At 58.2% G+C, this 97,644-nt stretch carries 93 protein-coding genes and 4 tRNA genes (1 of these 97 cut by a window edge); 59 read left to right on the top strand and 38 right to left on the bottom strand.

Going from position 1 to position 97,644, the window contains the following annotated elements; translation table 11 throughout:
• Positions 1 to 317 precede the first annotated feature (317 nt).
• From EDF75_RS23960 to aspA, 7 genes are all read right to left on the bottom strand, one after another.
• Positions 318 to 393, bottom strand: a tRNA-Phe gene (locus EDF75_RS23960).
• Between the two features lie 115 nt (positions 394 to 508).
• Positions 509 to 2,596, bottom strand: a complete 2,088-nt coding sequence (locus EDF75_RS23955) for a DUF1176 domain-containing protein (RefSeq protein WP_133601111.1) — start codon at positions 2,594 to 2,596, stop codon at positions 509 to 511.
• Positions 2,597 to 2,664: 68 nt separating this feature from the next.
• Entirely contained in the window at positions 2,665 to 3,240 is a 576-nt protein-coding gene (locus EDF75_RS23950) for a transcriptional regulator (protein WP_045853507.1), read from the bottom strand.
• 35 nt (positions 3,241 to 3,275) lie between these two features.
• Positions 3,276 to 5,090: a protein-disulfide reductase DsbD gene (locus EDF75_RS23945; RefSeq protein ID WP_133601110.1), complete on the bottom strand. Its 1,815-nt coding sequence runs from the start codon at positions 5,088 to 5,090 to the stop codon at positions 3,276 to 3,278.
• Positions 5,066 to 5,389 (bottom strand): divalent cation tolerance protein CutA, encoded by a 324-nt coding sequence (cutA, locus tag EDF75_RS23940; protein WP_041143683.1) that lies wholly within the window; start codon positions 5,387 to 5,389, stop codon positions 5,066 to 5,068. The genes EDF75_RS23945 and cutA overlap by 25 nt, the downstream gene beginning before the upstream one ends.
• A 95-nt stretch (positions 5,390 to 5,484) precedes the next feature.
• Positions 5,485 to 6,786: an anaerobic C4-dicarboxylate transporter gene (locus EDF75_RS23935; protein ID WP_045853385.1), complete on the bottom strand. Its 1,302-nt coding sequence runs from the start codon at positions 6,784 to 6,786 to the stop codon at positions 5,485 to 5,487.
• 116 nt (positions 6,787 to 6,902) lie between these two features.
• On the bottom strand, positions 6,903 to 8,339 hold the full coding sequence (aspA, locus tag EDF75_RS23930) for an aspartate ammonia-lyase (protein ID WP_133601109.1): 1,437 nt from the start codon (positions 8,337 to 8,339) through the stop codon (positions 6,903 to 6,905).
• Positions 8,340 to 8,678: 339 nt separating this feature from the next.
• Here aspA and EDF75_RS23920 point away from each other — a divergent pair, with 339 nt between their 5' ends.
• A complete protein-coding gene (locus tag EDF75_RS23920) occupies positions 8,679 to 9,149 on the top strand; it encodes an FxsA family protein (RefSeq protein WP_133601108.1) in 471 nt (156 codons plus the stop codon).
• A 71-nt stretch (positions 9,150 to 9,220) separates the two neighbouring features.
• Here the strand turns inward: EDF75_RS23920 and yjeH are convergent, their stop codons facing one another.
• The gene (gene yjeH, locus EDF75_RS23915; protein ID WP_133601107.1) at positions 9,221 to 10,483 is read right to left on the bottom strand and encodes an L-methionine/branched-chain amino acid transporter; all 1,263 of its coding nucleotides are present in this window, start codon (positions 10,481 to 10,483) and stop codon (positions 9,221 to 9,223) included.
• Between the two features lie 229 nt (positions 10,484 to 10,712).
• On the opposite strand from yjeH, the gene EDF75_RS23910 reads away from it, so the two are divergent.
• The 3 genes from EDF75_RS23910 (at position 10,713) to EDF75_RS23900 (ending at position 13,184) form a co-directional block, all read left to right on the top strand.
• Positions 10,713 to 11,006, top strand: coding sequence for a co-chaperone GroES (locus EDF75_RS23910; RefSeq protein WP_003855929.1), 294 nt, complete (start codon positions 10,713 to 10,715; stop codon positions 11,004 to 11,006).
• Between the two features lie 44 nt (positions 11,007 to 11,050).
• A complete protein-coding gene (groL, locus tag EDF75_RS23905; RefSeq protein ID WP_133601106.1) occupies positions 11,051 to 12,697 on the top strand; it encodes a chaperonin GroEL in 1,647 nt (548 codons plus the stop codon).
• A gap of 133 nt (positions 12,698 to 12,830) precedes the next feature.
• Positions 12,831 to 13,184 carry a DUF4156 domain-containing protein gene (locus EDF75_RS23900; protein ID WP_041143690.1) on the top strand — a complete coding sequence of 118 codons (354 nt, stop codon included), beginning with the start codon at positions 12,831 to 12,833 and terminating at the stop codon, positions 13,182 to 13,184.
• A gap of 44 nt (positions 13,185 to 13,228) precedes the next feature.
• Here the strand turns inward: EDF75_RS23900 and epmB are convergent, their stop codons facing one another.
• Positions 13,229 to 14,257: an EF-P beta-lysylation protein EpmB gene (epmB, locus tag EDF75_RS23895; RefSeq protein WP_133601105.1), complete on the bottom strand. Its 1,029-nt coding sequence runs from the start codon at positions 14,255 to 14,257 to the stop codon at positions 13,229 to 13,231.
• 40 nt (positions 14,258 to 14,297) lie between these two features.
• Between epmB and efp the strand changes: the two genes are divergently transcribed.
• The 4 genes from efp (at position 14,298) to sugE (ending at position 15,828) form a co-directional block, all read left to right on the top strand.
• On the top strand, positions 14,298 to 14,864 hold the full coding sequence (gene efp / locus EDF75_RS23890; protein ID WP_041143692.1) for an elongation factor P: 567 nt from the start codon (positions 14,298 to 14,300) through the stop codon (positions 14,862 to 14,864).
• 76 nt (positions 14,865 to 14,940) lie between these two features.
• The gene (locus EDF75_RS23885; protein ID WP_133601104.1) at positions 14,941 to 15,072 is read left to right on the top strand and encodes an entericidin A/B family lipoprotein; all 132 of its coding nucleotides are present in this window, start codon (positions 14,941 to 14,943) and stop codon (positions 15,070 to 15,072) included.
• 153 nt (positions 15,073 to 15,225) lie between these two features.
• The gene (gene ecnB / locus EDF75_RS23880) at positions 15,226 to 15,372 is read left to right on the top strand and encodes a lipoprotein toxin entericidin B (RefSeq protein WP_004097935.1); all 147 of its coding nucleotides are present in this window, start codon (positions 15,226 to 15,228) and stop codon (positions 15,370 to 15,372) included.
• A gap of 138 nt (positions 15,373 to 15,510) precedes the next feature.
• Positions 15,511 to 15,828, top strand: a complete 318-nt coding sequence (sugE, locus tag EDF75_RS23875; RefSeq protein ID WP_041143694.1) for a quaternary ammonium compound efflux SMR transporter SugE — start codon at positions 15,511 to 15,513, stop codon at positions 15,826 to 15,828.
• On the opposite strand, the gene EDF75_RS23870 is transcribed toward sugE, so the two are convergent.
• The 5 genes from EDF75_RS23870 to frdA form a co-directional block, all read right to left on the bottom strand.
• Entirely contained in the window at positions 15,825 to 16,355 is a 531-nt protein-coding gene (locus tag EDF75_RS23870; protein ID WP_133601103.1) for a lipocalin family protein, read from the bottom strand. The two genes, sugE and EDF75_RS23870, sit on opposite strands and share 4 nt — an antisense overlap.
• Before the next feature lie 111 nt (positions 16,356 to 16,466).
• Positions 16,467 to 16,826 (bottom strand): fumarate reductase subunit FrdD, encoded by a 360-nt coding sequence (gene frdD, locus EDF75_RS23865; protein WP_041143696.1) that lies wholly within the window; start codon positions 16,824 to 16,826, stop codon positions 16,467 to 16,469.
• A 10-nt stretch (positions 16,827 to 16,836) separates the two neighbouring features.
• Positions 16,837 to 17,232: a fumarate reductase subunit FrdC gene (gene frdC / locus EDF75_RS23860; protein WP_133601102.1), complete on the bottom strand. Its 396-nt coding sequence runs from the start codon at positions 17,230 to 17,232 to the stop codon at positions 16,837 to 16,839.
• 10 nt (positions 17,233 to 17,242) lie between these two features.
• Complete coding sequence (gene frdB / locus EDF75_RS23855; protein WP_095104434.1) at positions 17,243 to 17,977, bottom strand: fumarate reductase iron-sulfur protein; 735 nt, start codon at positions 17,975 to 17,977, stop codon at positions 17,243 to 17,245.
• The gene (frdA, locus tag EDF75_RS23850) at positions 17,970 to 19,760 is read right to left on the bottom strand and encodes a fumarate reductase (quinol) flavoprotein subunit (RefSeq protein WP_133601101.1); all 1,791 of its coding nucleotides are present in this window, start codon (positions 19,758 to 19,760) and stop codon (positions 17,970 to 17,972) included. Before frdA ends, frdB begins: the two co-directional genes overlap by 8 nt.
• Positions 19,761 to 20,034: 274 nt before the next feature.
• Between frdA and epmA the strand changes: the two genes are divergently transcribed.
• Positions 20,035 to 21,012 (top strand): elongation factor P--(R)-beta-lysine ligase, encoded by a 978-nt coding sequence (epmA, locus tag EDF75_RS23845; protein ID WP_095104430.1) that lies wholly within the window; start codon positions 20,035 to 20,037, stop codon positions 21,010 to 21,012.
• A gap of 81 nt (positions 21,013 to 21,093) precedes the next feature.
• Here epmA and mscM read toward each other — a convergent pair whose 3' ends face one another.
• The 3 genes from mscM to rsgA all read right to left on the bottom strand — a co-directional run bounded on the left by mscM (position 21,094) and on the right by rsgA (position 26,638).
• Positions 21,094 to 24,420, bottom strand: coding sequence for a miniconductance mechanosensitive channel MscM (gene mscM / locus EDF75_RS23840; RefSeq protein ID WP_133601100.1), 3,327 nt, complete (start codon positions 24,418 to 24,420; stop codon positions 21,094 to 21,096).
• Positions 24,421 to 24,443: 23 nt separating this feature from the next.
• Positions 24,444 to 25,370, bottom strand: coding sequence for an archaetidylserine decarboxylase (gene asd, locus EDF75_RS23835; protein ID WP_133601099.1), 927 nt, complete (start codon positions 25,368 to 25,370; stop codon positions 24,444 to 24,446).
• Between the two features lie 206 nt (positions 25,371 to 25,576).
• Entirely contained in the window at positions 25,577 to 26,638 is a 1,062-nt protein-coding gene (gene rsgA / locus EDF75_RS23830; protein ID WP_041143703.1) for a small ribosomal subunit biogenesis GTPase RsgA, read from the bottom strand.
• A 94-nt stretch (positions 26,639 to 26,732) separates the two neighbouring features.
• On the opposite strand from rsgA, the gene orn reads away from it, so the two are divergent.
• A complete protein-coding gene (gene orn / locus EDF75_RS23825; RefSeq protein WP_133601098.1) occupies positions 26,733 to 27,278 on the top strand; it encodes an oligoribonuclease in 546 nt (181 codons plus the stop codon).
• 52 nt (positions 27,279 to 27,330) lie between these two features.
• Here orn and EDF75_RS23820 read toward each other — a convergent pair whose 3' ends face one another.
• Positions 27,331 to 28,062, bottom strand: a complete 732-nt coding sequence (locus EDF75_RS23820; RefSeq protein ID WP_133601097.1) for a transporter substrate-binding domain-containing protein — start codon at positions 28,060 to 28,062, stop codon at positions 27,331 to 27,333.
• A gap of 287 nt (positions 28,063 to 28,349) precedes the next feature.
• Here EDF75_RS23820 and EDF75_RS23810 point away from each other — a divergent pair.
• From EDF75_RS23810 to EDF75_RS23800, 3 genes are all read left to right on the top strand, one after another.
• A tRNA-Gly gene (locus EDF75_RS23810) sits at positions 28,350 to 28,425 on the top strand.
• An 86-nt stretch (positions 28,426 to 28,511) separates the two neighbouring features.
• Positions 28,512 to 28,587 (top strand) — tRNA-Gly (locus tag EDF75_RS23805).
• A 23-nt stretch (positions 28,588 to 28,610) separates the two neighbouring features.
• Positions 28,611 to 28,686: transfer RNA gene (locus tag EDF75_RS23800), tRNA-Gly, on the top strand.
• Positions 28,687 to 28,957: 271 nt separating this feature from the next.
• Here EDF75_RS23800 and queG read toward each other — a convergent pair.
• Positions 28,958 to 30,097 carry a tRNA epoxyqueuosine(34) reductase QueG gene (gene queG, locus EDF75_RS23795; RefSeq protein ID WP_041143706.1) on the bottom strand — a complete coding sequence of 380 codons (1,140 nt, stop codon included), beginning with the start codon at positions 30,095 to 30,097 and terminating at the stop codon, positions 28,958 to 28,960.
• 13 nt (positions 30,098 to 30,110) lie between these two features.
• Here queG and nnr point away from each other — a divergent pair, with 13 nt between their 5' ends.
• From nnr to rlmB, 14 genes are all read left to right on the top strand, one after another.
• Positions 30,111 to 31,622, top strand: a complete 1,512-nt coding sequence (gene nnr, locus EDF75_RS23790; protein ID WP_166646234.1) for a bifunctional ADP-dependent NAD(P)H-hydrate dehydratase/NAD(P)H-hydrate epimerase — start codon at positions 30,111 to 30,113, stop codon at positions 31,620 to 31,622.
• A complete protein-coding gene (gene tsaE / locus EDF75_RS23785) occupies positions 31,615 to 32,073 on the top strand; it encodes a tRNA (adenosine(37)-N6)-threonylcarbamoyltransferase complex ATPase subunit type 1 TsaE (protein ID WP_041143708.1) in 459 nt (152 codons plus the stop codon). The genes nnr and tsaE overlap by 8 nt, the downstream gene beginning before the upstream one ends.
• An 11-nt stretch (positions 32,074 to 32,084) precedes the next feature.
• A complete protein-coding gene (gene amiB / locus EDF75_RS23780) occupies positions 32,085 to 33,422 on the top strand; it encodes an N-acetylmuramoyl-L-alanine amidase AmiB (RefSeq protein ID WP_133601095.1) in 1,338 nt (445 codons plus the stop codon).
• 10 nt (positions 33,423 to 33,432) lie between these two features.
• Positions 33,433 to 35,298 carry a DNA mismatch repair endonuclease MutL gene (gene mutL / locus EDF75_RS23775; RefSeq protein ID WP_133601094.1) on the top strand — a complete coding sequence of 622 codons (1,866 nt, stop codon included), beginning with the start codon at positions 33,433 to 33,435 and terminating at the stop codon, positions 35,296 to 35,298.
• Positions 35,291 to 36,241 carry a tRNA (adenosine(37)-N6)-dimethylallyltransferase MiaA gene (miaA, locus tag EDF75_RS23770; protein ID WP_045853364.1) on the top strand — a complete coding sequence of 317 codons (951 nt, stop codon included), beginning with the start codon at positions 35,291 to 35,293 and terminating at the stop codon, positions 36,239 to 36,241. Before mutL ends, miaA begins: the two co-directional genes overlap by 8 nt.
• A gap of 92 nt (positions 36,242 to 36,333) precedes the next feature.
• Entirely contained in the window at positions 36,334 to 36,642 is a 309-nt protein-coding gene (gene hfq, locus EDF75_RS23765) for an RNA chaperone Hfq (protein ID WP_041143712.1), read from the top strand.
• A 197-nt stretch (positions 36,643 to 36,839) separates the two neighbouring features.
• Complete coding sequence (gene hflX, locus EDF75_RS23760) at positions 36,840 to 38,120, top strand: ribosome rescue GTPase HflX (RefSeq protein WP_133601093.1); 1,281 nt, start codon at positions 36,840 to 36,842, stop codon at positions 38,118 to 38,120.
• Between the two features lie 65 nt (positions 38,121 to 38,185).
• Positions 38,186 to 39,442, top strand: a complete 1,257-nt coding sequence (hflK, locus tag EDF75_RS23755; RefSeq protein WP_045853362.1) for an FtsH protease activity modulator HflK — start codon at positions 38,186 to 38,188, stop codon at positions 39,440 to 39,442.
• 2 nt (positions 39,443 to 39,444) lie between these two features.
• Positions 39,445 to 40,449 carry a protease modulator HflC gene (hflC, locus tag EDF75_RS23750; RefSeq protein WP_041143715.1) on the top strand — a complete coding sequence of 335 codons (1,005 nt, stop codon included), beginning with the start codon at positions 39,445 to 39,447 and terminating at the stop codon, positions 40,447 to 40,449.
• 220 nt (positions 40,450 to 40,669) lie between these two features.
• The gene (locus EDF75_RS23745) at positions 40,670 to 40,867 is read left to right on the top strand and encodes a DUF2065 domain-containing protein (protein WP_133601092.1); all 198 of its coding nucleotides are present in this window, start codon (positions 40,670 to 40,672) and stop codon (positions 40,865 to 40,867) included.
• A gap of 102 nt (positions 40,868 to 40,969) precedes the next feature.
• Positions 40,970 to 42,268, top strand: coding sequence for an adenylosuccinate synthase (gene purA, locus EDF75_RS23740; protein ID WP_133601091.1), 1,299 nt, complete (start codon positions 40,970 to 40,972; stop codon positions 42,266 to 42,268).
• Positions 42,269 to 42,418: 150 nt separating this feature from the next.
• On the top strand, positions 42,419 to 42,841 hold the full coding sequence (nsrR, locus tag EDF75_RS23735) for a nitric oxide-sensing transcriptional repressor NsrR (protein WP_076947037.1): 423 nt from the start codon (positions 42,419 to 42,421) through the stop codon (positions 42,839 to 42,841).
• 161 nt (positions 42,842 to 43,002) lie between these two features.
• A complete protein-coding gene (gene rnr, locus EDF75_RS23730) occupies positions 43,003 to 45,450 on the top strand; it encodes a ribonuclease R (RefSeq protein WP_133601090.1) in 2,448 nt (815 codons plus the stop codon).
• Between the two features lie 77 nt (positions 45,451 to 45,527).
• Entirely contained in the window at positions 45,528 to 46,259 is a 732-nt protein-coding gene (gene rlmB / locus EDF75_RS23725) for a 23S rRNA (guanosine(2251)-2'-O)-methyltransferase RlmB (RefSeq protein WP_133601089.1), read from the top strand.
• 28 nt (positions 46,260 to 46,287) lie between these two features.
• Here rlmB and EDF75_RS23720 read toward each other — a convergent pair whose 3' ends face one another.
• Entirely contained in the window at positions 46,288 to 47,583 is a 1,296-nt protein-coding gene (locus tag EDF75_RS23720) for an MFS transporter (RefSeq protein ID WP_133601088.1), read from the bottom strand.
• Between the two features lie 195 nt (positions 47,584 to 47,778).
• Between EDF75_RS23720 and EDF75_RS23715 the strand changes: the two genes are divergently transcribed.
• Positions 47,779 to 49,416 (top strand): isovaleryl-CoA dehydrogenase, encoded by a 1,638-nt coding sequence (locus EDF75_RS23715; protein WP_133601087.1) that lies wholly within the window; start codon positions 47,779 to 47,781, stop codon positions 49,414 to 49,416.
• On the opposite strand, the gene yjfN is transcribed toward EDF75_RS23715, so the two are convergent.
• Both yjfN and bsmA read right to left on the bottom strand, forming a co-directional pair.
• Positions 49,407 to 49,682, bottom strand: a complete 276-nt coding sequence (yjfN, locus tag EDF75_RS23710) for a DUF1471 family protease activator YjfN (RefSeq protein ID WP_166646233.1) — start codon at positions 49,680 to 49,682, stop codon at positions 49,407 to 49,409. The two genes, EDF75_RS23715 and yjfN, sit on opposite strands and share 10 nt — an antisense overlap.
• A gap of 138 nt (positions 49,683 to 49,820) precedes the next feature.
• A complete protein-coding gene (bsmA, locus tag EDF75_RS23705; RefSeq protein ID WP_041143723.1) occupies positions 49,821 to 50,129 on the bottom strand; it encodes a biofilm peroxide resistance protein BsmA in 309 nt (102 codons plus the stop codon).
• A 209-nt stretch (positions 50,130 to 50,338) separates the two neighbouring features.
• On the opposite strand from bsmA, the gene yjfP reads away from it, so the two are divergent.
• Complete coding sequence (yjfP, locus tag EDF75_RS23700; RefSeq protein ID WP_133601085.1) at positions 50,339 to 51,055, top strand: esterase; 717 nt, start codon at positions 50,339 to 50,341, stop codon at positions 51,053 to 51,055.
• Positions 51,056 to 51,117: 62 nt separating this feature from the next.
• Here the strand turns inward: yjfP and EDF75_RS23695 are convergent, their stop codons facing one another.
• Positions 51,118 to 51,393, bottom strand: a complete 276-nt coding sequence (locus EDF75_RS23695; RefSeq protein ID WP_041143725.1) for a YdgH/BhsA/McbA family protein — start codon at positions 51,391 to 51,393, stop codon at positions 51,118 to 51,120.
• A gap of 340 nt (positions 51,394 to 51,733) precedes the next feature.
• Between EDF75_RS23695 and rpsF the strand changes: the two genes are divergently transcribed.
• From rpsF to rplI, 4 genes are read left to right on the top strand one after another with little or no spacing between them, the layout of a single operon-like run.
• The gene (gene rpsF, locus EDF75_RS23690) at positions 51,734 to 52,129 is read left to right on the top strand and encodes a 30S ribosomal protein S6 (protein WP_095104382.1); all 396 of its coding nucleotides are present in this window, start codon (positions 51,734 to 51,736) and stop codon (positions 52,127 to 52,129) included.
• Between the two features lie 5 nt (positions 52,130 to 52,134).
• On the top strand, positions 52,135 to 52,449 hold the full coding sequence (gene priB / locus EDF75_RS23685) for a primosomal replication protein N (protein ID WP_041143726.1): 315 nt from the start codon (positions 52,135 to 52,137) through the stop codon (positions 52,447 to 52,449).
• 4 nt (positions 52,450 to 52,453) lie between these two features.
• Positions 52,454 to 52,681: a 30S ribosomal protein S18 gene (rpsR, locus tag EDF75_RS23680; RefSeq protein ID WP_002210155.1), complete on the top strand. Its 228-nt coding sequence runs from the start codon at positions 52,454 to 52,456 to the stop codon at positions 52,679 to 52,681.
• Between the two features lie 39 nt (positions 52,682 to 52,720).
• Complete coding sequence (gene rplI / locus EDF75_RS23675) at positions 52,721 to 53,170, top strand: 50S ribosomal protein L9 (RefSeq protein WP_041143727.1); 450 nt, start codon at positions 52,721 to 52,723, stop codon at positions 53,168 to 53,170.
• 86 nt (positions 53,171 to 53,256) lie between these two features.
• Here rplI and EDF75_RS23670 read toward each other — a convergent pair whose 3' ends face one another.
• A complete protein-coding gene (locus EDF75_RS23670) occupies positions 53,257 to 53,919 on the bottom strand; it encodes a LysM-like peptidoglycan-binding domain-containing protein (RefSeq protein WP_133601084.1) in 663 nt (220 codons plus the stop codon).
• A gap of 347 nt (positions 53,920 to 54,266) precedes the next feature.
• Between EDF75_RS23670 and fklB the strand changes: the two genes are divergently transcribed.
• Positions 54,267 to 54,887 carry an FKBP-type peptidyl-prolyl cis-trans isomerase gene (fklB, locus tag EDF75_RS23660; protein WP_041143729.1) on the top strand — a complete coding sequence of 207 codons (621 nt, stop codon included), beginning with the start codon at positions 54,267 to 54,269 and terminating at the stop codon, positions 54,885 to 54,887.
• A 306-nt stretch (positions 54,888 to 55,193) separates the two neighbouring features.
• Positions 55,194 to 56,597, top strand: coding sequence for a D-serine/D-alanine/glycine transporter (cycA, locus tag EDF75_RS23655; RefSeq protein ID WP_133601083.1), 1,404 nt, complete (start codon positions 55,194 to 55,196; stop codon positions 56,595 to 56,597).
• Positions 56,598 to 56,714: 117 nt separating this feature from the next.
• On the opposite strand, the gene ytfE is transcribed toward cycA, so the two are convergent.
• From ytfE to EDF75_RS23635, 4 genes are all read right to left on the bottom strand, one after another.
• On the bottom strand, positions 56,715 to 57,377 hold the full coding sequence (gene ytfE / locus EDF75_RS23650) for an iron-sulfur cluster repair protein YtfE (protein WP_045853343.1): 663 nt from the start codon (positions 57,375 to 57,377) through the stop codon (positions 56,715 to 56,717).
• Between the two features lie 82 nt (positions 57,378 to 57,459).
• On the bottom strand, positions 57,460 to 58,434 hold the full coding sequence (locus EDF75_RS23645; RefSeq protein WP_133601137.1) for a DMT family transporter: 975 nt from the start codon (positions 58,432 to 58,434) through the stop codon (positions 57,460 to 57,462).
• 75 nt (positions 58,435 to 58,509) lie between these two features.
• Complete coding sequence (locus EDF75_RS23640) at positions 58,510 to 59,334, bottom strand: AraC family transcriptional regulator (protein WP_133601082.1); 825 nt, start codon at positions 59,332 to 59,334, stop codon at positions 58,510 to 58,512.
• An 80-nt stretch (positions 59,335 to 59,414) separates the two neighbouring features.
• Positions 59,415 to 60,263, bottom strand: coding sequence for an SDR family oxidoreductase (locus tag EDF75_RS23635; RefSeq protein WP_133601081.1), 849 nt, complete (start codon positions 60,261 to 60,263; stop codon positions 59,415 to 59,417).
• Positions 60,264 to 60,352: 89 nt separating this feature from the next.
• On the opposite strand from EDF75_RS23635, the gene EDF75_RS23630 reads away from it, so the two are divergent.
• Positions 60,353 to 60,733: a winged helix-turn-helix transcriptional regulator gene (locus EDF75_RS23630; protein ID WP_041143735.1), complete on the top strand. Its 381-nt coding sequence runs from the start codon at positions 60,353 to 60,355 to the stop codon at positions 60,731 to 60,733.
• 8 nt (positions 60,734 to 60,741) lie between these two features.
• On the opposite strand, the gene EDF75_RS23625 is transcribed toward EDF75_RS23630, so the two are convergent.
• A complete protein-coding gene (locus EDF75_RS23625) occupies positions 60,742 to 62,685 on the bottom strand; it encodes a bifunctional 2',3'-cyclic-nucleotide 2'-phosphodiesterase/3'-nucleotidase (RefSeq protein ID WP_133601080.1) in 1,944 nt (647 codons plus the stop codon).
• 191 nt (positions 62,686 to 62,876) lie between these two features.
• Between EDF75_RS23625 and cysQ the strand changes: the two genes are divergently transcribed.
• Positions 62,877 to 63,620, top strand: coding sequence for a 3'(2'),5'-bisphosphate nucleotidase CysQ (gene cysQ / locus EDF75_RS23620; protein ID WP_045853338.1), 744 nt, complete (start codon positions 62,877 to 62,879; stop codon positions 63,618 to 63,620).
• Here the strand turns inward: cysQ and EDF75_RS23615 are convergent.
• The gene (locus tag EDF75_RS23615) at positions 63,610 to 64,167 is read right to left on the bottom strand and encodes a YtfJ family protein (RefSeq protein WP_133601079.1); all 558 of its coding nucleotides are present in this window, start codon (positions 64,165 to 64,167) and stop codon (positions 63,610 to 63,612) included. The two genes, cysQ and EDF75_RS23615, sit on opposite strands and share 11 nt — an antisense overlap.
• A 318-nt stretch (positions 64,168 to 64,485) precedes the next feature.
• On the opposite strand from EDF75_RS23615, the gene EDF75_RS23610 reads away from it, so the two are divergent.
• A complete protein-coding gene (locus EDF75_RS23610; RefSeq protein WP_041143739.1) occupies positions 64,486 to 64,692 on the top strand; it encodes a DUF1107 domain-containing protein in 207 nt (68 codons plus the stop codon).
• A gap of 75 nt (positions 64,693 to 64,767) precedes the next feature.
• Here EDF75_RS23610 and paeA read toward each other — a convergent pair whose 3' ends face one another.
• Both paeA and msrA read right to left on the bottom strand, forming a co-directional pair.
• Complete coding sequence (gene paeA, locus EDF75_RS23605) at positions 64,768 to 66,111, bottom strand: polyamine export protein PaeA (RefSeq protein WP_133601078.1); 1,344 nt, start codon at positions 66,109 to 66,111, stop codon at positions 64,768 to 64,770.
• A 172-nt stretch (positions 66,112 to 66,283) separates the two neighbouring features.
• On the bottom strand, positions 66,284 to 66,922 hold the full coding sequence (msrA, locus tag EDF75_RS23600) for a peptide-methionine (S)-S-oxide reductase MsrA (RefSeq protein WP_045853335.1): 639 nt from the start codon (positions 66,920 to 66,922) through the stop codon (positions 66,284 to 66,286).
• Positions 66,923 to 67,132: 210 nt separating this feature from the next.
• Between msrA and tamA the strand changes: the two genes are divergently transcribed.
• From tamA to EDF75_RS23585, 3 genes are read left to right on the top strand one after another with little or no spacing between them, the layout of a single operon-like run.
• Positions 67,133 to 68,866, top strand: a complete 1,734-nt coding sequence (gene tamA, locus EDF75_RS23595; RefSeq protein WP_133601077.1) for an autotransporter assembly complex protein TamA — start codon at positions 67,133 to 67,135, stop codon at positions 68,864 to 68,866.
• Complete coding sequence (gene tamB, locus EDF75_RS23590; RefSeq protein ID WP_133601076.1) at positions 68,863 to 72,639, top strand: autotransporter assembly complex protein TamB; 3,777 nt, start codon at positions 68,863 to 68,865, stop codon at positions 72,637 to 72,639. Before tamA ends, tamB begins: the two co-directional genes overlap by 4 nt.
• A 2-nt stretch (positions 72,640 to 72,641) precedes the next feature.
• Positions 72,642 to 72,986, top strand: coding sequence for a gamma-glutamylcyclotransferase family protein (locus EDF75_RS23585; RefSeq protein ID WP_133601075.1), 345 nt, complete (start codon positions 72,642 to 72,644; stop codon positions 72,984 to 72,986).
• A 47-nt stretch (positions 72,987 to 73,033) separates the two neighbouring features.
• Here EDF75_RS23585 and EDF75_RS23580 read toward each other — a convergent pair whose 3' ends face one another.
• The 3 genes from EDF75_RS23580 to ppa form a co-directional block, all read right to left on the bottom strand.
• Positions 73,034 to 75,043, bottom strand: a complete 2,010-nt coding sequence (locus EDF75_RS23580; RefSeq protein ID WP_133601074.1) for a TonB-dependent receptor domain-containing protein — start codon at positions 75,041 to 75,043, stop codon at positions 73,034 to 73,036.
• An 85-nt stretch (positions 75,044 to 75,128) separates the two neighbouring features.
• Positions 75,129 to 76,199 (bottom strand): 7-bladed beta-propeller protein YncE, encoded by a 1,071-nt coding sequence (yncE, locus tag EDF75_RS23575; protein WP_133601073.1) that lies wholly within the window; start codon positions 76,197 to 76,199, stop codon positions 75,129 to 75,131.
• 233 nt (positions 76,200 to 76,432) lie between these two features.
• Positions 76,433 to 76,963, bottom strand: a complete 531-nt coding sequence (gene ppa / locus EDF75_RS23570; protein WP_041143747.1) for an inorganic diphosphatase — start codon at positions 76,961 to 76,963, stop codon at positions 76,433 to 76,435.
• 391 nt (positions 76,964 to 77,354) lie between these two features.
• Here ppa and ytfQ point away from each other — a divergent pair, with 391 nt between their 5' ends.
• The 4 genes from ytfQ to yjfF all read left to right on the top strand — a co-directional run bounded on the left by ytfQ (position 77,355) and on the right by yjfF (position 81,908).
• The gene (ytfQ, locus tag EDF75_RS23565; RefSeq protein WP_133601072.1) at positions 77,355 to 78,311 is read left to right on the top strand and encodes a galactofuranose ABC transporter, galactofuranose-binding protein YtfQ; all 957 of its coding nucleotides are present in this window, start codon (positions 77,355 to 77,357) and stop codon (positions 78,309 to 78,311) included.
• Positions 78,312 to 78,385: 74 nt separating this feature from the next.
• Complete coding sequence (ytfR, locus tag EDF75_RS23560; protein ID WP_133601071.1) at positions 78,386 to 79,888, top strand: galactofuranose ABC transporter, ATP-binding protein YtfR; 1,503 nt, start codon at positions 78,386 to 78,388, stop codon at positions 79,886 to 79,888.
• Between the two features lie 9 nt (positions 79,889 to 79,897).
• Positions 79,898 to 80,923, top strand: coding sequence for a galactofuranose ABC transporter, ATP-binding protein YtfT (gene ytfT, locus EDF75_RS23555; protein WP_133601070.1), 1,026 nt, complete (start codon positions 79,898 to 79,900; stop codon positions 80,921 to 80,923).
• Complete coding sequence (gene yjfF, locus EDF75_RS23550) at positions 80,910 to 81,908, top strand: galactofuranose ABC transporter, permease protein YjfF (RefSeq protein ID WP_041143751.1); 999 nt, start codon at positions 80,910 to 80,912, stop codon at positions 81,906 to 81,908. Before ytfT ends, yjfF begins: the two co-directional genes overlap by 14 nt.
• A 43-nt stretch (positions 81,909 to 81,951) precedes the next feature.
• Here yjfF and fbp read toward each other — a convergent pair whose 3' ends face one another.
• Positions 81,952 to 82,950 carry a class 1 fructose-bisphosphatase gene (gene fbp / locus EDF75_RS23545; protein ID WP_128879238.1) on the bottom strand — a complete coding sequence of 333 codons (999 nt, stop codon included), beginning with the start codon at positions 82,948 to 82,950 and terminating at the stop codon, positions 81,952 to 81,954.
• A 175-nt stretch (positions 82,951 to 83,125) separates the two neighbouring features.
• Here fbp and mpl point away from each other — a divergent pair, with 175 nt between their 5' ends.
• Both mpl and EDF75_RS23535 read left to right on the top strand, forming a co-directional pair.
• On the top strand, positions 83,126 to 84,499 hold the full coding sequence (gene mpl, locus EDF75_RS23540) for a UDP-N-acetylmuramate:L-alanyl-gamma-D-glutamyl-meso-diaminopimelate ligase (RefSeq protein WP_133601069.1): 1,374 nt from the start codon (positions 83,126 to 83,128) through the stop codon (positions 84,497 to 84,499).
• Between the two features lie 63 nt (positions 84,500 to 84,562).
• Complete coding sequence (locus EDF75_RS23535) at positions 84,563 to 85,084, top strand: GNAT family N-acetyltransferase (protein WP_133601068.1); 522 nt, start codon at positions 84,563 to 84,565, stop codon at positions 85,082 to 85,084.
• 88 nt (positions 85,085 to 85,172) lie between these two features.
• On the opposite strand, the gene EDF75_RS23530 is transcribed toward EDF75_RS23535, so the two are convergent.
• On the bottom strand, positions 85,173 to 86,381 hold the full coding sequence (locus tag EDF75_RS23530) for an aldose 1-epimerase family protein (RefSeq protein WP_133601067.1): 1,209 nt from the start codon (positions 86,379 to 86,381) through the stop codon (positions 85,173 to 85,175).
• A gap of 542 nt (positions 86,382 to 86,923) precedes the next feature.
• Positions 86,924 to 87,475 (bottom strand): ribosome biogenesis factor YjgA, encoded by a 552-nt coding sequence (gene yjgA / locus EDF75_RS23525; protein ID WP_041143756.1) that lies wholly within the window; start codon positions 87,473 to 87,475, stop codon positions 86,924 to 86,926.
• A 94-nt stretch (positions 87,476 to 87,569) separates the two neighbouring features.
• Here yjgA and pmbA point away from each other — a divergent pair, with 94 nt between their 5' ends.
• The 12 genes from pmbA to EDF75_RS23465 all read left to right on the top strand — a co-directional run.
• Positions 87,570 to 88,922 carry a metalloprotease PmbA gene (gene pmbA, locus EDF75_RS23520; RefSeq protein ID WP_041143757.1) on the top strand — a complete coding sequence of 451 codons (1,353 nt, stop codon included), beginning with the start codon at positions 87,570 to 87,572 and terminating at the stop codon, positions 88,920 to 88,922.
• Between the two features lie 111 nt (positions 88,923 to 89,033).
• Positions 89,034 to 89,423 (top strand): cytochrome b562, encoded by a 390-nt coding sequence (cybC, locus tag EDF75_RS23515; protein WP_045853322.1) that lies wholly within the window; start codon positions 89,034 to 89,036, stop codon positions 89,421 to 89,423.
• 301 nt (positions 89,424 to 89,724) lie between these two features.
• The gene (locus tag EDF75_RS23510) at positions 89,725 to 90,063 is read left to right on the top strand and encodes a glycine dehydrogenase (RefSeq protein ID WP_041143759.1); all 339 of its coding nucleotides are present in this window, start codon (positions 89,725 to 89,727) and stop codon (positions 90,061 to 90,063) included.
• Positions 90,064 to 90,074: 11 nt separating this feature from the next.
• Entirely contained in the window at positions 90,075 to 90,437 is a 363-nt protein-coding gene (locus tag EDF75_RS23505) for an SFCGS family glycine-rich protein (protein WP_045853321.1), read from the top strand.
• A gap of 2 nt (positions 90,438 to 90,439) precedes the next feature.
• Complete coding sequence (locus EDF75_RS23500; RefSeq protein WP_041143761.1) at positions 90,440 to 90,739, top strand: DUF4312 family protein; 300 nt, start codon at positions 90,440 to 90,442, stop codon at positions 90,737 to 90,739.
• Between the two features lie 21 nt (positions 90,740 to 90,760).
• Positions 90,761 to 91,537: a DUF4311 domain-containing protein gene (locus tag EDF75_RS23495; RefSeq protein WP_041143762.1), complete on the top strand. Its 777-nt coding sequence runs from the start codon at positions 90,761 to 90,763 to the stop codon at positions 91,535 to 91,537.
• A gap of 13 nt (positions 91,538 to 91,550) precedes the next feature.
• On the top strand, positions 91,551 to 92,195 hold the full coding sequence (locus tag EDF75_RS23490) for a DUF4310 family protein (protein WP_032689791.1): 645 nt from the start codon (positions 91,551 to 91,553) through the stop codon (positions 92,193 to 92,195).
• A gap of 42 nt (positions 92,196 to 92,237) precedes the next feature.
• A complete protein-coding gene (locus EDF75_RS23485; RefSeq protein WP_133601066.1) occupies positions 92,238 to 93,371 on the top strand; it encodes an amidohydrolase/deacetylase family metallohydrolase in 1,134 nt (377 codons plus the stop codon).
• Positions 93,355 to 94,473: a DgaE family pyridoxal phosphate-dependent ammonia lyase gene (locus tag EDF75_RS23480; protein WP_133601065.1), complete on the top strand. Its 1,119-nt coding sequence runs from the start codon at positions 93,355 to 93,357 to the stop codon at positions 94,471 to 94,473. The genes EDF75_RS23485 and EDF75_RS23480 overlap by 17 nt, the downstream gene beginning before the upstream one ends.
• Positions 94,470 to 95,210, top strand: a complete 741-nt coding sequence (dagF, locus tag EDF75_RS23475) for a 2-dehydro-3-deoxy-phosphogluconate aldolase (protein WP_041143765.1) — start codon at positions 94,470 to 94,472, stop codon at positions 95,208 to 95,210. Before EDF75_RS23480 ends, dagF begins: the two co-directional genes overlap by 4 nt.
• 86 nt (positions 95,211 to 95,296) lie before the next feature.
• Positions 95,297 to 96,448 carry a lactonase family protein gene (locus EDF75_RS23470; RefSeq protein WP_045853317.1) on the top strand — a complete coding sequence of 384 codons (1,152 nt, stop codon included), beginning with the start codon at positions 95,297 to 95,299 and terminating at the stop codon, positions 96,446 to 96,448.
• A gap of 23 nt (positions 96,449 to 96,471) precedes the next feature.
• A protein-coding gene (locus EDF75_RS23465; RefSeq protein ID WP_128879229.1) for a BglG family transcription antiterminator crosses the window boundary here: on the top strand, positions 96,472 to 97,644 show its 5' portion. It continues 738 nt past the right edge of the window; 1,173 of the gene's 1,911 nt are visible here — the first part of the coding sequence; its start codon is at positions 96,472 to 96,474; the stop codon falls past the right edge of the window.

Genomic DNA, 97,644 nt, shown 5'->3' with positions numbered 1-97,644 from the left:
ACCGGCTCGGACTAACGCCGGAGGCGTTGAACGGCGCGCCTGTCGCGCCGGCCCCGAAGGGGTGAGCCGCTGGCGGCGAATAATCGAACGTAGTTCGATGGAGAGTCCGGCTGCAGAAACGTAAAAACCCGCCTTTTGGGCGGGTTCTCTGAATAGTGGTGCCCGGCTCGGACTAACGCCGGAGGCGTTGAACGGCGCGCCTGTCGCGCCGGCCCCGAAGGGGTGAGCCGCTGGCGGCGAATAATCGAACGTAGTTCGATGGAGAGTCCGGCTGCAGAAACGCAAAAACCCGCCTTTTGGGCGGGTTCTCTGAATAGTGGTGCCCGGACTCGGAATCGAACCAAGGACACGGGGATTTTCAATCCCCTGCTCTACCGACTGAGCTATCCGGGCAACGGGGCGAATTAAACCGTAATCCACTCCGCGCGTCAACCACATTTCTTGATTTTCCGGCCGATTGCTTAACTTTACGGCAGTTTTGCATCGGAAGCCGCGTTTTGGCCATAATTCACATCATACCGTTGTCGCCCTGACGGATTTTCCAGCCGCTGACCGCAGAGATGACGTGGCGTAAGCCGGAAAGGGTATAGTCGCCGATCACCTCTTCGCCTTCGCGCGGGGAGCTGATGGTAATCTCCGCATCGACGCCGTGGCGGTAGGTCCCGTGGTGGCTAAAAATCGTGCCGATGAAGCATTTGTCGTTCAGCCAGACGGGAATATAGGCCACCGTTTCATAGATATAGTTTGAGGCGATGCCGCTGTAGTAGTTATCCGCATCGTCGGAGGAGGTGCCGGGAGGAATGGGGCAAATCGGCGCGTCGCTATCGGTTTGCGGCTTATCTTTCAGCAGGGTGCCCTGCATAACCTCCAGCGACTTGAGTAAATCCGCCTTATCTTTGGCATTCAGCGCCGGGGTTAACGGCTGGTCTTTCTCCGGCGAGCTGATGGTATTCAGCGTGTAGCGGTAGCGAATCGTCACCGCAGGGGTCCTGTCCGTCGGGCTGAAGGGACGCAGCAGATACAGATTATCCTCGCCGAACTGGCCGTTGTACCAAAGCGCATACACCTGACCGTTAATTCTGACCCACTGGCTCCACTGGTTGGCCCCGCGCCCGTTGAGGGAGAACAGCGCGCCGGGTACGCCGGCGTCAAAATCATCGTCGTCATCGCTATCGCTGCCGTTGACGCTATCAAATGTGTCATCGCCGCGTTTTAAGACCCCGGTATAGCTGAACAATCCGGTTCCGCCGACGTAGCTGTCGATAATCAAATCGCGCCTGCCGTCGTTATCGAGGTCGATAAGCGTAAAGCTGACCTTGCCATTTTCCGAGTCAGCGCTGATATCGGAATGGAGAAACGCCTGCCACTCATCGTCGCTGATATCGACGGAAGGCTTGTTTGTTGACACTAAGGTATCGTCGGCATAGGTCAGCGTAAAGTTGGTGACGTGCCCGGTGAGCGGGAACTGCTCGGCGATCTTATTTAGCGCCAGCTCCGGATTGGCCTTTTGCTCTTTCAGCACGGCGCTATACAGCGCCTTGAGTGCGAGATTATCGGCATCTTTCTGCTGCTTAGGACGCACCTGGCTGACGAAGGTCGGCAGCATCCAGGTCCCGCCTGGTGTAATTTCGCGGCACATGCCGGTGGTATATTTCAGGCTCTGGACGAACGCTTTGCCGTCCCAGACCCGCTCCTCCCCGCTCACGCAGTCGGCGATGCCGCGGCCCTTGTTGAAGAACGCGATGGCGCCATCGGCATAGCTGGAGGCATCGGTGGAGATCGGCTGAGGTTTAGCCTGCGGGGCGCTGTCCACCACCCACATGGCGTAACCGTCGTTGTAGGCGGCCCGCCAGCACAGCGCCTGGATAAGCCAATGGCTTTTATCGATGGCGGTGGCGGTGATTTGTCGTTCCTGGGCGGGAATATCTTTGTTTTGCCAGTCGTCACAGCGGCTATTCAGCAGCGGGACCAGCTCCGGGAGGAAGCGCTGGCGCTGTTTGGCGGTCAGCGGTTCGGGCTGAGCGTTGTGGAGCGTTGGGGCGGCGATAATCTCCGGGGCGGGTAGCGCGTTCAGCGTATTGCTATCGTCGGCATCGCCTTTGCGCAGCAGCGCATCCGCGGTGCCCAGGCGCTGCTGAAATTCGTCGATCTTGAGAAATACCGCGCTGCTGCCCGCGTTCGAGAGCGTCTTGCGCGCGCCGTTAAGCGAAATCTCAATGCGGCTTTCATGCTCCAGGGCCTGGATCAGCGCGGCCGTTTGCGTGCTGTCGAGACGGAAGTGGCTGTCATCTTTGGCATCCAGCGTACCGCGATCCTGATTGTCGATCAGCAGGCGAACGGTGGCGTCAGGGGGGATATCGCGATCGGTCTGGGCAAAGGTCACCTGGCCGCTTACGCGCTGATCGGGGCCGGCGCTGCGGGTCAGCAGGACGCTGACTTCACCGAGGTTGACGCCGTAGCCCGCGGCCCGGCAGGTGCCGGTGTTATCACAGGCGACTTCCCAGTCTTTATACGCGAAAGAAAAACCCTGTACGGGAGCCGCCAGCAGCGATATCGGATATAGCCCGATGATGGCAACCCAAAGGAGAGAACGCATATAAAACCCTGTCAGAATGTCGGTGAGAGGGAAATTATATGCGCGAAGGATCGGTTAAGATATCGGAATCAGGTTAACGCGCCGCCCATTCGACACTGGGCAAAACGCAGGATGTCTTCCGCCAGGCGCTGGGCGGTGTCGACGTCGGCCTGGCTGCGCTTCACCAGCAGGCGGCTCAGGCAGCCTTCGATGATAAGCTCCATCTGTTTGGCGACCATCGCCGGGTCATCCACTTCCAGCTGGGTCAGCAGCTCGTGCGTATAGGCGAGCGAAGCCTGCTTCTGCTGTTCAGCCAGCTGATGAATCGGGTGCTGTGCATCCGGATAGAAGGTACAGGCCGCAATAAACAGGCAGCCGGGATAGCGGTGATTGCTCACGCAGCGGGTCAGCGCCGCATAGCGCGCCAGCAGCTTCTGCTCCGCCGTTAGCGTCTCATCCAGCAGCAGCTGGCGACGCCATGTATCAACCTGATGGCTGAGATAGCGGAGGGCGTCGTACAGTAGCGCTTCGCGGTCTGGCCAGAAGCGCTTGAGGTCATCGATCGGATAAGCAACGCGCTCGGCGACCATCTCCAGCGTGGTGTTAGCAATACCTTCGATTTCAAGAATTTGTATGGCTTCACCCAGAACATCTTCACGTTGCACGGTTTTCTCCTCCATTTTACCTCCTAAAGTGTCGTTCACGGTTGCCGATCGCGCAAATGGGCGCTGAATGCCGCGGCATCCATAAAGCCGGTTACGCGCTGCGCGGGCTGCTCCTCTCCCTGCGCATTAAAGAACAGAATCGTCGGCAGGCCGAGCACCCGCAGATGCTTCAGCAGGGCGACGTCCTGCGCGCTGTTCTTCGTGACGTCTACCTGCAACAGAACGGTATCTTTCAGGGCCTGTTGCACTTCCGGTGTGCTAAAGGTGTATTTTTCGAACTCTTTACAGGCCACGCACCAGTCAGCGTACAAATCTAGCATAACCGGCCGGCCTTGAGCCTGCGCCAGAGCCCGATCGAGCTCATCGACGGTGCTGACGCGGGTAAACGCCAGGTGCGCCTGCTGCTGCGCCGTCGGCGCGTCGAACGCCCAGTCCTGCAGCGGACGAACGCTCACCAGCGCGGCGGCCAGCAGCACGATCTGCATGATGCGCTGCCACGGACGCGTGGCGCCAAGGGAGGTGATAAAGGCCCAGCTAAAGAAGGCCACCGCCAGCAGCGACCACAGGCGCAGCCCCCATACCTCGCCCAGGATACGCTCCAGTAAAAACACCGGCAGCGCCAGGATGACAAAACCGAACGCGGTCTTCACATGGGCCATCCACGGGCCGCTCTTCGGCAGCAGACGGTTGCCAAACACGGTGACCAGAATCAGCGGTAGCCCCATGCCCAGCGCGTAGAGATACAGCGTGCCGCCGCCCAGCCACAGGTTACCGCTTTGCGCGATGTACAGCAGAATCGCGCTCAGCGGCGCCGTCGTACAGGGCGAGCAGATAAGCCCGGCGATGGCGCCCATGGCAAACACGCCACCGGCGGAACCGCCCCGTTGGGTATTGCTCATCAGCGTCAGGCGCGTCTGCAAGGATGACGGCAGCTGCAGGGTAAACAGGCCAAACATCGACAGCGCCAGCAGAATAAAGACCGCCGACAGGCCGATCAGCACGTACGGATGCTGCAGCGCCGCCTGGAACTGCAGGCCCGCGGCGGCCACCACCATACCCAGCGCCGTGTAGGTCAGCGCCATTCCCTGGACATAGATAAACGCCAGCAGCAGCGCGCGGGCGGTGGACAGCCGGCGTTCACCACCCAGCACAATACCCGAGATCAGCGGATACATCGGCAGCACGCAGGGCGTAAACGCGATACCGATACCAATCAATAGCGCCCAGAGGGCGGAAAACGGAAGCTGGCCGCTATCGCTCCTGGCGACGGACTGGCCTGGCGAAGGCTCGGCCGTTTCAACCGGCGGCCGTTCCGCGAGCGCCAGCGCCGGACGCGGTTCTACCGGGAGCGGCGGGTTAAGCTTCGGCACGCCAGCGACGGGAAGCGCAGGGCGCGCGGGAGCCTGTTCGTTGCCGGAGAGCGCCAGCGCCGCGCTGAGCGGCACCACTTTAGTTTCCGGCGGATAGCAGAAGCCGGCGTCGGCGCAGCCCTGCCAGGTCACGGTCAGCGTGGCCCCTTTGGCGGCCCGGGTGAGCGTAACCGGCACGGTTAGCCGCTGGCGATAAATCTCACTTTTGCCGTAAAACTCATCGTCGTGCCATTCGCCGGACGGCAGCGATGGCTCAAGGAAAGCGGCGTCAGCGGCGCTGAGCTTGATCTGTTTGCGGTAGAGATAGTAACCCTCCTTGATTTGCCAGGTCAGGTTTATCTCGTGCTGGCTCTGCTGAAAATCAAAGGCAAAAGCCTGGTCAGCAGGCACAAAATTTGAGCGGCCGGGAGTATCAAAGAGCCCGGCGAATGCCGATGTACTGCAGAGCAGCAGAATCAGCGTAATGATGCGTTGAGCCATGAGAGGTAATCAGTGTCTCCGTGAGTGACGGGCAAAACCAGCAATTCGGGGGTTTGATACGGGTGATGGGACTTCAGGCACTCCAGCAGCGCCTGCTGATGGGCACGGTCGGTTTTCAGCAGCATCTGCACTTCATACTCCTGCTCCAGCTTGCCTTCCCAGTAGTAGAGGGAGGTCGCGCCCGGCAGGAGAGTGGCGCAGGCGGCCAGCTTTTCTGCCAGCACTTTGGCCGCTAAATCCTGGGCGGTCGCTTCATCCGGCGCGGTACAGAGTACAACAACGGCATCAGGCGTAGTCATCGTGAACCTCGTATCAGCGAAAAGAGGCACTATAGCACGCAAGATGCGGGGGGATTAATGAAACGGGCCACGATGTGGCCCGAATTTAAGCAGATTTACAGCACGATGCCGCCGATAATGAACCCCAAAATAACGCACAGGGTAATGGCGATCACCCCGGGGATCAGGAAGGCGTGGTTGAAGACGTACTTGCCGATGCGGGTAGAGCCGGTGTCATCCATTTCGACCGCCGCCAGCAGCGTCGGGTAGGTCGGCAGGACGAACAGCGCGGAGACCGCGGCAAAAGAGGCAATAGCGGTCAGCGGGCTCACGCCAAGCAGCAGCGCCGCAGGCATCAGCGCTTTGGTGGTGGCGGCCTGGGAGTAGAGCAGGGTTGCGGCGAAGAACAGCACCACCGCCAGCAGCCACGGGTAGTTGTGCAGCAGATCGCCCGCCACCGCCTGGATATCAGAGATATGTGCCTTCACGAAGGTATCGCCCAGCCAGGCAACGCCCAGCACGCAGACGCAGGCGCTCATCCCGGATTTAAAGGTGCTGGCGTTCAGCACCTCGCTGGTATCGATCTTACAGGTGATGCTAATCAGCGTGGCAATGGTCAGCATGAAGACCACGATCGCTTCGTTGCGCGGCAGTACCGGGTTCTGAATCAGCCCGACGGTATCGCTGATGGCGGTAGCGTAGAACATGACCGCGACGATCCCGATCAGGAACAGCAGCACCGAACGTTTGGCGTGCGGCTTCAGCTGGAACACCTGGCTTCCGCGCAGTTTGACTTCCCCTTTTGCCAGGCGCTCCTGGTAAACCGGGTCATCTTTCAGCTCGCAGCCGAGGAAGTTACACACCACGGCGGTGATCATCACGGCAATCAGCGTCACCGGAATACAGATCGCCAGCAGCGTCAGGTAGCTGACGCCCAGCGGCTCCAGAATGCCGGCGAAAAACACCACCGCGGCGGAAATTGGCGAGGCGGTAATCGCAATCTGCGAGGCCACGACGGCAATCGACAGCGGGCGGGAGGGGCGAATGCCCTGCTCCTTCGCCACTTCGGTGATCACCGGCAGGGTCGAGAAGGCGGTGTGGCCGGTTCCCGCGAGGACCGTCATAAACCAGGTGACCAGCGGGGCGAGAAAGGTGATGTACTTCGGGTGACGGCGCAGCAGGCGCTCTGCAAGGCTAACCAGGTAGTCCATGCCGCCGGCAACCTGCATGGCGGCAATCGCGGCGATGACCGCCATGATGATCTCAATGACGTCGAAGGGGATCGCGCCGGGCTTTATTTGAAAGATTAAGGTCAGGACGAGGACGCCCAGACCACCGGCGAATCCGATACCGATACCGCCCAGCCTGGCACCCAGGTAAATAGCCAGCAGGACAATGACGAGCTCTGCACCAAACATATGTTCCTTCCTTGTTTTTTAACAAGTTGATATTGAATTGTTGTGATTTCGTAAACCCAGAAAAGCAAAAAGGCATGTCATTGCTGACATGCCTTCGTTGAGTTTAACCTGAAAGCTTACTGTTCGCTTTCATCGGTAAAACGCTTTGCTTTATAGGCCGGGTGCATCAGGTTGTGCGGAGAGAAAATATCGTCCAGCTCCGTTTCGGTGAGCAAGCCTCGTTCCAGCACCACTTCCCGCACGCTCTTACCGGTTTCGGCGCAAATCTTGCCGACGATATCGCCATTGTGGTGGCCGATAAACGGGTTGAGGTAGGTGACGATGCCGATGGAGTTGTAAACATAGCTTTCGCACACCGCTTTGTTGGCGGTAATGCCGTTTACGCATTTTTCCAGCAGGTTATAGCAGGCGTTGGTCAGGATATGAATGGACTCGAACATCGCCTGACCGATAACCGGCTCCATCACGTTCAGCTGCAGCTGGCCGGCTTCTGAGGCCATCGTGACGGTGGTGTCGTTGCCGATCACCTTGAAGCACACCTGGTTGACGACTTCCGGCACCACCGGGTTAACCTTGGCCGGCATGATGGACGAACCCGCCTGCAGCTCCGGCAGGTTGATTTCGTTCAGGCCAGCGCGCGGGCCGGAAGAGAGCAGGCGCAGGTCGTTACAGATTTTAGACAGCTTCACCGCCAGGCGTTTCAGCGAGCTATGCACCATGACGTAGGCGCCGCAGTCGGAGGTGGCTTCAATCAGGTCTTCCGCCGGAACAACCGGCAGGCTGCTGACTTCCGCGAGTTTTTGTACCGCCAGCTGCTGATAGCCGTCCGGGGTATTCAGGCGCGTGCCGATGGCGGTGGCGCCGAGGTTCACTTCCAGCAGCAGCTCTGCGGTACGCAGAATGCATTTTGTTTCTTCGTTCAGCAGAACGTTGAAGGCGTGGAACTCCTGGCCGAGGGTCATCGGTACCGCATCCTGCAGCTGGGTACGGCCCATTTTCAGGACGTCCTGGAACTCAACGGCTTTGCTCTGGAAGCCTTCGCCCAGCTGGTTAATCGCGTCGGTTAATTTCAGCAGGGAGGCATACACCGCGATGCGAAAACCGGTCGGGTAGGCATCGTTAGTGGACTGGCATTTGTTAACGTGGTCGTTGGGGTTCAGGTACTGGTATTCACCTTTCTGGTGGCCCATCAGCTCAAGACCGATGTTTGCCAGCACTTCGTTGGTGTTCATGTTGACGGAAGTACCCGCGCCACCCTGGAACACGTCAACCGGGAACTGATCCATGCACTTGCCGTTATTCAGCACTTCATCACATGCGGCAATAATGGTATTCGCGACGCCTTTAGGAATGGTTTGCAGCTCTTTGTTGGCCATGGCAGCGGCCTTTTTCACCATCACCATACCGCGCACAAACTCGGGAATATCGCTGATTTTGCTATTGCTGATGTAGAAGTTTTCAATCGCTCTCAGAGTATGAACGCCGTAGTAGGCGTCAGCTGGAACTTCCCTGGTACCCAACAGATCTTCTTCGATACGAATGTTGTTTAACATGTGAACCTTCTTTTTCAAGCTGCCAATGAATTCACCAAATACGCAGAATTTATAGGATTTAGCGCATTTTCTCGCCGAAGATTATTTCCTTAATCGGCCTGGTGCCCACGATCATATGCTGATGATAGCGAATATCAGTAATCTTGATCACTTATTATGTAGTGGGGGCTATAAGAATTATTAATCTGTGAAATGAGTCACCGCTTTGCAGTTCTTGAAAAAAATAAGCGTTTCTGCTGATTGAAAAGTCCCGCGTTAGCCCAATATTGATGGGATGCGAATAGCACATCTTATAGCTGCGGGTGCCGATAGCGGCGCACGCTAATGAAGGAGACGCCGGTGCGTTGGATTCCGTTTTTTGCCTTTTTTTTATACGTTTACATTGAAATCTCGATCTTTATCCAGGTTTCCCATGTCCTTGGGGTGCTGCTGACGCTGATTTTAGTGATCTTTAGCTCGGTGGTCGGGATGTCGCTGGTGCGCAACCAGGGCTTCAAAAACTTCATGCTGATGCAGCAAAAAATGGCGGCCGGCGAAAGCCCGGCGGCGGAAATGATCAAAAGCGTATCGCTGATTATTGCCGGCCTGCTGCTGCTGTTACCGGGCTTCTTTACCGACTTCCTCGGCCTGCTGCTCCTGCTGCCGCCGGTGCAAAAACACCTGACCCTCAAGCTGATGCCGCATCTGCGCTTTAGCCGGATGCCGGGCGGCGGCTTCAGCGCCGGTACCCAAGGCGGTGATACCTTTGACGGGGAATACCAGCGTAAAGACGATGAGCGCGACCGTCTGGACCACAAAGACGATCGCTAATCCAGCCAGCCCGGCGGCCGCCGGGCGCGTGGAGTGACCAGCCGGATACGCGCAGAGCGATCCGGCTTTTTTTATGGCTGGGCGCCCGGGGTTTCGCTCAGCGACCGGCGCCGGGGTAAAAGCAGCCACAGCGCCACCAGCACCACCAGCGCGTACAGGCTTTTCCAGCCGACCATCGCCAGCAGCAGCAGGCACAGCAGGCTACCGATCGCCGCCAGCACCCGATAGCGCCCCTGCAGCAGCCGGCAGCCCGCCAGCATACACAGCAGATAAATCATAATAAAAATGCCGTTGGCGTAGACGATCAGCGCGTCGAGGTTGATATCGAGCCAGTAAATGCACAGGGTGCTGATGACGCAGCAGGCCAGCACCGCATTGAGTGCGTTGCGCGGGATTTGCCGGGCCGACAGGCGGGCGAGTCGGCTCTCAGGCCTGTACTGCGCCTGCGACCAGACCAGGCGGGCAAAACTTTGAATATAGATATTGAGGCTGGCGAAGCAGGCGAGGTAGCCAATGACGCAGGCGACCCACAGCGCCTGGACGCCGAACAGGCGCACCACGATATCAGGCAGCGACGCGGCGGCGGCAATGTCCTCGCCGAAGGCGTGAAAATGCAGCACCAGCACGGTGCAGGCCCAGTAGACCGTACCGGCCAGCAGCAGGCCAATCATCAGCGCGCGCGGAAAATCGCGCTCCGGGGATTTAAATTCCGAAGCCAGGTGGGCAAAGGCCTCGAGGCCGACAAAGCACCAGAACATGACCGACAGCGCGGCAAAAAGCTGCGACCGATCGACATCCTGCGGCGCCGGGAAGGGGATATGCGCCGGATCGATACCGCCGCGCCACCAGATAGCGACAATCAGGGCCACAATCAGGATTGCCACCAGCGTTTGCAGATTGGCGCTGGAGCTGGCTCCGCGCGAACCCACCCACCAGATAATGGCCAGCGTCCCCAGTTCGGCGAGCAGCAGCTGGCCGTCGTGCCAGCCAAACAGGGCCTGGCTGAAGCCGGTGGCGATATGCAACGCGGCGGGTAATCCCACCGGGATGACCGACAAAAACAGCCAGCCGGTCACGCGCTCCATGCGGGGGCCGAACGCCATATTGACGAAATGCGCCACGCCGCCGGCGCTGGGATAGTGGCGGCCGAGTACGGCAAAGACGATGGCTATCGGGAAAACCAGCAGGATCAGCGCCGGCCATGCCCACAGGCTGTTATCACCCGCAACCAGCGCGGCCAGAGCGGGAACGGCGAAGACGCCGGTGCCCAGTAATGATGTGGAGAGGAGGCCCACACCCTGAGCCAAACCTAACTCCTGCTTCAAACCACCCATGATGCAACCCTGTCCCGGACAAAACCCGAATGGTACCACAATCGTTTTTGCTTATGACGTCCGGGCGACGCGCCGGGAGTGTGCGCCAGGGCACGCGAAAAAACTTTTTTTCAATTGGCCCCTTGAAGCGGTAAAACTCCATCCCCATCTCTCAGGTCACTAGCCGGAAACCGTATACGGGCCGGTGTCATCCATAACTGATAATGACTTTCTCAAAGGAGAGCTATCAATGAGTATTCGTCCGTTACATGATCGTGTGATCGTCAAACGTAAAGAAGTTGAAACCAAATCTGCTGGCGGCATCGTTCTGACCGGTTCTGCGGCAGCCAAATCAACTCGTGGCGAAATCATCGCTGTCGGTAAGGGCCGCATCCTGGAAAACGGAACCGTGCAGCCGCTGGACGTGAAAGTGGGCGATATCGTCATTTTCAACGACGGCTACGGCGTGAAATCTGAAAAGATCGACAATGAAGAAGTGTTGATCATGTCCGAAAGCGACATCCTGGCAATTGTTGAAGCCTAATCTGCGAACGACACTGAACATACGAATTTAAGGGAAAGATTAAAATGGCAGCTAAAGACGTAAAATTCGGTAACGACGCTCGTGTGAAAATGCTGCGCGGCGTAAACGTACTGGCAGATGCAGTTAAAGTGACACTGGGCCCGAAAGGCCGTAACGTTGTCCTGGACAAATCCTTCGGTGCGCCGACCATCACCAAAGACGGCGTTTCCGTCGCGCGTGAAATCGAGCTGGAAGACAAGTTCGAAAACATGGGCGCCCAGATGGTGAAAGAAGTTGCCTCTAAAGCGAACGACGCTGCAGGCGACGGTACCACCACCGCAACCGTACTGGCTCAGGCGATCATCGCTGAAGGCCTGAAAGCCGTTGCTGCGGGCATGAACCCGATGGATCTGAAACGTGGTATCGACAAAGCCGTCGTTGCCGCTGTTGAAGAGCTGAAATCCCTGTCCGTACCGTGCTCCGACTCTAAAGCTATTGCTCAGGTTGGTACCATCTCCGCTAACTCCGACGAAACCGTAGGTAAACTGATCGCTGAAGCGATGGATAAAGTCGGTAAAGAAGGCGTGATCACCGTTGAAGACGGTACCGGTCTGGAAGACGAACTGGACGTGGTTGAAGGTATGCAGTTCGACCGCGGCTACCTGTCCCCGTACTTCATCAACAAGCCGGAAACCGGTGCCGTTGAGCTGGAAAGCCCGTTCATCCTGCTGGCTGACAAAAAAGTTTCCAACATCCGCGAAATGCTGCCGGTTCTGGAAGCCGTAGCGAAAGCCGGCAAACCGCTGGTTATCATCGCTGAAGACGTTGAAGGCGAAGCCCTGGCAACGCTGGTGGTTAACACCATGCGCGGCATCGTTAAAGTGGCTGCGGTTAAAGCACCTGGCTTCGGCGACCGTCGTAAAGCTATGCTGCAGGACATCGCGACTCTGACCGGCGGTACCGTTATCTCTGAAGAGATCGGTATGGAGCTGGAAAAAGCGACGCTGGAAGACCTGGGTCAGGCAAAACGCGTTGTGATCAACAAAGACACCACCACCATCATCGATGGCGTGGGTGAAGAAGGCGCTATCCAGGGCCGCGTGACTCAGATCCGTAAGCAGATCGAAGAAGCGACTTCTGACTACGACCGTGAAAAACTGCAGGAACGCGTTGCTAAACTGGCAGGCGGCGTTGCGGTTATCAAAGTCGGTGCAGCTACCGAAGTTGAAATGAAAGAGAAGAAAGCACGCGTTGACGATGCCCTGCACGCGACCCGTGCTGCGGTAGAAGAAGGCGTGGTTGCCGGTGGTGGCGTTGCGCTGGTGCGCGTTGCGGCTAAACTGGCTGGCCTGACTGCTCAGAACGAAGATCAGAACGTCGGTATCAAAGTTGCGCTGCGCGCAATGGAAGCTCCGCTGCGCCAGATCGTGTCCAACGCCGGTGAAGAGCCGTCTGTGGTCACTAACAACGTGAAAGCGGGCGAAGGTAACTACGGTTACAACGCGGCGACTGAAGAATACGGCAACATGATCGACTTCGGTATCCTCGACCCAACTAAAGTGACCCGTTCTGCTCTGCAGTACGCGGCCTCCGTTGCTGGTCTGATGATCACTACCGAGTGCATGATTACCGATCTGCCGAAAAGCGACGCAGCTGATTTAGGCGCTGCTGGCGGCATGGGCGGTATGGGTGGCATGGGCGGCATGATGTAATCGTGCGCTCTACCCCTTAGAAACAAAGAAACCCCCGGGCAGAAATGCTCGGGGGTTTTTCTTTTTTCCGGCTTTTTAGTATAAGGTGTACATCCGGGCCAGCGCGTCCAGCTCATTGATCATGGGGAATAACATGCAGGTAAGATATTTAGCAGGGATTGTCGGCGCAGCACTACTGTTAGCGGGTTGCAGTTCCAGCAACGAACTGAGCTCAGGCGGGCAGAGCGTACGCTTTGTTGAAGATAAGCCGGGTGCGGATTGCCAGCTGTTGGGGACCGCTAGCGGCAAGCAGAGCAACTGGCTCTCCGGGCAGAACGGCGGTGAGGGCGGCTCTATGCGCGGCGCGGCTAATGCGCTGCGTAACCAGGCTGCGGCAATGGGCGGCAACGTGATTTACGGCGTCAGCAGCCCGACGCAGAACCTGCTGTCGAGCTTTGTGCCGACCGATAGCGAAATGAACGGTCAGGTCTATAAGTGCCCGAACTGATCGCTTTCCCCTCTCTCCGGTGGGGAGAGGGGAAAGAACGCTGGCTAGCTCTGTCGTAGCTGCAAATCCAGCGGCGTTTTGCTCGGCTCTCCGCCGATTTCTCGCGCCAGCTTCGGTACCATATAGCCTGATACCAGCGTCAGCAGCTCGCGCATGATGGCCCGGGCTTCTTCATCTTCGACCATAAAGTGGGCCGCGCCCTGGACCTTATCCAGCACGTGCAGGTAATACGGCATCACCCCCGCATCAAATAGCGCATTGCTCAACTTAGCCAGCGTCTGTGCGCTATCGTTGACCCCCCGCAGCAGCACGCTTTGGTTCAGCAGGGTGACGCCAGCGTGGCGTAAACGCGCCATTGCCGCGCGAAACTCAGCGTCGATTTCATTGGCATGGTTGATATGGTTCACCAGCAGTATCTGCAGCGAGGAGCGGGTGAAACGCGCAGCCAGCGCCTCGGTGATGCGCGCCGGGATGACAATGGGCAGCCGGCTGTGAATACGCAGACGCTTGACGTGCGGGATCGCTTCCAGCTGGGTGAGCAGCCAGTCGAGCTCATGATCTTTCGCCATCAGCGGGTCGCCGCCGGAAAAAATAATCTCATCGAGCTGCGGATGGGCGGAAATATAGTCCATCGCCGCCTGCCAGTTGCGCTTATTGCCCTGGTTATCGGCGTACGGGAAGTGTCTGCGGAAGCAATAACGACAATTTACCGCACAGCCGCCTTTAACCAGCAGCAGCGCGCGGTTGGCGTATTTATGCAGCAGGCCGGGCACGACGCTGTGCTGTTCCTCCAGCGGATCGGTGGAAAAACCGGGGGAGGCGATAAACTCTTCTTGCGAAGTAAGTACTTGACGCAGAAGAGGATCGTTAGGATTTCCTCGCTCCATACGGGCGATAAAAGCCCGGGGAACGCGCAGCGCAAAGAGGCGCTTAGCATCGCGCCCCGCCAATAGGTTTGCATCAGCGTCTACATTTAAAAGATGCAGCAGTTCATCAGGACTGGTCACAACATCGGCAAGTTGCGTTAACCAATCTTCTCTGGATGGGGTATTTAGGGTTACAATATGCGCCATTTTGTGGCTTAGCTACCAATTAACAATTTCAGAGGGCCTTATGGCGACTTACTATAGCAACGATTTTCGTGCTGGTCTTAAAATCATGATGGACGGCGAACCTTATGCCGTTGAAGCGAGTGAATTCGTAAAACCGGGAAAAGGCCAGGCTTTCGCCCGCGTTAAGCTGCGCCGCCTGCTGACCGGCACGCGCGTAGAGAAAACCTTCAAATCTACCGACTCCGCTGAAGGCGCAGACGTTGTAGATATGAACCTGACTTACCTGTACAACGACGGTGAGTTCTACCACTTCATGAACAACTCCACCTTCGAACAGCTGGCCGCTGACGAGAAAGCCGTTGGTGAAAGCGCTAAATGGCTGCTGGATCAGGCTGAGTGCATCGTGACCCTGTGGAACGGTCAGCCTATCTCCGTGACCCCGCCGAACTTCGTTGAGCTGGAAATCGTTGAAACCGATCCGGGTCTGAAAGGCGATACCGCGGGTACCGGCGGTAAGCCTGCGACCCTGACCACTGGCGCAGTGGTTAAAGTTCCGCTGTTTGTACAGATTGGCGAAGTGATTAAAGTGGATACCCGCTCTGGCGAATACGTATCCCGCGTGAAGTAATTCACGTCTCTGACGGTTGGCGCAGCGCGCTGCTGCGCCCCCTATAGCACGCAGGTATCGATAGCAGGCAGGGAAGATGAACAACACCTTAAAGCTTGTGGTATTGCTGCTGCTCAGCGGCACCCTGCTGGCCGGCTGTCATACGGTCCACGGCGTGGGTGAAGATATCCGCAGCCTGGGGCACGCCATCTCTCACGCCGCCAGCTAAGCACCGACTTTCTCTCCTCTTCTTCTGAATTCGCGCTTCCCGGCGTACCGCATCGCTTTTGTTCTTAAAAAACGCTGAGATCCCTTCATATCGGGTCAGTTTGTCTATGCTTATAGGGCACGATAACTAAAACTGGTAAATAAGGATGACATTATGGTGAAAAAAGCGATTGCAGCGTTCTTTACGGTTTTGGCTCTCTCCTCTGTGCTGACCGCATGTAATACAACGCGCGGCGTCGGTCAGGATATTTCGGAAGGCGGCAGCGCCATTTCCGGCGCGGCGACGAAAGCCCAGCAATAGACCTGACGGTACGGTCGCCGGCCGTACCGTTCTTTTCATCTCCTGCGCTACTGTTTATAATATCCGCGTTTTTTCACTCACCTTGCGGGACGACCCGTAAGCGTACCGCATCCGGGGACGGCCCCATCAAGGAGCCTTATGTCCTGGTTAATTTTGTTTATCGCCGGTCTGCTGGAAGTGGTCTGGGCGGTTGGTCTGAAGTACACCCACGGTTTTAGCCGCCTGATACCCAGCGCCATCACCATCGTGGCGATGGTGGTCAGCATGGCGCTGCTGTCATGGGCGATGAAAACGCTGCCGGTAGGCACCGCTTACGCGGTGTGGACGGGGATCGGCGCCGTCGGCGCGGCGATTGCCGGTATCGTCCTGCTGGGCGAGTCCGCCAGCCCGATGCGTATTGCCAGCCTGGCGTGCATCGTCATCGGTATTATCGGCCTCAAGCTCAGCACCCACTAATAGCGCTGGTTGACCCAGATAAGCTTGCTCACGTCGAAGCCCTGCCGGGAGGCGATATCCAGCATCTGCTGTTTCACTTCCGGTGCGATTTTCGGCGTGCGCGCCAGCAGCCAGAGATAATCCCGATCCGGTCCGCACACCAGCGCATAGCGATAATCTTTATCCAGCGCAATCACGTTGTAGCCGCCGTAGAAGGGGCCAAAAAAGGAGACTTTTAGCGCCGCCCGATTGCTCTCGCCGGTGAAGTAGGCCACGCCATCCGTTTTTTGCCACATGCCGCGATCGGGGTTATAGCCTTTGTTGACGACGTTCAGCCCACCGTCGTCGCGCAGGCTGTAGGTGGCGGTGACCTTCTCCAGGCCGCGCTCAAAGCTATGGTCGAAGCGGGCGATTTCATACCAGGTACCGAGATAGCGCTGGGTATCAAACGGACTGACCACCGTCACGCCCTGCGGAGGCGTCGGGGTACTACAGGCAACAACCAGAAACGAGACGGCAACAGCGGCAATCATTGGCAGCAGACGCATACTATTTTCCTTACTGGTTTTTTGCTAAGTGTAGATTCTGGCGGGGAAAAAACGGGGAAATATTCTGCAAAAGAGAGCCCGGTAACACTCCGCTACCGGGCATCGGGAGGTTTAGATAAATAATACGCCGACCAGCGTGACCACGCTCAGGATGGCGGCCAGGCCGTAGAACACCCACTTCCCGTTAGGGACGTGAATTTTCAGGTCGTGCATGGCGTGATGAATGCGGTGTAGCCCGCACCACAGCGGCAGGACAATCATCAGGAAGATAAATGCCCGGCCAATAAAACTCTGGGCAAAGCCGAGCACGCGTTCGTAGCTGAAGGCGTCAGCTGGCGCCAGGCCCAGCGGCAGCAGGATACCGACCAGCAGTATCATCACCGGAGCAATAATGGCGCTCCACATGCCTCCGGCGCCAAACAGCCCCCAGAATACCGGTTCATCGGAACGTTTTGGGTTGGGATTGATCATTCCAGCCTCCTTACCAGAACAGGGCGATAAGCAGGATCGCCGCTGTTGCTACCGCAGTCACCACCCACAGCCCTTTAATAACCGGCTCTGGCCCCATTTTCTCGCCTTTGACAATAATATTGGCGGCTTTCGGCGCCAGCTCAAACCAGGTTTTGGTGTGCAGCAGCGCTGCGCCGAGGGCGATCAGGTTGAGGATCACCACCAGCGGATTTTGTAGAAAGCCAACGTATCCCGCCCAGCTTTCCGCCCCGTGCTTGAGGGAAAACAGGCCATAAATCAGGATGATGCTGAACCAGACTGCCGGTACAGCCGTTCCTTCACGCAGCATGTAGAAGCGATAAAACGGCAGCTTCTTCCACCAGGTGGACGTCATCGGCCGCACGTAGGGCTTGCGTTTAGTCGTCATAATGCACTCCTTAGCGTGGTTTCAGGGTGGCGATAAGAAAGTCTTTCGAGCTCTCTACCTTGCCCTGCTGAATGGCGGCCGCCGGGTCGACGTGCTTCGGACAGACTTCCGAGCAGTAGCCCACGAAGGTACAGGTCCAGACGCCGTTCTGACCGTTAAGCTGCGCCATACGTTCCTTTTTCCCGTGGTCGCGGCTGTCCTCGTTGTAACGATGGGCGAGGGTGATGGCCGCAGGGCCGATAAACTCCGGGTTAAGGCCAAACTGTGGGCAGGCGGCGTAGCACAGGCCGCAGTTGATGCAGCCGGAGAACTGATGGTACTTCGCCATCTGCGCCGGAGTCTGTTTGTTTGGCCCCTGATCCGGGGTACGCGGGTTGCCGATAATATAGGGCTTAATCGCCTCCAGGCTCTCGATAAAGTGGGTCATATCGACCACCAGATCGCGCTCGATCGGGAAGTTAGCCAGCGCTTCGACCTTAATGCCCTTGGTGTATTCACGCAGGAAGGTTTTACACGCCAGCTTCGGCACCTTGTTGACCATCATCCCGCAGGAGCCGCAAATCGCCATCCGGCAGGACCAGCGGTAGCTGAGATCCGCCGCGAGGTTGTCTTTGATATAGCCCAGCGCGTCGAGCAGTGAGGTCTGCTCGTCGTAAGGAACCTCATAGAACGCGCTGTGCGGCGCGGTGTCCACTTCCGGGTTGTAGCGCACCACCTCGATTTTCAGGTTCTTCATCTCAGCCATTGGTCGTCTCCTTCTTCTCGGCTGCTTCCGCTTCTGCGCCGTATACGCGTTTTGCCGGCGGCAGAGTGGTGATCTTCACATCGCCATACTCAAGGCGCGTGGTGCCATCGGCATCGCGGAATGCGAGCGTATGCTTGAGGAAATTGACGTCGTCACGCTCGGTGCAGCCTTCATCCAGGCGCTGGTGCGCGCCGCGGGACTCTTTACGCGCAAGGGCAGAGTGGGCCATACATTCCGCCACGTTCAGCCCGTGACCCAGCTCGATGGTATACAGCAGGTCGGTATTGAACACGCTGGAGCTGTCGGTAATGCGTACGCGCCTGAAGCGCTCCTGCAGCTCGGCCAGCTTATCGACGGTTTTTTGCATCAGCTCCGGCGTACGGTAGATCCCGCAGCCTTCTTCCATCGACAGGCCCATCTCGTCGCGGATCTTCGCCCAGTTCTCGTCGCCTTCCTGATTGATAAGATCTTTCAGCCGTTTTTCTACGTCGGCGGTCTGTGCATCCAGCGCGCTCACGTTGGCTTCTTTAGCCTCCGCCGCTCGCCTGATGGCCTGCTCGCCGGCGAGGCGGCCAAAGACCACCAGCTCTGCCAGCGAGTTGGAGCCAAGGCGGTTGGCGCCGTGAAGGCCGACCGACGAGCATTCACCCACGGCGAACAGCCCCTTGATGCGGCTTTCACAGTTCTGGTCGGTTTCGATACCGCCCATGGTGTAGTGCGCGGTTGGGCGCACGGGAATCGGCTCTTTAACCGGATCAACGCCGACGTAGGCCTTCGCCAGTTCGCAGATAAAGGGCAGGCGCTCCAGCAGCTTTTTCTCACCTAAATGGCGCAGGTCGAGATAAACCACGTCGCCGCGCGGCGTTGGAATGGTGTTGCCTTTACGCCATTCGTGCCAGAAGGCCTGGGAGACCTTGTCGCGCGGGCCGAGCTCCATATATTTGTTTTTCGGCTCGCCGAGCGGCGTTTCCGGGCCCATGCCGTAATCCTGCAGGTAGCGGTAGCCGTCCTTGTTGACCAGGATACCGCCTTCGCCACGGCAGCCTTCCGTCATCAGAATACCGGAGCCGGGAAGGCCGGTCGGGTGATACTGCACGAACTCCATATCGCGCAGCGGAACGCCGTGGCTGAGCGCGATGCCCATCCCGTCGCCGGTGACGATGCCGCCGTTGGTGTTGTAGCGATAGACGCGTCCTGCGCCGCCGGTGGCCATCACCACCGCGTTAGCGCGGATTTGTACCAGCGAGCCTTCCATCATATTCATCGCCACCAGGCCACGCGCCTGGCCATCGTCGACCAGAATATCGAGGACGAAATGCTCGTCAAAACGCTGGATTTGCGGGAACTGAAGGGAGGTCTGGAACAGAGTGTGCAGCATATGGAAGCCGGTTTTATCCGCGGCAAACCACGTGCGTTCGATCTTCATCCCGCCGAAGCGGCGGACGTTGACGCTGCCGTCCGGACGGCGGCTCCACGGGCATCCCCACTGTTCAAGCTGGGTCATTTCCGTCGGGCAATGATGGACGAAATAGTCGACGACATCCTGCTCACAAAGCCAGTCGCCGCCGGCGACGGTGTCGTGAAAATGGTACTCAAAGCTGTCATGATCCTGCGTCACGGCGGCGGAGCCGCCTTCAGCCGCAACCGTGTGGCTACGCATGGGATAGACTTTTGAAATCAGTGCGATTTTGGCATTTGGATTAGCCTGCGCTGCGGCGATTGCAGCGCGAAGACCTGCTCCGCCAGCGCCAATTACGGCAAGATCGGCTTGAAAAGTTTGCACGACATTCCTCCAGTTTTTGTTTATTTCGCCGCCGGGCTGGCGAAAATGTGTCACTGCTCCTTTATAGGTAAAGAAGTATAGCCTTAGGGTCGGTAGGGAAAATTGACGTGTTCGATTTTTTTATCGATATGTGCGGTGATTTATCAGCGCTATTTATGCTTCCTGGCGCTTAATAAATTTACGGTATGCGTTAAGGGGGCGTTGGCACAAAATTTGTCTCACTCGCCGGTTACGAGTAGACTTCGTGCCCTTGTCTGAAATCGGAGAAAGTACCATGAGTGAAACGGCAACCTGGCAGCCGAGCGCGTCGATCCCAAACCTGTTAAAACGCGCGGCTGTGATGGCGGAAATTCGTCGTTTCTTTACCGACCGCGGCGTGCTGGAGGTGGAGACGCCCTGCATGAGTCAGGCAACGGTAACGGATATTCACCTGTTTCCGTTCCAGACCCGTTTCGTCGGCCCCGGCTACTCTCAGGGGATGGATCTCTATCTGATGACCAGCCCGGAATACCATATGAAGCGGCTGCTGGCCGCGGGCTGTGGTCCGGTATTCCAGCTGTGCCGCAGCTTCCGCAATGAAGAGATGGGACGTCACCACAACCCGGAATTCACCATGCTGGAGTGGTATCGTCCGTGCTATGACATGTATCGTCTGATTAATGAGGTCGATGATTTACTGCAGCAGGTGCTGGAGTGCCAGCCGGCGGAAAGCCTCTCCTATCAGCAGGCGTTCCTGCGCCATCTTGAACTCGATCCGCTGTCGGCCGATAAGACGCAGCTGCGCGAAGCGGCGGCGAAGCTCGACCTGAGCAATATCGCCGATACGGAAGAAGATAGGGATACGCTGCTGCAGCTGCTGTTTACCATGGGCGTCGAGCCGCATATCGGCAAGGACCGTCCGACCTTTATCTATCACTTCCCGGCAAGCCAGGCGTCGCTGGCGCAGATCAGCACCGAAGATCACCGCGTTGCGGAGCGCTTTGAGGTCTATTACAAGGGAATTGAGCTGGCGAACGGCTTCCACGAGCTGACCGACGCCCGCGAACAGCAGCAGCGTTTCGAGCAGGATAACCGCAAGCGTGCGGCCCGCGGCCTGCCGCAGCAGCCGATTGACGGCAATCTGCTGGAAGCCCTCAAGGCGGGTCTCCCGGACTGCTCCGGCGTGGCGCTGGGCGTCGATCGCGTGGTGATGCTGGCGCTGGGTGCCGAAAGCATCGGCGAGGTGATCGCCTTTACCGTCGATCGCGCCTGACCCGGCCGAATACCTCTCCCTGGCCGTCCAGGGCCTGCGCGCAGACCTGACCCGGCGCACGAGCCGCCGGCCAGGTTGAACCTACAGGCTGCCCGCCGTGCGGCTGGATTTCCCTGCTGAGGTCATCGCTCTGCTGCTCTTCCTGCCGTCAATGCTCTCCAGACGCATCTGGAACGGCGGGAACGGCATATCGATACCGTGTTCGCGATAGCCTGCCAGAATCAGCTTATGGATCTCGTGGCGCAGCGGCATGCGGTGACCCATCTCGGCGGCGTAAATACGCAGCTCGAAAATCTGAATCCCCTGCTGCAGATCGACGAGGAAGGCCTCCGGTGCCGGCGTATCGATAACCAGCGAACAGCGGTGGGCGGCGCTAATCAGGATCTGCGTGACCTCTTCGGTATTCGCATCCGCCGGGGCCGGCACCGTCAGCACCACGCGGGTGACGGAGTCAGAGAGCGACCAGTTGATAAACTGCTCGGTGATAAACGCCTTATTCGGCACGATAATCTCTTTCCGGTCCCAGTCGCTGATGGTCGTGGCGCGGGTGTTGATGCGGGTGATGCTGCCGGTCAGATCGCGGATGGTCACCGTATCGCCAATACGTATCGGCTTTTCAAAGAGAATAATCAGGCCCGAGATAAAGTTGGCAAAGATCTCCTGCAGGCCAAAACCGAGGCCGACGCCGAGAGCCGCTACCAGCCACTGCAGCTTCGCCCACTCAATGCCAATCATCGAGAAGCCCACCAGGCCGCCAATCAGCATCAGCAGGTATTTGGTAATGGTGGTGATCGCGTAGCCGGTGCCCGGCGTGAGGTCCAGGTGCTGCAGAATCGCCAGCTCCAGCAGGGCGGGGAGGTTGCGCACCAGCTGGGTGGTGATAATCAGCACCAGAATCGCGATCAGCACCGCCCCAAGCGTAATCGGCTCGATGCTTTCAACGCCCTGTACCGTTGAGGTCGCGTCCCACAGCGAGATATTCTCGAGGAAGCCAAACGCCGAGTGGATTTCTGACCACAGGACGATCACCGAGACCAGGGCGACCAGCATCAGCAGCGAGCGTACCAGCCGCAGCGACCGGATACTGATCGCATCGAGATCGATTTCACTGACTTCGATTTCCGCAGACCCTTCCGGGCTGCTGGAGTGCGCGGCTTCATCTTCGCCGCGCGCGCGTTGGGCCAGGATTTCCGCCCGGCGATGCTTGGCGCGATCGAAGGCCAGCCGGCGGCGCTGGATCAGCATCCAGCGGCGGATAATGTGATAGACCACGAGCAGTAAGAACCAGATCGCCACCGACGTTTCCAGCCTGGCCAGCAGCGCCTGGGCGGTCGCCAGGTAGCCAATGGCCGCCGCCAGCATGGCAATCAGCGGCGCGCCCAGCAGCAGGTTCCACAGCATGCGGTTAACCATATTATCGCCGCTTCCCGACTTATCGAGATACAGCGGAATACCGGCATGCTTGAGGCTCAGGGTGACCAGCGCCAGCGCCCCGCAAATCAGCAGGAAGCACAGGCGGCCGAGGGAGGCCGAGAACTCACGGTCGTTGAGGTTATCGAACATGATCAGCGCGATAATCAGCGGGACGATCAGCCCGATGCTCATCAGGTAGTAGCGCATGGCCTTGGTGACTCGGCTACGCGGCCAGCCGAAGTGGGCGATAAACAGGCCGTTCGGACGCGCAAAGGTCGCGCAAACCATCACCACCCACAGCAGCGGCACCGTGGCGGTGACGCTTTCGCCGATGGCGACCGCCAGCGGGAAGGGCCAGGCGGACTGCAGGCCATAGCCGAGCGTCATCCACAATACCGGCAGCGGCGAGGCCACCAGAATCGACCAGAACACGGTGCGCAGGGTGAGCCAGAAATGGTCCTGGGTCACTTTGCCCACGCGGGCGCTGGAACGCTCAAGGAAGTGGGTGAAGTGGCGACGCGAGCTGATGCTGAAGCCGACCAGAATCAGCGCGCCAAACAGCGGCAGCAGCGTCTCCTTGCTGGTTAACATCATCGCGCTGGCTTTGCCCAGCTGGCTGACGGTATCGAGAGAGACCAGGCGGCGCAGATCGTGAGCAATTTCCAGCGGCCATGAAAAACTGATAGGGCTGACGTCCGAGGTCCAGAACAGATAGCGGTGGGTCGCTTCGTTCATCTCTTTCAGGGCGTCCTCAAGCTGACCGTTGGCCACCTTGAGCTTGGTCAGCTCCAGAATCAGCGTATCGCCGCCCTGCAGCAGCGAGTTGAGCAGCTCGCTTTGCGTGCGCAGCTGCGCCTCAAGAATGCGATTCTGCTCGCTGGTCAGCTCCTGGCCGTCGGCCTGGCGCAGCTGGCGGAGCTGCGTCTGGCTGCCGAGCAGGTCCTCAAAGCGCAGCCGCTGCACCCGCAGCTGGGCCATCTCGGTATCCAGCTGCTGGGGTTTTGGCGTCTCCGGCAGTCGGGCGACCTGGGCGCGTAGCGCTTCGCCCAGCAGGCTGGAGGCGCCCAGCCACTGTGACTGCTCGCGCAGCGTATTGAGCGCCTGGCGCACCTGGAGCGTCTGGTTGGAGGCCTGACGCTGCTGGGAAGCCACCAGGTCCATGCGCTGAGCCTGCTGGTTCAGGGCCTGCGACAGCTCGCGGTTAACTTTAAACTGGGCCACCAGCTCCGGCGGCAGGTTTTCGCTGTTCTCTGCCAGCAGCTCGGTGCTTTCCAGAGCCTTTTCGGCTTCGCGCTGGCGCTGGCTATTGAGCTGATTACGCAGGGCCTGCAGGTAGCCGTCGAGCAGTTTGCTCTGCTTTTGCGCCAGATCGGCGCGCATGCGCGACAGCTCCTGGCGATTGTTGGCGGAGAGCTGCGCCAGATCCAGCTCGTTGACCAGCGCCTTCAGGCGCGCGGATTCCGCCTGTAGGCTGAGATTTTGCGCCTGCGCCAGCGGCGTATTGCTGGTCTGGGTGCCCACGCGGCGCTCAACCTCGTTCAGCTGACGGCGGGCGTCGGTTTGCTGCTGGGGAAGCTGGTTTAGCGAATCGGCGATATCGCGGGCGCGCTCCTGCTCCTGCTGGGCCTGACGGCTGGCTTCGAGCAGCTGGCTGCTGACCTGCAGGATTTCCTGATTCAGGGCATCGGTGGAGAGCGTCGTTGATACCTGGCGCGGTTCATCGGCCAGGTTGTTGATCTGCGAGCGCAGGGTCTGGAACAGCTTGGGGAAGTTATCGATAACCTGCTGGTACTGGCGCGTGCGCTCGAGGGAAGCGCTACGCTCCTCGAGCGCGTTCAGCGCGGACTGAAGCGCTTCAACGGTACCAGGCTGGGCGGGTTTTGCCGCCTTCGCCTGTTCCAGTTCCTGAGCTATCTGTTTAGCGTCGGGGGCTGTCGCTGCGTACGCCCCCAGACTGAGGCTCCAGGCCAGCAGGAAAATATATATCAGGCGCACGGCATAACCCTTTTTGTCAGCTATTAACCTTCGTCTTGCGAATCGTCGCCCAGAATGCTGGCGGCGCCTTCGGTCGTGGACATGGTCTCAACGGCGGTCGCCAGCGGCTGACCAAGCTTAGTGACGGAGAGGTTCTGCAGCTGCTCGAGCAGCTTAACCTTGCCCGGCGCAAACAGGTTGATCACCGTCGAACCGAGCTTGAAGCGACCCATCTCCTGGCCTTTCAGCAGGGCAATGGAGCCTTCATTGTCACCCGCCGGCCAGGTCCAGCGCTTAATCACGCCTTCACGCGGCGGAGTCACGGTACCGGACCAGACGGTTTCAATGCTGCCAACGATGGTCGCACCGACCAGAATTTGCGCCATCGGACCGAACTCAGTATCGAACAGGCAGATGACGCGCTCGTTGCGGGCGAACAGATTCGGCACGTTCTGCGCGGTCAGGTGGTTAACGGAGAACAGATCGCCCGGAACGTAGATCATTTCGCGCAGAATACCGTTGCACGGCATGTGGACGCGGTGGTAGTCACGCGGCGACAGATAGGTGGTGGCGAAGTTACCGTTGCGGAACAGCTCTGCCATCTGGTAGTTGCCGGCCAGCAGCGCTTCCAGGGTGTAGTTGTGGCCTTTGGCCTGCAGGATTTTATCGTCTTCGATAGCGCCCAGCTGGCTTATGGCGCCGTCGGCAGGCATAACCAGCACGTTCGGATCGGTGTTCAGCGGACGCGCTTCATCACGCAGCGGGCGCACAAAGAAATCGTTAAAGGTGCGGTAGCTGGCGGTATCGGGCTTCTGCGCCTCTTTCATATCGACCTTGTAGCACTTCACGAACAGGTCGATGACCAGCTGCGTCAGCCAACCCGCTCGTTTGCTCGCACCCCAGCCTGCGAGGCGGGTAAGCCACAGTTTAGGCAGAATGTATTGCAGCGAAAGTTTCAGATCGTTTAACAAGGTAGCCTCCAGGCCATTATTTATCGTTCCTGACCCCCGCAACGCGTCGGGGATCTGAAAAAAGGGTCGATTCTATACGTAAACTCATCCGGATTGCATCGCGGCGGCCGGCCTGCGAATCCCCGGCAGCATAGCCGGGGAGACGGACGCCGCCAGCGCAGAGGCAGCCTGAAGGATGAAGCGTATAGCGATGCTCAGCTTAAATGTCAGTCATCGGATGATGAAAAGCTTTTACGCGTTTTTACCTGCACTTCGTTCATGCTTTCCAGAATGCGGTGGTAGTTTTCAAAACGGCGCGCGTTGATGCTGCCGTTTTCAACCGCTTCGCGAATCGCGCAGCCCGGATCGGTATCATGCTTGCAGTCGCGGTATTTGCAACGGCCTAAATAATCGTGAAATTCGACAAAACCGTGGGTGATTTGTTCCGCATCAAGGTGCCACAGGCCAAATTCGCGCACGCCGGGGGAGTCGATCACGTCGCCGCCGTGCGGGAAGTGGTAGAGGCGCGCGGCGGTGGTGGTGTGCTGGCCGAGGCCCGAGTTGTCCGAGACGTCGTTGGTCAGGATCAGATCGTCGCCGAGGCCCAGCAGCGCGTTCAGCAGGCTGGATTTACCCACCCCTGACTGCCCGGCAAAGATGCTGATGCGGCCGGTGAGGGCCTCTTCAAGCGGCTTCAGCCCGTCCTGGGTCCGGCTCGATACCATCAGCACGGGATAGCCAATTTTGCGGTAGATATCCATCTGCTCGTTGACGAACGCTAAGGCGTCCTCGTCCAGCAGGTCAATCTTGTTGAGCACAATCAGCGGCTCGACGTCCAGCGCTTCGCTCGCCACCAGATAGCGGTCAATAATGTTTAACGACAGCTCCGGTAAAATCGCGGAAACGATGACGATCTGATCGATGTTGGCGGCGATGGGCTTCACGCCATCATAGAAATCCGGACGCGTCAGGACCGAGGTCCGCTCGTGCACGGCCTCAACGATACCTTTTACTCTAACGCCGTCAGCGGCATCTTTGCCCGGGCGCCAGACCACGCGGTCGCCGGTGACCAGCGAACGGATCGTCCGGCGAATGTTGCAGCGGTGAACGCCACCGTCAACGGATTCAACGTCGGCATGCATGCCGAAGCGGCTGATGACGACGCCTTCGGAGGTCTCGCCAAACAGATTGTCATCGTAGTCGGCCTTCTCCGAAGTCGTTTTCAGGCGGCGCTGGTGGTTGGCCTTGACGCGGCGCTGTTGGCCTTTGGAGAGTTTATTTTTACTCAATCGAACTGGCTCCTGGTCGCCCTGTAGGGGCAAAACCTCTATGATACACGCTATTTTAGATGAATATAGTCACGCAAGAAGGGTGGAAAATAGCATGAGTGCAGATGAAAACAACCTGATTTGGATCGATCTTGAAATGACGGGGCTGGATCCGGAGCGCGATCGCATTATCGAAATCGCCACCCTGGTGACCGATGCAAACCTGAACATTCTGGCGGAAGGGCCGACCATTGCGGTACACCAGTCTGACGCGCAGCTGGCGCTGATGGACGAGTGGAACGTGCGCACGCATACCGGCAGCGGGCTGGTGGAGCGCGTCAAGGCCAGCACCCTGGGCGATCGCGAGGCGGAGCTGGCGACGATCGAATTCCTCAAGCAGTGGGTACCTGCGGGTAAATCGCCGATTTGCGGCAACAGCATTGGCCAGGACCGCCGCTTTCTCTTTAAGTACATGCCCGAGCTGGAAGAGTACTTTCACTACCGCTACCTCGACGTCAGCACCCTGAAAGAGCTGGCGCGCCGCTGGAAGCCGGAAATCCTCGATGGCTTTAAAAAGCAGGGCACCCATCAGGCGATGGATGACATTCGCGAATCGGTGGCGGAGCTGTCCTACTACCGCGAGCACTTTATCAAGCTGTAACGTTAAGCTCTAATCTTGCCGCCGGGGTCACCGGGCCCGGCGGCAGGCCCGGCTATTTAAACCACTTCAGCTCCATTTGCCCGAATTCAGGGGAGGCCTTGACGACCTCCAGCGCGGCATTCAGCGCGTTGAGCAGTTCCGGGTCATCCTGGCGCACCGCGATCGCCAGCTGCTTACCATAATATTTGGCGTCGGTTGCCTGCTCGTCGATGATGGCGTAGTCAGGATTCTCCTGCAGCCACGTCTCGGCGTCGGCGCGATCGCTCATTACCCCGTTAACGCTCCCCTCTTTCAGCGCGCTGAACGCGGCTGCATTGCTCTCGTAAGCGACGACGTTCACCTGTTTTTGCTTATCGTGCAGGTAGCGCTGATGAATGCTGCCTTTCGCGACGCCGATTTTTTGACCCTTCAGGTCAGCAAAACCCTGGGCGCTATTCTTAGCGCTGACAACCACGCCGGAGAGCTGCTGGCGATAGGGCTGAGTGAAGGCGACCCGTCTTTCGCGCATCGGGACGATCTCAATGCCGGCGATGATGGCGTCGAATTTCTTAAAGCGCAGAGCCGGGATGAGGGTATCGAAGCTTTGCGGCGTAAACGTGCACTCGGCCTGCATCTGTTTACAGAGCGCCCGGGCAAGATCGATATCAAAACCGGCCGGCTGGTTTTTCGCGTTGACGGTTTCAAAGGGCGGATTGGCCGTCGTAGTGCCAAAATGCAGCGTCGTTGCCGATGCCGTTCCCATAGCTAGCGCGATCAGCAGCAGGACGGAGAGCGTATTTTTCATTTTAATTTCCCTGTTTGTCATTGTTGTTGACCGTCTATGGGGTGATCATACCCGCAGAGCGGGGCGATTTTGCGCCTTTAACAAGGTCGGAAAAAGTTATTTTGCCTTATGCGCTGCTTATTTATACAATTCAGGGCGCTATCTGGCGATAAAACGTCCATTCAGACAAAAATAGAAAAAAAGTGCTCGCAGGGGGGTTGCAGCTAAATCGAATTCTCGTATAATGCGCCTCCCGTGACGAAGCAGAAATGCAAATCACGACGCCATAGAAATATGGCAAGAAGTACGCGGGAATAGCTCAGTTGGTAGAGCACGACCTTGCCAAGGTCGGGGTCGCGAGTTCGAGTCTCGTTTCCCGCTCCAAAATTTGAAAGGCACTATCCTAATCACAGGATTTCGGCTTGCGGTAAAGCTACTCAGGTAGCGGCAGGTTGAAAGACGAAGATTAAGCGGGAATAGCTCAGTTGGTAGAGCACGACCTTGCCAAGGTCGGGGTCGCGAGTTCGAGTCTCGTTTCCCGCTCCAAATTTGATAGTTACCACACCCAAGCGGGAATAGCTCAGTTGGTAGAGCACGACCTTGCCAAGGTCGGGGTCGCGAGTTCGAGTCTCGTTTCCCGCTCCAAATTTCTTCCTCATACTCAATTTATCCACAGTGCAATAGCGCGCCGGGGATGCCTTCCGTTGAATACCGGAAAATACTGTAAACAGAGTTATCCACAGGTTAAATGCAAGCGACGTATTGCGGAAAAACTTCGACTTTTGAATAGTATCAATTCATCTCATTGAAATTTAACAATAAAATTTCATTTCAAAGTGTTAATACGATCACTTGACGTTCGTGTGCATGTTGAAACGCAATGTGTTTTTGTTTTTATTCACAGCCTGTGAATGAATCAGGCGTCTCGCGGAAGACCTTTTTCGACCACCCTGACCAGCCGCTGTTTCTTCGGCAGCTGCACCTCAACCGCGCCGGCGCTGCGCCTGGCGATTTGCTGATCTATTGCCCACTCGATATGCTCATCGAGAAGCGGATGCTCGCCCCGACGGCTTTCCAGCGCCTTAAGATGCGCTTCATCCCACGGCGCATTTCCCAGCGCCACGGCAATATTGCGCAGCCAGCGCAGATGACCGATGCGGCGAATTGCCGATCCTTCGGTCACCTTCAGAAAATGACTCTCACTCCAGGCAAACAGCTCCACCAGCGGCGGCGCGTGCAGCGCTTTGCGCGGGCTGAAATCCTCTTCATCGGTAAGCTGGGAAAAGCGGTTCCACGGGCAAATCAGCTGGCAGTCGTCGCAGCCGTAAATGCGGTTGCCGATCAGCGGGCGGAACTCGATGGGGATCGCGCCTTCAAGCTCAATGGTCAAATAGGAGATGCAGCGGCGGGCGTCGACGGTATAGGGCTCGACGATGGCGCCGGTCGGGCAGATCGTCATGCAGGCGACGCAGCGCCCGCACTCTTCGGCGACCGGCCGATCGACGGGCAGGGGAATATCCACCAGCAGCTCGCCGAGGAAAAAGAACGAGCCGGCGTCGCGGTTAATAATCAGCGAGTGCTTGCCTGTCCAGCCAAGACCCGCTTTTTCCGCCAAAGGACGCTCCAGAACAGGCGCGGAATCGACAAACGGTCTAAAATTGAGCGAAGCACACTGTTCCTGAATCATCTCACCGAGTTTTTTCAGTCGGTTACGTAGCAGCTTATGATAATCGCGCCCAAGGGCATAACGGCTGACGTAGCCAAGCGCGGGATCTTTCAGGGTGCGGGCAAAAGCGGCATTCGCGGGCAGGTAGTTCATCCGTACGCTGATGACGCGTAACGTACCGGGAAGAAGCTCATGAGGGCGCGCGCGCATCATGCCGTGGCGCGCCATCCACTCCATCTCTCCGTGGTACTGTTTGTCCAGCCATGCCTGCAGTTTGGGTTCGCTGACGCTGAGATCGGTATCGGTGATACCCACCTGCTGGAACCCGAGTTCAGTGCCCCATTGCTTGATTTGTTGCGCTAATTTATTGAGATCGAGGGGCTGTAACATGATGGACCATACAATGACGAAAAACTCTGTCAGTATACCACACTTCATCTGCCCTGCAGAGGCGCTCCGGCGGGCGGAAAAAGAGGCTGCCGATAGCCTCGGGCTGACCCTGTTTGAGCTGATGCGCAGGGCCGGCGAAGCGGCTTTCCAGCTGGCGCGCAGCCGCTACCCTGCCAGCCAGAACTGGCTGATTCTTTGCGGCCACGGCAACAACGGCGGCGACGGCTACGTCGTTGCTCGCCTGGCGCAGGCGGAAGGGATTGAGGTGACGCTGCTGGCGCTGGAGAGCGAGAAGCCGCTGCCGGAGGAGGCGCACGCCGCACGCGAAGAGTGGCTCAACGCCGGCGGGACGATCCACGCGGCGGATATCGCCTGGCCGGAAGCGATCTCGCTGATTATTGACGGACTGCTGGGCACCGGCCTGCGCAGCGCTCCGCGCAGGCCTGCCGCCGAGCTTATCGCGCGCGCCAATGCGCATCCGGCGCCGATAGTCGCGCTGGATATCCCCTCCGGGCTCAATGCGCAGACCGGAACCACGCCGGGGGCGGTCATCCATGCGGCCCATACGATAACCTTTATCGCCCTCAAGCCGGGGCTGCTGACCGGTAAAGCCCGCGACGTGGTGGGTCAGCTGCACTACCACTCCCTGGGCCTCGACGGCTGGCTTGCCGGACAAAGGTTCCCGCTGGCGCGCTTTGATGCCTCACAGCTGGCGGAGTGGCTGCCGCCGCGCCGCGCGACCTCCCATAAAGGCGATCACGGCAGGCTGGCAATCGTGGGTGGCGACCGCGGCACCGCTGGCGCCATCAGGATGGCCGGAGAAGCTGCGCTGCGGGCGGGAGCGGGGCTCGTGCGGGTGTTGACTCATCCGGAAAATATTGCGCCGATTATTACCGCCAGGCCGGAGCTGATGGTGGATGCGCTTACGGCGCAGAGCCTCGATGAAAGCCTGCAGTGGGCTGATGTGGTGGCGATCGGTCCGGGACTCGGCCAGAGCGAATGGGCGACGCGGGCGCTACGCCAGCTGGAGAGCTTTGCGAAACCGATGGTGTGGGATGCGGATGCGTTGAACCTGCTGGCAATCAATGCCGATAAACGTCACAATCGCGTGCTGACGCCACACCCCGGCGAAGCCGCCCGCCTGCTTGACTGCAGCGTGGCAGAAATTGAAAGCGATCGCTTACATTCTGCTCAACGTCTGGTAAAACGTTATGGTGGCGTGGTCGTGCTGAAAGGCGCGGGGACGGTGGTGGCCAGTGAAGCAGGCGAGATGGGTATTATCGATGCCGGCAATGCCGGTATGGCCAGCGGCGGAATGGGCGATGTGCTCACCGGTATTATTGCCGCTCTGTTAGGGCAAAAGCTGACGCCGTATGATGCTGCCTGCGCCGGTTGCGTGGCGCACGGCGAAGCCGCAGACCGACTGGCTGCCAGAGATGGCACCCGTGGGATGTTGGCGACCGATCTCTTTTCCACGCTCAGGCGTGTTGTTAACCCGGATGTGATTGACGTAGACCATGATTAACCGAGTGATTCCCTTACCCGACGAGCAGGCAACCCTGGACCTTGGCAACCGCATTGCACGGCTCTGTACGGGCGCCACGGTCATCTATCTGTATGGCGATTTAGGCGCGGGTAAAACTACCTTCAGCCGCGGCTTTTTACATGCACTCGGCCACCGCGGGAATGTCAAAAGCCCTACCTATACGCTGGTGGAGCCGTACACCCTCGAAAACCTGATGGTGTATCACTTCGATCTCTACCGCCTGGCGGACCCCGAAGAGCTCGAGTTTATGGGGATCCGTGACTATTTTACTGACGATGCTATCTGCCTGGTTGAATGGCCGCAGCAGGGCGCGGGCGTGCTGCCCGAGCCGGATGTCGAAATTCATCTTGAGTATCAGGCACAAGGGCGTGAGGCGCGCGTAACGGCAGTCTCCTCATTGGGTGAGTCTTTACTGGCGCGTTTAGCCTGAAGGATCGCGGGATGAAATATCGCATAACTCCCTGGCTGGCCGCTGCGCTGATGCTGTTTAGCATGCAGACCTTTGCGGCAAGTTTATCCGATATCCAGGTCTCTAACGGAGATCGGCAGGCCCGTATTACCATTAGCTTTATCGGCGATCCCGAATACTCTTTTAGCCCGCAGGGCAAACGCACGGTGGCGCTGGATATCAAGCAGACCGGTACCCTGCAGGGATTACCGCTGCTGTTTAGCGGCAGCAACCTTGTGAAAAGCATCCGCGCGGGCGCCGCGCAGGATACCCAGTCTCTGCGCCTGCTGGTGGACCTGACGGAAGACGGTAAGACTCGCGCGGTGAAGCAGCAAAACGGCTCTAATTATACCGTGGTGTTCACGATTAACGCCGACGTTCCGCCGCCGCCTCCACCGCCTCCGGCGGTCGTGAAGCGGGTGGAGACGCCGACGATCGCCCCACGTCCGGTGCCGGTGGCGCCGGCGCGCAATCCGTTTAAGTCATCGGGTAACGAACGGCAAACGGTGATGACCGAGAGTCATCCCGTGACGCGCCCGGCCGCGCGCGCGGTGGCGACGGACGATAAGGTCATTATTGCGATCGATGCCGGCCACGGCGGCCAGGACCCGGGCGCGATCGGCCCGGATGGTACCAAAGAGAAGAACGTGACGATTGCGATTGCCCGCAAGCTGCGCGCGTTGCTGAACGCCGATCCGCTGTTCAAGCCGGTGCTGACCCGCGACGGCGACTACTTTATTTCGGTGATGGGCCGTTCGGACGTCGCCCGTAAGCAAAATGCCAACTTCCTGGTGTCGATTCACGCCGATGCGGCACCGAACCGTGACGCGACCGGCGCGTCGGTATGGGTGCTGTCTAACCGTCGCGCCAATAGCGAAATGGCTGGCTGGCTTGAGCAGCATGAGAAGCAGTCCGAGCTGCTCGGCGGCGCGGGCGACGTGCTGGCGAACAGCCAGTCGGATCCCTACCTGAGCCAGGCGGTGCTGGATTTACAGTTCGGCCATTCCCAGCGCGTCGGGTATGATGTGGCGACTAACGTATTGAGCCAGCTGCAGCGGGTCGGCGATCTCCACAAGCGCCGTCCGGAACACGCCAGCCTCGGCGTGCTGCGTTCGCCGGATATTCCGTCGATCCTCGTCGAAACCGGCTTTATCAGCAACACCGGCGAAGAGCGGCTGCTGGCCAGCGACAGCTATCAGCAGCAGCTTGCCGAAGCGATTTATAACGGTCTGCGTAATTACTTTATGCAGCACCCGCTGCAATCAGCCCCGCGCGGCGAACCCGCACAAACGGCCAGCGCCGCGTCGCCTGGCAGGACGTTGATAAATTAAGGAGTCAGTCATGCCGATTCAGGTTCTGCCGCCGCAGCTCGCCAACCAGATTGCCGCAGGTGAGGTGGTGGAACGTCCGGCGTCGGTGGTTAAGGAGCTGGTCGAAAACAGCCTTGATGCCGGCGCGACCCGAATTGATATTGATATCGAACGCGGCGGCGCGAAGCTTATCCGCATTCGGGACAACGGCTGCGGCATCAAAAAGGACGAACTGGCGCTGGCGCTGGCTCGCCACGCCACCAGTAAAATTGCCTCCCTCGACGATCTGGAAGCTATCATCAGCCTCGGCTTTCGCGGGGAAGCGCTGGCCAGTATCAGCTCGGTGGCGCGGCTGACCCTGACCTCGCGCACGGCGGAGCAGCAGGAGGCCTGGCAGGCCTACGCCGAAGGGCGCGATCAGGACGTGACCGTCAAGCCGGCGGCGCACCCGGTCGGTACCACGCTGGAAGTGCTGGATCTGTTCTATAACACCCCGGCCCGCCGCAAATTTATGCGTACCGAAAAGACGGAATTTAACCATATCGATGAAATCGTCCGCCGCATCGCGCTGGCGCGTTTTGACGTTACGATTAATCTCAGCCATAACGGCAAGGCGATGCGCCAGTATCGCGCCGTACCCGCGGGCGGGCAGCGCGAGCGGCGGCTGGGGGCTATCTGCGGCACGCCGTTCCTCGAGCAGGCGCTGGCGATTGAGTGGCAGCACGGCGATCTGACCCTCAGCGGCTGGGTGGCCGATCCTCTGCATACCAATCCGGCGCTGGCGGAGATTCAGTACTGCTACGTCAATGGCCGTATGATGCGCGATCGGCTGATCAACCACGCTATTCGCCAGGCCTGTGAAGATAAGCTCGGGGCCGATCAGCAGCCGGCTTTTGTCCTGTACCTTGAGATTGACCCGCACCAGGTGGATGTGAATGTCCATCCGGCTAAGCACGAGGTGCGTTTTCATCAGTCTCGCCTGGTCCATGATTTTATCTATCAAGGGGTGCTTAGCGTCCTCCAGCAGCAGCTCAGCGCGCCGCTGGCGGAAGAGGATGCGGGGCAGCCGGCGCGCCTTCAGGTACCGGAGAACCGGGTAGCGGCGGGGGCTAACCATTTTGCTCAGCCCGTCCCCGCGCGTGAGCCGGCCGCAGCGCGCTACGGTCGCGAAACGCCGCGCGAGCCTTCCAGTCCGGCTGGAGGCGGCGGCGCCGGCTGGCCGCATGCGCAGCCGGGATACCAAAAGCAGCAGGGGGCCCTGTATCGTCAGCTGCTCGAGACGCCGGCCGCCGAGCGTAAAAGCAGCGCCTCGGCGGCCGCTGCGGAAGATTTATCCGGGCACAGCCAAAGCTTTGGCCGCGTGCTGACCATCGTTGATGGCGATTGCGCGCTGCTGGAACGTGACGGCAGGCTGGCGCTTCTGGCGCTGCCGGTGGCCGAACGCTGGCTGCGTCAGGCGCAGCTGACGCCCGCCGGGGAGCCGGTTTGCGGGCAGCCGCTGCTGATCCCGCTGCGGCTAAAGGTATCGGCCGCGGAAAAGGACGCGCTGGCGAAAGCGCAGGCGGCGCTGGTGGCTTTGGGTATCGATCTGCAGTCCGATGCGCAGCATTTGACGGTTCGCGCGGTGCCTTTACCCTTAAGACAACAAAATTTACAAATCTTGATTCCTGAACTGATAGGCTACCTGGCGCAGCGAAAGGCATTTGACGTCGGTGACATCGCGCAGTGGATCGCGCGCAACCTGGCGAGCGAGCACGCGCAGTGGAATATGGCGCAGGCAATTAGCGTGCTGGCGGACGTAGAGCGTTTATGTCCGCAGCTGGTAAAAGCTCCGCCGGGTGGCCTGTTACAACCCGTTGACCTGAATTCGGCGATGAATGCCCTGAAAGATGAGTGATGTAACTGAGGCGAGCCTGCCTAAGGCAATATTTTTAATGGGCCCAACGGCCTCCGGTAAAACGGCGCTGGCCATTGCTTTGCGTAAAATTTTACCGGTAGAGTTGATTAGTGTCGATTCCGCCCTTATCTATCGAGGAATGGACATTGGTACGGCCAAGCCGGATGCGGCAGAGCTGAGCGCAGCCCCGCATCGACTGCTGGATATTCTCGACCCGGCAGAGGCTTACTCCGCGGCGGACTTTCGTCGCGATGCGCTGGCAGAAATGGCGGATATCGTCGCTGCCGGGCGTATTCCGCTACTTGTTGGCGGAACAATGTTGTATTTCAAAGCGTTGCTGGAAGGGCTTTCGCCGCTACCGTCGGCAGATCCCGAGGTTAGAGCAAAAATTGAGCAGCAGGCAGCAGAGCAGGGGTGGCACGCACTGCACCGGCAGCTACAGGAGATCGATCCCGTCGCCGCCGCGCGTATTCATCCAAATGATCCGCAAAGACTTTCCCGAGCACTGGAAGTTTTTTTCATTTCGGGTAAAACTTTAACGGAACTGACGCAAACGTCGGGAGATGCTCTGCCGTACAAGGTGCATCAGTTCGCCATCGCCCCGGCGAGCCGGGAACTGCTCCATCAGCGCATAGAACAGCGTTTTCATCAGATGTTGGCTTCAGGTTTTGAAGCAGAAGTACGGGCGCTATTTGCCCGTGGAGATTTGCATACGGATATGCCTTCCATTCGTTGTGTAGGATATCGCCAGATGTGGTCATACCTTGATGGCGAGATCCCGTATGATGAAATGGTTTATCGAGGTGTTTGCGCCACGAGACAGTTAGCCAAGCGTCAGATAACCTGGTTGCGCGGCTGGGAAGATATTCACTGGTTAGACAGTGAACAACCTGAACAGGCGCTCAACAAAGTATTACAGGTAGTTGGTGCGAGCCAGGACTGAACGTGTACAATTAAACGGTATCGTGCGTAATTTTTTTTAAGAATCGTAAGGTTCTGAGTACAAAACAAGCATACATATAAGGAAAAGAGAGAATGGCTAAGGGGCAATCTTTACAAGATCCGTTCCTGAACGCTTTGCGTCGGGAACGCGTTCCGGTTTCTATTTATTTGGTGAATGGTATTAAGCTGCAAGGGCAAATTGAGTCTTTCGATCAGTTCGTGATCCTGTTGAAGAACACGGTCAGCCAGATGGTCTACAAGCACGCAATTTCTACCGTTGTTCCGTCTCGCCCGGTGTCTCACCACAGCAATAATGCTGGCGGCGGTACAAGCAACTATCACCACGGTGGTAGCGCGCAGGGTTCTTCTGCGCCGCAGCAAGACAGCGAAGACGCCGAATAAGGTTAATGCTGTTTTTCCAGGGCGGGGAGCCTGGTTTTACTCTATGAGTTTTGGGTTGCAGGAAGGCGGTATGTAGTGAATCCCCAGGCGTTTACAGCCGTAAATGGCTGGGGTAAACGAGTAAAGCCAATACTCACGCAGCCGGAAAGACCACGAGTGACCCTGTTCCCCGCTGGTATTTTAGAAGGGGTTTACGCTTGTTTGACCGTTATGATGCCGGTGAGCAGGCGGTGCTGGTACACATCTATTTTTCGCAAGACAAAGATATGGAAGACCTTCAGGAGTTTGAATCCCTGGTCTCCTCTGCCGGTGTCGAAGCAATGCAGGTGATTACCGGTAGCCGTAAAGCACCGCACCCGAAATATTTTGTTGGTGAAGGTAAGGCTGTCGAAATTGCGGAAGCCGTAAAAGCGACCGGCGCGTCGGTCGTGCTGTTCGATCATGCCCTGAGCCCAGCCCAGGAACGCAACCTGGAGCGCCTGTGCGAATGCCGGGTTATCGATCGTACAGGACTTATTTTAGATATTTTCGCCCAGCGAGCGCGCACCCACGAAGGGAAACTGCAGGTTGAGCTGGCGCAGCTGCGCCATATGGCGACACGCCTGGTACGCGGCTGGACCCACCTTGAAAGACAGAAGGGCGGGATTGGTTTGCGTGGCCCGGGTGAAACCCAGCTCGAGACTGACCGTCGACTGCTGCGTAACCGCATTATGCAGATCCTCGGGCGGCTGGAAAAAGTATCAAAGCAGCGTGAACAGGGACGGCGGTCACGAGCCAAAGCCGACATTCCCACCGTGTCGCTGGTGGGGTACACCAACGCCGGGAAATCAACGCTGTTTAACCAGATAACCGAAGCTGAGGTTTACGCGGCGGACCAGCTGTTCGCGACTCTGGACCCGACGCTGCGCCGCATCGACGTCACTGACGTTGGTGAAACCGTGCTGGCGGACACCGTAGGCTTTATTCGTCACCTGCCGCACGATTTGGTCGCCGCGTTTAAAGCCACGCTGCAGGAGACGCGTCAGGCGACGCTGCTGCTGCACGTGATCGACGCAGCCGACGTCCGTCTGCAGGAAAACATTGATGCCGTAAATACGGTTCTCGTTGAAATCGAGGCCGATGAGATCCCGGTGCTGCTGGTGATGAACAAAATCGACATGCTTGACGATTTTGAACCGCGTATCGACCGGGATGAAGAGAATAAACCGATTCGGGTCTGGCTCTCTGCGCAGACCGGAGTTGGGGTACCGCTGCTTTTTCAGGCTTTGACGGAACGGCTTTCCGGTGAAGTGGCTCAGCACACGCTGCGCTTACCGCCGGAGGAAGGGCGACTGAGAAGTCGGTTCTATCAGCTTCAGGCGATAGAAAAAGAGTGGCTGGAGGATGACGGCAGCGTGAGTCTGCAGGTGCGCATGCCGATCGTTGACTGGCGTCGCCTCTGTAAACAAGAGCCAGCGCTGGTTGATTACGTGATTTGACCTTGCAGCTTGCCTGAAGATATTAACCCCTGTGGGGATATCAAAAACAAATATGGAGCATATACATGGCGTGGAATCAGCCCGGTAATAACGGACAGGACCGCGACCCGTGGGGGAGCAGCAATAACCAAGGCGGCAACTCCGGGGGAAATGGCAATAAAGGTGGTCGCGAGCAGGGGCCGCCCGATCTGGATGATATCTTCCGCAAGTTAAGTAAAAAACTTGGCGGTCTCGGTGGCGGCAAAGGGGGACAGGGAGGCGCTAGCGGCTCTCAGGGACCTCGCGGGCCTATGGGCGGACGCATTGTCGGCATCGTTGCCGCAGCCGCCGTTATTATCTGGGCAGCCAGCGGTTTCTATACCATCAAGGAAGCGGAACGTGGTGTGGTGACTCGCTTTGGTAAATTCAGCCATCTGGTTGAGCCGGGTCTTAACTGGAAGCCAACCTTTATTGATAACGTCCAGGCCGTCAACGTTGAATCGGTACGTGAACTGGCGGCTTCTGGCGTCATGCTGACGTCTGACGAAAACGTCGTGCGCGTTGAGATGAACGTGCAGTATCGGGTAACCGATCCAGAACGCTACCTGTTTAGCGTTGCCAGCGCCGACGATAGCCTGCGTCAGGCAACCGACAGCGCCCTGCGCGGCGTTATCGGCAAGTACACCATGGACCGTATTCTGACTGAAGGCCGTACCGTGATTCGTAGCGATACCCAGCGCGAGCTGGAAGAGACGATTCGTCCGTACGATATGGGTATTACCCTGCTGGACGTCAACTTCCAGACGGCGCGTCCGCCGGAAGAGGTGAAGGCCGCGTTTGACGATGCGATTGCCGCGCGTGAGAACGAGCAGCAGTACATCCGCGAAGCTGAAGCTTACACCAACGAAGTTCAGCCGCGAGCTAACGGTGCAGCGCAGCGTATCCTCGAAGAGGCGCGTGCGTACAAGACTCAGACCGTTCTTGAAGCTCAGGGTGAGGTCGCGCGCTTTGCGAAGATCCTGCCTGAGTACAAAGCCGCGCCGGAGATTACCCGCGAGCGTCTGTATATCGAAAGCATGGAAAAAGTGCTGAGCCATACCCGTAAAGTGCTGGTTAACGATAAGGGCGGCAATCTGATGGTTCTGCCTCTGGACCAGATGCTGAAAGGCGCCGGTACGCCGGCAGCAAAGGGCAATAGCAGCGGTGCGAACGATCTGCTGCGCCTGCCGCCTGCTTCCAGCTCAAGCAGCGCCAGCACCACGTCGACCACTACGGATGGCAACATTATGGACCAACGTCGCGCCAACGCGCAGCGTAACGACTACCAGCGTCAGGGGGAATAACGATGCGTAAACCTGTAATTGCGATTATTGCCATCGTGCTGGTAGTGCTTTACATGTCTATCTTTGTGGTTAAAGAGGGCGAGCGCGGTATTACGCTGCGTTTTGGTAAGGTACTGCGCGATAGCGAAAATAAACCGCTGGTCTATTCGCCGGGTCTGCACTTCAAGATCCCGTTCATTGAATCAGTGAAAACGCTCGATGCGCGTATTCAGACTATGGATAACCAGGCCGATCGCTTTGTTACCAAAGAGAAGAAAGACCTGATCGTCGACTCATACATCAAGTGGCGTATCAGCGACTTCAGCCGTTACTATCTGGCAACCGGCGGCGGCGACGTCTCCCAGGCCGAGGTGCTGCTGAAGCGTAAATTCTCTGACCGTCTGCGTTCTGAGATTGGTCGCCTGGACGTGAAGGATATCGTGACCGATTCCCGCGGTCGTCTGACGCTGGAAGTGCGCGATGCGCTGAACTCCGGCTCAGCGGGCACCGAAGATGAAGTCAGCACGCCGGCCGCTGATGATGCTATCGCCAAAGCGGCGGAGCGCGTATCGGCAGAAACTAACGGCAAGGTTCCGGTTGTTAACCCGAACAGTATGGCGGCGCTGGGTATTGAAGTCGTCGACGTACGCATCAAGCAGATCAACCTGCCGGCCGAAGTGTCTGAAGCGATTTATAACCGTATGCGCGCCGAGCGTGAAGCGGTTGCTCGTCGCCACCGTTCACAGGGCCAGGAAGAGGCTGAGAAGCTGCGCGCTACCGCGGACTATGAAGTGACCAAGACGCTGGCAGAAGCCGAGCGCCAGGGCCGCATCATGCGTGGTGAAGGCGATGCAGAGTCGGCCAAGCTGTTTGCCGATGCGTTTAGCCAGGATCCGGGCTTCTATGCCTTTATCCGTAGCCTGCGCGCCTATGAGAACAGCTTCCAGGGTAACCAGGATGTGATGGTTCTCAGCCCGGACAGCGATTTCTTCCGCTACATGAAGTCACCTGACTCCGCTCGCAAATAAGCGATTTAGTCAGCCAAAGGGCGCCTTGAGAAAGGCGCCTTTTTTATATTTTTAAATCAGGAAATAACTTTTAACACAATGGGTTATACGTTTTTCCTGCAAAAAAAGTGCATAATCAACGCGACATGCCGGACAATATGCAACATGGGCAAAAAGCGTCATGGCTCAGGCCCTGACGCTCTGCGGCGACGCTGGTTTCGTTTCTCTCTAAAGGTTAATCATGAACTCAACAATCTGGCTGGCACTGGCGCTGGTTTTAGTACTTGAAGGGCTGGGTCCGCTGCTTTATCCGCGCGCCTGGCGTCGGATGATCGCCACAATGAGCCAGCTGCCGGATAATATATTACGCCGTTTTGGCGGCGGTCTTGTGGTTGCCGGGATAGTCATCTACTACATGTTGACGAAATCACTGGGCTGATCAAAAAGTGGCCAGACCTGGCTGATATTGAGTGCAAAAAGTGCTGTAACTCTGAAAAAGCGATGGTAGAATCCATTTTTAAGCAAACGGTGATTTTGAAAAATGGGCAACAACGTCGTCGTACTGGGCACCCAATGGGGTGACGAAGGTAAAGGGAAGATCGTCGATCTCCTGACTGAACGGGCTAAATATGTTGTGCGCTACCAGGGTGGTCACAACGCAGGCCATACTCTCGTAATCAACGGTGAAAAAACCGTCCTGCATCTTATTCCATCAGGTATTCTCCGCGAAAATGTCACCAGCATCATCGGTAACGGTGTTGTGCTGTCTCCGGCTGCGCTGATGAAAGAAATGAAAGGACTGGAAGACCGTGGTATCCCTGTCCGTGAGCGTCTGCTGCTGTCCGAAGCCTGTCCGCTTATCCTCGATTATCACGTTGCGCTGGACGTTGCGCGTGAAAAAGCACGCGGTGCGAAAGCTATCGGTACCACCGGTCGCGGCATCGGGCCTGCTTACGAAGATAAAGTCGCTCGCCGCGGCCTGCGCGTGGGTGACCTGTTTGATAAAGCCACCTTCGCTGACAAACTGAAAGAAGTGATGGAATATCACAACTTCCAGCTGGTGAACTTCTACAAAGCGGAAGCGGTTGATTATCAAAAAGTCCTTGATGACTTGATGGCGATTGCCGACATCCTGACGGCGATGGTTGTCGACGTCTCCGATCTGCTGGATCAGGCGCGTCAGCGCGGCGACTTCGTGATGTTCGAAGGCGCACAGGGCACTCTGCTGGATATCGACCACGGTACCTATCCGTACGTAACCTCCTCCAACACCACCGCGGGTGGCGTGGCAACCGGCTCTGGCCTGGGTCCGCGCTATGTGGATTACGTTCTGGGTATCATCAAAGCTTACTCTACTCGCGTAGGGGCAGGTCCGTTCCCGACCGAGCTGTTTGATGACATCGGCGAGTTCCTGTGCAAGCAGGGTAACGAATTCGGCGCCACTACCGGCCGTCGTCGTCGTACCGGCTGGCTGGATATCGTGGCGATCCGTCGCGCGGTGCAGATCAACTCCCTGTCCGGCTTCTGCCTGACCAAGCTGGACGTACTGGACGGCCTGAAAGAAGTTAAACTCTGCGTAGCTTACCGTATGCCGGACGGCCGCGAAGTGACTACCACTCCGCTGGCAGCCGACAACTGGGAAGGCATTGAGCCGATCTATGAAGTCATGCCGGGCTGGTCCGAAACCACCTTCGGCGTGAAAGAGCGTAGCGGCCTGCCGCAGGCGGCCCTGAACTACATCGCGCGTATTGAAGAGCTGACCGGCGTACCGGTTGATATTATCTCTACCGGTCCTGACCGTACCGAGACGATGATTCTGCGCGACCCGTTCGACGCATAATTATCTCCAGGGGCGCCGATTGGGCGCCCCTTGTTTTTGCTGCCTACCCGCCCCATTTCAAATAAATTAGCGGCCTGTGCGTCGGCTGGTTTATCATCAATATAGTCATACCCTGCGGATTCACCGCTTTCCCCTTACCCTGAGGTTGCTGTGCAGTTAACGAGTTTCACTGATTACGGATTACGAGCGCTTATCTATATGGCGTCGCTACCGGATGGCCGAATGACGAGCATCTCTGAAGTGACGGAGGTCTACGGCGTGTCGCGTAATCATATGGTAAAAATAATCAATCAGCTGAGTCGCTCTGGTTACGTTATGGCGGTGCGGGGAAAGAACGGGGGGATTCGCCTCGGTAAGCCGGCAAAAACGATTCGTGTAGGTGACGTGGTTCGCGATCTTGAGCCGCTATCGCTGGTCAACTGCAGCAGCGAATTTTGCCACATTACTCCCGCGTGTCGCCTGAAACAGGCGCTTGCAGAAGCGGCGCAAAGTTTTCTTAAGGAACTTGATAACTACACGCTGGCTGATTTGGTTGAAGAGAATCAACCGCTTTATAAATTATTGCTGGTGTAAAGAATTAAAGGCCGAGTATTTCAGGTCGCATCGCGGCGGCAACTGAACGAATCTCCGGGAGCTTACTCAGGTAAGTGACCGGAGTGAGTGAAGGCAGCTAACAAAGAGGCGGCGTGAAAGACGAAGGAACTTTCACCAGAGATGACAACGGAGGAACCGACATGTCACAAGATCCTTTCCAGGACCGCGAAGCTGAAAAGTATGCGAATCCAATCCCTAGCCGGGAATTTATCCTCGATCATTTAGCAAAACGTGAAAAACCGGCCAGCCGAGACGAGCTGGCGATAGAACTGAATATCGAAGGCGAAGAGCAGCTAGAAGGGCTACGCCGCCGCCTGCGCGCCATGGAACGTGACGGGCAGCTGGTGTTTACCCGCCGTCAGTGCTACGCGCTGCCGGAGCGTCTTGACCTGCTCAAAGGTGTGGTTATCGGCCATCGCGATGGCTTTGGCTTCCTGCGCGTCGAGGGGCGTAAGGACGACCTGTACCTGTCGTCTGAGCAGATGAAAACCTGCATCCATGGCGATCAGGTGCTGGCGCAGCCGCTGGGCGCGGACCGTAAAGGCCGTCGCGAAGCGCGCATCGTGCGGGTGCTGGTGCCAAAAACCAGCCAGATAGTCGGCCGCTACTTCACCGACGCCGGCGTGGGCTTCGTGGTGCCTGACGACAGCCGCCTGAGCTTCGATATCCTGATCCCGCCTGAAGAAGTCATGGGCGCGCGGATGGGCTTTGTGGTGGTGGTTGAACTGACCCAGCGCCCGACCCGTCGCACGAAAGCGGTGGGCAAAATCGTTGAGGTGCTGGGCGATAACATGGGCACCAGCATGGCGGTCGATATGGCGCTGCGCACCCATGAAATCCCTTACACCTGGCCACCGGCGGTGGAAAAACAGGTCTCCGTGCTCAAAGAGCAGGTGCCGGAAGAGGCGAAAATCGGCCGCGTTGATTTACGCGATCTGCCGCTGGTCACCATTGACGGTGAGGACGCCCGCGACTTTGATGACGCGGTTTACTGCGAGAAGAAACGCGGCGGCGGCTGGCGCCTGTGGGTTGCCATTGCCGACGTAAGCTACTACGTGCGTCCCGGTACGCCGCTGGACGGCGAAGCGCGCAGCCGCGGTACTTCGGTCTACTTCCCTTCGCAGGTGGTGCCGATGCTGCCGGAAGTGCTCTCTAACGGCCTGTGCTCGCTGAACCCGCAGGTCGATCGCCTGTGCATGGTTTGCGAAATGACGATTTCGTCAAAAGGTCGTCTGACCGGCTACAAATTCTATGAAGCGGTAATGAGCTCGCACGCGCGCCTGACCTATACCAAGGTATGGCATATGCTGCAGGGCGACGGCGAGCTGCGCGAGCAGTACGCGCCGCTGGTCAAGCATATCGAAGAGCTGCACACCCTCTACAAGGTCCTCGATAGCGCTCGCGAAGAACGCGGCGGCATCTCCTTTGAAAGTGAAGAAGCGAAGTTCATCTTTAACGCTGAACGCCGCATCGAACGCATTGAGCAGACCCAGCGCAACGACGCGCATAAGCTGATCGAAGAGTGCATGATTCTGGCGAATATCTCCGCCGCTCGCTTCGTTGAGAAGGCGCTGGAGCCGGCCCTGTTCCGTATCCACGATAAGCCGACCACTGAAGCGATTACCGCTTTCCGCACGGTGCTGGCGGAGCTCGGTCTGGAGCTGCCCGGCGGCAACAAGCCGGAGCCGCGCGACTACGCCGAGCTGCTGACCTCCATCGCCGATCGTCCTGACCACGAGATGCTGCAAACCATGCTGCTGCGCTCGATGAAGCAGGCGGTCTACGATCCGGAAAACCGCGGCCACTTTGGCCTGGCGCTGCAGTCCTACGCGCACTTCACCTCGCCGATCCGTCGTTACCCGGACCTGTCGCTGCACCGCGCCATTAAGTATCTGCTGGCGAAAGAGCAGGGGCACAAAGGCAACAGCACTGAAACCGGCGGCTGGCACTACAGCATGGAAGAGATGCTGCAGCTGGGCGCGCACTGTTCGATGACCGAACGCCGCGCCGACGAAGCGACCCGCGAAGTCTCTGACTGGCTGAAGTGTGACTTTATGCTGGATCAGGTGGGCAACGTCTTTAAGGGCGTGATTGCCAGCGTCACCGGCTTTGGCTTCTTCGTCCGCCTGGACGAGCTGTTTATCGACGGCCTGGTGCACGTTTCATCGCTGGATAACGACTACTACCGCTTCGACCAGATCGGACAGCGTCTGATCGGCGAGTCCGGCGGCCAGACCTATCGACTGGGCGATCGCGTGGAAGTCCGCGTGGAAGCGGTCAACATGGACGAGCGTAAAATCGACTTCTCGCTGATCTCCAGCGAACGCGCCCCGCGCAACGTCGGCAAGACCGAGCGTGAGAAGGCGAAAAAGTCGAACGCCGGCAAGCCTTCCGGGCGTCGTCGCCAGGCCGGTAAGCAGGTAAACTTCGAGCCGGATAGCGCCTTCCGCAAAGAGAAAGGCAAGTCTCAGCCCAACGCTGCCCAGCCTAAAGGCGAGAAAAAAGCGAAGAAGCCGTCGGCTAAAACGCAGAAAATAGCTGCCGCAACCAAAGCGAAGCGCGCGGCGAAAAAGAAAACCGCTGAGTAAGCGGGCATCAATCTTACAGGCCGGGACATCCGGCCTGTAAAGCCGAACGGCAACATTAACAAGCAACGAGTACATCAATGAGTGAAATGATTTACGGCATCCACGCGGTGCAGGCCCTGCTGGAGCGCGCTCCCGAGCGTTTTCAGGAAGTCTATATTCTCAAAGGCCGCGAGGATAAACGCCTGCTGCCGCTGATCCATGCGCTGGAAGCCCAGGGCGTGGTGATTCAGGTCGCTAACCGCCAGTTTCTCGACGAGAAAAGCGAAGGCGCCGTGCATCAGGGGATTATTGCCCGCGTGAAGCCGGGACGTCAGTACCAGGAGAACGACCTGCCTGAACTGCTCGCCTCGCTCGAGCAGCCGCTGCTGCTGATTCTCGACGGCGTCACCGATCCGCATAACCTTGGCGCCTGCCTGCGCAGCGCTGACGCCGCCGGCGTGCACGCGGTGATCGTGCCGCGGGACCGTTCGGCGCAGCTGAACGCGACGGCGAAAAAAGTGGCCTGCGGCGCGGCGGAAAACGTGCCGCTGATCCGCGTGACTAACCTTGCGCGCACCATGCGTCTGCTGCAGGAAGAGAACGTCTGGATCGTCGGCACCGCCGGCGAAGCGGATCATACTCTCTTCCAGAGCAAGATGACCGGCCCGATGGCGCTGGTGATGGGTGCCGAAGGTGAAGGGATGCGTCGCCTGACGCGCGAACACTGCGATGAGCTGATCAGTATTCCGATGGCCGGCAGCGTCTCCTCGCTGAACGTCTCCGTCGCGACCGGCATTTGCCTGTTTGAAGCCGTGCGCCAGCGCAGCTGATTAACGCCGGGCGCACGCTGCCCGGCGGCTACTCGTCCAGCGAGCGCAGGTGATCGTTCTTATTGAGCGTCATCAGCGCGATGATGCTGACTACCGCCGTCGCCATGACGTAGTAAGCCGGAATATCAAGATTACCGGTCTGTTTAATCAGGCCGGTAATAATCAGCCCGGCGCAGCCGGAAAATACCGCATTAGAGAGCGAATAGGCCAGCCCAAGGCCGGTATAGCGCACCCTTGTCGGGAACATCTCTGCCAGCATCGCCGGTCCCGGCCCTGCCAGCACCCCCACCAGACCGCCGGCAACGAGCACCACCGCGCCTTTTATCAGCAGCGTGCTGGATTCTGCCTGGAGAATTTTCAGCAGCGGCAGCGCCAGGATCAGCAGCAGCGCCGCGGCCAGCACCATCACGTTACGCCGACCCCACTTATCGCTGAGGAGCCCGGCAGGAAGAATGGTGAGCGCAAAGCCAATATTGGAGATCACCGCGATCAGCAGCGCCTGGTTAAAGCCGGTATGCAGCGACGACTGCAGGTAGGCGGGCATAATCACCAGGTAGGTATAGCCTGCGGCGGACCAGACCATCAGGCGACCGATGCCGGTGACAATCGCTTTCAGGGTATGGATCAGGTCGGCGCTGGCCTGCGGATGCTGCGGTTGCTGCTGCTGGCGGAGAAAGCCCGGCGTCTCCTCCATTTTCACCCGCAGCCAGAGCGCGACGATCCCCTGCGGGATGGCGAGGAAGAACGGAATTCGCCAGCCCCAGGCATGGAGCTCTTCCGGGCTCAGCACCGCGGATATCAGGGCCACGATCCCGGCGCCGGCCAGCAGGTCGAGGGCGACGGTGAAGGATTGCCATGCGCCATACAGGCCGCGCCTGCCGCGAGGCGCAAACTCGGTCATCAGCGAGACGGCGCCGCCATATTCCCCGCCGGCAAACAGCCCCTGCAGAATGCGCAGCCCGGTCAAAATCAGCGGGGCCGCTACCCCGATGCTGGCATACGTCGGCACAAGGCCAATTGCCGTGGTGGCGAGCGTCATCATCACCAGGACGACGATCAGCGTCGGCTTGCGGCCGATTCGATCGCCGATGCGGCCAAAAATAATGGCGCCTAGCGGGCGGAAGAAAAAGGCGATGGCGAAGGAGGCGTAGGTCAGGATCAGGCCCGTCAGCGGCGCTTCGCCGGCCAGCTGAAAGAAGTTCCGGGCGATAACCGTCGCCAGAAAGCCATAGACCGCAAACTCATACCATTCAATAAAGTTGCCGATAGATCCGGCGATCAGGGCGCGCTTGTGCGCGCCCGCAGGGCGTGTCGCGGTCTGCATAGGCCATCCTGATTTCAACAAAAAAATAACAAGTGAATAAATTATTCCACAACTTTAGCCTTGTGAAATTTTAAATTCTTATGCCTGTGATGCGCCTCACGAAGGGGCGGATGGTTTTTTTGTGACCCGGCTCGCGGGCGCTCCCGGGCCAGGCTGACCATACTGAGTACAAAGCCATTGACGGAGGGAAGCACTATGCACTGGCCAACTCATACCGTGTTTAATCAGCCGACGCCGCTGCTGAACAGCAACTTATTCTTGTCCGATACCGCGCTGCGCGAAGCCGTGGCTCGGGAGGGCGCCGCCTGGGATGGCGATCTGCTGGCCAGTATTGGCCAGCAGCTGGGAACGGCAGAGTCGCTGGAGCTGGGGAGGCTGGCGAACGTTAACCCGCCGGAGCTGCTGCGCTATGACGCGACCGGCACGCGGCTTGACGATGTGCGCTTTCATCCCGCCTGGCACCTGCTGATGCAGGGTCTGTGCGCTAACCGGGTGCATAATCTCGCCTGGCAGGACGACGCGCGCGCCGGCGCTTTCGTGGCCCGGGCGGCGCGCTTTATGCTGCATGCGCAGGTGGAGGCCGGAACGCTATGCCCGATAACCATGACGTTCGCCGGCACGCCTCTGCTCCAGCAGTCGCTCCCCAGGCCATTTAGCGACTGGCTGACGCCGCTGCTGAGCGATCGCTACGATCCGCACCTGGCGCCGGGCAGCCAGAAGCGCGGGCTGCTGATCGGCATGGGAATGACGGAAAAGCAGGGGGGATCGGATGTGCTGAGCAATACCACCCGCGCAGAGAAGAGCGCAGACGGGTTTTATCGTCTGGTGGGCCACAAGTGGTTTTTCTCGGTACCGCAAAGCGATGCGCACCTGGTGCTGGCGCAGGCGCCCGGCGGGCTTTCCTGTTTCTTTGTGCCTCGCCTTCTGCCGGACGGCCAGCGCAATGCGCTGCACCTCGAAAGGCTCAAAGATAAGCTCGGCAACCGCTCTAACGCCAGCAGCGAGGTGGAGTTCTATGACGCCTGCGGCTGGCTGGTGGGCGAAGAGGGGGACGGCGTACGGCAAATCCTTAAAATGGGCGGCCTGACCCGCTTCGACTGCGCGTTGGGCAGCCATGCCTTAATGCGTCGGGCCTGGTCGGTCGCCTTCTATCACGCCTTTCAGCGCCAGGCGTTCGGCAAAAGCCTGGTCGAGCAGCCGATGATGCGCCAGGTGCTGGGCCAGATGGCGCTGCAGCTTGAGGGGCAAACCGCCTTTTTATTCCGCCTGGCGCGCGCGTGGGACAGGCGCGACGACGGGCAGGAGGCGCTGTGGTCCCGCCTGTTTACCCCGGCGGCGAAGTTTGCTATCTGCAAATCTGGGATCCCCTTTGTTGGCGAAGCGATGGAGGTGCTGGGCGGTATCGGCTACTGCGAGGAGAGCGAGCTGCCGCGCCTGTACCGGGAGATGCCGGTGAACAGTATCTGGGAAGGTTCGGGGAATATTATGTGTATCGACGTGATGCGGGTGCTGGGCAAGCAGCCGGCGGCGCTGGAGCTGCTGGCGACAGAGTGTGCGGAAGTTAAAGGGCAGAATCGCCATTTCGATCGCGCATGGCGTCAGCTGCAGCAGCTGCTGAGGCGGCCAGCGGAAGAGCAGGGCCGGGAGATAACCCGGCTGGTGTACCGGCTCGGCGCGGGAGCGCAGATGCTGCGTTACGCCTCGCCGCCGCTGGCTCAGGCCTGGTGTCGAATGATGCTCGACCCGCGCGGCGGCATGCGGCTGGACGCACAAACGCTGGATGACCTGCTGCTGCGCGGCACCGGACGCGGGCGCCAGGCGCCTCAGGCGTAGAGAATGGCCTGTACCCGCCAGCTGTCCGGCTGCTGTTCCTCGTACATCTGGACGATGCGATACCAGGAGGCGCCCTGCTCATCGGCCTTCACGGCGATGGCATGCTCGACGTCCTGCTGGCTGCCGGCAATATTGTTGACGGAAATCAGGCCGATTTCATTCAGGCCAGTGACGCAGTCCGCGCTGGCAAATTCTGCGGACTGTGCCGCAGTATGCGCCGTTGTAGCGTTAAACCGCAGGCTGGGTAGGGTAAATGATCGTTTCATCGTCAGCTCCATTTCGCGTGGCCCGAGGGCAGTCCGTTGCTAACGTTCTGCCGGGTTTGACTGGCTGAACGTTATTATGCACAGGAGAACGTGAACGGATGCAAAGCAATGTAAAGCGGGGTTAAAGGCGTCGCACCGTTATTTACGGTAGAGAATTGCCTGCGAATACCACTGGCCGGGAACCAGGGTGTCATCAATCATTATGATGACGTAGTAATCCGCTTTAGCCGCTTCTGCTTTGACCTTCAGCGCAGCTTCAACATCCATCGGCGAACCGTACATCAGCACGCTCACCGTCCCCATTTTTTGTAGCCCGCTGGTCTGGTTACGGTGAATCTCTTGCGGATGGCTGGTCGCAGGCGGCGGGGCTTCAGGCGTTCCCTGCAGGGCGCTACAGCCGCTCAGAACAATCGCCAGTAACCACGGTGTAAACCTACGCATAACCATATCTCGTTTCCTGTTAGTCACAGTGTAGTGGTAGCCTGAATGACATTTCCGGGGAATGTTCCCGAATTGTTATCTCTGACGCGATTTTCGAATGAAAATGTTGTGAAAGCGTAACCCAGTTCTCAACATTATAAATCGTGGCTGAACCCACGCCTTTGGCTATATGTTAGCCCATGGCACACCGCTACTCTAGAGACGGGAGACGATAAATGATTGTACTGGAAGTGCGTAATCTTGCGGGCGGCGAGGTGCTTCATGCCTGTCCGCAAAATGCGTCAGACCGGCCTCTGCCGTGTATCGTTTTTTATCACGGATTCACCTCTTCGAAGCTGGTTTATAGCTACTTCGCCGTGGCGCTGGCGGAGGCGGGATTTCGGGTCATTATGCCCGATGCGCCGGAGCATGGCGCGCGCTACCTCGGCGATGAAAAAGGGCGAATGCAGCGCTTTTGGCCCATTTTGCTACAGAACTTCACCGAATTCACCGCGCTGCGCGATGCGATCGCCGCGCAGGGGTGGATTGCGGACGACAGGCTGGCGGTCGCCGGCGCATCGATGGGCGGAATGACGGCGCTGGGTATTATGACCCATCATCCGCAGCTGAAAAGCGTCGCCTGTCTGATGGGATCCGGCTATTTCGGCAGCCTCGCGCAAAGCCTGTTTCCCTCACCCTCCCTGGACGCGGAGCAGCTGACGGAGTGGGACGTCAGCCATCAGCTGGCGACGCTCGCCAGCAGGCCGCTGCTGCTTTGGCACGGCGATGAGGACGATGTGGTGCCGCCGGGTGAAACCTTCCGCCTCCAGCAGGCCCTGCAGCAAAGCGGCCTGGCCGAAAACCTGACCTGCGTCTGGCAGCAGGGCGTGCGCCATCGCATTACGCCAGAGGCGCTGGCCGAAACGGTTGAGTTCTTTAAGCGCACGCTTTAGGCGCAGCGACGGGCTGGACCCTTCGTCCCCGTAGCGGAGGCGAAGGGGTTAGATAAGGGTGGTTAGCGATAGAGCGCGGCGCTGGCGTGGATCGCGCCGTTGCTTTCCGGTTCGTGGATCAGTATCGGCTGGAAGTATTTTGCCCCCTGTTCGTCGCTCAGCTGGTTAAGGGCCTTATCGGCCTCTTGCTCAGTGGCCATATTGTGGTTGATATAGATAACGCCCAGGCTCTGTACATCGTCCATGTTACGTGCCTGACGTCCATCGATTTTGATGGCTGCCAGCGCGTTGGCGCTCAGTAAAAGCGCAGCCATTACGGCAATGAGGATGTATTTCATAATCTACGCTCCTTATAACTGTCCTGACGTTAACCCAGGCTCCCTTGGGCTACAGATTGCTCTTGCTGTAAGTGTAATCACTCCCTGCCGGGTGCATCGCGACCATTTCTGATGAAGTTGTTCAAAAAAATGTCGCTGCTGCCGTTGATTAATTTTAAATCACTGACTTAGCGCGGCTTTGCCGTTAGTGCGAATTATTTGCGCAATCAGCTTGAGTTTATGGTGGTTCGCAATTAGAATGACGCGTCAATTTTTCAGCCGCCCTTTAACCACGTTCCTTGCCTCCATGGGCCGCGGCTGACCCAGACAGGAGGCTGAATAATCCGTAAGGAGCAATTCGATGCGTCATTACGAAATCGTTTTTATGGTCCATCCTGACCAGAGCGAACAGGTTCCGGGTATGATCGAACGTTACACTGGTGCAATCACTGCAGCAGAAGGTACGATCCACCGTCTGGAAGACTGGGGCCGCCGTCAGCTGGCTTACCCGATCAACAAACTGCACAAAGCTCACTACGTTCTGCTGAACGTTGAAGCCCCGCAGGAAGCGATCGATGAGCTGGAAACAAACTTCCGCTTCAACGACGCCGTTATCCGCAGCATGGTAATGCGTACTAAGCACGCTGTTACCGAAGCATCTCCGATGGTTAAAGCGAAAGACGAGCGCCGTGAGCGTCGCGAAGATTTCGCAAATGAAACCACCGATGATTCCGAAGCTGGGGATTCTGAAGAGTAATCCTGATGACCAACCGTCTGGAGCTGTCCGGCATTATCTGCAGGACGCCAATTCGTAAGGTCAGCCCGTCAGGAATTCCACACTGCCAGTTCGTGCTTGAGCATCGTTCAGTGCAGGAGGAAGCCGGTTTTCACCGGCAGGCATGGTGCCAAATGCCCGTTATCATTAGCGGACACCAAAACCAGGCCATTACTCACAGTATAACGGTCGGTAGTGCAGTAATCGTTCGGGGGTTCATTTCTTGCCACAAGGCAAAGAACGGCCTGAGCAAAATGGTTCTGCATGCCGAGCAGATTGAATTGATAGATTCTGGAGACTAGCCAAATGGCACGTTATTTCCGTCGTCGCAAGTTCTGCCGTTTCACCGCGGAAGGCGTTGTAGAGATTGATTACAAAGACATCGCTACGCTGAAAAACTACATTACCGAAAGCGGTAAAATTGTCCCGAGCCGTATTACCGGTACTCGCGCAAAATACCAGCGTCAGCTGGCTCGCTGCATCAAGCGCGCTCGCTACCTGTCCCTGCTGCCATATACCGATCGTCATCAGTAATCGGCCGCTGTCTATTAACGACTTTAAGAGGATAAGGTAATGCAAGTTATTCTGCTTGATAAAGTAGCAAACCTGGGCAGCCTGGGTGATCAGGTTAATGTTAAAGCGGGCTATGCTCGTAACTTCCTGGTTCCACAGGGTAAAGCTGTTCCAGCTACCAAGAAAAACGTTGAATTCTTCGAAGCGCGTCGCGCTGAACTGGAAGCCAAACTGGCTGACGTTCTGGCAGCTGCTAACGCACGTGCTGAAGCAATCAATGCGCTGGGCAACGTTACCATCGCGTCTAAATCAGGCGACGAAGGTAAACTGTTCGGTTCCATCGGTACCCGCGACATCGCTGACGCTGTAACTGCAGCTGGCGTTGCCGTCGCTAAGAGCGAAGTTCGTCTGCCGAACGGCGTTCTGCGCACCACCGGTGAGCACGAAGTGGACTTCCAGGTTCATAGCGAAGTCTTCGCTAAACTGGTTGTTAACGTTGTAGCTGAGTAATTTTTACTCTGCTCGCGTCGAGACGCCGGCCTTGTGCCGGCGTTTTGCTTTTCTGCCTTCCCCCACGCTAATCTATTCGCGATAGACTATCGCGCACGAATAAAGCTGCCGTTTGCCTGACGGGTAAACAGCACCTGCTGCCCACCGCCGATATCGATAGTCAGGCCGGTTACCACCCCATTCGCATTCTGCCTAATCTGTACCGTTTGCCCGGTTTGCAGCGAGCTGAGCGGTTTTCCCGAACCTTCGACCTGGGCCATCGCGTAAACGTCGGTTGGCGGCAGATTATGGTCGCGGAACAGCTGGGCCAGGGTTTTCCCTGACTCGATGCGATAGGTGCGCCACTGCTGCTCGATGCCCGGCGCAGATTGCTGCTGCTGTTGCTGAGGCTGCGCGTAGGTCTGATTCTGCTGCTCGGTCGGCTGCTCGTCCTGAACCGGCTCTGGGGCCACCGGCGCCATCTGATCGGTGTCGCTCACCGTAGGGGTTGAGGTTATGGGCGGCAGCGGCATCGCCTGCGACGACGATTGCGGCTGGGACTGCGACTGCATATCGAGGCTGGCGTCGCGGCTGACCTGGGCGGACGTGCTGCTGTCCTCGGAGGGGAGCAGTATGCCGATAACCACCAGCAGGGCTCCGGCGATAATGCCCCGACGGTGCATTGGCGGCAGCGGATCCATAATGCGAATATGATCCGGGGCGTGCCAGATCTTCGCCAGGGTAGGTGTCATTTCAAAGCGCCCGGGCATGGCTTTCCTCCTGCTCCGCATATTTTTATGCTGCTCCGTAGAGTATAGATGGCTAACTTCCTGATGGACGAGACAAAGATATGTTTCGTGAGGTTAGCCTGATATTGCCTATTGTTTCTGTTTCCCTCAGATTTGTCATCATCCAGCGACAAAGTTTTACCCATCGTGCTGTGGCTGATATGCTGCCCACCACTTTATACTCGTCGTCTTTCGGGTTGCCGGTGCGCTGGCAGTGCCGCTCGCTTCGCTTATGGCGTTATTGATATCGCTAAGGCTCAGGAGCCTGCCGCCTTCCCGCAGGCCGAAGTTTATAGAGTATGAATTTTCCCCCCAAAAAAGGAACAAAGATGGCAACCCCGACTTTTGACACTATCGAAGCGCAGGCAAGTTACGGTATCGGCTTGCAGGTTGGACAACAGCTGAGCGAATCTGGCCTGCAGGGGCTGCTGCCTGAGGCGCTGGTAGCCGGTATTGCTGATGCGCTGGAAGGCAATCAGCCGCAGGTGCCGGTAGAAGCCGTTCACCGCGCGCTGCGTGAAATTCACGAACGTGCCGATGCGGTACGCCGCGAACGTTTCCAGGAGCTGGCGGCAGATGGTCAGAAATACCTCGATGAAAACCGCGAGCGCGAAGGCGTGAACAGCACCGAATCCGGTCTGCAGTTCCGCGTCCTGACCCAGGGCGAAGGCGCTATCCCGGCGCGTACCGACCACGTTCGCGTGCACTACACCGGTAAGCTCATCGACGGTACCGTTTTTGACAGCTCCGTTGCGCGCGGCGAGCCGGCTGAATTCCCGGTAACCGGCGTGATCGGCGGCTGGATTGAAGCGCTGACCCTGATGCCGGTTGGCTCAAAATGGGAGCTGACCATTCCGCACAACCTGGCCTACGGCGAGCGCGGCGCGGGCGCATCGATTCCTCCGTTCAGCACCCTGATTTTTGAAGTAGAGCTGCTGGATATTATCTAAGCAGTAGTGGCTTCCTCTCCCCAAGGGGCGGGGAAGCAAATAAAAATAGCGTAAAACGCTTAAGTTTGAATTTAGTTAGAGTTTAATATTGCTTAAGTGATTTTTTGGCGTAGTTTTGTGAGCTGTTTCGCGTGACCGGAGTGATATAACACTCACTTTAAACATAAAATTAACATTATATCTAAATCATAGTATTCATCCTTCCGATTCTTACCTAATATCGATAAGCCCTTTTCCAGGGGTGATGACTAATGACGGGCCAGTAGAGCCTGAACAACACAGACAGGTACAACAGGAAAATATCACATGGTAGATCAGGTTAAAGTCGCTGCTGAAGAGCAGGCTCCGACGGAACAAACGCTGCGGCGAAATCTCACAAACCGGCATATTCAGCTTATTGCCATCGGCGGCGCTATCGGTACCGGCTTATTTATGGGGTCCGGTAAAACCATCAGTCTCGCCGGGCCATCCATCATTTTTGTTTATATGATCATTGGCTTCATGCTGTTTTTCGTCATGCGTGCGATGGGCGAACTGCTGCTGTCGAATCTGGAATATAAATCGTTCAGCGATTTCGCCGCCGATCTTCTGGGGCCGTGGGCCGGATACTTTACCGGCTGGACCTACTGGTTCTGCTGGGTGGTGACCGGGATGGCGGACGTCGTGGCGATTACCGCCTACGCCCAGTTCTGGTTCCCGGGCCTCTCCGACTGGGTGGCCTCGCTGGCGGTTATCCTGCTGCTGCTGAGCCTGAACCTTGCCACCGTGAAAATGTTCGGGGAAATGGAGTTCTGGTTTGCGATGGTCAAGATCGTCGCTATCGTGGCGCTGATTGTCGTCGGCCTGGTGATGGTGATGATGCACTTCAAATCGCCGACCGGCGTAGAAGCCTCTTTTGCTCATCTGTGGAATGACGGCGGCTGGTTCCCGAAAGGGATCAGCGGATTCTTTGCCGGCTTCCAGATTGCGGTCTTCGCCTTCGTTGGGATTGAGCTGGTGGGCACCACCGCTGCGGAAACCAAAGATCCGGAGAAATCCCTGCCGCGCGCGATTAACTCTATCCCGCTGCGCATCATTATGTTCTACGTCTTCGCGCTGATCGTGATTATGTCGGTGACGCCGTGGAGCTCGGTGGTTCCGACCAAGAGCCCGTTCGTCGAACTCTTTGTGCTGGTGGGCCTGCCGGCTGCGGCCAGCCTGATTAACTTCGTGGTGCTGACCTCCGCGGCCTCTTCGGCCAACAGCGGCGTATTCTCCACCAGCCGTATGCTGTTTGGCCTGGCGCAGGATGGCCAGGCGCCGTCGATGTTCGCCAAACTGTCGAAACGTGCGGTACCGGCGAAGGGCCTGACCTTCTCCTGCATGTGCCTGCTGGGCGGCGTGGTGATGCTGATGGTGAATCCGAGCGTGATTTCCGCGTTCACCATGATCACCACGGTTTCGGCGATCCTGTTTATGTTCGTCTGGACCATTATCCTGTGCTCGTATCTGGTCTATCGCAAAAAGCGCCCGCAGCTGCACGAGCAGTCGAAGTATAAGATGCCGCTGGGCAAGCTGATGTGCTGGGTTTGTATGGCGTTCTTCGTCTTCGTTCTGGTGCTGCTGACGCTGGAGACCGACACGCGCCAGGCGCTGATCGTCACGCCGCTGTGGTTTGTTCTGCTGGCGGTGGGCTGGTTCTTTGCCGGTAAGAAACGTCTGGCGAAATAAAAAATCTTCGGGAGCGATTTTTAACGTTGCTTGCAACGGCCCGCCATAAAAAAAGGCCACCCGGAGTGGCCAATAAGACTGAAAGTATCGAGGGCGCCCGCGGGCGCCTTTTTTTATTTAGTTTCCGGCAAGGGCGCGCGGGAACAGGACGTTATTTTCCAGGCTGATGTGCTCCATCAGATCGTCGATCAGTTCATTGATGCCGTTGTACATTGCTTTCCAGGTGGTGCAGGCTTCCGGCGGCGGCGTCACGTTATGGGTGATGTGCTTGATCACTTCCAGCAGCTCACCCGCTTCGTCGTGCTCGCTTTCCATCACGCTGATGGGGCCAGCGGCCTGGGTCCCCATGCCCTGCTTAATCATCGGGAACAGGATCTGCTCCTCTTTCATCATGTGGCTGGAGAGCTCCTGGTGCAGCATCGTCAGGTACTTGGTTAAGCCGTTCGGCACGTTGGGCTTATCGGCATGCACGCGCTCAACTTTGGTGGCCTGCAGAATAAGCTCCGGCAGCTGCTCGCGATGGCGGTCATGATAGCGCACGATAATGTGGTCGATGATCTCGGCGTAGGGTGCGACGCGCCAGTCGCGCTCTGCCGGCTCTTGCGCAAGCTTCATCAGCTCCGCTTCGATGACCGCGACGTCCAGCTCTTTACGCGATGCCGCGCGATCCAGCGTTTGTTTCCCGCCGCAGCAGTAGTCCATGTCGTATTTACGGAACAGCGCGGAGGCGCGCGGGATCGTCAGCGCCAGCTCGCCTAAAGGTTGGTCACGGAAAGCCATAGCAATTACCTCGTCATCAAGAATATAAGGTGTATTTTAAATACATCTTATCAGCAAGGAAATACCCCTTTCGGATACCAGGCTATTTTTTATTCGCGCTGACCTGCGCCACCAGCCGCGGCTTTTCCGGTCGGGCGCGCACGGCGGAGATAACGCCTAATACCAGCAGCAGGATACCGCTAAGCGTCAGCAGCGGCGGCAGGCTTTGGCGCAGCAGGAAGGTATACAGCAGGCCGGCAAGCGTTTCGAAGACGATAAGCGGCCCGAGGATCACCGTCGGCAGCTTCTGGCTGGCGATGTTCCAGCATAAAGCCCCAACCCACGAGCAGAGCACGGCGATGGCCAGCATCAGCGTCACGAAGACCAGCGGACGCGGGCCAAAGGGAAGGGGGAAGCTGACCTGCTGGCCGTGCAGCCACCAGCAGGCGGCGATGTAGCCCACCAGCGACAGCGGCAGCGTCACCAGCGCCTGCGCCGTTGCCCACATCATCGGATGCTTATCCGGATTTTCGCGCAGCCAGCGGGCGTTGCGCAGCGCGTACCACGCCCAGCAGGCAACGGAGATTAGCGCCAGCGCGATCCCGGAGCCGTAGCGCCAGAAGCTAAACGCCTCCATGCCCTGGCGCAGCTCGGCGATATTAACGCACGCCAGGCCGAGCGCAATGCACGCCAGCGCCGGGAATAAGCGCCGCCACGGCAGCTTGCCGTCGCGCTGGCTGTAGAGCAGGTTAGCAAACACCGGTAGCACCACCGGCAGGGTGCCGATAATCATGGTGGCGACCGGGGCGCCGGTACGCTGGATAGCGCTGGCCAGGCAAACATAATAGATAAGGTTGCCCATCATGGTCAGCCCACAGGCAACCCACCAGTCCTGTGCCGAAAGCTGGCGCAGCCTCACGCGGCCGAGCCACGCCAGCGGCAGGGCGATGAGCCCCAGCGCCAGATAGCGCCCCATTGACTGCAATACCGCCGGATACTCCGGCACCACCTGAGGGCCGACAAAAATCAGTCCCCACATCAACCCTGCCAGCAGGGCATACAGCACGCCGCTAATCATCTTGCCATCCATCATCGTTATCGTTGGCCAAAGTGTAGGGGAGGCCGGCGCGGGAATATTGTATGAGATTGCGCATTAGCGCCGGATGACCTGCTTTTGATAGCGCACCGGGGTAATCCCGTAGCGGCGGGTAAAGGCGCGGGTGAGATGCGACTGGTCGGTAAGGCCGGCGGCGGCGGCAACTTCGGCGGCGGGCATCCCGTGCGTCAGGAAGGCCTTGGCGCGCCACAGGCGAATAGCCATCAGCATTTGATGGGGCGTGACGTGGAAATGAGCTTTAAACTGGCGCTGAAAGTGCCACGGGCTGAGGGCGGCAACCTGCGCCAGCTCATCCAGGGTGACCGCGCGCATATAGTTATCGTGCAGATATTCGCGCACGCGCTCGAAGCGATGGGCCGCTTCCGTCAGCACCGGCGCGTGATGGGCAAACGGGCGAAAGGTGTCGATAAGGTCGAGCAGCAGGCCCTGCTGGGCCAGAGGATCGTCGGCGTGCCACAGGCCGTATATGAGATGACAGAGCTGTCGCGAGCGCTTTGGATCCTGGCGCACCACTTCGCTGAACCACCAGTGGCGCGTGCCGGTTACCTCTTCCAGCAAGGCGGGATCGAGATAAACCATCCGATAGCGCCAGCCGTCGGCGGTTTCCGCTTCGCCGGTGTGCAGTTCGTCAGGGTTCATGGTGACGATGGAATTCACCGCTGCGACGTACTGGCTACCGCGATAGCGAAAGCGCTCGGCGCCCAGCTCAATCGCGCCAATGCCGAAGGCTTCGTGGGTATGCGGTTCGAAGGCGTAGCGGGAGATATGGGCGTGATACAGCTCCACGCCCGGCACCTGCGCCAGATGGCGAAAGCGCGCGCTGTCTCTCTCATCGCTGAACTGTTCCGGTACGCCCTGCATCTGCTTTCTCCCCGTAGGCCATCCCTGATTATCGGAGATGACCTGCGGGGATGCTACAAAAATTAACCAGTTTGCAACAGTTACAGAATGCCTTTGACGCTCTCCGCCAGGGAGGTGGTCGGGCGGCCAATCAGGCGGCTCAGGGTATGGCTATCGTCAAACAGGCCGCCCTGAGAGGCGCCGATATCGGAGTCCGCCAGCATATCCGCCAGCCCTGCCGGCAGGCCCACGCTCTTCAGCGCCGCGGCGAAGTCGGCTTCGCTAAGGTTCTGATAAACCACGTTCTTACCGCTCTGTTTGCTCAGCTCGGCGGCCAGCTCGCTGAGGGTCCAGGCCTCGTCGCCCGCCAGCTCGTAAACCTTCCCGGCGTGGCCCTCTTCGGCGATGACGCGGGCGGCTGCGGCGGCATAGTCGGCACGGGTGGCTGAGGCAATTTTACCGTCGCCGGCGGCGCCGATAAAGACGCCATGCTCCAGAGCCGGCGGCGCGCTGGCGAGATAGTTTTCGGTGTACCAGCCGTTGCGCAGAAGGGCATAGGCGATACCGGACTCGGCCAGCATCTTCTCGGTTTCTACGTGCTCAGCGTGCAGGCCAAGCGGAGATTGATCCGCGTGCAGCAGGCTGGTGTAGGCGATAAATTTGACCCCGGCGGCTTTGGCCGCCTGGATGACGTTGCGATGCTGGGGCGCACGCTGGCCCACTTCGCTGGATGAGATCAGCAGCAGCTTATCCACGCCCTGCAGCGCGGCGGTGAACGCCGCCTGGTCGGTATAATCCGCCTGACGGACGACGAGGCCCTGTTGGCTGAGGGATTCGGCCTTCGCCGGGTTACGGACAATCGCCACAATCTGGCTGGCGGGAACGGTTTTTAACAGCTCTTGCAGAACGTGGTGGCCTAGCTGGCCGGTGGCACCGGTAATGGCGATCATGGGTCTTCTCCTTCGTGTTTATTGACTGTTGTGGTAAGCTAACACCTTAGCTAACTTTTAGTAAGTACGTACAAAAAGGTAAGTATGAAATGGCGAATCCGACGCTGAGTGAACAGCTGCGCGACGGCAATCTGTTTGCCGAGCAGTGCCCGTCCCGCGATGTATTGAAGCACGTCACCAGCCGCTGGGGCGTGCTGATCCTCGTGGCGCTGCGCGCGGGAACTCATCGCTTCAGCGATCTGCGTCGCAAGATGGGCGGAGTGAGTGAAAAGATGCTGGCCCAGTCGCTGCAGGCGCTGGAGCAGGATGGCTTTATCGACCGGGTGTCGTATCCGGTGGTCCCGCCGCACGTTGAATATAGCCTGACTCCTCTGGGTGAGCAGGTGAGCGAGAAGGTGGCGGCGCTGGCCGACTGGATTGAGCTGAACCTGCCCGCGGTTCTGGCGAACCACGAGCAGACCGTTGCCTGAGCAGAGAGCTACTTGCTCAGATCCAGCTGATAGATGGCAAAGCCGATATCGTCGGTGGCAACCTGACGCATCGGGTACTGCGCCTGCTCTTTGATAAATGCCGCCGCTTTTTCGGTTGGCGCGGTTTCAAAGCGGATGTCCAGCGGCACCTTGCCGTGGATCGGCGCCAGGCGCCAGTTGTTATCCGCCGCCGGGTGGATGGCCCCCGCCTTTTTCGACTCAGCGCTAATCCATGCCGCCAGCACCGAACGGTTTTCATCCGGGGAAGCAAAAGCAATGTGGCTATCGCCGGTACCGGCGAACTTGCCGCCGTAGGCGCGGTAGTTATTCGTCGCGACAAGGAAGGTGGCCGCAGGGTCGATGGCCTTGCCGTTAAAGGTCAGATCCTTAATGCGCTGTGCCTGCGGGTTAATCATCTGGCACTCGCCGTCGTAGCGTGCCGGCTGGCTGACGTCAATCTGGTAATTGACCCCGTCAATCACGTCGAAGTTATAGGTGCGAAAACCGTCCCAGTTGATTAATGACTGCGGCCTGCTGCTGCTTGGGTCTATCTGATTGAACTGTCCGGCAGAGCACTCCAGCCACTCTTTAACCTCCTTGCCGCTTACCTTCATTACTACCAGGGTGTTCGGATAGAGATACAGATCGGCGGCGTTGCGGAAGGTGAGCTGACCTTTCTCCACTTCGACGAAGCTGGCGGGATCGTTCTTGCGTCCGCCGACCTTAAACGGCGCGGCGGCGGAGAGCACCGGCAGCTTCGCCAGGTCAGGATCGCCCTGAATAAAGTGCTCGACGTAGGCTTTCTGCGCCATATTGACCACCTGCACGGTCGGGTCGTCCTGCACCAGCGCAAGGAAGCTGTACATATTGTCGGAGGCGCGGCCGATAGGCTTGCTGACAAATTCGCGCGTCGCGTCGTGGTCGGCTTTTAGCACCGTCACCATCTTGCCATCTTCCGCGGCCAGCGACTTCTTCGCCACCGGATCGTAGATTGGCCGGGCTTCGGCCTTCGCCCGGGTGACCTGCCACCTGCCGTCGCTGTGGCTGAGGGCCAGATCGACGATGCCTAAATGATCGCCCCACATGCCTGGCATCACGGCCGGAACGCCATTAAGCGTGCCCTGCTTGATATCCGCGCCCTTGATGTTGGCGAAATCTTTCCCCGGGAATACCGCGTGCGCGTGGCCGAACATAATGGCATCAACGCCCGGAACCTGGCTGAGGTAGTAGACCGAGTTTTCCGCCATGGCCTGATACGGATCGGCGGAGAGCCCCGAGTGGGCGATAGCCACCACCAGGTCCGCGCCTTTCTCGCGCATTTGTGGAACGAATTTGCGCGCGGTTTCGGTGATGTCGTTAACGGTCACTTTGCCGGCGAGATTGGCTTTATCCCAGGTCATGATTTGCGGCGGCACGAAGCCGATATAGCCGATGCGCAGGGTCTGCGTCTTGCCCTCGCTATCCTCGACTTTGGTATCCTGAATCAGGTACGGGGTGAACATCGGCTGGCCGGTTTTTACGTCGATAATGTTGGCGTTGACGTAGGGGAATTTCGCGCCGGAGAGGGCCTTGTGCAGAAAATCGAGGCCGTAGTTAAACTCGTGGTTGCCGAGGTTGCCCACGGCGTAATCCAGCGTGTTCATGGCCTTATAAACCGGGTGAATATCGCCGCTTTTGAGACCTTTCGCCGCCATATAATCGCCCAGTGGACTACCCTGAATAACGTCGCCGTTATCGACCAGCACGCTGTTTTTCACCTCCTGGCGGGCTTTTTCAATCAGCGTGGCGGTGCGCACGAGGCCAAATTTTTCCGTAGCGGCGTCTTTGTAATAATCAAAATCCATCATATTACCGTGCAGATCGGTGGTTTCCATGATCCGCAAATCGACCGTCGCCGCGTTTACGCTGGCAGCGACCAGCGTGGCCAGGAGCGTTGCGCTAAACTTAATCATCAGAGGCGTCCTTTTTTATGAGCAATGGCACAGAAGAAAATGTATTTACATTCTGTTGCTTACAGAATTGTGAATCATGCCAGAAAAACGACAATTGAAACCGTCATCGCTATCACAGATAGCGGAACTCGCAGCGATGCGATATAAATAAAACAACGAGTTAACGCCACTGCAACCAGATGAGGTGGAGAATGTTAGAACAAGTATGTCAGCTTGCACGGATCGCCGGCGATGCCATTATGGAAGTCTATGATGGAAATCAGCCGATGGACGTCGCCAGCAAGAAGGATGATTCTCCGGTCACCGCGGCGGATATTGCTGCGCATAAAGTCATTATGAGCGGCCTGCTGGCGCTGACCCCCGATATCCCGATCCTGTCTGAAGAAGACCCTCAGGAGTGGCAGGTGCGCCAGCACTGGCAGCGCTACTGGCTGGTGGACCCGCTGGACGGCACCAAAGAGTTTATCAAGCGCAACGGTGAGTTCACGGTCAATATCGCCTTGATTGAGAAGGGTAAACCGGTGCTTGGCGTGGTCTATGCGCCGGTGATGAAGGTGCTGTACTGCGCGGAAAACGGCAAGGCCTGGAAAGAGGAGTGCGGCAGGCGTAAGCAAATTCAGGTTCGCGACGCCCGGCCTCCGCTGGTGGTCATCAGCCGCTCCCACGGCAACGATCCGGAGCTGGAGGAGTACCTGGAGCAGATCGGTGAACATCAAACCACTTCGATCGGCTCATCGCTGAAGTTCTGCCTGGTGGCGGAAGGTCAGGCCCAGCTCTATCCGCGCTTCGGGCCGACCAATAGCTGGGATACCGCCGCAGGCCATGCGGTCGCGGTTGCCGCCGGGGCGCACGTTCACGACTGGCAGGGAAGAACGCTCGACTACACGCCGCGTGAATCCTTCCTCAACCCCGGCTTCCGGGTATCTATTTACTGAGCAGCTTGTGCAGCAGGGCGACAACCTGCTGCACTTCATCCTGGGTTAGCGCACCGTCTTTAGCCCACTGAACGCGGCCGTCCTTATCCAGCACCACGATAGCCGAGCTCTCCTCCTGCAGCTGCCACGCCTTACGCGCCAGACCGTTATCATCGACGATAAACTGCGACCACGGGTAGAGCTGCTTGTTGCTCTCAATGCTGCTGCGCACGAACACGCCGGAGCCCGGGATCGCGTCATCGGTATTAACGATAGTGGTGGTTTGATAGCGATCGTGCGGCAGCTTCGCGGCCTTGATAGCCTCTATCAGCGTGGCGTTTTTCTCTTTTGCCGCCGTGCGTCCGGCGATGTGCTGTATCACGCGCACTTTTCCTGCCAGCTGCGAGCTATTCCAGTTTTTATAGCTAAACTTATCATTATCCAGAATGAGTTCTCCCCGGTCGGCGATGCCAACCGGCGCGACGCGCTGTCCATCGACAAAATTATGCGCTGAGGCGATCAGCGGAAGCAGAAGGAGTGAGGCTGCCAGAATTTTACGTAGGGCCATGATGTTTCCTTATTATGTACAGGTGATCCGACCACTTGGTCTGGCTTAAGCATAAGTGCGATTTATCGGCATGACACGCAATCAGAGTGCCAGATTGCGTGTTAACGCACATATCCGAATAAAATCGGTGACTTATACTCACTTCTACGTATGTATGAAAAGAAAATTCTTAATTAGTGTCATCAAAAGGTAAATAAACTTATGCATGCTGGGTATTACAGAAGTTCTGGACTATAGTTTCAGGGCATTAAAATTTGCGCTCTGGATTCGTGGGCTAAGTGTGGCACCACAGGAGCGTAACCCTGGCAGGAGACAACAATGAAAATTTTCCAACGCTACAATCCGCTGCAAGTGGCGAAGTACGTGAAGATCCTGTTCCGTGGACGGTTATATATCAAGGATGTTGGCGCTTTTGAGTTTGATAAGGGCAAAATCCTTATCCCGAAGGTAAAGGACAAGCAGCATTTTTCTGTGATGTCCGAGGTCAATCGTCAGGTTCTGCGTCTGCAAACAGAGATGGCTTAATCTGAAAAGTGGTATAGCTGTACGGTAAGAAAAACGGCTCCTGATGGGAGCCGTTAGTGTTTCTGAAGGCGGCGATTATGCCGACTCTTTTTCGCCTGTCATCGTTTCCGACTGCTTCGGTACCAGCACCGTCGGCTTGTTATCGATGCGGGTGACCAGCAGCTGATCGATGCGGTAGTTATCGATGTCCACCACCTCAAACTTGTAGCCTGAGAATTTCACCGCGTCGGTGCGCTTGGGGATTTTACGCAGCATAAACATCATAAAGCCGCCGATGGTTTCATAGTTGCCGGACTGCGGGAAATCGTCGATATCGAGCACGCGCATCACGTCATCAATCGGCGTACCGCCGTCAATCAGCCATGAGTTCTCATCGCGGGCGACGATCTGCTCCTCCAGCCCCTGGCCAACCAGATCGCCCATCAGGGTGGTCATGACGTCGTTCAGGGTAATAATCCCCACCACCAGCGCATATTCGTTCATGATGACCGCAAAGTCTTCGCCGGCGGTTTTGAAGCTTTCCAGCGCTTCGGAGAGCGTCAGGGTATCGGGGACAATCAGCGTATTGCGGATCTGCACGCCGCCGGTCAGCACCAGGCTTTGATTCGCCAGCACGCGATTCAGCAGATCTTTGGAGTCCACGTAGCCGATGATATGGTCGATATCTTCGTTACAGACCAGGAATTTGGAGTGCGGATGCTCCGCAACCTTGTTCTTCAGGCTCTGCTCGTCTTCGTGGAGATCGAACCAGATAACGTTTTCACGCGAGGTCATCGACGACGGAACGGTACGCGATTCCAGCTCGAACACGTTCTCAATCAGCTCATGCTCCTGCTTACGCAGCACGCCGGCCAGCGCGCCGGCCTCAACGACCGCGTAAATATCGTCGGAGGTGATGTCGTCTTTACGCACCATGGGTATTTTGAACAGGCGGAAAATATTGTTGGCCATGCCGTTGAACAGCCACACCAACGGGCGGAACACCATCAGGCAGAAGCGCATCGGGTTGATGATGCGCAAAGCCACGGCTTCTGGCGCAATCATACCGATGCGTTTCGGGGTCAGGTCAGCAAACAGGATGAACAGGCTGGTGACCAGCGTAAAGGAGATAATAAAGCTGAGCTGCTCGGAGAGTTCCGAGGACATATAGCGGCTTAGCAGGCCGTTGAAGGCCGGGGAGAATGCCGCATCGCCGACGATACCGCCGAGAATCGCCACCGCGTTCAGACCGATTTGCACAACGGTGAAGAACATCCCGGGGTTTTCCTGCATTTTGAGAACGCGCTGAGCGTTCAGGTTGCCATCATCGGCCAGCAGTTTGAGTTTGATTTTACGTGAGGCGGCCAGCGAGATTTCGGATATCGAAAAAAATGCGCTGACGGCAATCAGACAAAGTATTACTAAAATACTGTTTAACATAGTTTATCTAGCCGTTGAGGCCAGATCCTCGGAAGGGAAGTTGATAACTCTAATGTGGAATACATAAAAAACCGGTCCGAAGGCACTGGACCGGCTACAACACAGCCTAGTATAGCGTAAGGTACTGTAAAGCTGCCAGAGCGTTAATTGTGCGCCCCGGTAATATTCACTATCAGGCCTGTGGCGGCAGGCATACGCCGATCCCGCCGATCCCGCAGTATCCGTACGGATTTTTATGCAGATACTGCTGGTGGTCGTCTTCAGCATAGTAGAACGGCTTCGCCGTGGCTATCTCGGTGGTGATCTGTCGCGGGTCGTTGGCGTCGCGCATCGCCGCCTGAAAACGCGCCAGGCTCGCTTTGGCGGCCGCATCCTGCTCTGGCGTCAGCGGATAGATGGCCGAACGATACTGGGTACCACGATCGTTGCCCTGCTGCATTCCCTGAGCCGGGTCGTGGTTTTCCCAGAATACCTGCAGCAGCTGCTCATAGCTGACGACCTGCGGGTCATACACGATGCGTACGGCCTCGGCGTGGCCGGTATCACCGGAACAGACTTCGCGGTAGGTGGGGTTAGGGGTGTAGCCGCCGGTATAGCCTGCGGCGGTGCTGTAAACGCCGGGCAGCTGCCAGAACAGGCGCTCAACTCCCCAAAAGCAGCCCATCGCCAGCAGCGCAACTTCCATTCCCGCAGGAACGTTAGTCATGGAGTGGCCATTGACGGCGTGGAGCGTTGCCACCGGCATAGGGGTGTTGCGTCCGGGTAGCGCATCCGCCTGGGCGACAAGATGCGTTTTATCAAATAGACTCACGGTTGGCCTCTCTAAAACATAAGTCGTAGTTAAGGTTGTAACGATGCGTGTCTTTTTACACAATAAACACGATCGGTACGTCTGGATTTAAACATAAGAATTATTTGGGTTATCGTCATTTTTTCAACCCTTAGCTGTTAGGGTTTTGTTAAGCCGGGGATCGGCGCTTTCGTTTCCTTCGGGGGGAAACAAGGATATTCAGGAGAAAACGTGCTACAAATCCGCCAGTTATGTGTCACCAGCCTTTTGCTGGTCAGCGGGGTCGCTAGCGCCGCGAGCGTGCGTTTGCAGGTTGAGGGGCTATCCGGGGAGCTGCAAAAAAACGTCCGTGCCCAGCTATCGACGATCCAAAGCGATGAAGTCACGCCGGATCGCCGCTTTCGCGCGCGCGTTGATGATGCCATCCGTGAAGGCCTGAAAGCGCTAGGTTACTACGAACCGACGATCGATTTTGATTTACGTCCGCCGCCGGCAAAAGGGCGGCAGGTGCTGATTGCCAAAGTGACGCCCGGCGAACCGGTGCGTATTGGCGGTACCGACGTCATTCTGCGCGGCGGCGCGCGAACCGACCGTGACTATCTGGATTTGTTAAAAACGCGTCCGGCAATCGGCACCGTGCTGAACCACGGCGATTACGACAGTTTTAAAAGCTCCTTGACCCGCGTGGCGCTGCGCAAAGGCTACTTTGATAGTGAATTCAATAAAAGCCAGCTCGGGGTCTCTCTCGATCGTCATCAGGCCTTCTGGGATATCGATTACGACAGCGGCGAGCGCTATCGCTTCGGCGCCGTGACCTTCAGCGGGTCGCAGATCCGCGACGAGTACCTGCAAAATCTGGTGCCGTTTAAGCAGGGGGATGAGTATACCTCCGAGGATCTGGCGGAGCTAAACCGCCGCCTGGCGGCCACCGGCTGGTTCAGCTCGGTGGTGGTCGCACCGGAGTTTGAAAAATCCAGAAAAACGAAAGTGCTGCCTCTGAAGGGCGTGGTCGCGCCGCGCAAAGAGAATACCGTCGAAACCGGTATCGGCTATTCGACCGACGTCGGGCCGCGGGTGAAGGCGACGTGGAAAAAGCCGTGGATGAACTCCTATGGCCACAGCCTGACCTCCAGCGTCAGCCTCTCCGCACCGGAGCAGCAGCTTGATTTCAGCTATAAGGTCCCGCTGCTGAAGAGCCCGCTGGAACAGTATTACCTGATGCAGGGCGGCTTTAAGCGCACGGATCTCAACGATACCAAAGCCGACTCCACTACCCTCGCGGCATCGCGTTACTGGGAGATGTCGAGCGGCTGGCAGCGCGCTATCAACCTGCGCTGGAGCCTCGATCACTTTACCCAGGCTAACGTCACCAATACCACCATGCTGATTTATCCCGGGGTATCGGTTAACCGCACCCGCTCGCGGGGCGGCCTGATGCCGACCTGGGGCGATTCCCAGCGCTATTCGGTGGATTACTCCAACACCATGTGGGGCTCGGATATTAACTTCGTCGTCGCCCAGGCGCAGGACGTGTGGATCCGCACCCTCTACGATCGCCACCGTTTTGTGGTGCGCGGTAACCTCGGCTGGATTGAGGCCGACAATTTCGACAAGGTCCCGCCGGATCTGCGCTTCTTCGCCGGGGGCGACCGCAGCATTCGCGGCTACAAATACAAATCTATCTCGCCAAAAGACGACGATGGCAAGCTGATCGGTGCATCGAAACTGGCCACCGGCTCGCTGGAGTACCAGTACAACGTCAGCGGAAAGTGGTGGGGGGCGATGTTTATCGACGGCGGTGAGGCAGTAAGCGATATCCGCAAAAGCGACTTCAAAACCGGCGCCGGCGTTGGCGTTCGCTGGCAGTCGCCGGTCGGTCCTATCAAGCTGGATATCGCCGCGCCGGTCGGCGACAAAGACGAACACGGTTTACAGTTTTACATCGGTCTGGGGCCTGAATTATGAGTTTATGGAAGAAGATAAGCCTCGGGGTCGTGCTCTTTCTGGTCCTGCTGCTGGGCACGGTTGGCTTCCTGGTCGGCACTACCAGCGGCCTGCACCTGGTACTGAAGGCGGCGGACCGCTGGGTACCTGGCCTGGAGATCGGCAAGGTTACCGGCGGCTGGCGTGACCTGACGCTGGAGAACGTGCGCTTTGCCCAGCCGGGCGTGGCGGTGACCGCCGGTCAGTTCCACCTTGCGGTCAAATTACGCTGCCTGTGGGACAGCAGCCTGTGCGTCAACGATATTTCGCTGCGCGATATCTACGTCGCTATCGATACCGCAAAAATGCTGCCTTCCGCGCCGCCAGAAGAGGAGGATTCAGGGCCGCTGAATCTCTCCACGCCGTATCCCATCACCCTGAGCCGCGTCGCGCTGCAAAACGTTAACGTCAAAATTGATGATACCGCCGTCTCGGTGCGCGACTTCTCCACCGGCCTGCGCTGGCAGGAGAAAAACCTGACCCTGACGCCGACGTCGCTGCAGGGGCTGCTTATCGCGCTGCCGAAAGTCGCGAAGGTGGCGCAGGAGCAGATCGTTGAGCCGAAGATAGAGAATCCGCAGCCGGAAGAGAAACCGCTCGGCGAGACGATGAAGGCGCTGTTTGAGAAGCCGGTGCTGCCGGAAATGGCCGATGTCCACCTGCCGCTCAACCTCAATATCGAGGAGTTCCGCGGCGAGCAGCTGCGGATCACCGGCGATACCGATATGACCATCTACAGCCTGCTGCTGAAGGTCAGCAGCATTGACGGGCAGATGAAGCTCGATACCCTGGATGTTGATTCCGACCAGGGCAAAGTCACCGCCTCGGGCAGCGCGCAGCTGCAGGACAGCTGGCCGGTTGATATCACCCTCAACGGCGCGCTGAATATTGACCCGCTCAAGGGCGAGAAGGTCCAGCTGAAGGTCGGCGGCGAGATGCGTAAAAAGCTGACGGTTGGCGTTGATTTAGCCGGCCCGGTGGCGATGACGCTGCGCGCCGAAACGCAGCTGGCGGAAGCCGGGCTGCCGCTCAATATGGAACTGAAAAGCAAGCAGCTCTACTGGCCGTTTAGCGGCGAAAAGCAGTTCCAGGCCGACGATCTGCAGCTGACGTTCAGCGGCAAGATGACCGACTACGCCCTGGCGATGAGTACCGCGGTGAAGGGGCAATCCCTGCCGCCGGCGAAAATCAGCCTCAATGCTAAGGGCAACGAGCAGCAGGTGAATATTGATAAGCTGACCGTTGCCGCGCTGGAAGGGAAAACCGAGCTAAAGGCGCTGCTCGACTGGCAGCAGGCGATTAGCTGGCGCGGCGAGCTGACCCTCGACGGCATTAACACGGCCAAAGAGGTTCCGGACTGGCCTTCGAAGCTCAACGGTCTGATCAAAACCCAGGGCAGCCTCTACGGCGGCAGCTGGCAGATGTCGGTGCCGGAGCTGAAAATCACCGGTAACGTGAAGCAGAATAAGGTTGATGTCAGCGGTTCCCTGCAGGGCAATAGCTATATGCAGTGGAAAATCCCCGGCCTGCACCTGGCGTTAGGCCCCAACAGCGCCGACGTGAAAGGCGAGCTGGGGGTTAAGGATCTGAATCTCGACGCCACCATCGATGCCCCGCATCTCGACAACGCCCTGCCGGGCCTTGGCGGAACGGCGAAAGGGCTGGTGAAGGTGCGCGGCACCGTGGAGGCGCCGCAGCTGCTGGCGGATATCACCGCCCGCGCCCTGCGCTGGCAGGAGCTGTCGATCGCCCAGGTTAACGTCAAAGGCGACGTGAAATCCAGCGATCAGATTGCCGGCAATCTCGATGTGCGTATCGACCGTATCAGCCAGCCGGGCGTCAATATCAGCCTGGTGCAGCTCAATGCGAAAGGTAATGAGAAGCAGCATGACCTGCAGCTTAAAGTGCAGGGGGAGCCGGTCTCCGGCCAGCTGTCTCTGGCGGGGAGCTTTGACCGCAAAGAGGAGCGCTGGAGAGGAACGCTGAGCAATACCCGCTTCCAGACGCCGGTGGGCCCGGTTTCGCTGACGCGTAATATCGCGCTGGACTACCGTAACCGCGAGCAGAAAATCAGCATTGGGCCGCACTGCTGGGCCAACCCGAACGCCGAGCTCTGCGTGCCGCAGGCGATCGATGCGGGCGCGAGCGGACGGGCGGTCGTCAACCTCAACCGTTTCGACCTCGCGATGCTCAAGCCGTTTATGCCGGAAGCCACCCAGGCCAGCGGCGTATTTAGCGGCAACGCCGACGTGAGCTGGGACACCACCAAAGAGGGGCTGCCGCAGGGCAAGGTGACGCTGAACGGACGTAACGTGAAGGTAACCCAGACGGTCAACGATGCGCCGCTGCCGGTGGCTTTCGATACTCTGAACCTCACCGCCGATCTGCACAACAACCGCGCGCAGCTCGGCTGGCTGATCCGCCTGACCAATAACGGTCAGCTTGACGGGCAGGTTCAGGTCACCGACCCGCAGGGCCGACGCAATCTCGGCGGCAATATCAACATCAATAACTTCTCGCTGGCGATGATTAATCCGATCTTCTCGCGCGGGGAAAAGGCGGAAGGGCGGCTTAACGCCAACCTGCGCCTCGGCGGCGATGTGAAAAATCCGCAGCTGTTTGGTCAGATGCAGCTCAACGGCGTGGATATTGACGGTAACTTTATGCCGTTCGATATGCAGCCGAGCCAGCTGGCGATGAACTTCAACGGCACCCGTTCGACGCTGCAGGGAACGGTGAATACGCGCCAGGGGCAGATTAGCCTGAACGGTAACGCCGACTGGACCCAGATAGACAACTGGCGCGCGCAGATTGCGGCGAAGGGCAGCCGGGTGCGTATTACGGTACCGCCGATGGTGCGCCTGGACGTTTCGCCGGACGTGGTCTTTACCGCGACGCCAAGCTTGTTTAATCTTGACGGTAGCGTCGATATTCCGTGGGCGCGCATTGTGGTTAACGACGTGCCGGAGAGCGCGGTCGGCGTCTCTTCCGATGAGGTTATGCTGAACGACTCCCTGCAGCCGATTAAGCCGCAGAGCGCCGGTATCCCGATCAACAGCAACCTGACTATCCATGTCGGTAACAACGTTCGCCTCAGCGCGTTTGGCCTGAAGGCGCGCCTGACCGGCGATTTAAAAGTTGCTCAGGATAAACAGGGTCTGGGCCTCAACGGGCAGATCAATATTCCTGAAGGGCGCTTCCACGCCTACGGTCAGGATCTGATCGTCCGTAAAGGCGAGCTGCTGTTCTCCGGTCCGCCGGATCAGCCTTCGCTGAATATCGAAGCCATTCGCAACCCGGATGCCACAGAAGACGACGTAATTGCCGGCGTTCGCGTCACCGGCTCGGCCGACCAGCCGCGGGCGGAGATCTTCTCCGACCCGGTCATGTCGCAGCAGGAAGCGCTTTCTTATCTGCTGCGCGGCCAGGGATTGAGCAGCGGGCAGAGCGATAGCGCCGCAATGACGTCAATGCTTATTGGCCTGGGGGTTGCACAAAGTGGTCAGGTTGTGGGTAAAATCGGCGAGACGTTTGGCGTAAGCAATCTGGCGCTGGATACCGAAGGGGTAGGCGACTCTTCCCAGGTGGTAGTCAGCGGCTATGTGCTGCCGGGTCTGCAGGTAAAATACGGGGTCGGTATCTTCGACTCCCTGGCGACGCTGACATTACGCTATCGCCTGATGCCTAAGCTATATATGGAAGCGGTGTCTGGCGTAGACCAGGCTCTCGATTTGCTCTATCAGTTTGAGTTTTAGCAATGCGAATATTTGTTTACGGCAGTTTACGACGCAAACAAGGCAACAGCCACTGGATGACCAACGCTCAGTGGCTGGGCGCTCATAGTGTCAACGATTATCAGCTGTACAGCCTGGGCCACTATCCAGGCGCGGTGCCCGGTGAAGGCACGGTACATGGTGAAGTCTATCGTATTGACGCATCGACGCTGGCCGAACTGGATGCTCTGCGTACCAAAGGCGGCGAATACGCGCGCCATCTTATCCAGACGCCGTATGGCGGCGCATGGATGTATGTCTATCAGCGCCCGGTTGAGGGGTTTACGCTGATAGAGAGCGGTAACTGGTTAGACAGAGACCAGTATTAAAAACGACAACGCCACCCTCGGGTGGCGCTGTTTTTTGCGGGCGCTAATCAGAACTCGACGCGCGCGCCGAGGTTATAGCGTCGACCCTCTATCTGACCGTACTCGCCCCACGAGGTGGTGCGTTTAGGGTCGGCATCAAACAGGTTATAGATCCCCGCCAGCAGCTGGGCGTTTTTGTTCACGCGATAGCGCAGGCCGACATCCACCATCGTATAGGCCTCATACTCGTTGTGGCTGCCGCTATCGCGGTTGCTGCTGCGATAGTTCACCGTACTCCAGGCGTCCAGGCTCTGCGTTGCCGCCCAGCTGAGCGACAGATTGGCCATATGGCGCGGGTAGTCGTTCAGGGCATAGCCTTTTTCCGCCCCGCTTTTCTGCTCGCTGTGGTTGTAGGTGTAGTTGGCGTTAGCCTTGATATCGGCACTAATCTGCCAGTCAGCGTTGAGCTCGACGCCGTAGACGTCCGCTTTGCTGACGTTAAAGTACTTGTCGATTGAGTCTGCTTTGTAGCCGTTGACGGAGCACTGGCTGGTGGCCGTGGTTTCGCAGATGTTCTGCTCGGTAATTTTATCTTTGAACTGGGTATAGAAGACCGTGCCGTCAAGCGCCAGGGCGCTGCCCGTCCAGTACAGGCCGAGCTCGGAGTTAACGCTTTTCTCCGGCTTCAGGTCGTCGTTGCCGACCGTCAGGAAGGGATAGGGTACGGTTGAGCCGTGCGGCGTAATAAAGTCGCTGGAGGTCGCGCGCAGCTCCGGCTTTTTATAGCCTGCTGAAACCCCGCCCTTCAGCGCCCATGCGTCGCTAAACGCCCAGTTGCCGTACAGCTTAGGCGTGACGTGGGTACCAAAGTTATCATCGCGATCGAGGCGCCCCGAGGTGGTCAGGATGAAATCGCCGAGGGTCCAGCCGTCTTCGGCAAACAGCGCCCAGCCGTTGCGGCTCACTTTGGTAACCGGGGTGGATCCCGGCAGGGTTTTGTTGGCGACATCAAAGCGGTCATTCAGCTCTTCGCGGGTAAAGTTCGCGCCCACGGTCAGCTTGTGGTTATCCAGGCTCAGGGTTGTCTGGCTGTTGGCAACGTAGTTTTCCGTCTGCACGTATTGCGGCGTTTGCCCGTCATAGACGTACTTTGAGCGGCCCTTTTCATAATTAATGTAGTTGGTGGTGGCGACGGTATCGTCGGCATACCAGCCGGAGTGCGTTAGGGTTAAGGCGTCGCGGTCGAAGCGCCACGTCCAGGGCGTGCCGCGCTGCCAGGTCCGATTTTTCTCCTGCTCGCCGGTGACCACGTTCAGGTCAAAGAGGTTGTTCTCGCTGGCGGCCAGGCCGAGCGTCATATCGAGGGACTTGCGGTTGTGCTTGCCGAAGTAGTTTTCGCGTTCGTCATCGCGACGATCCAGCCAGTCTGCCGCGAGGCTCAGGCCGAGGACGTCGGGGATCAGCGGACCCATGGTGAACAGATTCATCTGGCTGGTATTGCCAAAATCACGGTGCTCCTGGAGCCAGGTGTTGGCGGCAAGGGCGCCGGTCCACTCCTTCACGCCGTAAGGCTTTTTGGTGATGACGTTCACCACCCCGCCGATGGCATCTGAGCCGTAGAGGGAGGACATCGGGCCGCGAATCACCTCAATACGCTCAATCGCCTCCATCGGTGGCAGGAAGCTGGCTTCGGTGCCGAGGTCCTGGCCATAGGGGCGAGATTCTCCGGTATTCTGCTTGACGCTGTTCACCATGAAGGCGGTGTAGGAAGGATCCATGCCGCGCATCATGATGCTGCCCGAGGATATTTCGCTGCCGCTCGACACCGACACGCCGGGGAGATTTTTTATCGCCTCGCCGACGTTGCGATCGGGCTGAACATCCAGCGTTTGGCGATCGATTGTCGAGATGGTCGCCGGTGCTTCACGCTTTTCCTGCGCAAAGCCGGTGGCGGTCACCACCATTTGATCTTCGCCGCTGCGCGAGGCTTCGCTGAGTTCTTCCGCCTGAGAGGGCAAAATAACTCCGCCGAATAGGGCGACGATCCCCGTAAGGGTAATCAGTTGACGCGTTTTCATAATATAGACACCTGCAAAGAGAAAATAACGACATCACCTCGTGACGGTACGCCGCCACAAGGTGAAAAATAACGCGTGATGAGGATTAGTATTGAGTCAGGTCGATTTTCATCACGTAATCAGGCTTTTTACCTATCAGCTCTTCGGGCTGTTTAATGCTGACGTACAGCGTGTTCGCATCGGCGGAAAGTGCAAGACTGTTGGGCAGGGCGGTAGTTTGAATGCTTTGTTTTACCTTGCCGGTTTCGCTGTCGGCGATGGTTATCAGTTTGGCGTTGCGGTGGGTAATATAAACTTCCTGACGCTTCTCGTTATAAATAACGGCCAGGGAGTTAATCACGTCAATTTTAGAAAGGACGTTACCGTTACGAATATCGACCACTAATACATTGGGTAAATCCGGGTCGGTAATAAAGGCGCGGCTATTTTTGGCATCCACGGCGATATTAAGGAAAAAGCGCTTTTTATCCGCGGCGACGGTAAAGCGGTCGATAATTTTATTGCTGGTGGTATCGATGACGATCAGGCCATTTCTGCCGTTCACCACGTAGAGCCGGTTTTTTAGCGGATCGACCGCCATGCCGGTTGGGTATTCGCCCATCTCGCTGATGGTCGCAATCTTCGCCCGCTTGGCGGTATCGACCACCCAGACAACGCCCTTCTCCGCGACGCCGGAGACGTACAGGCGATGGTTCTGCTTATCGAGGACCATTTCACGCGTATGGATAATCGCTTTCGGGTCGCTCGCCTCGCTGAGCTGCAGCACCGCCAGCTCCTTGCCGCTGCGGGTATCGACTAGCGTGACCGAGCCTTCGAGGGTATTGCCGACGTACAGGACATGATTCGCGTCGTCCAGAGCGGTGGCAAACGCCCGCCGGCTGGTTTTAATGACTTCAACGGTGGTGAGGCTTTCCAGGTCCAGCTTGTAAATCTGCCCCGTCGTTTTGTCTTTATCAAACGAAGGGGCGGAGGCGGCGAACAGCGCATGCTGCTGCGCGTCTACCGCCAGCTCATAGACGCCATGACCCACTTCACGAGTCAGGAAATCTTTCTCAGGAAGCGCGGCGGCCGTTGCGGTCAGGCCGGTCAGTAGCAGGGCCGCGGTCAGCGCCATGCCGGAACAGAGCTTTAGGGTCTTCACATTGTGGAGGTTCATTGACGTTTATTCACATTTATTTACGAACTGAAAATGATAATGATTTTTAATTTCATTCGCAATTGCAAATATGGCCGGCCGACTTCCTATTCTGGTAGGCGCAAGTCTGGCCGCAGGTTTGTCCGCAGGGGGGAAAGGGGGGAAATAAACGGGCAGGGGTGAACAGCAGACATAAAAAAACCCTTACTAGCCGGCAGCCGGCGTTCAGGGTCTGGCTTCACGCAGGGGCGAACTTAGTTCTTCGCAGCGCGCTCGAAGGAAGCAATGATTTCAGCTTTCGCCGCAGCAGCATTGTCCCAACCGTCAACTTTAACCCACTTGCCTTTTTCCAGATCTTTGTAGTGCTCGAAGAAGTGGGTGATCTGGGCTTTCAGCAGTTCCGGCAGGTCGTTCACGTCGTTGATGTGATCGTACTCTTTGCTCAGCTTGGTGTGCGGTACCGCAACCAGCTTGGCATCTTCACCGGATTCGTCGGTCATCTTCAGTACGCCAACCGGACGGCAGCGGATCACTGAGCCTGGCTCCAGCGGATACGGAGTCGGGACCAGCACGTCAACCGGGTCACCGTCCAGAGACAGGGTGTGGTTGATGTAGCCGTAGTTGCACGGATAGAACATCGCGGTGGACATGAAGCGGTCAACGAACAGTGCACCGCTCTCTTTGTCGACTTCGTATTTGATTGGGTCTGCGTTCGCCGGGATCTCGATCACGACGTAGATGTCTTCCGGCAGATCTTTACCCGCAGGTACGTTGAGTAAGCTCATGTCTGTTCCTTTAAAATGTATAGCAAACAAGTGCCCGGTATTATAGCCAACTCACATCGAATGTCTTCGCTTCTTTTCATTCAGGGGGGCGGAAAGATAGCGTAATTTTTCCCTGCTAAACGAGCCTAAAATCCATAAATATAGCCACATTTTTCATACTTTTATGTAAGCGATTACACTAAATCTTCCGGTGCTGATAAGGAGCTTTAAATTTAACCACCTGCTGATATGCCGATCGTCTTATCGGCTGTAAGACGCAGTAAATGGCTTTAATCAACATAAAATTTACTTTTCTGAAGTGTGATGTAACTCATCCAGTTACATTTCTGATTGTCTATAGTAATTCCGCAGATAACGATTTCACTAACAATAACCCTACGAGGATCGCCTTATGTGGAAGCGCTTACTTCTTGTCACAGCAGTTTCCGCAGCTATGTCATCTATGGCAATAGCTGCCCCTCTGACCGTAGGATTTTCGCAGGTCGGGTCTGAATCCGGCTGGCGTGCGGCAGAAACCAACGTCGCGAAGGAGGAGGCCGCTAAGCGCGGTATTACTCTGAAGATTGCCGACGGTCAGCAAAAACAGGAAAACCAGATTAAAGCCGTACGCTCCTTCATTGCGCAGGGCGTCGACGCCATCTTTATCGCCCCGGTCGTGGCGACGGGCTGGGAGCCGGTGCTGAAGGAGGCCAAAGAGGCCAAAATTCCGGTCTTCCTGCTCGACCGCTCTATTGATGTAAAAGACAAAGATCTCTACATGACCACCGTCACCGCCAATAACGTGCTGGAAGGCCAGCTGATTGGTGACTGGCTGGTGAAAACCGTTGACGGCAAGCCGTGCAACGTCGTTGAGCTGCAGGGCACCGTCGGGGCCAGCGTCGCCATTGACCGCAAAAAAGGCTTCGCTGAGGCCATCGCTAAGGCCTCGAACATCAAGATTATTCGCTCCCAGTCCGGCGACTTTACCCGCAGTAAGGGGAAAGAGGTTATGGAGAGCTTTATCAAAGCGGAAAACAACGGCAAGAACATCTGCATGGTTTACGCCCATAACGACGACATGGCCATCGGCGCCATCCAGGCGATTAAAGAGGCCGGGCTGAAGCCGGGCAAAGATATTCTGACCGGCTCGATAGACGGCGTACCGGATATCTACAAAGCGATGATCGCCGGCGAAGCGAACGCTAACGTTGAGCTGACGCCAAATATGGCCGGGCCGGCGTTTGATGCGCTGGAGAAATTCAAGAAAGACGGCACCCTGCCTGAGAAGCTGACCATCACCAAATCGACGCTCTTCCTGCCGGATACGGCGAAAGAGCAGTTGGAGAAGAAGAAAAACATGGGCTATTGAGTGAGCGTAGGCCATCAGGACGCTCGGTTTAGTTCCCTCTCCCCGGTGGGGAGAGGGTTAGGGGAGGGGAAACCATGAACGGCGAAGTACACCAGGAGATCCTTCGTACCGAGGGACTGAGCAAATTTTTCCCCGGCGTTAAGGCGCTGGATAACGTCGATTTCAGCCTGCGGCGCGGTGAGATCATGGCCCTGCTGGGTGAAAACGGCGCGGGGAAATCGACCCTGATCAAAGCGCTCACCGGCGTTTATCACGCGGATCGCGGCACTATCTGGCTTGAGGGCCAGGCCATTGCGCCAAAAAATACCGCCCACGCGCAGCAGCTGGGCATCGGTACCGTCTATCAGGAAGTGAACCTGCTGCCGAATATGTCGGTGGCGGACAATCTGTTTATCGGCCGCGAGCCCCGCCGCTTTGGCCTGCTGCGGCGCAAAGAGATGGAAAAGCGCGCCACCGATCTGATGGCCTCCTACGGCTTCTCCCTTGACGTTCGTGAACCGCTTAACCGCTTTTCCGTGGCGATGCAGCAGATTGTCGCTATCTGCCGCGCCATCGACCTGTCGGCTAAGGTGCTGATCCTCGATGAACCTACCGCCAGCCTGGATACCCAGGAGGTGGAGATGCTCTTCACTCTGATGCGCCAGCTGCGCGACAGCGGCGTCAGCCTGATTTTTGTTACCCACTTTCTCGATCAGGTGTATGCCGTGAGCGATCGGATCACCGTGCTGCGCAACGGCGGCTTCGTCGGCTGCCGGGAAACACGCGAACTGCCGCAGATTGAGCTGGTGAAAATGATGCTGGGGCGCGAGCTGGAGCATAACGCTTTACAGCGCGCGGGCCGCACCCTGCTGAGCGACAAGCCGATCGCCGCCTTTGAAGGCTTTGGTAAAAAGGGCACCATCGCGCCGTTCGACCTCGAGGTCCGCCCCGGCGAAATCGTCGGCCTGGCGGGGCTGCTGGGCTCCGGACGCACCGAAACGGCGGAGGTGATTTTTGGCATCAAGCCGGCCGATAGCGGCAAAGCGTGGATTAAAGGCAAGCCGCAGACGCTGCGCTCGCCGCATCAGGCCTCCAGCCTCGGGATCGGCTTTTGCCCGGAAGACCGAAAAACCGACGGCATTATCGCCGCGGCGTCGGTACGGGAGAACATCGTGCTGGCCCTGCAGGCGCAGCGCGGCTGGCTGCGTCCGATTCCGCGACGCGAGCAAAATGAGATTGCCGAACGCTTTATCCGCCAGCTGGGGATTCGAACCCCCAGCGCCGAGCAGCCGATCGAGTTTCTTTCCGGCGGCAATCAGCAGAAGGTGCTGCTTTCCCGCTGGCTGCTCACCAAACCTCAATTTTTGATCCTCGATGAGCCGACCCGCGGGATAGACGTCGGCGCGCATGCCGAGATCATCCGCCTGATTGAAACCCTGTGCGCCGATGGCCTGGCGCTGCTGGTCATTTCGTCAGAGCTGGAAGAGCTGGTGGGCTATGCCGATCGGGTCATTATCATGCGCGATCGCAAACAGGTGGCGGAGATCCCGCTCGGGGAGCTCTCCGTTCCGGCGATCATGAACGCAATTGCGGCATAGGAGTAAATCATGATGCCAGGATCTCTTCCGCAAACCGGCCAAACGAAGCGTCGCTTCAGCTGGCCGAAGGGTATGCCGCAAATCATTGCGCTGCTGCTGGTGCTGGCCGTTGACAGCCTGGTGGCGCCGCACTTTTTCCAGATTGTCCTCCAGGAAGGGCGTCTGTTCGGTAGCCCGATTGATATTCTTAACCGCGCGGCGCCGGTCGCGCTGCTGGCGATTGGCATGACGCTGGTTATCGCCACCGGCGGGATTGACCTGTCGGTCGGCGCGGTGATGGCGATTGCCGGCGCGACCGCCGCCTCGATGACCGTTGCCGGGCACAGCCTGCCGGTGGTGCTGCTGGCCTCGCTGGGGGCGGGCGCGCTGGCCGGGCTATGGAACGGCATCCTGGTGGCGGTGCTGAAGATTCAGCCGTTCGTGGCCACGCTGATCCTGATGGTGGCCGGGCGCGGCGTCGCGCAGCTAATCACCTCCGGGCAGATTGTTACCTTCGACTCGCCGCCTCTGGCGTGGCTCGGCAGCGGCTCGCTGCTGCTGCTGCCGACGCCGGTGCTGATTGCTGCCGCAACGCTGCTGCTGTTCTGGCTGTTCACCCGCAAAACTGCGCTGGGGATGTTCATTGAAGCGGTAGGGATTAACATTCGGGCGGCGAAAAATGCCGGGGTCAACACCCGTATCGTCGTGATGCTGGCCTACGTGCTGAGCGGCGTGTGCGCGGCGATAGCCGGGATCATCGTTGCGGCGGACATCCGCGGCGCCGATGCCAACAACGCCGGACTCTGGCTGGAGCTGGACGCCATCCTGGCGGTGGTGATCGGCGGCGGCTCGCTGATGGGCGGGCGCTTTAACCTTCTGCTCTCGGTAGTCGGCGCGCTGATTATCCAGGGGATGAACACCGGGATCCTGCTGTCGGGCTTCCCGCCGGAGCTTAACCAGGTAGTGAAAGCGGTGGTGGTGCTGTGCGTACTGATCGTGCAGTCGCCGCGCTTTATCAGCTTACTGAAAGGAGTACGCGGCCGTGATAAAACGTAACTTGCCGTTGATGATTACCCTTGCCGTATTCGTGCTGGGCTACCTCTATTGCCTGACCCAGTTTCCCGGCTTCGCCTCGACGCGGGTGATCTGCAATATCCTCACCGATAACGCTTTTCTTGGCATTATTGCCGTGGGGATGACCTTCGTCATCCTCTCCGGCGGCATCGACCTGTCGGTCGGGTCGGTGATCGCCTTCACCGGCGTGTTCCTCGCAAAAGCGATTGGCGTCTGGGGAATTACGCCGCTGCTGGCGTTCCCGCTGGTGCTGGTAATGGGCTGCGCGTTTGGCGCGCTGATGGGCTGGCTTATCGATACGCTGAAGATCCCGGCGTTTATTATTACCCTCGCCGGGATGTTCTTCCTGCGCGGCGTGAGCTACCTGGTCTCTGAAGAGTCCATCCCTATCGATCATCCGGTGTATGACACGCTCTCCGGGCTGGCGTGGACCATTCCCGGCGGCGGTCGCCTGAGCGCGATGGGGCTGCTGATGCTGCTGGTGGTGGTGGCGGGCATTTTTATGGCCCACCGCACCCGCTTTGGCAATCAGGTGTACGCCATTGGCGGCAGCGCCGTCTCGGCGAACCTGATGGGGATTTCGACGCGTGGGACCACCATCCGCATCTACATGCTCTCGACCGGGCTGGCGACGCTGGCGGGGATCGTTTTTTCTATCTACACCCAGGCCGGTTACGCGCTGGCCGGGGTTGGCGTTGAGCTGGACGCGATTGCGTCGGTGGTGATTGGCGGCACGCTGCTCAGCGGCGGCGTCGGCACGGTATTAGGCACGCTGTTCGGCGTGGCGATTCAGGGGCTGATTCAGACCTATATCAACTTCGACGGCACGCTCAGCTCGTGGTGGACGAAAATTGCGATCGGCATTCTGCTGTTTATCTTTATTGCGCTGCAGCGCGGGCTGACGGTGCTGTGGGAAAACCGCCAGAACTCGCCGGTATCGCGGGTGAGCGGGGCGGCGAATCGCTAGCGTAAATTCCCCTCTCGCCGGGCGAGAGGGGAAGTCAGAAGCGTTACGCGTCCGGGAACTCTTTAATCAGGTTTTCAACGTCTTCAACCATATGGTTGTTGCCGACGAAGAAGGAGCGGCGCTGGTGCAGGCTAACCGGGACGATATCGAGAATACGCTCTTTACCGTCGCTGGCCTTACCGCCCGCCTGCTCGGCGAGGAACGCCATCGGGTTGCATTCGTACAGCAGGCGCAGCTTGCCGTCCGGGTGGCTGGCGGTGCTTGGGTAGAGATAAATGCCGCCCTTCAGCAGATTGCGGTGGAAATCCGCTACCAGTGAGCCGATATAGCGCGAGGTGTAGGGGCGCTGGGTGCCGATATCCTCTTCCTGGCAAAACTTAATGTACTTCTTCACGCCCATCGGGAATTTGATGTAGTTGCCTTCGTTGATGGAGTAGGTATTGCCTTTCTCCGGGAAGCGCATGCGCTCCTGGGAGAGGCAGAATACGCCAAGAGAAGGATCGTAGGTGAAGGCGTGCACGCCGCAGCCGGTGGTATAAACCAGCATCGTAGAGGAGCCGTAAACCACGTAGCCTGCGGCGACCTGTTTACTGCCCGGCTGCAGGAAATCTTCGACGGTGACCGGCGTGCCGACCGGGGTTATGCGACGGTAGATGGAGAAGATAGTCCCGACAGAGACGTTAACGTCGATGTTAGAGGAACCATCCAGCGGGTCCATGAGCACCACGTATTTTGCGTGTTCGCAGCCTTCAAAGACGACGATTTCGTCTTCTTCTTCAGAGGCGATCCCGGCAACAATATCGCGCGCTCGCAGTGCGGCCTTCAATTTTTCATTGGCGAACAGATCGAGTTTTTGCTGCACCTCGCCCTGCACGTTTTCAGCACCGCTGGCACCCAGGATATCGACCAGACCGGCCTTGTTGATATCGCGGTGGATGATCTTGGCGCCTAGTTTTATCGCCGACAACAAAGCAGTTAGCTCGCCGGTTGCGTGGGAGAACTCGTGCTGCTTTTCGACAATAAATTCACCTAACGTTTTCATAACCCGTTCCCTGCATGTTTATGTGAAGTAAAACGAACGCAACAATCTTAACAAAGAATAAAAAAAATACGCACAGGTGAATCGCGCCAGCAAAAAACGGATTCGCCTGAAATGCATTTCTCTGATGCCGAACATAAGGGTAAAATGTGCGCCAGATTAAAGAGGGAAGTGACGAATGCGCATTCATATTTTAGGTATCTGTGGCACGTTTATGGGGGGGCTGGCGATGCTGGCGCGTTCCCTCGGTCATGAGGTAACGGGGTCGGATGCTAACGTCTATCCGCCAATGAGCACTCTGCTGGAAAGCCAGGGTATCGATCTTATTCAAGGATATGACGCCAGCCAGCTGGAGCCTCGGCCGGATCTGGTGATCATCGGTAATGCGATGACCCGCGGCAATCCGTGCGTCGAAGCGGTGCTGGAAAACAACATTCCGTACATGTCCGGCCCGCAGTGGCTGCATGATTTCGTCCTGCGCGATCGCTGGGTTGTGGCGGTGGCGGGCACCCACGGCAAAACGACGACCGCCGGCATGGCGACCTGGATCCTCGAAGCCTGCGGCTATAAGCCCGGCTTTGTGATTGGCGGCGTGCCGGGTAATTTCGAGGTCTCCGCGCGTCTGGGCGACAGCCCGTTCTTTGTTATCGAAGCGGATGAGTATGACTGCGCTTTCTTTGATAAGCGTTCGAAGTTTGTTCACTACTGCCCGCGAACCCTGATCCTCAATAACCTTGAGTTCGATCACGCGGATATCTTTGATGACCTGAAGGCTATCCAGAAGCAGTTCCATCATCTGGTGCGCATTGTCCCGGGTCAGGGCAAAATTATTCTGCCGGAAAACGACATCAACCTGAAACAGACTATGGCGATGGGCTGCTGGAGCGAGCAGGAGCTGGTCGGCGAACAGGGCCACTGGCAGGCGAAGAAGCTCAACGCCGACGCCTCGCAGTGGGAAGTCTGGCTTGACGGCGAGAAGGTCGGGGAAGTGAAGTGGGCGCTGGTCGGCGAGCATAATATGCACAACGGCCTGATGGCGATTGCCGCCGCCCGCCACGTCGGCGTGGTGCCGGCGGACGCCGCCAACGCCCTGGGCGGTTTTATCAACGCCCGTCGCCGCCTTGAGCTGCGCGGCGAAGCGAACGGCGTCACCGTGTACGACGATTTTGCCCATCACCCGACGGCGATCCTGGCGACGCTGCAGGCGCTGCGCGGCAAAGTTGGCGGCACCGCCCGCATTCTGGCGGTGCTCGAACCGCGCTCGAATACCATGAAAATGGGCGTCTGCAAAGACGATCTGGCGCCGTCGCTGGGCCGCGCGGATGAAGTGTTCTTGCTCCAGCCGCAGCATATTCCGTGGCAGGTCGCCGAGGTGGCTGAAGCCTGCGTGCAGCCCGCCCACTGGAGCGCCGATGTCGACGTGCTGGTGGATATGATCATCAAAACCGCCCACCCGGGCGACCACATTCTGGTGATGAGCAACGGCGGCTTCGGCGGCATTCATCAGAAGCTGCTGGATAAGCTGGCCAGCAAGGCGGCTGCGGCAGAGTAGTTCCGACGATCGTCTCTCTGCCCTCCGCGCGAGGGCAGACTTTTTGCCATCCTGGATTTTGTCATGCTCACTTCTGAAAAACTGACCTCGACCGATTCTCCGCACTTTCCCGCCCTCGACGCGCTGTACGTCAAGGCTTTTCCCTGGCACGAGCAGCGCGAGCCGCAGGCTAAACAGCGCGCGCTGCGCGACCCGCACTATGCGCTGGAGGCGTGGTTTGATGACGGCGAGTTTATCGGCCTGAGCGGCAGCTGGCAGTTTGCGGGCTATGGCTACATTGAGCATCTGGCGATCGACGACGGCCTGCGTTCGCGCGGCTACGGCAAGCGCCTGCTGGCGGAAATAATTAAGCGTGCGCCGCTGACCATCCTCGAGATCGATCCGCTCACCACGGAAATTGCCCGCCGGCGGCTGCAGTTTTACGCCGCGATGGGCTTTAGCGACAACCCGTGGCCGCATCGTCACCCGACCTATCATTGCGGCATCGCCGATCATGCGCTGATGGTGCTGAGCTACCCGCAGGCGATTGACGAGGCGCAGTACCAGCGCTTTGCGCAGCAGCTGCGCCAGGTGGTGATGGCCTAAACCGATATCCCGGCGCTGGCGCCGGGAAGGGGATGTGCGGTGCCGGCGCTGCCTCTGCGGTAAGCCCGGGGCAGCGCCGGCCGGGAGGTTACTCTTTGGCGATCGGCGCGTCGTTTTCCGCAACCTTCGCGTCGCCCTGGATTGCCGCAATCCTCTGCTCAACCTCGGCAACCTGTTTATTGTTGTGCAGCAGGGTATAGGTCAGATCAAACTGCGCGCTGGCGCCCGGCTGCAGCTGCTTCACGCGTTTCTGCTCGCGCTCAATTGTCACCGGATAGGCATAGCTGGTGCCTGGCTCGATGCCGGTAACATAGCCCTGTTTTTGGCTATCGGTGTTTTTCCACAGCGTCAGGACCGGCAGCTGGCGGGTATCAAACTGAATTGACGCGCCTTTATCGCCAGCCTTGTTAACCACTGCCGCCAGCGTTTGGTGATGGTCATCGGCGAGCGGCTGAATGTTAAACACCATCTCGTCAAAGTCTTTGGTCGGGCCGGCATAGGTTTGCCACGTTTTCAAACCGGCTTTGGCATAGTCGTTGAACGGGCTGATGCTGGCCATCGGCGCAAGGAAACGCGCGCCTTCTTCGAGAATCGGCGTACCGAAATTGCTGTGGTAGATTATCTGATAATCATGCGGATAATCGGCATGGTTGGTTAAGACATCGTGCAGGCTGAAGCTGTTGCTGCCGGGCACGTAGCGCAGCTCGGTCATGGTCTGCAGATCGGCCTTCTTGAAGGTGCTCTCCTTTACCAGCCCGCGAATGCGAATTTCATACGGCGCGCTATCGGCAACCTCGACCTCAACCTGCGAGGCCGGCGTGTTCCCGGCTTTGCCGTGCAGGGTGTAAATCTGCCCGTCGGCGGTGACCGGATGACCGGTCCATTCGTAGCCGCAGCGCACCATCATCTCATTGAAACCTTCCAGCCAGCCCAGCCCGTTGCGGCTTTCCAGATTAATAAAGGCCGGGTTAACCACCTCTTTGACCGGCGAGTCCCAGCCCATCCGCGTGCCGAAACCTTCGATTTTAAGTAAATTCATCCCGCGAGTCGGGCTGAGAGCGATAGTCAGGCCGTCCTGGCTGCGAATAACGATAACTTTACTCCCCTCCTGCTTACCGCCATGAAGGACTTTTTGCTCGATGCTGAAATGGCGATCTTTTATCTTCAGCTGGTCACTGCTTACCTGCCAGTTTCCTTTCTCTATGCTGCTTTCAGCGCTTGTCAGCACCCAGGTTTTTGCCGCGACTTGCCCAGAGAACATCATCGCTACTGCGGTCAACGCTACTATTTTTTTCATTTTTCGTCCCTTTTTGCTGAATCGATATTGTTATCAATGAGGGAAATCTAATGGCTAGCGGCTGATGAAAATGTGAAGTGCCTCACCTGGTGAGAATATGCGCGATTTGCTGTTTTTAACTGCGACTTTAGTCCTGTTTTAATGCAATGTTTTATTATTTTTGCCGAAAAAATGTGAGTTTAAACATATTTAGCTTTAACGATTCAGCTTTTATTGCCGGCTGAGGCAGAAAAAAGTCACGTCTGCTGACGATCGGCAAAACGGCGTACAGGCAGGATAAAAACGCAGGCAAGCAGCAGGGATCAAAAGAGAAGGCAAAGAGAAGCAAAATAGGGGCGAAACAGGCGCAAAAAAAGCTGAAAGGCGCTGAACATAAGCCTCAGGACGGCCTGACGGCGGCGATAGCGGGAGAGCCCTGCGGGCGGCGGGGGAAAGCCAGCCTTCCCGGCAATGCGCACGCATGCCGGGCTACAGGTTAAACGTTATCAGGTAGCCCGGACAGGCGTGCCGCCTGCGGGAAAGCCAGGCGGGCGGGAGCTAAATTAGCTTTCGCCTTCGGCCAGCTCACGCAGATACTGGAAGATCAGGCGCGCGGACTTCGGCGGCTTGTTGCCTTCTTTCTCTTTTTGCGCGTTACGGATAAGCGAACGCAGCTGCTGACGGTCAGCTTCTGGCCACAGGTTCAGCACTTCCGGCACCGCGTCATCGCCATCGGCAATCAGGCGGTCGCGGATCATCTCCAGCTTATGGAACAGCGCAACCTGCTGGTTGTGGCGGTTCTTCAGCTTGTCCAGCGCCTGGCGAATCGGGTCAACGTCGCGGCTGCGCAGCATTTTGCCAATCAGCTGCATCTGGCGGCGGCGGCCCTCTTTCTTGATCCGTTGGGCAAGTTCAATGGCGTCGCGCAGGTCGGTATCGAGCGGGATCTTATCCAGCGCGTTTTTCCCCAGCTCTACCAGTTCCGCGCCAAGACGCTTCAGTTCTTCGGCGTCACGCTTAATTTCACTTTTACTGACCCAGATAATTTCATCGTCTTCATCTTCGACGTCATCACCGGGAACGTCGTCGAGCCAGTCATCGGGCTGCTTTGTCATCTCAGGCTCCTTAAAAAAGAGGCTAATGTTACCAGTTAAGGCGCGCACTGAAAAACGGTTCTCTGTTAGACTTCAATTAACTCCTTCCTACATTATGGCATTAGCGATGAAAGTCATCTCTCAAGTTGCACAGCAGCGTAAGGCGCTGGAAGAGGCCGTGACCACGGCGCTGGAACTGGCGGCAGGTAAATCAGACGGGGCTGAAGTCTCCGTCAGCAAAACCACCGGCATCAGCGTCAGCACCCGCTACGGCGAGGTGGAGAACGTAGAATTCAACAGCGATGGTGCCTTAGGCATCACCGTTTATCATCAGCATCGCAAGGGCAGCGCCTCCTCAACAGATCTTAGCCCGCAGGCGATAGCCCGCACGGTGCAGGCGGCGCTGGATATTGCCCGCTATACCTCGCCGGACCCGTTTGCCGGCGTTGCCGATAAAGAGCTGCTGGCCTTTGACGCCCCGGATCTTGACCTGTTCCACCCGGCGGAAGTGACGCCGGATCGGGCCATCGAGCTGGCCGCCCGCGCTGAACAGGTGGCGCTGCAGGCCGATAAACGCATCACCAATACCGAAGGCGGCAGCTTCAACAGCCACTACGGTATCAAGGTCTTCGGCAACAGCCACGGCATGCTGCAGGGCTACTGCTCAACCCGCCATTCGCTGTCCAGCTGCGTTATCGCGGAAGAAAACGGCGATATGGAGCGTGATTACGCCTATACCATCGGCCGCGCGATCGAAGATTTAGCGTCGCCGGAGTGGGTGGGCGACGAGTGCGCCCGCCGCACCCTTTCGCGCCTGGCGCCGCGCAAGCTCTCGACCATGAAGGCACCGGTGATTTTTGCCAATGAAGTGGCGACCGGGCTGTTTGGTCACCTGGTCGGCGCGATTGCCGGCGGCGCGGTATACCGTAAATCGACCTTCCTGCTTGACGCCCTCGGCACCCAGATCCTGCCGGACTGGCTGACCATTGAGGAGCATCCGCACCTGCTGAAAGGGCTGGCGTCAACGCCGTTCGACAGCGAAGGCGTGCGTACGGAGCGTCGCGACATCATTAAGGACGGCATTCTGACGCAGTGGCTGCTGACCAACTACTCGGCGCGCAAGCTGGGCATGAAGAGCACCGGACACGCGGGCGGCATCCACAACTGGCGAATCAACGGCCGCGGCCTGAGTTTTGAAAAGTTGCTTAAAGAGATGGGCACCGGGCTTGTCGTCACCGAACTGATGGGGCAGGGTGTCAGCGGCGTGACCGGCGATTACTCGCGCGGCGCATCCGGCTTCTGGGTTGAGAATGGCGAAATTCAGTATCCGGTAAGCGAAATCACCATCGCCGGAAATCTGAAAGATATGTGGCGTAATATCGTGACCGTCGCCGACGATATCGAAATGCGCAGCAACATCCAGTGTGGTTCCGTGCTGCTGCCAGAGATGAAAATCGCCGGGCAATAACGGCGTGTTATACCGGATTATTCAGGCCTCGGCCTGAGGAATAACGGGTATAGAAGGGCGCCCAGGTGGCGCCTTTTCCTTGTGCTTAAATAATAAAAAAGGAAGTGAGCAATGCGTAAAAAACTGTTAGCAGCGCTGGCTGTCTCAGCCCTGGCGATGGGTTCAGCGTCGGCGTTTGCCGCCGATCTGGGCGAGGATATGGATACCATCGCGCAGAATTTGCAGGTGGTGCAGAAGACCGCGGATGCCGGCGAGCTGAAAGCGGCGCTGACGAAGATGCGCGACGCCGCGGCCGATGCGCAGAAAGAGACCCCGCCGAAGCTGGAAGGCAAAGCGGCGGACAGCGCGGAGATGAAGGACTATCGCCACGGCCTCGATATCCTGATTGGCCAGATTGACGGCGCCCTGAAGCTGGCCAATGAAGGCAAGGTCAAAGAGGCGCAGGCCGCTGCGGAAGCGTTCAAAACCACCCGTAATACCTACCACCAGAAGTACCGTTAAGATCTTTTCCAGGAGGTATCAGCCGATACCTCCTGCACGTCGTCTTCGCATAAAACCCAATCCCTGTCACATTTTCCCGCTCTTCTCTGCCGCCGTTTCGGCCGCTTGCGCACGCTAATTTAATGACGTTCTTGTGACTCTCCTCACGCCGTTTTGCCGAAAACGGCAGATTTAGGCCAATTCTGTGCAATGGATCGCATCGTCCGGCGGCCTTTCCACTTCGAAGTGGAAAACAACTCGCTACAAACTCCTCACCCCCGGCGTTAGTTTTGTCCCCAGAGACATCAACGGGGTAAGACAAGTGAATAACGGAGCGGTAACACACGACGTAGGGGAGCAGGCAACGCAAACCGAGCAGCTGGCTGAGAAGATGCTGCAGCAGGTTTATACCCTGCTAGGTCGCCGTAACATCATCCCCAACGCCGTCCAGGAGCAGATGCTGACCTCCCACGTGCGGGCTATGGCCCACCGGTCAATTAGCGGCGAGCCGCTGCCGGAAGTGGATGCCAGCCTGTTTGAAGAGATTTCACAAGATTCAATGATGCTGGCCCGCGAAGTGGTCGCGCAATTCGGCAACCTGCCAGAAGAAGAGTCCTGGCTGCTGTCCGTCCACTTCGAAGTCGCAAAAGAAAACCTGTAAGGAGCTAAAAAATGGAACAAATCACCGTAGTAATTGGCGATCGCCTGGGTAAAGGACAGAAAGTTGCCGCCGGCGCGGAAAAAGCCGGAGCTCGTGCAGTCGTGGTACCGGGCGTTGCCGCTGATATGAAGCTGGGCGACGTGATGAAAGCAGAGAACGCCACCTTCGGCATCTCCTTCTGCGGCAGCGGCGGCGCAGGCGCCATCACCGCGCAAAACAAACATGGCTACAAAGCGAAATACGGCATGCGTTCCGTTGATGAAGGCGTCACCGCTATCAACGAAGGCTACAACGTTCTGGGCTTCGGCTTTATGGATAAAGAAGAGCTGGGCGAGCGCCTGGTAGAAGCCTGGAAAAAGAAATACGGCGCCTGAGTATGAAAGAGCAATTCACCACCACGGTGAGCGTTACGGGCAAAGGCGAGAGCAAGACAAGGGCGTTCGCCGATGCCCTGAACCACGTGCAGGCGGCGGTGATGAAAACCTCGCCGCACATCTTACTGCGTATTGAGCCACAGGATGTGGAGGTTGTTCATGCGCGTGAAGCGGTGCGTAAAGAAGCGTTTTTATTCTTCTTTTTGCGCCGTGAACGACGGACCTACAGCGTGGAGCTGAACGTCACCGTCAACGTGACCGCCATTAATCTCGATAAAGTGGATTTCGTCACGCAAACCTGATTCTCACCATAGGGTTAAACTATGTTCCTGATAATTTTAATAAAATCGCTCATTATCGGCGGCCTGGTCGGCGTCGGTGTGGGCGCCGGAGCGGCACGTATGTTTCATGCGCCCACCACGCAAGGGATGGGCGCATTTCGTACGTTGGGCGAGCTGAACTCCTGTGAAGGCGATCCGGCTTCCCACTTCTCCTTTGGCCTCGGCTTCTTCTTTAACGCCTGGGCTTCTTCCGTCGCAGCAGGCTCCTTCACCCAGGACGTCGATCACCGCATCATCCCTAACTGGGGCGCCGCGGCGCTGATGCTGAAAAACCGCAACGTCGGCGAGACGCTGCACGATCCGAAGAAGATGGCGATTGCCTGCGGCGTTATCGGCATGTTCGTAGTCTCCTTCCTTAACCTGACCGCCTCTTCCGTGCCGGAAGCGCTGCAGGTTACCGCCGTTAAGGTCCTGGTTCCCGCTGCTAACCTGCTGGTTAACACGGTGATGCCGGTTATCTTCTGGCTGGCGGCTATCGATGCCGGGAAAAAGTCGGGCTTCTGGGCCACCATTTTCGGCGGCGCCGCGCAGCTGATTATGGGTAACGCCGTTCCGGGTCTGGTGCTGGGCATCCTGATCGGTAAGGGCGTCGAAGAGAGCGGCTGGCACCGCGTCACTAAAGTGATGATGTCCGCCATTGTTGCACTGTTCGTGCTGAGCGCCTTCTTCCGCGGCTTCGATATTAAGACCCTGGAGTCCTTCCACCTGGGCGTACCGAACTGGCTGGATCTGATTCACAACTCGCTCAGCGGCAAATAACAGGAGCCTCTAAATGGAACAGAATAAAGGTTTTTGGTATGCCGACTGGTCGTTCCCGATCTTCGTTGGCCTGCTCTCCTCCGGCGTCTTCGCCGGGACACACATGTACTACCTCTACGGCATCGGCGCGTTTAACGAAGTGGCCTTTGTGGCCATGCTGAAAGCGGGCATTGATACCGGCGCCTACGGGGCGGTCGCGGCGTTTGGCGCCAGCTTCCTGTTTGCGCGCATCATTGAAGGTTCGCTGGTGGGGATCCTTGATATCGGCGGCGCGATTCAGACCGGTATCGGCCTCGGCGTGCCGGCGCTGCTGCTGGGCGCGGGCTTCGTCTTCCCGGTGGCCAACTTTGCCGCCTCGCTGGCTACCGGCCTGGCGCTGGGTCTCGCCGTCGGCTACATCATCATCCTGGCGCGTAAGTTCACCATCAATCAGAGCGACTCCACCTACGGTGCCGACGTCATGATGGGGGCGGGCAACGCCTCCGGCCGCTTCCTTGGGCCGCTGATTATCCTCAGCGCGATGACCGCATCGATTCCTATCGGTATCGGTTCTCTGGTGGGTGCCCTGCTGTTTTACATCTGGCAGAAGCCGATCACCGGCGGCGCCATCCTTGGCGCGATGATCCTCGGCTCCCTTTTCCCGATTGCAATTGGTTAAGTCCTGCGGGCGCGCGAGCGCCCGCTTTAACAGGAGAGACCCATGTTTGATTTACTCCTGCGCCGTGCGCGCCTCGTCGACGATACCCTGATCGATATCGCCATTCAGGACGGGAAAATTGCGGCGCTGGGCGAGATTAGCGCGCCTGCGCGCAAAACCATTGAGCTGGACGGCCGCTGCTACGCCAGCGCCGGCTGGATTGACTCCCACGTTCACTGCTACCCGAACTCGCCGATTTATCACGACCAGCCGGACAGCGTGGGCATCGCCACCGGCGTGACCACCGTCATTGACGCGGGCAGCACCGGCGCGGACGATATCGACGACTTTTATCAGCTGACCCGCAGCGCGGCCACCGAGGTCTTTGCGCTGCTCAACATCTCCCGCGTCGGGCTGATCGCCCAGAACGAGCTGGCCAATATGGCCAACGTCGATGCCGATGCGGTAAGCCAGGCGGTGAAGCGCCACCCAGACTTTATCGTCGGCCTGAAGGCGCGCATGAGCAGCAGCGTGGTTGGCGACAACGGCATTACCCCGCTGGAACGGGCGAAGGCGATGCAGCGCGAAAACGGCGACCTGCCGCTGATGGTGCACATCGGCAACAATCCGCCGAACCTCGATGAAATTGCCGACCTGCTGAGCGCGGGAGACATCATCACCCACTGCTATAACGGCAAGCCGAACCGCATTCTGACCGCGTCCGGCGAGCTGCGCGCCTCCGTGACCCGCGCCCTGAAGCGCGGCGTGCGCCTTGACGTCGGCCACGGCACCGCCAGCTTCAGCTTTGAGGTGGCGCGCCGGGCGATAGCGCTGGGCATCCTGCCGCAGACCATCAGCTCCGATATCTACTGCCGCAACCGTATTGACGGCCCGGTACGTTCGCTGGCGCTGGTGATGTCGAAGTTTCTCGCCATCGGCATGTCGCTACCGCAGGTGGTGGAGTGCGTTACCGCCAGCGCCGCCGACGGGCTGCGCCTGACGCAAAAAGGGCGCCTGGCCGTGGGCTACGACGCAGATTTAACCCTGTTTGCTCTGCAGCACGCGCCGACGGTACTGGTCGACGCCGAAAAAGAGAGCCTGCAGGCTGACAATATTCTGGTGCCGCTTGCCGCGATTCGCGCGGGCAAGGGCTATCTGACCGAACAAGGGAGCGCGGAAAATGCCTTCGATTTTTGAAAAGTACAATTTAAAACAGGTTATTAATACATCAGGCCGCATGACGGCGCTGGGCGTATCCACGCCGCGCCCGGAAGTGGTCGACGCCGTCATGAGCGGCATGAACCACTACTTCGAAATGAAGGACCTGGTCAATAAAACCGGCGAGTACATCGCCAACCTGCTGGACGTCGAAGGGGCCACCGTTGTCTCCTGCGCCTCCGCGGGGATCGCCCAGTCGGTAGCGGCGGTGCTGGTGAAAGACAGCAGCTGGCTGCTGGAGAACCTCCACGTCACGCCAATCGAAAACAACGAAATCGTGCTGCCGAAAGGCCATAACGTTAACTTCGGCGCGCCGGTGGGCACGATGGTGGCGCTGGGCGGCGGCAGGCTGGTGGAAGCCGGCTACGCCAACGAATGCTCCGCCGATCAGCTGGCGGCGGCGATCACCCCGCGCACCGCGGCGATCCTCTACATCAAATCGCACCACTGCGTGCAGAAAAGCATGCTCAGCGTTGAGCAGGCGGTGGTGGTGGCGCGTAAGCACAACCTGCCGCTGATCGTCGACGCGGCGGCGGAAGAAGATCTGCAGTGCTACTACAGCGCCGGTGCCGACCTGGTGATTTACAGCGGCGCCAAAGCAATTGAGGGCCCAACCAGCGGCCTGGTGATCGGTAAAACGCAGTACGTGGAGTGGGTCAAACGCCAGTCAGGCGGCATTGGCCGGGCGATGAAGGTCGGTAAAGAGGGCATTCTTGGCCTGACCTGCGCCATTGAACACTACCTGACGGCGCGCAAGGAGAGCGGCGATGAGATGGTGGCGAAGATGACGCCGTTCATTGACCAGCTCAACGCCCTCACCGGGGTGAGCGCGCGGGTGGTCTGGGATAGCGCCGGCCGCGATATCGCGCGGGCGGAAATTAAGTTTACTGAAGCCGTGACCGGCATCGCCACCGGCGAGCTGGTTGAGGCGCTGAAGCAGGGCGAATACGCCATCTACTTCCGCGGCTATAAGGCCAACGAAGGCATTATTGAGGCCGACGTGCGCAGCGTTACCGCACAGCAGCTGGAGATCGTCTCCCGCCGCATCGGCGAAGTTCTGAACATGGAGAAGAAAGCATGAAACTGACCCCGAATTTTTACCGCGATCGCGTGTGCCTGAACGTCCTGGCGGGCAGCAAAGACAACGCCCGCGACATCTACGAAGCGGCGGAAGGTCATGTTCTGGTCGGCGTGCTCTCTAAAAACTATCCGGACGTGGCGAGCGCGGTGGCCGATATGCGTGAATACGCCCGGCTTATCGATAACGCGCTGTCGGTGGGCCTCGGCGCGGGGGATCCAAACCAGTCGGCGATGGTCAGCGAGATCTCCCGCCAGGTGCAGCCGCAGCACGTCAACCAGGTCTTTACCGGCGTCGGCACCAGCCGCGCGCTGCTGGGGCAGAGCGAAACCGTCGTCAACGGCCTGGTGTCGCCGACCGGCACGCCGGGGATGGTGAAGATCTCCACCGGCCCGCTGAGCAGCGGCGCGGCGGACGGGATCGTGCCGCTGGAAACCGCCATTGCGTTACTAAAAGACATGGGCGGCAGCTCGATAAAATACTTCCCGATGGGCGGCCTGAAGCATCGCGATGAGTACCTCGCCGTCGCTCAGGCCTGTGCCCGCCACGATTTCTGGCTGGAGCCGACCGGTGGGATCGATCTGCAAAACTACGGCGAGATCCTGCAGATCGCGCTGGACGCCGGCGTCAGCAAAATCATCCCTCACATCTACAGCTCTATTATCGATAAAGAGAGCGGCAACACCCGTCCGGCGGACGTGCGTCAGCTGCTGGAGATGACCAGGGCGCTGGTTAAATAGTCATTGCCCTGCCGTCCCCCGAACCCCGCCGCAAGGGCGGGGCGGGGGACGGCCACCTTACCCTACCGAACCATCAAGGAGTCACTATGCCTGCCGCTCGTCACCTGCTTGTTGCTTCACTTTCCCTGCTCGCCGCCAGCACCTGCGCCCAGGCGCAGTACGCCTGGGTCGGCACCTACAACCCCAACGGTGAAGGACTGTATCGCTTTACCGTCGAGGCGAAAACCGGCGCGTTGAGCAACAGAACGCTGGTCAGCTCCCTGCCCAACGTCGCGCAGCTCACCGTTTCGCGCGATGGCAAAACCCTGTACGCCGCCAGCGAAGTGGAAAAGGGCGCGGTGCAGGCGTGGCGCGTGGGGGCTAACGGCGAGCTGAGCGAGCTAAACCAGGTCTCTTCCGGCGGGGCCGGGCCGGTTTATCTCTCCCTGACGCCGGACGGTCGCCATCTGCTGGTGGCAAACTACGTCAGCGGCACCACTGCCGTGCTGCCGGTGCAGGAAGACGGTCGCCTTGGCGAGGCGGTGGACGTGCATCAGGACCAGGGTCCGGCAGGCGCGGCGCGCCCTGCGGCGGCGGTTGAGGGCAGCTTTGCCATTAGCGACCATAACGGCCCCCACGCCCATATGATCTCGGCCGATCCCAGCGGGAAATACGTTTACTCCACCGATCTGGGGCTGGATCGGATCTATCAGTACCGGATGGACGGCGCCAGCGGCAAGCTGACGCCCAACGATCCGCCGTTTATCGCCGCGTCTTCGCCGGGAGCCGGGCCGCGTCACTTTGTCTTCACGCCGAAGGGCGACGGGCTGTGGCTGATTAACGAAGAGTCCTCTACGCTAACCTTCTATCATCTTGATAAGGCCAGCGGCCTGCTGCGCGAGGGCAAAACGATCTCCGCGCTGCCGAAGGGCTATAAAGGCACCAGCTTTGCCGCCGGCCTGGCGCTGAGCGCCGACGGCAGGCAGCTGTACGTGGCGAACCGCCTGCACAACAGCATCGCGCACTTTAGCGTGATGGCGGACGGTAGCCTGAGCCATCAGGAAGATATCTGGACGCGCGGGGACTACCCACGAACGCTCACGCTGGATAATCAGGGGCAATGGCTGTACGTCATGAACCAGCGTAGCGATAATATCACCCGTTTCAGCGTGGCGCCCAAAAGCGGCAGGCTGACCTTTGCCCCGGACTATACTCCGGTAGGCAGCCCGTCACAGATGGTGATATCCGCTCAACCTTGAGCCGTAAAGATGAAGGAACTGACATGCGATTTCCCAACCAACGTTTAGCGCAGCTGTTTAGCCTGCTGCAAAACGAAACGCTGCCGCAGGATGAACTGGCGCAGCGGCTGTCAGTTTCTACCCGTACCGTACGCGCCGATATCACGGCGCTTAACGCGCTGCTGCTGCCCTACGGGGCGCAGTTTATGCTTATCCGCGGCAGCGGCTATCGGCTCAACGTCGACGACCCGACGCTGTATCAGACGCTGGCGGAGACGGCGCCGAAGGCGCAGCATATTCCACGAACCGCGCAGGATCGCATCAACTTTTTGCTGATACGCTTTTTGACCTCGGCCTTTTCACTCAAGCTCGAAGACCTTGCCGACGAGTGGTTCGTCAGCCGCGCCACGCTGCAGAGCGATATGGTGGACGTGCGCGAACGTTTCCAGCGCTACCAGCTGACCCTCGAGACGCGCCCGCGTCACGGCATGAAGCTGTTCGGCAGCGAAGTGTCGATTCGCGCCTGCCTGACCGATCTCCTGTGGGAGCATGCGCAGCAGGGCGGACTGCCGCTGCCGGTCGATAAAGGCGGGCTGAGCGCCGAGGGTTCCGCCCGGCTGGCGCGCGAGCTGCAGGAGATCCTCACCCGCCACCACGTCCGTCTGACGGATGAGGGCGAGCGCTTTATCCGCCTCTACAGCGCGGTGGTGGTGCGTCGCGCCAGCGAGGGCTATCCGCTGGCGGAATTTAGCGCTGAAGACGTGGCGCAGAACGTGCGCGATGCCGCAAGGGAGCTGGTCGGGATGCTGCAGCAGCTGGCGGGGAAGGCGCTCTCCGCGGCGGAAGAGGAGTGGCTGTGCGTGCACCTTGCCGCCCGCCAGGTGCAGGACGTCGATCCGGGCACCATCAGCGCCGATGACGACGAAGCGCTGGTGAACTACATCCTGCGCTATATCAACACCCAGTATAACTACAACCTGCTCGATGACGCTCAGCTGCACGCCGATCTGCTGACCCATATTAAGACCATGATCACTCGGGTGCGCTACCAGATAATGATCCCCAATCCGCTGCTGGATAACATCAAGCAGCACTACCCGATGGCGTGGGATATGACCCTGGCGGCCGTCTCCAGCTGGGGGAAATACACTCCCTATGCGATCAGCGAAAACGAGATCGGCTTCCTGGTGCTGCACATCGGCGTCGGCCTCGAGCGT

The organism is Klebsiella sp. BIGb0149, from assembly GCF_004362605.1.
In the GTDB taxonomy this organism is placed as follows: domain Bacteria; phylum Pseudomonadota; class Gammaproteobacteria; order Enterobacterales; family Enterobacteriaceae; genus Klebsiella; species Klebsiella terrigena.
This window is presented reverse-complemented; position numbering and strand designations above follow the sequence as displayed.

Coding starts and splice junctions, on each gene's coding strand:
- bsmA (WP_041143723.1), bottom strand. CDS start 50,129: ATGGTTATGCGTAGGTTTACACCGTGGTTACTGGCGATTGTTCTGAGC.
- rlmB (WP_133601089.1), top strand. CDS start 45,528: ATGAGTGAAATGATTTACGGCATCCACGCGGTGCAGGCCCTGCTGGAG.
- EDF75_RS23485 (WP_133601066.1), top strand. CDS start 92,238: ATGTTTGATTTACTCCTGCGCCGTGCGCGCCTCGTCGACGATACCCTG.
- EDF75_RS23715 (WP_133601087.1), top strand. CDS start 47,779: ATGCACTGGCCAACTCATACCGTGTTTAATCAGCCGACGCCGCTGCTG.
- ytfE (WP_045853343.1), bottom strand. CDS start 57,377: ATGGCTTTCCGTGACCAACCTTTAGGCGAGCTGGCGCTGACGATCCCG.
- hfq (WP_041143712.1), top strand. CDS start 36,334: ATGGCTAAGGGGCAATCTTTACAAGATCCGTTCCTGAACGCTTTGCGT.
- EDF75_RS23885 (WP_133601104.1), top strand. CDS start 14,941: ATGAACAACACCTTAAAGCTTGTGGTATTGCTGCTGCTCAGCGGCACC.
- paeA (WP_133601078.1), bottom strand. CDS start 66,111: ATGTTAAACAGTATTTTAGTAATACTTTGTCTGATTGCCGTCAGCGCA.
- EDF75_RS23535 (WP_133601068.1), top strand. CDS start 84,563: ATGCTCACTTCTGAAAAACTGACCTCGACCGATTCTCCGCACTTTCCC.
- orn (WP_133601098.1), top strand. CDS start 26,733: ATGAGTGCAGATGAAAACAACCTGATTTGGATCGATCTTGAAATGACG.
- EDF75_RS23630 (WP_041143735.1), top strand. CDS start 60,353: ATGGCGAATCCGACGCTGAGTGAACAGCTGCGCGACGGCAATCTGTTT.
- EDF75_RS23870 (WP_133601103.1), bottom strand. CDS start 16,355: ATGCGTCTGCTGCCAATGATTGCCGCTGTTGCCGTCTCGTTTCTGGTT.
- EDF75_RS23640 (WP_133601082.1), bottom strand. CDS start 59,334: ATGCAGGGCGTACCGGAACAGTTCAGCGATGAGAGAGACAGCGCGCGC.
- frdD (WP_041143696.1), bottom strand. CDS start 16,826: ATGATCAATCCCAACCCAAAACGTTCCGATGAACCGGTATTCTGGGGG.
- EDF75_RS23625 (WP_133601080.1), bottom strand. CDS start 62,685: ATGATTAAGTTTAGCGCAACGCTCCTGGCCACGCTGGTCGCTGCCAGC.
- ytfQ (WP_133601072.1), top strand. CDS start 77,355: ATGTGGAAGCGCTTACTTCTTGTCACAGCAGTTTCCGCAGCTATGTCA.
- hflK (WP_045853362.1), top strand. CDS start 38,186: ATGGCGTGGAATCAGCCCGGTAATAACGGACAGGACCGCGACCCGTGG.
- cutA (WP_041143683.1), bottom strand. CDS start 5,389: ATGACTACGCCTGATGCCGTTGTTGTACTCTGTACCGCGCCGGATGAA.
- purA (WP_133601091.1), top strand. CDS start 40,970: ATGGGCAACAACGTCGTCGTACTGGGCACCCAATGGGGTGACGAAGGT.
- EDF75_RS23495 (WP_041143762.1), top strand. CDS start 90,761: ATGTTCCTGATAATTTTAATAAAATCGCTCATTATCGGCGGCCTGGTC.
- EDF75_RS23945 (WP_133601110.1), bottom strand. CDS start 5,090: ATGGCTCAACGCATCATTACGCTGATTCTGCTGCTCTGCAGTACATCG.
- EDF75_RS23820 (WP_133601097.1), bottom strand. CDS start 28,062: ATGAAAAATACGCTCTCCGTCCTGCTGCTGATCGCGCTAGCTATGGGA.
- yncE (WP_133601073.1), bottom strand. CDS start 76,199: ATGAACCTCCACAATGTGAAGACCCTAAAGCTCTGTTCCGGCATGGCG.
- groL (WP_133601106.1), top strand. CDS start 11,051: ATGGCAGCTAAAGACGTAAAATTCGGTAACGACGCTCGTGTGAAAATG.
- queG (WP_041143706.1), bottom strand. CDS start 30,097: ATGTTACAGCCCCTCGATCTCAATAAATTAGCGCAACAAATCAAGCAA.
- mpl (WP_133601069.1), top strand. CDS start 83,126: ATGCGCATTCATATTTTAGGTATCTGTGGCACGTTTATGGGGGGGCTG.
- mutL (WP_133601094.1), top strand. CDS start 33,433: ATGCCGATTCAGGTTCTGCCGCCGCAGCTCGCCAACCAGATTGCCGCA.
- EDF75_RS23480 (WP_133601065.1), top strand. CDS start 93,355: ATGCCTTCGATTTTTGAAAAGTACAATTTAAAACAGGTTATTAATACA.
- ytfT (WP_133601070.1), top strand. CDS start 79,898: ATGATGCCAGGATCTCTTCCGCAAACCGGCCAAACGAAGCGTCGCTTC.
- rnr (WP_133601090.1), top strand. CDS start 43,003: ATGTCACAAGATCCTTTCCAGGACCGCGAAGCTGAAAAGTATGCGAAT.
- cybC (WP_045853322.1), top strand. CDS start 89,034: ATGCGTAAAAAACTGTTAGCAGCGCTGGCTGTCTCAGCCCTGGCGATG.
- EDF75_RS23935 (WP_045853385.1), bottom strand. CDS start 6,786: ATGTTTGGTGCAGAGCTCGTCATTGTCCTGCTGGCTATTTACCTGGGT.
- cycA (WP_133601083.1), top strand. CDS start 55,194: ATGGTAGATCAGGTTAAAGTCGCTGCTGAAGAGCAGGCTCCGACGGAA.
- EDF75_RS23505 (WP_045853321.1), top strand. CDS start 90,075: ATGGAACAAATCACCGTAGTAATTGGCGATCGCCTGGGTAAAGGACAG.
- EDF75_RS23635 (WP_133601081.1), bottom strand. CDS start 60,263: ATGATCGCCATTACCGGTGCCACCGGCCAGCTAGGCCACCACGTTCTG.
- yjfN (WP_166646233.1), bottom strand. CDS start 49,682: ATGAAACGATCATTTACCCTACCCAGCCTGCGGTTTAACGCTACAACG.
- hflC (WP_041143715.1), top strand. CDS start 39,445: ATGCGTAAACCTGTAATTGCGATTATTGCCATCGTGCTGGTAGTGCTT.
- tamB (WP_133601076.1), top strand. CDS start 68,863: ATGAGTTTATGGAAGAAGATAAGCCTCGGGGTCGTGCTCTTTCTGGTC.
- EDF75_RS23645 (WP_133601137.1), bottom strand. CDS start 58,434: ATGATTAGCGGCGTGCTGTATGCCCTGCTGGCAGGGTTGATGTGGGGA.
- EDF75_RS23910 (WP_003855929.1), top strand. CDS start 10,713: ATGAGTATTCGTCCGTTACATGATCGTGTGATCGTCAAACGTAAAGAA.
- epmB (WP_133601105.1), bottom strand. CDS start 14,257: ATGGCGCATATTGTAACCCTAAATACCCCATCCAGAGAAGATTGGTTA.
- EDF75_RS23670 (WP_133601084.1), bottom strand. CDS start 53,919: ATGCCCGGGCGCTTTGAAATGACACCTACCCTGGCGAAGATCTGGCAC.
- pmbA (WP_041143757.1), top strand. CDS start 87,570: ATGGCATTAGCGATGAAAGTCATCTCTCAAGTTGCACAGCAGCGTAAG.
- EDF75_RS23900 (WP_041143690.1), top strand. CDS start 12,831: ATGCAGGTAAGATATTTAGCAGGGATTGTCGGCGCAGCACTACTGTTA.
- frdC (WP_133601102.1), bottom strand. CDS start 17,232: ATGACGACTAAACGCAAGCCCTACGTGCGGCCGATGACGTCCACCTGG.
- ppa (WP_041143747.1), bottom strand. CDS start 76,963: ATGAGCTTACTCAACGTACCTGCGGGTAAAGATCTGCCGGAAGACATC.
- EDF75_RS23745 (WP_133601092.1), top strand. CDS start 40,670: ATGAACTCAACAATCTGGCTGGCACTGGCGCTGGTTTTAGTACTTGAA.
- rplI (WP_041143727.1), top strand. CDS start 52,721: ATGCAAGTTATTCTGCTTGATAAAGTAGCAAACCTGGGCAGCCTGGGT.
- rpsR (WP_002210155.1), top strand. CDS start 52,454: ATGGCACGTTATTTCCGTCGTCGCAAGTTCTGCCGTTTCACCGCGGAA.
- tsaE (WP_041143708.1), top strand. CDS start 31,615: ATGATTAACCGAGTGATTCCCTTACCCGACGAGCAGGCAACCCTGGAC.
- ecnB (WP_004097935.1), top strand. CDS start 15,226: ATGGTGAAAAAAGCGATTGCAGCGTTCTTTACGGTTTTGGCTCTCTCC.
- yjgA (WP_041143756.1), bottom strand. CDS start 87,475: ATGACAAAGCAGCCCGATGACTGGCTCGACGACGTTCCCGGTGATGAC.
- frdB (WP_095104434.1), bottom strand. CDS start 17,977: ATGGCTGAGATGAAGAACCTGAAAATCGAGGTGGTGCGCTACAACCCG.
- fbp (WP_128879238.1), bottom strand. CDS start 82,950: ATGAAAACGTTAGGTGAATTTATTGTCGAAAAGCAGCACGAGTTCTCC.
- EDF75_RS23580 (WP_133601074.1), bottom strand. CDS start 75,043: ATGAAAACGCGTCAACTGATTACCCTTACGGGGATCGTCGCCCTATTC.
- EDF75_RS23530 (WP_133601067.1), bottom strand. CDS start 86,381: ATGAAAAAAATAGTAGCGTTGACCGCAGTAGCGATGATGTTCTCTGGG.
- yjeH (WP_133601107.1), bottom strand. CDS start 10,483: ATGGGTGGTTTGAAGCAGGAGTTAGGTTTGGCTCAGGGTGTGGGCCTC.
- miaA (WP_045853364.1), top strand. CDS start 35,291: ATGAGTGATGTAACTGAGGCGAGCCTGCCTAAGGCAATATTTTTAATG.
- sugE (WP_041143694.1), top strand. CDS start 15,511: ATGTCCTGGTTAATTTTGTTTATCGCCGGTCTGCTGGAAGTGGTCTGG.
- EDF75_RS23610 (WP_041143739.1), top strand. CDS start 64,486: ATGAAAATTTTCCAACGCTACAATCCGCTGCAAGTGGCGAAGTACGTG.
- aspA (WP_133601109.1), bottom strand. CDS start 8,339: ATGTTAAACAACATTCGTATCGAAGAAGATCTGTTGGGTACCAGGGAA.
- EDF75_RS23955 (WP_133601111.1), bottom strand. CDS start 2,596: ATGCGTTCTCTCCTTTGGGTTGCCATCATCGGGCTATATCCGATATCG.
- EDF75_RS23615 (WP_133601079.1), bottom strand. CDS start 64,167: ATGGCCCTACGTAAAATTCTGGCAGCCTCACTCCTTCTGCTTCCGCTG.
- nnr (WP_166646234.1), top strand. CDS start 30,111: ATGACGAAAAACTCTGTCAGTATACCACACTTCATCTGCCCTGCAGAG.
- cysQ (WP_045853338.1), top strand. CDS start 62,877: ATGTTAGAACAAGTATGTCAGCTTGCACGGATCGCCGGCGATGCCATT.
- fklB (WP_041143729.1), top strand. CDS start 54,267: ATGGCAACCCCGACTTTTGACACTATCGAAGCGCAGGCAAGTTACGGT.
- yjfP (WP_133601085.1), top strand. CDS start 50,339: ATGATTGTACTGGAAGTGCGTAATCTTGCGGGCGGCGAGGTGCTTCAT.
- epmA (WP_095104430.1), top strand. CDS start 20,035: ATGAGTGAAACGGCAACCTGGCAGCCGAGCGCGTCGATCCCAAACCTG.
- rpsF (WP_095104382.1), top strand. CDS start 51,734: ATGCGTCATTACGAAATCGTTTTTATGGTCCATCCTGACCAGAGCGAA.
- EDF75_RS23490 (WP_032689791.1), top strand. CDS start 91,551: ATGGAACAGAATAAAGGTTTTTGGTATGCCGACTGGTCGTTCCCGATC.
- priB (WP_041143726.1), top strand. CDS start 52,135: ATGACCAACCGTCTGGAGCTGTCCGGCATTATCTGCAGGACGCCAATT.
- EDF75_RS23585 (WP_133601075.1), top strand. CDS start 72,642: ATGCGAATATTTGTTTACGGCAGTTTACGACGCAAACAAGGCAACAGC.
- ytfR (WP_133601071.1), top strand. CDS start 78,386: ATGAACGGCGAAGTACACCAGGAGATCCTTCGTACCGAGGGACTGAGC.
- efp (WP_041143692.1), top strand. CDS start 14,298: ATGGCGACTTACTATAGCAACGATTTTCGTGCTGGTCTTAAAATCATG.
- EDF75_RS23720 (WP_133601088.1), bottom strand. CDS start 47,583: ATGCAGACCGCGACACGCCCTGCGGGCGCGCACAAGCGCGCCCTGATC.
- EDF75_RS23695 (WP_041143725.1), bottom strand. CDS start 51,393: ATGAAATACATCCTCATTGCCGTAATGGCTGCGCTTTTACTGAGCGCC.
- dagF (WP_041143765.1), top strand. CDS start 94,470: ATGAAACTGACCCCGAATTTTTACCGCGATCGCGTGTGCCTGAACGTC.
- EDF75_RS23470 (WP_045853317.1), top strand. CDS start 95,297: ATGCCTGCCGCTCGTCACCTGCTTGTTGCTTCACTTTCCCTGCTCGCC.
- amiB (WP_133601095.1), top strand. CDS start 32,085: ATGAAATATCGCATAACTCCCTGGCTGGCCGCTGCGCTGATGCTGTTT.
- EDF75_RS23500 (WP_041143761.1), top strand. CDS start 90,440: ATGAAAGAGCAATTCACCACCACGGTGAGCGTTACGGGCAAAGGCGAG.